Consider the following 112,691-nt stretch of genomic DNA (forward strand, 5'->3'; position numbering starts at 1 on the left):
GTTCATCCTGAGCCAGGATCAAACTCTCCATAAAAAACAAAAAGCCACCACAACCCCACCGGAAAAAGACGGGGCCACACGTGGTGATGAAATCCTGGCGAATAAAAACACTCGGAACAACACACGGTGGTGCATCATCCCAAGCAAAATGTTTCGTATTCACCAAACAAAAAATAATTTGGTATCAACAAACTTGGCACACTATTGAGTTCTCAAACAACAAACACTCTCGACACCGCATCCCGAACCCAAAGGGTTCGAACTGCTTCGCTCCGGAGCAACTTTTCAAGCTTACCACCTCGTTGACCAGTGTCAACTCGACGTTCCAAGCCTGTTCGCTTCGCATTGACTTCCCGCCCGTTTCCGTTCGGTCCGTGTCAGCGGCGCGAGATAAAACTTTACACGCCCTGCGCCCCCACGCAAAATCCGCCTAGTACTCCCGGAAACTAACCCATTTACCAGTCTGACTAGGTATTTCATGTTTCGGGTACAACAAAACCGCCAAAAAAGTGTGATGGTTCACAGATTCTTTGGCGGTTTTGCTTGGTTTTTACTTAGTCAGTTCGACGACAGCCATGTTCTTCTTGCCGCGGCGAACGATGGCGTAGCGGCCATGGAGGAAGTCGGCTTCAGACAGTTCGCTGTCGATGCCCTCGACCTTTTCGTTGTTCACGTAGGCGCCGCCCTCGCCGACGGTGCGTCGCGCAGCAGACAAGCTCTCGCTGAGGCCCGAAGCGTGCAGCACGTTCAGGATGCCGAGGTCGTCGGCCGCCACCTGGACGATTGGCAGTTCGGCAATCACTGCCTGCAGGGTCGACAGGTCGATCTCGCCCAGTTCACCATTGCCGAAGACCGCGGCGGAAGCAGCGATCACCTTGGTGGTGGCGTCTTCTCCGTGCACCAGGCTGGTCACCTGCCAGGCAAGCTCGCGCTGGGCCTGGCGCTTGAACGGGCGCTCGGCAACTTCCACAGCCAAGGCCTCGATCTGTTCGCGCGACATGAAGGTGAAGACCTTCAGACGGTCGATCACATCGGCGTCGGCGGTGTTCAGCCAGAACTGGTAGAAGGTGTACGGGGAGCACATCTCCGCATCCAGCCAAATCGCGTTGCCCTCGGACTTGCCGAACTTGGTGCCGTCCGAGTTGGTGATCAGCGGGGTGCCGTAGGCGTACGCGGACTTGCCCTCCACCTTGCGGATCAGGTCGGTGCCGCTGGTCAGGTTGCCCCACTGGTCCGAGCCACCAGTCTGCAGGGTGCAGCCGTACTGGCGGTACAGCTCCAGGTAGTCGTAGCCCTGCAGCACCTGGTAGGAGAACTCGGTGTAGCTGATGCCCTCGTCGGAGTTCAGGCGCGCGGCCACGATCTCCTTCTTGATCATCGTGCCCACGCGGAAGTACTTGCCCACGTCGCGCAGGAAGTCCAGGGCGGACAGCGGCGCGGTCCAGTCCAGGTTGTTGACCAGGCGCACCGCGTTCTCGCCCTCGTTGGACAGGAAGCGCGAGACCTGAGCCTGCAGCTTGGCAACCCACTCGGTGACGGTCTCCTTGGTGTTCAAGGTGCGCTCGGCTGTCTGGCGCGGATCACCGATCAGACCGGTGGAACCGCCCACCAGTGCCAGCGGCTTGTGGCCTGCCAGCTGCAGGCGGCGCATGTTCAGCAGCTGCACCAGGTTGCCCAGGTGCAGCGACGGCGCGGTGGGGTCAAAGCCGCAATAGTAGGTAATGGTCTCCTCGGACAGCGCCCGCTCCAGCTCGGCCTCGTCGGTGGACACGTGCACCAGGCCGCGCCACTTCAGCTCCTGCCAGACATTCGCGAAGGAGGAATCATTACTCTGTCCCGCAATAACGGGATTCTGATTGGTTTCAGACATGCTAACTTTGACCATTTTTCTGTCTATGTTCTGCCCCTTTGCTCCCGCTGCTTCCAGCGGAAGTTCACTACGGCGCAGCCAGTTGGGGTTTCCTGGCGTGCGCACTTCCTAGATTATCGGTTCGCGGCGGCTGTATGCCAGTTCGCGCGGCCGACGCTCCTAGGCTTCCATCCCCTCGGGCAGCTCGCCGGTGTAAACCACGCGCAAGCGCTGGGTGGTGCGGGTCATCGCCACGTACAGGTCCCCCACTCCCCCGTCGACCTCGGCCACCAGCTGCTCGGGTTCCAAGATGATCACGCCGTCGAATTCAAGGCCCTTGGATTCGCGGGCGGAAATCACCACGATGTCCTGGCTCAACCCGCCGGAGCCTTCCCCGACACGGTCCCCGTAGGCTGCGGAAATCACGTCGCGCGTATGGGCCAGCTGGTCCTGCGGGACGATGACCGCCTGCAGGCCTCCGGCGGAATACTCCAGTTCCTCGGCCAGGGCCGCGCGCAACGTGTCATCCAGCTGCGCGCCCGTGGTCTTGGTCAGCAGCGGAGGCCAGTCGCCCTCGCGCACGGCGCGCGGGGTGGTGATGTTCAGCCCGGCGGCCTGGGCCACACGCACCGCGGCGTCGGCGATCTGCGCCGGCGTGCGATAGTTGACCGTCAGCTCCTCCAAGGTGAAGCGTTCGCCGAAGAACGGCGACAGCGCCTGCGCCCAGCTGGTCGCGCCCGAGGCCGCGGAGGTCTGGGCGATGTCCCCCACGATGGTAAAGGACTTGATCGGGCAGCGGCGCAGCAGCAGGCGCCACTGCATGGGCGAGAGCTCCTGCGCCTCGTCCACCACGATGTGCCCGTAGGCCCAGGTGCGGTCGGCGACCGCACGCTCGGCTGCGGTCTGGCGGGCAGCGGTCTCCTGGTTGACGCCGGCGACCTGCTCCGCGGTGACCACCCCGTCGATGCCTGCGTTTTCCAGCATGGTATGCATGTTCACCAGCGCGGCCTGCGCGTTTTCCACGTCGCGGTCGTACTGGGCCTGGTTGCTGGCGGCGTGCGGGTCCTCGAACTCGCCCAGCAGCTCGGCGGCCTCGTCAAGCAGCGGCACGTCGGCCTCGGTGAACGGGGCATCGACCCGGCGGTAGAGCGCGTCGCGGTCGGCTTCGGAAAGCTTCGGCGCGGCGGCGGCCAGCAGGTGCGGGTTGGCGAACAGCTCGCGCACCAGCTTCTGTGGGGTCATCGGCATCCAGCACAGGTTCAGCGCCACGCGCACGTCCCAGGACTCGCGCACTTCCTGCGGCAGGTAGGAGCGGTCGGTGGTCGAGGACTGCCCGGCCGATTCCTCCAGCTTGCGGCGCAGTTGCTCGGCCAGGTCCCCCACGAGCACCTTCACGAAGGTTTCGCGGGCCTGGTTGTACGGCTTGTGGGTGTGGCGGGCGCGTTCGCGCGCGTTGAGCACCATCTTGCGGGTCAACGTCAGCCGCGTGCCTTCGACCACCACGGTGCGGTCCTCGGGAAGCACGCGCTGGCGGTTGCGCACGGCGGCGGAGATGACCCGGGCCATGGAGGGCCGGCCCTTGAGCCGGGCCACGGTGCGGTTGGTTTCCGGCACTGCCTGCACCCCGTGGTACAGCTCGCCCACGGAGGACATGACCACGCCGGTCTCGCCCAGCGAGGGCAGCACGCGCTCGATGTAGCGCATGAAGGAATTCGAGGGCCCGACGATCAGCACGCCGGCGTTCTTCAGCCGTTCGCGGTATTCGTAGAGCAGGAAGGCGGCGCGGTGCAGCGCCACGGCGGTCTTGCCGGTGCCCGGCCCGCCCTGGACCACCACTGCCCCGGGCAGCGGCGCGCGGATAATGGCGTCCTGCTCGGCCTGGATGGTGCCCACGATGTCGCCCATGCGGCCGGTGCGCTTTTCGCGCAGCGCCGCCATGAGCGCGCCTTCCCCGTGGTGGGTGTGGCCCTCGTCAAGCCAGGTCTCGTCCAGCACGTCGTCCTCGATGCCTGCCACGGTGCGCCCGGAGAGCATCAGGTGGCGGCGGCGGCGCACGCCGCGCGGGTTCAGCGCGGTCGCCTGGTAGAACGGCGCGGCCTCGGCGGCGCGCCAGTCGATCATCAGCCGGTTGAGGTCCTCGTCGCTCAGGCCGATACGCCCGATGTAGCGGATGCGGTTCTCCTCCGCCTGGGGATCCCCGTTGGAGCCGTTGGCCGCGGCCATGTCCAGGCGGCCGAAGACCAGCCGGTCCTGCACTGCATCCAGCTGCGCGATGCGGTCCTCGTACAGGGTCGCGAAGGAGTCGCGCTCGGACATGTTCTGGAAGCTGCCCACGGCGCCCTGCGCCCGGGTGCGTCCGAGCTGCTCCACCTTTTCGGCGCGCAATTCATCAAGCCTTGCGTACAGTTTCCCCACGTACTCGGTCTCGACGGACAGATCCTGTTCGATCGTTTCGGACAACCCAGTTTCCCCTTGCGCTAAATTCACAGGACAGACAATTCTACGCGTGCCGCGGCGGCGGCCGGTAATCCGCTTCGCGGGCGGCGTAACCAGCCGACGTGTTACTTCAGGAGTGCACCAGCTGCAGCGAGACGACCTCGTGCCCGTCCAGCTTGGCGCGGCCGTCTAAGCCGTCGAGTTCCAGCACCACGCCGATGCCCGCGACCACGGCGCCGGTCAGCTCGACCAGGCGCACCGCCGAGCCCACGGTGCCGCCGGTGGCCAGCACATCGTCCAGAATCAGCACCCGGGTGCCCGGGGCGATCTCGTCGCGGTGCATTTCCAGGCAGCCGGAGCCGTATTCCAGGGTGTATTCGTCGCGGTAGACCTCGCGCGGCAGCTTGCCTGCCTTGCGGATGGTCAGCATTCCCTTGCCGGAGGCGTAGGCGGCCGCCGCGGCGAGCACGAAACCGCGGGCCTCCAGCCCTGCCACGATGTCGAACTGGCCCTCGAACGGGGCGATCAGTTCGTCGACCATGCGGCGCAGGCCCGTTGGGTCCGCGAAGACCGGAGTCAGGTCCTTGAATGAAATTCCGGGCTGCGGGTAGTCGGGGACAATCGCGCACAAACGGTCCAGCAGGTCGGTAATGCTCTCAGTAGTATTCACGCCTCACAATTTTAGCCGTACTCGGGGCTCTTCGAACCACGCGGCTTAACTGCCTCGGCCGCAGTTCCCGGAAGGGAACTGCGGCCGACGGCCTCGGTTCCGCCGGCCCGGCACTAGCGGTTCATCAGCCGGTCGCTCGGCCAGGGCAGCAGCTCGGGGTAGTCGGCGGCGTCCGCGGCCGCGGTGGCCTGCACCGGACCGGCGGCCGGACGGCCGGCAAGCCATGCTGCCAGATCAAACTCGGTTCCGGAGAGCACCCAGGAGTTCTCCCCGGCGCCCAGCACCACCGGGGACTTGCCGTGGGGCTGCAGCACCAGGCGGTCCTCGGAAGGCACCCGGGCGGCCAGCGCGCGGAAGAGATGCTCAGAGAATTCGGCCGGCCAGCTGGAAGCAGGGCGCACGAACTCGTCAAGGTCGGTGGCATGGATCAGCATCTCTCGCCAGGTGGCGTACATCATGTCCGCAACCTTCGCGCCGGGGCGGTAGCCCACCGATTCCTCCCACTTGCCGGCGGCGGAAGGCAGCACCTCGCGCAGCTCGGCCAGCGCGGTGTTGGTCAGCTCCAGCAGCGCCTCGGGGCGCATCAGCGCTGTCATGTTGATGGCCTCGATGCGGCCGGCCGCTCCCCCGTCGTACATTTCCAGCGGCGGTTCCTGCCCGGCGCGCTCGAACTGGCGGCGGGCTGCCTTCGCGAAGGAGGCCAGGTGCGCAATGAGCTGGGCGGTGCTCCAGCCCGGCAGCGAACTGGCCTTGGGGTAGTTCTGGAAGTCGACGCCGCGCACCTGTTCGCGCAGCTCATCCAATGCGGTGGTGACCTGAGAAATGAGTGCGTCCGGCGCCAGTATCTGTGTCATGACCCACACTGTATCGCGAGTAGGGCTTAAATGCGTAGGCGGCCGGATCCGCGCCGCATGATTCCTGCGGTGCGGCTCCGGCCACCGGCCGGTCCAGGCTACTTGGCGATCCAGCCGCGGACCTCGTCAAGCTGGCGCTCGAACTCGGTGATCTGCTGCGCGACAGCGCTCGGGGCGGTGCCGCCCTGGCCGTTGCGGGCGTTGAGCGAGCCCTCGGTGGAGAGCACTTCGCGCACCGCCGGGGTCAGGTGCTCGGAGATGCCTGCATAGTCCTCGTCGCTTAGGTCCCACAGCTCCACGCCGCGCGATTCGGCCAGCTGCACGGCGGCGCCGGAGAGCTCGTGGGCGTCGCGGAACGGCACGCCCTGGCGTACCAGCCACTCGGCGATGTCGGTGGCCAGCGCGAAGCCCTGCGGGGCCAGGCCGGCCATGCGCTCGGTGTTGAAGGTCAGGGTTTCGATCATGCCGGCCACGGCGGGCAGCAGGATTTCAAGGGTGTCCGCTGCGTCGAACACCGGCTCCTTGTCTTCCTGCAGGTCGCGGTTGTAGGCCAGCGGCAGCGCCTTCAGGGTGGCCAGCAGGCCGGTCAGGTCGCCGATCAGGCGTCCTGCCTTGCCGCGGGCGAGCTCCGCGATGTCCGGGTTCTTCTTCTGCGGCATGATCGAGGAGCCGGTGGAGAAGGCATCGTGCAGCTTCACGAAGCTGAATTCCTTGGTGGCCCAGAGGATGACCTCTTCGCTCACGCGGGACAGGTCCACGCCGATCATCGCGGCGATCCAGGAGAACTCGGCGAACACGTCGCGGGCGGCGGTGCCGTCGATCGAGTTGAACACGGCTGAGTCGAAGCCCAGCTCGTCGGCCACGAAGTTCGGGTCCAGGCCCAGGGTCTGGCCGGCCAGCGCGCCGGAGCCGTACGGGGAGACTGCAGCGCGCTTGTCCCAGTCCACGAAGCGCTGCACATCCCGCAGCAGCGGCCAGGCGTAGGCCAGCAGCAGGTGCGAGAGCAGGATCGGCTGGGCGTGCTGCAGGTGGGTGCGGCCCGGCATCGGCGCGTACGGGTGGGCCTTGGCCTGGCCCAGCAGCGCGTCGAGGGTGTCAATGACGCCGCCGGCGATGATACGGGCGTGGTCGCGCAGGAACATGCGGCCCAGGGTGGCGATCTGGTCGTTGCGCGAGCGTCCGGCGCGCAGCTTGCCGCCCAGCTGGGTGCCGGCGCGCTCAAGCAGCCCGCGTTCCAGCGAACCGTGCACGTCCTCGTCGGAGTGCGCGGCGGTGTAGGTGCCGTCCAGCACGTCGGCCTCGAGCTTGTCCAGCGCGGCGATCATGTCGGCCAGTTCCTGCTCGGTGAGCAGGCCGGCACGCTGCAGCACCTTGGCGTGGGCGCGGGAGCCGGCGATGTCGTAGCTGGCCAGGCGCCAGTCGAAGTGGGTGGATTTACTCAGCGCGGCCATTGCGTCCGCGGGACCGTCGGAGAAACGGCCGCCCCAGAGCGATCCTTCATTTGTTGACGAGGCCATGGCTCGTTCCTTTCTGCTGCCCGGATTCCGCCGCGCGCCCAACCGGTTTCGCCGGCGGGCGCGGTGGAGTTTATTTCGCTGAATCCTACTCTAGCAAAGGTTTATGCAATGTTGCTCATAAATATGCATCAACCTCAGGTGAGTTCCCCCAGGCCTTGCGAAACCCCTTCCTGTGGAAAGTGGAAGAAGTCCCGTCGCGCTCGCCAACAGTTGGCGGCTTCCCTCTTCCACGAAGCATGGCCCCGGCGTAAGGTGAAGCCATAGTCGTATACGGATACGTCGTTGGAGGAAATCAAATGGATATCCAGTTGTTCCGCGGTGACATCACCACCCTGAGCGTGGACGCCATCGTCAACGCAGCCAACCCGTCCCTGCTCGGCGGCGGAGGCGTGGACGGTGCCATCCATGCAGCAGCGGGTCCGGCCTTGCTGGCCGCATGCCGCGAAGTCCGCGCCAATCGCTATCCTGACGGCATTCCCTCGGGTGTCGCCGTGGCAACCAAGGCGGGAAACCTCAAGGCCAAGTGGGTCATCCACACGGCAGCCCCGAACCTGGCCCTGATCAAGCCGAACCCCAAGATCCTGGCCGATTGCTTCAAGAACTCCTTGTATGTGGCAGCCCGCCACGAGGCGCATTCGATCGCCTTCCCCGCGCTGGGCGCCGGGGCATTCCGCTGGGATCCCAAGCAGGTTGCGCAGATCGCCTTCACGGCCATCAACGAGTGGGTCCAGACCAACAAGCACATCTCCCCGATCCACCGGATCGTCCTGGTCGCCTACAACGACGAAGTGCAGGCGGCCTTCGAGGAAGCCTTCACGCTGAACGCCGTCGAGGAGCTGGCAGCCTAGCAGCGCGCGGCTCCCAAAGCCGCTCATGATGCACAATAGCCGCCGCGGACCGCAAGGTGCGCGGCGGCTTCGCTGTCTTGGCAGCGCGATTGCCGGGCACCGCCCGGGCGCACCGGCCGCGCTTGGGGGATGCTGCGGCGCGGGCCCGGACGGCTAGGACGGCCGCGCCGGGCAAGGCGCCCGCGGTACCGCGGGCAGGGCCGCGGCCGCCCATGCACCGATGATGGCGCACCGAGCGCGGGCGCAACGATGCCGGGCGCAGAATGTGGATAACATTCCGCGCCCGGCATCGTCATTGGGCTGCGGAGGATCCGCCGTGTTCTAGCTCGGCTCGGCCAGCTGCAGGAAGCGGGCGGCCACCTCGGCGCCGCCGTCCACCTGGCGGGTGGTGACCATGATGGTGTCGTCCCCGGCGATGCAGCCGAGGATGGAAGGCATCTGCGAGTGGTCGATGGCCAGGGCCAAAAGGTTCGCGGCGCCCGGAGGGGTGCGCAGCACCACGATGTTCCCGGAGGCCTCGGCGGTGACCAGCTGCTCGGCGCAGATCTTGGCCAGCCGGGCGTCCAGCACCTCCTGGGTGATGGCGGTCTGCGGAGAGCGGTCCCCGCCTTCCTGCCGCACCGCGTAGATCAGCTGGCCCAGGTTGTCGCGGATGCGCACCGCGCCGATTTCCACCAGGTCGCGCGAGAGCGTGGCCTGGGTGACTTCCAGCCCGTCGTCCTTGAGCAAGCCAAGCAACTCGGCCTGGGACTTGACCGAGTTGTTGCCCAGGAATGCGCGGATGCGCGCCTGGCGGGCGGTTTTCGTACTGGGCTGCGAAGCCATGTTTACAGCTCCACCCTGGGGTCTTCGGCCAAGCCGGAGGCGACCATGAGCCAGGTCATGACCGCCTTCTGCGCGTGCACGCGGTTCTCGGCCTCGTCGAAGACGACCGACTGCGGGCCGTCGATGACCTCTGCCTCGATCTCGTAGCCGCGGTAGGCCGGCAGGCAGTGCAGCACAATGGCGTCGTCCTTGGCGTGCTTCATCGCCGCGGAGGTGACCGAGTAGTCGGTGAACAGCTTCAGGCGCGCTTCCTTCTCCTCTTCCTGGCCCATGGAGACCCAGGTGTCGGTGGCGACCACGTCGGCGTCCGCCAGCGCGGCGGCGGCGTCGGTGGTGATGGTGACCGAGCCGCCGGTCAGCGCGGCGCGCTCCTGCGCCGCGGCGACGATGGAGGCCGCCGGCAGGTAGCTTTCCGGTCCGGCGATGGCCACGTGCATGCCCGCGGTGACCCCGGCCAGCAGGTAGGAGTTGGCCATGTTGTTGGCAGCGTCGCCCAGGTAGGCCATCTTCAGGCCTGCCAGCGCGCCCTTGTGCTCGCGCACGGTGAGCAGGTCGGCGATCAGCTGGCAGGGGTGGTAGTCGTCGGAGAGCGCGTTGATCACCGGCACCGAGGAGTTCGCCGCCATTTCCTCCAGGCCCGACTGGGCGTAGGTGCGCCACACGATGGTGGAGACCATACGCTCGAGCACCTTGGCCGAGTCGGAGATGGACTCCTTGTGGCCCAGCTGGGACTCGGCGGAGTTGATGATCAGCGGGGAGCCGCCCAATTCGGCGATGCCGGCGTGGAAGGAGACCCGGGTGCGGGTGGAGGTCTTGTCGAAGAAGACCGCGACGGTCTGCGGGCCGGCGTACGGGGTGAAGCCGTACTTGTCGGCCTTCATGGCCAGTGCCAGGTCCAGCACCTTGGTCTGCTCGGCCTGGGTGAAGTCCAGGTCGGTCAGGAAGTGGCGGGTTGCGCTCATGGTGTGTTCCTTAAAGTCTGAGGTGGTTCTTAGGCTGCGGCAGCGGCCAGCAGGCCGGGCAGCGCCGCGATGAAGGTGGCCAGCTGCTCGCGGGTGATGACCAGCGGCGGGGCCAGGCGGATGGTGCGCTCGTCGGTGGCGTTGATGATGAAGCCGGCGTCCAGCGCGGCGGCGACCATCTTCGGCGCCGAGCCGTTCAGCAGCTCGAAGGCGTTGAGCAGGCCGGCGCCGCGCACCGCGCCCACGCCGTGAACGCCTGCCAGCTGCTCGCGCAGCCAGGCGCCGGTCTCGCGCACGTGGGCCAGCAGGTTGTCCTTTTCGATGGTGTGGATGACCGCCAGGCCGGCGGCGCAGGCCACCGGGTTGCCGCCGAAGGTGGTGCCGTGGTCGCCCGGGGTCAGCCAGGAGGTGTTGGCCTCACCGAAGACGATCATCGCGCCGATCGGGAAGCCGCCGCCCAGGCCCTTGGCCAGAGTCATCACGTCCGGAATCACCGGCGCGGAAGCGAAGAACTCGCCGGTGCGGCCCATGCCGGTCTGCACCTCGTCGAAGACCAGCAGCGCGCCGGCCTCGGTGGTGATCTCGCGGGCCGCCTGCAGGTACTCGGCGGACAGCTCCAGTACACCCGCCTCGCCCTGGATCGGCTCGATGAACACTGCCGAAACGGTGTGGTCCACCGCCTCGCGCAATGCCTGGATGTCCCCGGCGGGGATCCAGGTGACGTTCTCGGGCAGCGGCGCGAACGGGGCGCGGTACTTCTCCTTGTAGGTCAGCGACAGCGCACCCAGGGTACGGCCGTGAAAGGCATGCTCCAGTGCGATCACCTTGGTGCGCGGCGCCTGCTCGGTGCCCGCGTTGCGGCGGGTGAGCTTCAGCGCCGCCTCGTTGGCCTCAGTGCCGGAGTTCGCGAAGAACACCTTGGAGCCGGCCGGGGCGGCGGAGATCTGCAGCAGCTTCTCGGCCAGCGCGATCTGCGTGGGCGAGGTGAAGAAATTGGAGACATGCCCCAACGTGGCAAGCTGCGAGGTGATCACGGAAGTCAGCAGCGGGTTGCTGTGGCCCAGGGTGTTCACCGCGATGCCGCCGAGCAAATCCAGGTACTGGTTGCCGTCGGCGTCCCACACGTGGCAGCCGGCCCCGCGCACCAGCACGCGCTGCGGCGCGCCGAACACGCCCAGCAGGCTGTTGGAGTAGCGCTCGGCCAGCGCGGCCGATGACTGGTTGCCCAATCCGGCCAGGTCGGCGGCCTGGGAGTTCCCGCTCGGTGTTGCTTCGGTTGCGGCGGCGCTCTCGCTCACTTCTGGTCCTTCTGATTTGTTGGTGCGGCGGGGACCACCTGGGTACCCACGCCGGCGGTGGTGAAGATTTCTAGCAGCATTGAATGCGGTTCGCGGCCATCCACGATGTGGGCCTGGCCCACGCCGGAGTCCACGGCGTCCAGGCAGGCGCCCATCTTGGGGATCATGCCCGATTCCAGGGACGGCAGCATCTCGCGCAGCTCGTCGGTGCTCAGCGAGGTGATCAGCGAGGACTTGTCGGGCCAGGCGCTGTACAGGCCCTCCACGTCGGTGAGGATCACCAGCTTGGAGGCGCCCAGCGCGGTGGCCAGGGCGCCGGCGGCGGTGTCGGCGTTGACGTTGAGCACCGCTCCGGTCGGTTCGCCCTCGGCGTCGAATTCCGGAGCCACGGTGGAGATCACCGGGATCATCCCTGCGTCGATGAGCGAGTCCACCTGGTCGGTGCGCACGCGGGTCACCTCGCCGACCAGGCCCAGGTCCACGGGCAGACCGTCGATGATGGTGCCGGTGCGGATGGCCTGCAAGGTGGCGCCGTCCTCCCCTGACATGCCCACCGAGTAGGGGCCGTGCGAGTTGATCAGGCCGACCAGGTCGCGCTGGACCTGGCCGGTGAGCACCATGCGCACCACGTCCATGGCTTCGGGGGTGGTCACCCGCAGCCCGCCGCGGAATTCCGACTCGATGCCCAGGGTGTCGAGCATCTTGTTGATCTGCGGGCCGCCGCCGTGCACCACCACCGGGTTGATCCCGGCGTGGCGCAGGAACACGATGTCCTCCGCGAAGGCGCGGCGCAACTGCTCGTTGACCATGGCGTTGCCGCCGTACTTGATGACCATGGTGGTGCCGGCGAAGCGCTGGATCCAGGGCAGGGCCTCGATCAGCGCCTCGGCCTTGCGCTGGGCCAATCCGACGTCGGTGCGGGTGTTCTCAGGCATGTGCTCTTCCTTTGTCCTCGTCGAGGGACGGGCCTAGCTGGAGTAGGCGGAGTTCTCGTGGACGTAGTCGTGGGTCAGGTCGTTGGTCAGCACCGTGGCCTGCGCGGTGCCCGCGTTCAGGTCGATGTCGATGGTGACGTTGCGATCTTCCAGCGAAACCAGCGAGCGGTCCTCGCCCACGCCGCCGTTCTTGCAGACCCAGACGCCGTTGATGGCGACGTTCAGCTCGTCCGGTTCGAAGGCGGCCTGGGTGGTGCCGACCTCGGAGAGCACGCGTCCCCAGTTCGGGTCCTTGCCGAAGACCGCGGTCTTGACCAGGTTCGAGCGCGAGACGGCCTTGGAGACCTCCAGGGCGTCGGCCTCGGTGGCGGCGTTGAAGGTGCGGATCGCGATGGTGTGCTCCGCGCCCTCGGCGTCGTCGATCAGGCGGGCTGCCAGCTCCTGACAGGCGTCGGTCAGCGCGGCGGTGAATTCGGCGGCGTCCGGGGTGATGCCCGAGGCGCCGGAAGCCAGCAGCAGCACGGTGTCGTTGGTGGACATGCAGCCGTCGGAGTCGGCGCGGTCGAAGCTCATCGCGGTGGCGCTGCGCAGCGCGGCGTCCAGCTGCTCGCTGGTGAGCGCCGCGTCGGTGGTCAGCACGACCAGCATGGTGGCCAGCGCCGGGGCGAGCATGCCCGCGCCCTTGGCCATGCCACCGATGATGACCTGGCCGGTGGTGGAATCCCCCACCACGCGGCTGACCTGCTTAGAGACCGAGTCCGTGGTCATGATGCCGGCGGCGGCCTGGTCGGAGGCGTCCTGGGTACCGGCCAGCGCGGCGGCGGCCGCGGCGATGCCCGACAGCAGCTTGTCCATCGGCAGCTGCTGTCCGATCAGGCCGGTGGAGGCCACTGCGACGTCGCCGGCGGAAACCTTCAGCAGGTCCGCCACGTATTCGGCGCTGCGGTGGGTGTTGCCGAAGCCCTCGGCGCCGGTGCAGGCGTTGGCGCCGCCGGAGTTCAGCAGCACCGCGTCGATGCGGCCGTCGGCCAGCACCTGGCGGGACCACTTGACCGGGGCGGCTGCCACGCGGTTGGAGGTGAAGACGCCGGCTGCGGCGAAGTCGGGTCCGAGGTTGCGCACCAGGACCACGTCGTTCTTGCCGGTGGACTTCAGGCCCGCCGGCACGCCGGCGGCGGTGAAGCCCGCCGGGGCGGTGACGCCCAGGGCGTTGGCGGATGGGTGGGTATTGGTGTGGGCGAGGCTCACGGGGCGACTCCTTGCATGAGCAATCCGGTGTTTTCTTCCAGTCCCAGCGCGATGTTCATCGACTGGACTGCGGCACCTGCGGTGCCCTTGGTCAGGTTGTCCAGCGCCACCGAGACGATCACGCGGTTGGCGTGGGTGTCGAAGGCCAGCTGCAGCTGGACGTGGTTGCTTGCCTGCACCGCGCCGGTGGTCGGCCACTGGCCCTCGGGCAGCAGGTGGACGAACAGCTCGTTGTCGTAGGCCGCGGCCCAGGCCTCGCGCAGCTGCGCTTCGGTGACCCCGGGCTTCACCTTGGCGGTGGCGGTGGTCAGGATGCCGCGCGGCATCGGGGCGAGCGTCGGGGTAAAGGAGACGGTCACCGGTTCGCCGGCCAGCTTGGAGAAGCCCTGTTCCATCTCCGGGATGTGGCGGTGCACGCCGCCCACGCCGTAGGTGCTCATGGAGCCCATGACCTCGGCGCCCAGCAGGTGGGTCTTGGCGCTCTTGCCGGCACCGGAGGTACCCGAGGCGGACACGATCACCACGTCGTCCGGTTCCAGCAGATTGGCCGCGAAGCCGGGAGCCAGCGAGAGCTGGCCGCCGGTCGGGTAGCAGCCGGGCACCGCGATGCGCTTGGCGCCGACCAGCTTTTCGCGCTGTCCGGGCAGCTCGGGCAGGCCGTAGGGCCAGGAACCGGCGTGCTTGGTGCCGTAGAACTTCTCCCAGGCCTCGGCGGATTCCAGGCGGAAGTCGGCTCCGGCGTCGATGACCAGGGTGGATTCGGGCAGCTGCTCGGCCACGGCGGCGCTGGCGCCGTGCGGCAGGGCCAAGAAGACGACGTCGTGCCCGGCGAGGTTTTCCACGGTGGTGTCCACCAGGACGCGGTCGGCGAGCGCATGCAGGTGCGGGGCGATGCCGCCCAGGCGTTGCCCGGCCTGGGAATGCGCAGTGATGGCGCCAATTTCTACGTCGGGGTGGGCGGCCAGGATGCGCAGAACCTCGCCGCCGGCGTACCCGCTGGCACCGGAGACAGCAACTGAAATCGTCATGACCAGAGCTTACCGCAAAATATGCATAGAGGCTAATAAATATTCATAACTTAGTTTGTCATGAAGTCCGACATGGGCGCTTTCGACCAGCCACCATGCAGGCTCGAGTCATAGACTGGGCCTAGCAGTGGCCCGGGCGATGCGGGCCGACGTCAATCTTCCACAGGAGCGCTCCCCCATGCAGCAGCAAGCCATACTCGTTGCCGAACCCTCGGATGCCAAGGGGCTGGTTCTGGGACAGGCGCCCATTCCGTCCGCGGGGCCGGGGCAAGTGCAAGTGAAGGTCGCCGCCGCCGGAGTCAACTTCATCGAAACCTACCAGCGCAGCGGCGTCTACAAGGTCGACTACCCGTTCACCCCGGGCTCGGAGTTCTCAGGAGTCGTCACCGAAGTCGGGCAGGGCGTGCAGAACTTCGCCGTCGGCGACCGGGTCGCGACCGCCTCCGGCACCGCCGGCTACGCCCAGTACGCGGTAGTCGATGCCGCACGGGCGGGCCACGTTCCCGCCGGCGTAGACCTGCAGGTGGCCGCCGCGCTGCCGCTGCAGGGCATGACCGCCCACTACCTGGTGAATTCGAGCTACATCGTGCGCGAGGGAGATGTCATCCTGACCTACGCCGGCGCCGGCGGCGTGGGACTGCTGTTGACCCAGCTGCTCAAGCTCAAAGGCGCTACGGTGATCACCACCGCCAGCACCCAGGAGAAGAAGGACTTGGCCAAGGCGGCCGGTGCGGACTACGTGGTGGACTACGGCCAGGTGGCTCAGACCGTCGAAAAGGTCACCGACGGCCAGGGGGTGCATGCGGTCTACGACGGCATCGGCAAGGACACCTTCGAGACCTCGCTGACCGCGCTGCGCCGCCGCGGCACCCTGGTGCTGTTCGGCGGAGCCAGCGGCCAGGTGCCGGACTTCAACCTCCAGCGGTTGAACGCCGGCGGCTCGCTGACCGTCACCCGACCGAAGCTCGACGACTTCATTGCCACCGAATACGAAATGCACTGGCGTTTCGGCGACATCTTCCGCTGGGCTTCCGAAGGCAAGCTGGATGTGCGCATCGGCGCGAGCTTCCCGCTGTCCGAGGCCGCGGCGGCCCACACCGCATTGGAGTCCCGCAGCACCACGGGCAAGGTGCTGCTCGTTCCCTAGCCTCGGCGCCGCGGCTGCGGGGCCTGTGCCCCGCGGCAGGCGGCCTCCCGCCATAATCGACTACCTTGAATGAGCTGTTGGCTTCACTGGCGATCTCCTGGCTTCTGGGAGCGGGCCTGTTCCTGCTGTTGTTCTACGCAGTGTTCAGTGCCAAGTCCGAGAATTCGGATGGCGGCCACGGCCGCCACGTGCATCGGAACCGGCAAAGCTCGGCGCGGGCCAAGGCCATCCAGCGCACCAGCATGCGCCAGCGCTTCGCCAATGACTTTTCCTCCTTCGGCGTCGTCGACTGGGCACTTTTTGCCGGAGCGCTGTGCTTCCTGGCTTTCGCCGTCGCCCGGACCGCGGCGCTGCTGGACTGATCCGGCCTCCGGCCCGCGGCCGGCCCTCATTACCCCGTACCGACAACCCACGGAGTTCACCAGTGGAACATCTTCCCCGGGAGCAACGAAGCCCCGCCAATGATGCCGAGATCAAGGACTACCTGCACCGACTGGGCCTTCCGGGGCTGATCGACCTGCATGTGCATTTCATGCCGCAAAACGTGCTGGACAAGGTCTGGGCGTTCTTCGATGGCCGCGAAGCGGATGGCGACCTGCCGTGGCCGATCAGCTACCGCACCGACGAGGCGCAACGCGTCGCGACCCTGGAGCAGCTGGGCGTCGCCCGGTTCAGCACCCTGAACTATGCGCACCGCCCGGGCATGGCCGACTGGCTGAACGAGTACTCGAAGAACTTCGCGGCGCTCCATCCGCAGGCCATCGCCTCCGGGACCTTCTATCCCGAGGAGGGCACCGAACAGCAGGTCAGGGACTGCCTCGAATCGGGCGTTGAGGTCTTCAAGATCCACGTCCAGGTCGGAAACTTCGATCCCAACGATCCGCTGCTGGATCGGGCCTGGCAGCTGGTGGCCGAAGCCCGCACCCCGGTCATCATCCACTGCGGCAACGGCCCGCTTAAGGGACAGCACACCGGCATCGAGCCCATCCGCCGGCTGCTGGCGCGCCATGAGGACTTGGTGCTGGTGATCGCTCATGCGGGGTTGCCTGACTACCGCGAGTTCGCCGAGCTGGCGCTGGAGCACCCGAACGTCTATCTCGACACCACCATGCTGGCCACCGATTTCACGGAGCAGTTCGCGCCGATGCCCGAAGGCTACCGCGCACTGCTGGCGCAGCTGGCAGGCAAGGTCGTGCTCGGCACCGACTTCCCCAATATCCCCTACCCCTACAGCCACCAGCTCCAGGCCCTCGACGCCCTGGGCCTGGGCGAGCAGTGGATGCGCGAGGTCCTCTGGGAAACGCCGCAGCGCCTGCTGGCCCAGGTGCGCGCGGCGGTCTAGCCAGCTCGGGCGACCGGCGCAGATCGAGCCGGTGCGGCCACCTGCTCGACAACTTCGGGTGCAGCGCCCTAGAAACGGGAGGAACCGCCGGCGCCGGAGAAACTGCCGCCTCCGGAGTAACCGGTGGAGACTCCGGAGGACGAGCTGGCCGCCTGGCGGGAACTGTTCACTGCCTTGACCGCGGATTGATAGCCGATGTTGAAAGCACTGACCCGCCAGAAGAATTCTGCCGGGCTGGTGACGTCCAGGATCGACCCGCCGCTGCGGGTTCCGGTGGAGGCGTAGCGTTGCTTGCGCAGCTTCGCGCGCATTTGCTTTTCTTCGGCCTCGGACTTGGCGTAGGCGCCGATCCGCGCGGCGGCGTAGGCGTCGAGGCGTTCGGTTAATTGCTTGCGCAGTTCGCTGAGCCGGTCCAGGGCGGTATCGACATCGATCACCTGCGCGGCCAAGTCCGTGCCGACGGCCTGCACTTCCTGCTGCGCCGTGTCGGCGAATGAGCGCAGCGCGCTCCCGGCCGGGCCCAGCTTCTTGTCCGGGCCGCCGAGCAACTCGGGGAGTTCCGCCAGGTCTTCAAGGATCGGAGCCGTCTGCGCCCGCCAGGCCTCTTGCCACGTGGCAGACCTGGTGTAGAGCGCTGCGGCGGCGATGATCGCGTCATCGGTCGCGTCCAGCTGCTGGGCGGTATCGATGAAGTCCTTGGACAGGGCGACACCGGAGCCGGAGGAGCGGGTTTTCTTCGTCGCGGCTTCAAGCTCCTGTTGCCGGGCGAACAACGTGCGGTACTTGGCCATGAAATCGGCGAAACGACGTTCCAGATCCGCCGCATGGCGCGAGCCGGTCGGCAAGGTACGGGCGGACAGCTCGGTGGTATCCAAATCCATGGTCACATTGCTTAGATGCTCCCGTCCGGTGCTGAGGTTCGCTTCGAACTCCTTGCGCCGTGAAGCCCTGACACCGAGAACCACCAAACCCGTCGCTCCCGCGGCGCCGCCGGCGACACCGGTGGTGATCCACAGGGCGGGGTTCTTGTACCACGGTCGGTTCATGATCTTCGCGCCCTTGGCGCCAACGGCGATCACGCCGTCGGTCCAGCGCGAGAGGTTGAAGTCCTCATATCCTGCCTCGTGGATGGATTCCATCTGGCTCGTTGAAACCTTGCGGTCTTCGCCGAAGTAGGTTCCGATCTGGCCGTCGCCGTGTCCCTCAACCGAGAGTGTGATGATGAAGTATCCGTCGGCCCAATAGTCGCCGTAGTCCTCGGCATCTTGCGAGATCCATTCAGGATGCTCCTCCCTTGCGAACGCGAGTGTTTCGCTGTTGATGTCGTCGGAGTATTCGCCTTGGCGGGAGAAGACCGCAACCTTTGTAGGCTCGTTGAAATCGATGCTTGAGAGGGCGTCCTTGATCTTCTCATCATTGAGGACATCGGCCGTGTCGTAGACGCTGATGCCCTCCAGATTCGCTCCGGCGGCGACGCCGATCGTTGAACTGCTGGCAGCAGCTGCCGGAAGTCCCGGGGCTAGCCCCAACAGGACCACGGCCGCCGCGGCAGAGCATCGAGTCAAAGAGTGGCGAAATTGCATGTGCAGAACTCCGGTCCAATAGCAGGTCGATCATCGCAACAATGGCTTTAAGCCATCGTATCGGCTATTTCAAACGAAGTCTCGAACCTCAATTGCATTCCCAACTGACCACGCAGTTCGGATGGCCGCCGCGGGCCACGCTGAGGATGAAGCGGCCGGACCCAAGCGGCGCGAAGCCATTGTCCCGGATCGCTCGTCTCGCGAACGGCCATCGCACTACGAGACTCGGGGAGGCCGGAAGTAGTCCACCAGGAATCCAAGGAGCAAACCCGCGGCGATGACGGCGAGCGCTGGCAGGATCACCAGAGGGCCGACATAATCCCGGATATCGATCCCCGCGAGCGGCTTGACGAAGAAGGCGAAAAGCAGGTACACGATCGCTAGCACCATGCCGGCGCTGGCAATGGCCCGGCCCTGCGTGCGCCGCTTTCGTTTCGGGAACTGCTTGGCGTACTCCTCGGCAGGGCCGAATTCCGTCTCGACGGAGGTTCCCGCTGTGTTCTCATAGGACCGAACCTCTTTGAGCGTCTCAGCGATCTCCGCTTCAGTCATGCCCTGCATCCGCAGGTTGAAGGCCAGCTTCCGTTCGTAGTTCATGATTTCTCCTGGCTGGTCGTTCGGATGCTGGTCAAGGCCCGGGTCATGCCGGTCCACTCGGCTTCAGCACGCAGAAGTTCCGCCTCGCCCTGCGGCGTGAGCTTGAAGAGCTTGCGCGGAGGTCCCGCGTGCTCTTGCGTCCACAGGTGCTGCGTAAGCTTCTGTTCGTCCAACCGCTTCAGCAGCGGGTACAGCGTCCCACCCTTGATCCGCGCAAAACCGTGCTGGCGAAGCTTCTCGGCAATGGCGTACCCGTGGTTCTCCCCGTGGCTCAGCACCGCAAGCACCGCCTGCGGCAGCGCGGCCCGCGTCAGTTCCGGATAGTCTTCAAAATCTTCCATCCTTAGATATCCTCACTAGCCAGGTAGCCTTACAACCCAATTCGCTGAATATAGCTCTCAGGGATGATCAGCTCTCCACTGCCCTGCGCCACTTGGCGCAGGACTCCTCGTGCCCCGCCGGCAGCTCGGACTCGCACGCGGGAGCGCAGGTCGACGGTATATCAGAGATGCGGGTAACACTTCGTCCGGAACCGATGGCCTTGCAGACTTTCGAATTCAACGCTTCGTCGCATATCAGACCAGCAATAATGATGGGAGAAGAACCAAGAACTCCGAAAGGATGAAACCCTTTCATGTCAATGCGTGTTACAAGTGGTTGTAAAATCGGAGGATGACTAGCATTGACGATTCCGGCGCAGCCGTACTTCCTGAAGCCGAACGCGAAGTTCTCACCTGGGACACCTTCGGTGTGGCATCCCGCGAACTGGCACAGACCGTTGTCGACAGCGGTTTCGAGACCGACGTAGTCGTGGCCATCGCCCGCGGCGGACTGCTGTTGGCCGGTTCCATCGCCTACGCCTTGGGTGCCAAGGCCTGCGGTGCCCTGAACGTGGAGTTCTACACCGGCATTGGCACGGTTCTTGAGGAGCCAGTGGTGCTTCCTCCGATGCTGGACGAGGGCGCGCTGCACGGCAAGAACGTGCTGCTCGTTGACGACGTCTCGGATTCCGGCCGCACCCTTGCCAAGGTCGTCGACCTCATCTCCGAATGGGGCGCAAACGTCAAGACCGTTTGCCTCTACACCAAGCCGCGCACCATCATGGTTCCCGACTACGAATGGCGCCGCACCGACAAGTGGATCACCTTCCCATGGTCGGATTTGCCACCTGTCGAGAAGACCGTATCCGGCAGCTAGAACCGTCAAAGCACTCTGCTGACATGCCGGGGAATGCGAACCCTTCGTTCCATTCCTCGGCATTCACTTTTAAACTTGTCCCACGACAGAACCCGTGCGTTTGACGCCCTTTTCCACAGCGGATCATGATTTCCTGGCCAAGCTCGCCAGTGATCCGCGTGTCACGGCCTTTATCGGCGACGGCAGGCCGTGGACGGGCCCCTATCTTTCGCGACGAATGGAGCAGGCGCTGCAGGATCCGGGCGTCCAATGGTTTATCGCTTGGCAGGGAAAAAGACTCCGGTGGGATTCTTCACTGCCACGCGCAAGCCTGAAGCAATTGAAATCGGTTATTGGGTTGACCCGCAGTTCTGGGGACGGGGCATCGCCAGCCACATGATCCCCCAGGGCGTGTCATAGCTGGCCGACCAGGGCGCCACGGCGTTTATCGCCAGGGCATTAAGGAATAATACCGGTTCGCTCAAGTTGCTGGAGCGCAACGGATTCACCACGCAGGGCACCGATGCTGAGGACCTGGTCACCCTGGCCCTGCGGATCGCCCCGAATACCTACCGCTCGGCAGACTCCGAAGTTTCGGAAGACGGCTTGTAGCCGTCCCTGAATTCTTGTTCGCGCTGCTGGTCCTGCGCTGGTTCGTCCAGATGCGTTCCCGCACCGCGCTGGATCAGCAGCACCGCGCCCCACGCAGTGGCGATAGCCGCCACGACAGCCATCGCTCCCAAAACCACAACGAGCAGGCAAGCCCCCGTTTTCCGCGCAGCAGACATGCGTTCCCCTTTCGCACCGAATCAACCCAAGCCACAAGTCTAGCCCGTGGACAAGGCCGGCCGTTCACGCGTTCGCATCCTAGCCAGGACGGGCTTCCTGACATGATAATGCTCTGCATACCTCAATTGCGGCGGAGGGGATCACCATGGAAATCAACTACGGCTTGTACTACCGGCTGGACTTGCACCCCTGGGAACACTACGCCAAGCTCCACCTCGCCAACTTCGAGCATCAGCTGCAGGTCGAAATCGAGCAGCATGCAGGTGCATCCCCCGGTGTTCTCCCCCGGGCCATTGATCTCGGCTGCGGCAGCGGAATCCACTGCCGCCGCATGGCCGCGGCAGGTTTCGAGGTAGTCGGCGTGGATGCGCAGCAGCAGGCCTTGGTCCGTGCCCGTGACCAGTCCGGGCCGCACGAGACCTACGTACAGGCCGACGTGACAGACCTGTCCGAGCTGACGCCTGGGTTCAATTTCTTCCTAGATTCCGGGTGCCTGCAAGGTCTGGCCGGCGAAGCCCGCAGCCGCTACGGGCATGCGGTCGGCCGGCTGGCCGCGCCAGGCGCGACGTTCCTGGCTCTGCAATTCGGCAACTCCCGATTCAACTCGTTCATCGGAGGGATCTCCCGCGAAGAGCTGCAGGACGTCCTTCCCCAGTGGGCGCTGATCGACGACTACCCAGCCGAAACCCGCGGGCTGGGCTGGTTCCAGAAGCAATCCCGGCCGCACTGGTACCGATTCCTGTACCACTAGCGGACAAGGGAAACGCCCCGCCTCCCCGGGGGTCCGAGGAGGCGGGGCGTGCTGCGCTGTTGCGTCCTAGCGCTGGACGGCGCCGAACTTCTCGGCGGCCACGGCCACCGCGGCGGCACGCGCCTCGGAAGCCTCGTCAGCGGTCAGGGTGCGGTCGGTGGCGCGGAAACGCAGGCCGAAGGCCAGCGACTTCTTGCCGTCCTCGATGCCCTTGCCCTCGTAGACGTCGAACAGCGCGACGTCTTCCAGCAGCTCGCCGGCGCCTTCGCGCAGGGCAGCCAGCACGTCGCCGGCCACGACCTCGCGGTCGACCACCAAGGCAACGTCCTGGGTGGCCAGCGGCTGGGTGGACAGGTGCTCGGCGACCACTACTGCGGGGGCGGCGTCCATCACGGCGGTGGCGTTCAGCTCGAAGGCCACGGTGCGCGCCGGAAGATCGGCATCCTTCAGCAGGGCCGGGTGCAGCTCGCCGGCGTAGCCGACGATCTCGCCGTTCAGCTTCAGCGCCGCGGCACGGCCTGGGTGGAACGCCTGGTGGCTGCCCTGGGCGATCTCCAGCTCGGTGCCCAGGATGTCGGCGACGGTGCGCGCGGCATCCAGTGCGTCGGCCCAGTCCCAGGCGCGCGGGGCGAACCCGGCGGCGGCCGGAGCCTCATGGCCGGTGAACACGCCGGCGATCTGCCATGGCTGGTTCGGCACGCCGGCGAAGAGCTCGGCCAGCACCTCGTCGCTCGGCTTGGCGCCCAGCGGGGGAAGCACACTGGAACCCAGCTGCACGCCCGGAAGGAAGACCAAGCCGCCCTCGTACAGGGCCAGGTCGCGGAAGCCGCGGCCGTTGTTGCGGCGGGCGGTGTCCAGCAGGCCCGGCAGCAGCGAGGTGCGCAGGAAGCGGAATTCCTTGGAGATCGGGTTGGCCAGGGTGATGGCCTTGACCTGGTCCCCGGCCTGCGCCGCGCCGAAGGTGTTGTTCTGCGCCTCGGAGACGAACGGGTAGCAGAGCACCTCGGTCATGCCGAAGTCGGCCAGGCCCTGCAGCACGCGGCGGCGCTGGGACTGGGAACGGCTCAGGCCGCGGCCTGGAGGGGCTACCGGCAGGGTGGCAGGGATCTGGTCGTAGCCGATCACGCGGGCGACCTCTTCGACCAGGTCTTCCTTGATGGCCAGGTCCGGGCGCCAGCTCGGGGCGGTCACGGTGAAGCCGGCGGCGTCCTGCGACACCTCGGCGCCGATGCCCTCCAGCGCGGAGATGATCTGCGCATCGGTGTAGTCCACGCCGATCAGCGCCGAGGCAAAGCCTGCGGGCAGCACGATCTGCGCGGCCTGCGGCACGGCTCCGGCGTCGGTGATCTTGGCGGTCTCGGTGCCGCCGGCCAGCTCGACCAGCAGGTCCACGGCGCGCTGCGCGGCGATCTGCATGATGCGCGGGTCCACGCCGCGTTCGAAGCGCTTGGAAGCTTCGGAGGGCAGCTTGTGGCGGCGCCGCGAGCGGGCGATGGACACCGCGTCGAAGTGCGCGGCCTCGATCAGCACGCGGGAAGTCGCATCCGACACCTCGGTGCTGGCCCCGCCCATGACGCCGGCGATGCCGATGGCGCCGGACTCGTCGGTGATCAGCAGGTCCTCGACCGACAGCTCGCGTTCCTTCTCATCCAGGGTGGTGAGTTTCTCGCCGGCTGCCGCGCGGCGCACGGTGATGGCGCCGGAGAGCTTGTCCGCGTCGTAGAAGTGCAGCGGGGAACCCAGCTCCAGCATCACGTAGTTGGAGATGTCCACTGGCAGGGAGATCGAGCGCATCCCGGCCAGCTGCAGGCGCGAAGCCATCCAGCGCGGGGTCGGACGGGTCGGGTCGATGCCGGTCACCTCGCGGGTCACAAAGCGGGTGCAGCCCGCCACGCCGTAGATCGGCGCGTCATCGGCGAGCACCACCGGGTGCCCGGCTTCGGCGGCGTCCGTGACCTGGACCTTGGAGGCCGGATCGGTGAACGCGGTGCCGGTGGCCAGCCCGTATTCGCGGGCCACGCCGCGGATCGAGAAGCAGTAGCCGCGGTCAGGGGTCACGTTGATCTCCGCGGCCTGGTCGTCCAGGCCGAAGAGCTCGAGCACGTCGGTGCCCAGCTCCGGGTCCAGGCCCAGGCGGGAGAGCACGATGATGCCGTCGTGGTCGTCGCCGATGCCCAGCTCGCGGCTGGAGGCGATCATGCCGGCCGAGGTGTGGCCGTAAGTCTTGCGCGGGGAGATCTTGAAATCGCCGGGCAGCACGGCGCCCGGAAGGGTGACGACCACCTTGTCGCCCTCCACGAAGTTGTGCGCGCCGCACACGATGCCCTGCACGCCGGAAGGGTCGATGCCCTTGCCGGTCAGGGTCTGCTCGGCGCCCTCAGGCACCACGCGGACCTGGCACCAGTTGATGGTCTTGCCGTTGGAGGCTTGCTCCTTGACCAGCGAGAGCACCTGGCCGACCACGATCGGCCCGGAAAGCTCGTCGGAGGGGCGGTGGACGTCTTCTTCCTCCAAGCCGACCTTGACCAGGTCCGCCATGAGGTCTTCGGCCGAGGCATCGGCAGGAAGCTGCGTGTACTCGCGCAGCCATGACAGTGGAATACGCATAACTTAGATCTCCATCCCGAAGTGCTGGCTGAAACGTACGTCGCCCTCGATCATGTCGTGCATGTCCGGGACGTCGTTGCGGAACATGAGCGTGCGCTCGATGCCCATGCCGAAGGCGAAGCCGGAGTATTCCTCCGGATCGATGCCTGCGGCGCGCAGCACGTTCGGGTTGATCATTCCGCAGCCGCCCCACTCGATCCAGCGCGGGCCGCCCTTGGCGCCCGGGTGCCAGATGTCGAGTTCGGCGCTCGGTTCGGTGAACGGGAAGTAGGCAGGGCGCAGTCGGATCTGCGCTTCGGCGCCGAACATCTGCCGTGCGAAGTGCTCCAGGGTTCCGCGCAGGTCGGCCATGGTCAGGCCCTTGTCCACTGCCAGGCCTTCGAACTGGTGGAAGACCGGGGTGTGGGTTGCGTCCAGCTCGTCGGTGCGGAAGGTGCGGCCCGGGCATAGCACGTAGACCGGGACTTCGCGTTCAAGCATGGAGCGGACCTGCACCGGGGAGGTGTGGGTGCGCAGCACCAGATGGGCGTCTGCAGGCTCGATGAAGAAGGTGTCCTGCATTTCGCGGGCCGGGTGGTCCGGCTTGAAGTTCAGCGCGTCGAAGTTGAACCACTCGGATTCCACCTCGGGGCCTTCGGCGATCTCCCAGCCCATGCCCACGAAGATGTCCGAGACGCGGTCCTGCAAGACCGACAGCGGGTGGCGGGCTCCGGCGCGGCGGCGGCGCGGGGCGGCGGTGACGTCGACGGTTTCCTCGACGAGGATGCGTGCGGCTTCGGCTTCTTCCAGCACCACGGTGCGGGCGGCCAAGGCCTTGTTGACCCGTCCGCGGGCGCCGCCCACGAGCTTGCCGGCGACGGCCTTTTCCGACTTGTCCAGCTTGCCGATCTGGCGGTTGGCCAGCGACAGCGGCGACTTCTCGCCGGTGTGCGCCAGGCGCGCTTCCTTCAGCTCGTTCAAGTCCCCGGCGGCTTCGATGGCCGCCAGGGCGGCTTCTACTGCCTGGGAAATCGCGGCTTCATCGGTGGGGTGCGGAATGTTCGGCTCCGCGTCCGGAGCCGTTGATGGTGTCTGATCAGACATGGGATCGATCGATCCTTACTCTTATCTTGTAATTACTCGTTCAAGCACTTTGCTTCTATTCTATTGCCAAGGGCCCGTCTTCGTTTCAACGATGACGGGCCCTGAGCGTGGCACTGCTTACGCAGCTGCGGTGAAATCCGCGTTAGTGGGATTCCTTGGCGGCCTTGGGGCTGAAGGCGAGCACGAAGACCAGGGTCAGCACGAGCAGCGCGCCGCCGAAGATCGTCGAGTAGAACAGCGAGAAATCTGCCTTGCCGGTCGCCTGGTAGGTCTCGGCGCCCTGGATCAAGTCGAAGGTCACGGTGTGGTGGTCGACCTCGCCGGCGGTGGTGGAAACGATCGCGCCCGGGAAGGTCACCGCGAAGTTCGCCTCGGTGAAGCTGGAGTCCACGGCGGTCTGGCCGGTGCCCGGCATCGAGAAGCTGAACTCCTGGCCGTTGCCGGAGATGGCGACCGGGAAACCGAAGACGGTGAAGGCGTCGGCAAGCTCCGTGAAGGTCATGGTCTTGGCGGTGGTGAAGGCCAGTCCGACGTTTGTGCCGTCATCGATGTCGGTGGTGGTCCAGACGCCGGCCAGCTGGGAGTTCAGCTGGTCCATGTTGACCTGGGTGGCCAGCAGATCCTGGAAGTCCAGGCCCTGGAGCGCGTCCTTTTTCATGGTGACCTCGACGGTACCGGTGGCCTTGTCGTCGCCCTGGATGCTGACGCCGGCGTTCATGCTGACGCAGCCGGACAGGGCCAGCACGGCAGCGAATGCCAGCGCAATGACGCTAATGAGTCTCTTCACGGAGACGCTCCTTGAATTCTTGGGGACGTGGCTAGCTAGCCACTGTTGACGCTATATACCAGTCTACGGGTGTCCGGCCAGATGGCCGATTCGGCTCAGATTTAGACAGGCCCGGACGATCGGCGCATCGGCGGGAATCCACTGAACCGCTTCGCCCAGCGAATCGTCCAGGTCGAGCCACGCCAGTTGGTCGTGGCCGTCCAAAGGCTGTGGTTCCCCTTGCGTGATGACGGCGAACCAGACGCGCATCGCTGCCTTGTCGTTCAGTTGCCAGCCCTGCGCCAGCGGACCGGTAATTTCGGCCCCGAGGCTCAGCTCGACACCCAGTTCCTCGCGCAGTTCGCGGTGCACCGCTGAGGTGTCGGACTCCCCCGGTTCGACCTTGCCGCCGGGGAATTCCCACAGGCCGGCCAAGGCTTCGGGACGGTTGCGGCGCGCGGCGAGCATCCGGGTCGGCGAGGTGAGGTCGTCGACGATCGCCACCGCGACGATCTGCTTCAGTGGGGTATTCATTCAGGTTTGCTTCCCTCGGGGTCGATTGCGGTCGGTCAGCGCTGCGCGCGGGCCGAGCCGTAGAGGCAGACCGTGGCCGCGGTTCCGACATTGAGAGACTCGGCGACACCGTACAGCGGAACTGCGACGCGGAAGTCGGCCGAGGCTTTTTCGTGGTCGTCCAGTCCTTGGCCTTCGTTGCCGAACAGCCACATGGTGGCAGATTCAAGCACGGGTTCGGTTCCCTCGGAAGGGGTGGCGCTTCCAGCGTGGGCGCGCAGCACCGCCTGGTCCTGCAGGGTGTCGAGGTTGTGGGCTGCATAGCCGTCGGCTGCCAGCACCTGGACGCCGGTAGCCTTGGCAGCCGCCGCGAGGTGGTCGAATTCGATGTCGCTGAGCACCGGGAGGTGGAACAGCGAGCCCACCGTGGAGCGCACGGCTTTCGGATTGTAGATATCCACGCTGCCCTTGGTCAGCACCACCGCGTCCGCGCCGGCGGCGTCGGCTGCGCGCAGGATGGTTCCGGCGTTGCCCGGGTCCTGGACGCGGCAGAGCACAGCAATCAGTTTCGGCTTGGCTTCCAGCACCTCGCTGAGTTGCGGCTGGCTCATGGCCACCACCCCCAGGATCCCCTGCGGGCTCTGCGTATCCGCCATGGCGAGCAGCACTTCCCCGGTGACGAGGCGAGGTGTCAGCTTGCTGTCGGCCAGCAGCGCGTTGAACTCGGGGTGGCTTTCAAGGAATCCGGGAACCGCATAGATGTCCTGGATGAGGTTGTCGTTGTGCCGGTGCGCCAGCAGCGCTTCCCGCACGGCCTGCGGGCCTTCGGCGAGGAACTGACCGGTGGCTTCACGTCCCTTGCGGCTGGCAAGCCGCGCGACGGCCTTGACCCTGTCGGCGCGTGGATTGGACATGAGCTCGGGCGAATAGGTCATGATTCGAGAATACCGGTAGAAACACCAAAGGGCGGGATCCGCACCTAGTGCGGATCCCACCCTTTGGTGTGATCTCTCTAATAAAGAGGAAGTAGATTTACTTCATCTTCTGGCGGGCTTCGCCGCCGGCAGGCTCGAAGCCTGCGGCCTTGGCAGCCTCGATGGAGTTGAACCAAACTTCAGCGTCAGTCTGCTCGTACCAAGTCGAGCCCGGTACGTGGTACTTGTTGGAGCCTGCATTGCCCTTGATGATGAAGCCCTCTGGGACCTCAGCACCTTCAACTACCTTGAAGACGCCGTTTGCTTGCGTAGCCTCTGCGGCTGGGGCCTTTGCGGCCTCTGGAGCAGCGGCAGCAGCCTTAGCAGCAGCCTTTGGGGCTGCAGCGGCTACTACCTTAGGCGCTTTTGGGGCGTTGACGTCAGCCGGCAGGGCACCCTTTGCTACCTGAACCAGAGTGGCGAATGCGTTGGAGTCCGAGACAGCCAGCTCGGCAAGCATGCGGCGGTCAACCTCGATCTCAGCGGCCTTCAGGCCCTGGATCAGACGGTTGTAGGTCAGACCGTTGGCGCGGGATGCAGCGTTGATGCGCTGGATCCACAGGCGGCGGAAGTCACCCTTGCGCTTGCGACGGTCGTTGAAGCTGTAAACGAACGAGTGGAGCAGCTGCTCCTTGGCCTTGCGGTACAGGCGCGAACGCTGACCGCGGTAGCCCTTGGCGCGTTCCATTACGACGCGACGCTTCTTGTGGGCGTTTACTGCCCGCTTCACACGTGCCACGTGTGTTCTCCTTCAAGTTGGTTCCCCAGGCCGCGGTGGCGGAATGGGAGAAGTCTATGGGTGGTGGGGTGATGCTTCCCCGAATTGCGAAAGGGAGGCTTAGAGGCCCAGCATCCGCTTGATGGTCTTCACATCGGCCTTTGCGACCAGCTGGTCAGAAGCCAGGCGACGGGTCAGTCGCGAGGACTTGTGCTCCAGGTAGTGACGGCGGTTAGCCTGCTGGCGGACGAGCTTACCGCTGCCGGTAACCTTGAAGCGCTTCTTGGCGCCACTGTGAGTCTTGAACTTCGGCATAGCTGCCGTTCTCCTTACGTGCTCCACACGGCAATTGAATGACGTGTAGGGATCATCCGAAGCGGGCCCCTTGCGAAAGGTGACCGCTGCTGTTCTCTTGTAGTTGGATCTTCCAAGGAAGTTCCTTCACCGTCTAGCGGTGACGGGCTCGAAAGCCCAACAGGCTTGGCTAGGCGTCGCCTTCAGCTGCTTGGCGTGCCTGCTCCAGCTTGGCGCGAGATTCCTCGTCCATCGCTGCTGCGACATTCTGGCCTTCGGTCTCGGCTGGAGCGTCGGTGCGGATCTTGCGCTTGGCCGAATCACGGCCACCCGACTTCTGCTGCTGTTCGCGGCGAGCCTCGGCCTTGTTCTTCAGCGGACCTACAACCATGACCATGTTTCGGCCATCGATGCGCGGGCTGGATTCAATGACGCCAACCTCGGCGACATCCGCTGCAAACTTCTCCAGCAGGCGGATACCCATCTCGGGACGCTGCTGTTCACGACCACGGAACTGGATCATGGCCTTGACCTTGTCACCGGCGCCCAGGAAGCGCAGTGCGTGGCCGACCTTGGTCTGGTAGTCGTGGGTGTCAATCTTCAGGCGGAAGCGAACTTCCTTCAGGACCGTATTGGTCTGGTTCTTGCGAGCTTCGCGAGCCTTGACAGCGGCTTCGTACTTGTACTTGCCGAAGTCCATCAGTTTGCACACTGGAGGCTTGGCGTTGGGTGCCACCTCGACCAAGTCCAGATCGGACTCGTGAGCCAGTCGAAGCGCGTCCTCGATGCGGACGATGCCTACCTGCTCACCATTGGGGCCGACGAGACGTACCTCTGGCACGCGAATGCGCTCATTAATGCGTGGATCGCTGATGTGTCACTCCTGAAATCCTAAGTTCCATACCCGCAAACGAAGAAGGCCTCCGGCTGCGATTGCAGGCGAAGGCCACAGTGACGACACAATGGATCTGCGGAAATTTCCGAGTTCCATCTTGGATATGCTCAGGCATATCCTGCCGAATTACCCGGAAGCCTCAAAACGGCGACAGCGGGTGGGAGTTGGCCTCCACTTGCTTGGCTCAATACTAATACGATCCGTCCGCCCGGCGCGAACCGGTGGACCCTGACTGCATGTATCGAGTCGGTCTGTGACAAGCTTAGCAGTATGAGTACCGAAGACACCAACTCGCATCAGCACTCCGTCGACCAGCAGGTGCGTGACATCGCTGAGGTCGCTGCAGTAGAGATCATCACGACCGCTGCCGTTCACCTGATGAGCGCCGCCGCCGTCAAATGCGGCCTGGCCGAAGGCGATGACGCAAATGAACTGAAGGATTTGGACGAAGCCCGCAAGCTGATCACCGCCCTCGCCGGCCTAGTCACCGCTGGTGCACCTGAGATTGGTTCGCAGCATGCAGCGCCGCTGCGCGACGGCCTGCGTAGCCTGCAGCTGGCCTTCCGCGAAGCCTCGCTGATCCCCGACGCACCAGGCAAGGGCCCGGGCGAAAAGTTCACCGGACCGGTCAACTAGGCTTCGATCCGAAAAAATATTAGAGATTAAGATCATCCTCGGTCCGGCACATTGTGCCGAACCGAGGATGATGTTTTTGTTCTTGTAACCGAAGATCCGCGTAAACGGTATCTACGCCATCTACGCCGCGATGCGGGTACGGGTGCGCTGCCGGCGGACCCGGCGGCGAATCTGCTGGGCAAGCAATGCCAGGACAACAACGATGATGGCCAGCGAACCGATGCCGACGAATGCCAGCGGGGGGCCGAAATTGTCGACCATCACGCCGGTCATCGGGGACCCCAACGCCGTGCCGCCGGTCATGGCCGACCCGTACCAGCCCATGGCCTCGCCACGGCGCTTTTCAGCCACCAGGTCGGTCAGCCACTCCGAGGCGGCGGACAAGGTCGGTGCGCACATGAAGCCAGGCAGCGCGGAGAAGATCGCCAGAGACAGCGGATCCCAGGCGAAGAACATCGGGATCGTCAAGATCGCCATGAGCAGCAGCAGGACAAGGGGCGAAATATTGCGGCGCATGGCGCCGTACAGCAGACCGCCAATCAAGGATGCGCCGCACCAAAACAGGAACACGAGGCCAAGCTGTTCGCTGTTCCCGCCAGCTTCAAGTTCAGCCACGATGGATACCTCGGTGCCGGTCAGCAGCATTCCTGCTCCGGAGGCCGCGATGAAGACCGCGAGCACCGAGGCGCTGACCCAGTTGAAGCGGTTTTTGAAGTTCTTGCCGCGCTTCTTGATCCTGGCACGCGCAGATTTCATGCCGGCCAGAATCAATTCGCCTTCAACTTCCGGCACGCCTACCGGAGCCGCGGCGATGAAGCTCGCCTCGGCGCCGAGCCGTTCTTCGTGGGCGTTGGACTTGTTTGCCGACGCCTTGGGGTCGGCGCTGCTGGTCGGAGGGTTCAAGAGCATCATGGCCAATCCGGCCGCCGAGGCCGTCACGCCGATGACGCTCAGCCCGATGGTGCTTGAAATCTGCGTTGCCACGATACCTGCGGCTGCCGGGCCGACGATGAACACCAGTTCGGTGGCGGTGGCATCCAGGGCGAACGCGGTGCGCCGTTGCTCGCCGGTGGTCATCACGCCCAAGGCGGTTCGGACCACGGAGAAGACCGGCAGGGCGAAGAGCCCGCCGATGAAAGCCAGCGGATAGATCCATACCAGCGTGACGTGCGGGACTGTGCACCAGACCGCTGTTTCGACGATGACCGAGGGAATCAGCGCCCTGCGCAGACCCCACATGTCTACGCGGGCACCGCGCCAAGGTGCGCCGATCGCGATGCCAATGGTCATCAAGGCTGTCACCAAGCCGGCGGAAACCCAGCTCTGGTCCAGGTTCGTGACCAGATGGAGCAAAAGCAGCATGCCCAACGCCGAATGAGGAAGCCGAGCGACCATGCCGATAACCAGCAGCGAAGCGATCTGAGGCTGACGCAGGATCTGCCAGTAGTTCTTCATGACGCGGAGTATTCCTCTTCGTGTAGGCCCATCCCTAGCTGGATGAGCTGAGCAAGCTGATTTCTATCGAGTCCACCGCCTCGGCGAACTCGGGTTTTCGAGCCAATAGCCCGTGAATATTTGTCGCGATCTCTCGCGCATCGTTTTCGCTGGTTCCTGCCGCGAAAACGAACTGCAGGTTCAATTCCGGTCCGGAGCCGCCTCCGGGCACTGCGTTGCCCTGCGCATCTCGTGAACCAACACCTCGGCCTGGTGCTATCTGCACTTTGCGAAGCTGGGCGTAGCCACTCGTCGCGTCCTGGACGATTTCAGCAATGCCCTGGTTCAGATAGCTCGGTGTCCATTCGATCTGCTTGGCAAGGTTCCACATGCCCGGTCGTCGAAGGACAAACGTGTAGTCGCCGCCCGGATCCAGCACCAGTAATTGGCATTCTTCGCTGACCGCAGACAACGCGGCGCGCGGGGCGTAGACCGCGACTGGTCTCGCTTCGTTGTGCCAGGCCTGGAGCCGCTCCACGGTGGTGAACACCGGCAAGGCCATGCGTCCGTCCGGCCCCTTGATCTTGACCAGGGCCATGTCGGCTTCCTTGTCGGAGGCGAAGCCGTGCTCGGTCATCGCTTCTTCGCCAAGCTGGGCTACTACTGCAACGAAAACCCGGGCGCTGGCCAGCGACTGGTGGACGCCGGACTCGCTGCCGTTGCCGGCTCGCAGATCAGCCAGCGCCTGCATCACCGCCTCATCTGCCAGTCCGTCGTCCTTGTCGAACTTGTGCAGCGGGTTTTCATCACCGGCCAGGTCCCGGCCTTCCCAGCTTTGACCTGCGGAATCAGTCGGGGAACCTGCCCGCGCCAGTGCCGCGGCGATATGTCCGGGCAGGTGGCGCTTGGGTGCGGATTCAGGTTGCGCGGTGCTCATAGATCCATGCTATCTGTGAGAACCCCGGTGGAAGAACAAGTTTCAGGGACTCGGGCATGAGCTTGCCCACGAGACCTTGGGCACACTTCAGATATTCGGGCCTGGCCACAACGCGGCGGATGTGGCATCTTGAAATGATAATGCGCAAGGACACGGAATCCGAGAGCCTGTTTGCCACGGCAATGCCGGGCTATGTCCCGCAGGGCGCAGTTCGCGGCCTGGGCGGGGGGGCTCATCTGTCCCCCGCCGTTGGCCACAGACGCCGCAGGAGGTTCATATTCGGCTTCATAAAAAATCGTGGACCGGCTGGATTTTTCCAACCGATCCACGACTTCAAAGGTCTGGCTCAGACCTATTTAGCGACGGCCTGCCACATCAAGCGCCTCGGGCAGCGTGAACTGCCCCGAGTACAGGGCCTTGCCCATGATGGCGCCTTCGATGCCTTCCGGCACCAACGCACGCAGAACACGCAGGTCTTCGAGGGAAGAGATACCGCCCGATGCGACAACCGGCTTGTTGGTTTTCGAGGCGATCTCGCGCAGCAATTCAACGTTGGGTCCACGCAGGGTTCCGTCCTTCGTGACGTCAGTGACGACGTAGCGCGCACAGCCGGCATCCTCCAAGCGGGCAAGCACCTCCCAGAGGTCTCCCCCGTCCTTGGTCCAGCCATGGCCGGAGAGCGTAGTGCCACGCACATCCATGCCCACGGCGATCTTGTCGCCGTGGCGGGCAATGGCCTTGCGGGTCCACTCCGGGTTCTCCAGTGCGGCCGTCCCGAGGTTCACGCGGGTGGCGCCGAATTCCAGTGCGCGATCTAGTGACGCGTCATCACGGATTCCGCCGGAGAGCTCAACCTTGATGGACAGCTCCTGGGCGATTCGCTGGACGATCTCGATGTTGCTGCCGCGACCGAAGGCGGCGTCGAGGTCGACCAGGTGCAGCCATTCTGCACCGTCGTTCTGCCAGGCCAGCGCCGCTTCCAGAGGGTCGCCGTATCCAGTTTCGGATCCGGCTTCACCCTGCACCAGGCGAACCGCCTGTCCGCCGGCGATATCTACTGCGGGAAGCAGTTCGAGAATTGGTTGCTCACTCATGTTGTCCTTCTTCGAAAGTTTGAAACTAGAGGGTCAAGACCCATGCTGCGATGACACAACCAGCTGCCAGGCCCCACGCGGCAATGATCCACGACAGGTGCGCTTTCTGGTTCTTCAAGGAGATTGCTCCGCCGGCAAGAAATGCGCCGACCCCGAGGAGTACGATCGACCACATTCTAGAGAGTCTCCAGCCAGTTGCTCAGCAGCTTCTTGCCAGCTTCGCCAGACTTCTCCGGGTGGAATTGCACTGCCGACAAGGCACCGTTTTCAACGGCTGCGATGAATGGGGTTCCGTGGGTGGACCAGGTAACCTGCGGCGGAGTCATTGCCGGCTGGGTGACGTCGAATTCCCACTTCTGCACTCCATATGAATGCACGAAGTAGAAGCGCTCGTTTTCGATACCTGCAAAGAGCTTGGTGTTTTCCGGCGGACGAACGGTGTTCCAGCCCATATGCGGGATGACATCAGCCTGCAGCCGCTCTACGGTGCCTGGCCACTCGCCAATACCCGCCGTCTTGACGCCGTGTTCCACGCCTTCGTCGAAGAAGACCTGATGTCCAACGCAGATTCCGAGCACGGGCTTGCCGCCGGCGATACGGCGACCGATCCAGCGCAGTGCACCGAGCTTGGTCAGCTGGTCCATGACCGATGCGTAGGCGCCGACGCCGGGAACGACCAGACCGTCAGCCGCTTGGACCTTGTCCGCGTCTGCGGTCAGCTCTACCTCGGCTCCGGCGGCTTCAAGCGCACGCACTGCCGAGCGAACGTTGCCCGAACCGTAGTCCAGGACAACAACTTTCTTTTTTGCCACTTAAAGGGCACCCTTCGTGGATGGAATCTTGTCGCCCATGCGTTCGTCGTGCTCGACGGCTTCGCGCAAGGCACGGGCGAAGGACTTGAACTGCGCTTCGACGATGTGGTGCGGGTCGCGGCCCGAGAGCACCTCGATGTGGGCACAAATCTGCGCGTGGAACGTGATCGCCTCGAAAACGTGACGGGTCATCGAACCGGTGAAGTGTCCACCGATCAGATGGTATTCCTGGCCGGCCGGCTCGCCGCCGTGCACCAGGTAGGGGCGCCCGGAGACATCTACAACGGAGCGGGCTAGTGCTTCGTCCAGCGGTGCGTAGGAAGTGCCGAAGCGGCGGATACCCGCCTTGTTGCCCAGGGCAACACGCAGCACCTCGCCGATGGTGATCGCGGTGTCTTCCACTGTGTGGTGTACGTCGATATGGGTGTCGCCGGTTGCACGCACGGTGAGGTCGATCAGCGAGTGCTTGGACAGGGCAGTGAGCATATGGTCGAAGAACGGCACGGTGGTGCTGATCTCCGAGACGCCTGAGCCATCGAGATCCAGTTCAACGAATACCGAGGATTCGCTGGTGACTCGTTCCATACGGGCGCGACGTGCGCCAATCAATTCGGCAGACATGTCTTCCTTCGCTTGTCTTTTCTACTTCTGTGCGCTGAGCAGTTCGGTCAGCCGCTCCAAGAAGGCGGTGGTTTCGGCCTCAGTTCCCGCGGTGACTCGCAGGGTGCCGGCGATTCCGTTGTCACGGATGATGATTCCAGCGTCCAGAAGCCCCTGCCAAATGGCGTGGGGGTCGTTCAGGCCGCCGAAAAAGACGAAGTTCGAGTCTGAAACCGAAGGCTTCAAACCCAGCTCGGTCAAGGTGCTCACGATGCGGTCGCGCTGGGTCTTGATTTCTTCGACCTGTGCCAGCAGAAGGTCAACGTTCTTCAGCGCGGCAATGGCGGTCGCCTGGGTCACTGCAGAGAGGTGGTAGGGCAGGCGGACAAGCCGAATCGCATCGGTGACTTCCGGTGCCGCAGCCAAGTAGCCCACTCGGGCGCCAGCCAGGCCGAAGGCCTTGGACATCGTGCGGCTGACAATCAAGCGCTGGCGACCTCCGAGGAGGCTCAGTGCCGACTTGGTATTGGCCAGTGAAAATTCAGCGTAGGCCTCGTCGACGATGACCATGGCGTTGGTCTCGGAGGCTGCCTCGTAGACAGCCTCGATGACATCCAATCCCAATGCCGTGCCGGTTGGGTTGTTCGGAGAGCAGAGGAAAACGATATTCGGTGTGTGCTCGCGTACCTGCGCGGCAGCAGAGTCGGCCGAGAGAGTGAAATCATCGGCGCGTTGGCCGGCGATGTATTCGGTATCGGTTCCGCTGGCCAGCAGAGGGTACATGGAATAAGTGGGGCCGAAACTCATGACGCTTCGACCGGGGCCACCGAAGGCTTGCAGGATCTGCTGCAGGATCTCATTGGAACCGTTCGCGGCCCAAATGTTCTCGCGATCCAGATCGTGGCCCAGGTACTTGGCTAGGAGTTCACGCAATTCCACGAATTCACGATCCGGGTAGCGATTCAGCGTGGACGCTGCCTTGGAGACTTCTTGAGCGATTGCATCAATCACGGTCTGCGGAAGCGGATGGGTGTTCTCATTGACATTCAGCTGAATTGGTACGTCAATTTGTGGCGCACCGTAAGGGGACAGCCCGCGGAGATTCTCACGCAAGGGCAGCTGACTCAATAGTTCACTGCGGACATTCACGTCATTAAGTCTAATGGCGCAGTCGTCGGTTCAAGAATTGGCGACAAACCTTGGTAACAATACCTGTCGCCATTTTGAGGGTTTGACCGGCTAGTTGGCCAACACCGGGATCTCCAAGGTGTCGCCAACGCGGATCTCGCTGGAGTCCAGTGCGTTGATCTCCGTGATATGCTCCATGGCCGCATTCACGTCGTAGCCTACGGCGTATTCACGGGCGAGATTCCACAACGAGTCGCCCGGGATGACGGTCACGGCCACGGTTTCAACACCTTGCGGCGAGTTGGACGCCGCCTGGGCACTTGAAGTGAACATGGTGATCAGGAATGCGGCGGCGATGGTCAGAATGAACACCGGGACCCCAACCAGCACAGCCCAGCCGCGACGATTGATGCGGATCTTCATGTGTTCTTTGGTGCGTTTCGAGTCAAGTGCGGCGGTTGCCATGACTATTCTCCTCAACAGTGGCATGATGCGAACCTGTCTTCGAATACTGTTTTCGAAGATGTGTTCGATTCTCGTATATCTTTTCTAACAGAACTTCGCGGAAATTGTCCAGACACTTTCGAACAAATCTTTGAAAGACTCCCTCACATCGACTAAGATTTCGAAGTAGAAGAGGAACGAATACATAACATCACTGGCTTCCGACAGTTAGGCATCCGCCCAGCTCACGACCGGTGATTAGGGAAGGCTAAAGGTCATGTCAGCTTCAGAGCGCACTCCCCGATCGAATGCACGTTCGCTGACGATCCGCCAGAAGAAAATTCTCGAGACCATCCAGCGCTCGATCGGAAAGAACGGCTATCCGCCGTCGATGCGCGAGATCGGCGACACCGTGGGGCTCAAGAGCCTGTCGAGTGTCACGCACCAGTTGAGTCAGCTTGAAAAGCTCGGCTACCTTCGTCGTGATCCACGCCGACCTCGTGCCATGGAGATCCTGCTGCCGCTGCAGCTCAGCGAGGATGCCGCAGCGGCCGAGGCGCCCAAGCCAGCGGAAGAGGCCGGCAAGGAAGATGCGAAGATCATTGAGCTGAGCACCTCCGCGGACACCACTATGGTGCCGCTGGTTGGCCGTATCGCCGCTGGTGGACCGATCCTTGCAGATCAGACGGTAGAGGACGTGTTCGCGCTTCCGCGCCAGCTGGTGGGCCACGGAGAGCTGTTCATGCTTCGAGTCTCAGGAGACTCGATGGTTGATGCTGCGATCTGCGACGGCGACTGGGTTGTTGTGCGTCGCCAGCAAACTGCGAACAACGGCGACATCGTGGCTGCATTGCTCGATGAAGAAGCTACCGTGAAGACGTTCCGGCAGCGCGACGGTCATACCTGGTTGTTGCCGCAGAATTCTCGGTACGAGCCGATCCTCGGTGATGCAGCGACCGTCATGGGACGCGTTGTATCGGTCATGCGTTCGCTCTAATCCGACAAATCGAAGAGCGCTGGGGTGCAGTTCAATATAACTGCGTCCCAGCGCTCTTTGCTTCGACACGGGCTCAGCCGTGCCGGCTTCCGCGGAATGAACCAATACCGATCTAGCGGTTCGGGTCCATCCGCTTGAGGACACCGGTGATGGTCTTCTTGTCCACGGTGGGCCACATCGGCGGCAACGAGGCCTTGAGGAAACTGCCGTAGCGTGCGGTAGCCATGCGTGAGTCGAGGATTGCCACGACGCCCTTGTCCGACACGGAACGAATCAACCGGCCAGCGCCCTGGGCCAGACGGATCGCGGCGTGGGTGGCCGAAACCTGCATGAAACCGTTGCCGCCGTGCTTCTGCACGTCTTCGGTGCGGGCCTTGGAGATCGGATCGTCCGGACGCGGGAACGGGATCTTGTCGATAATAACCAAACGGCAGGAGTCGCCAGGCACGTCTACGCCCTGCCAGAGAGTCATGGTGCCGAAGAGACAAGTGTCCCGTTCCTCGGCAAACTGCGCTACCAGAGACTTCATGCTCGCATCACCCTGGCAGAGGATCTCGACGTCGAGGCGCTCGCGCAAGATCGCCGCCGCTTCTTCGGCAGAACGCTTCGAGGTGAACAGCGCCAACGCGCCGCCGCCCGAAGCCTTGATCAGATCCTCGATTTCGTCCAGGGTCTCGGCGGCAAGCTGCCTGCCGGGTTTGGGCAGGTGCTTGGCGACATACAAGATGCCCTGCTTCGGATAATCGAATGGGCTGCCGACGTCGATGCCTGTCCATGACGGTGCACCGGCACCCATGAGCCCCAGTGAACCGGCCACCGAGTCGAATTGCGCGCCGATGGCCAAGGTGGCGCTGGTCAAGATGACGGTACGACCGTCAAAGAGTCCTTCGCGCAGTTTTCCGGCCACGGACAGCGGTGCCACGTTAAGTGTCGCCGGCTGGTTGTCATCCGCCTCGACATAGCCGCGGCCTTCGACAAATTCTCGCGGACGGGTCGTGTAGAGCACCTCCCGGCGGTCTTCGGCTTCGAGCATGCGGATGGCGTCGTCCATGACGGCCTGCATTTGCGACCTGGCGGTCTGGCGACCACCATCGGCCGGCGCGTTGGCTTCAGGCTTCGTCAATGCGAGAATGAGCCGGGCCTGTTCCACGATGTCGTTCAGGGCGATTCCCATGTCCTCGCGCAGGCCGGTCTGCAACAACCCGGTCGGTACGCCGGTCAAGGCCTTTTCAAGTCTGTTGGTGGCTTTGACCAATTCGTCAACGTTGACGGCGCAATGGCGCTTGGCCCCGCCCGCTGCGGTGAGCACCATACGAGCCGACAGTGCCCCTGAGACCGAGCTGGTGACGCGGTCCTGGAGCTCGTGGGCCTCATCGATGATGGCGACGTCGAAGTCCGGGAGCACCGACAGCCCTTCGAAGGCGGAGACCGCCAGCAGGGCGTGGTTGGTAATCACCACGTCGGATTCGGCGGCCCGGGCGCGGGCCATCTCCGAGAAGCATTCATCGGCCATAGGGCATTTCTGGGAGCCAAGGCACTCCATGGCGGACACCGAAACCTGTTTCCATGCCTTGTCGCTGACTCCGGGGACCAGTTCGTCCCGGTCCCCTGTGTCGGTGCGCTCGGCCCATTCGCGAAGCTTCATGACTTCGCTGGCCAGCGGGGAAAATGTCTGTCCCCTGGGCGCGGCGGGCTCATCCATGGAGAACAACGTGCCTTCGTCGTCTTCCGGGTATCCGCCGCCGAGCTTGTACTGGCAGAGGTAGTTGGAGCGGCCCTTGAGCAGGGCCACGTCCATGGGTCGCGAAAGCTTGCCCTTGAGAGACTCCAGGAGCCGAGGTACGTCACGTCCGACGATCTGCGACTGCAACGCCAAGGTTGCAGTCGATACGATTACCGGTTTGGCGCTGGTCTGGGCGTGTGCCAGTGCCGGGATCAGGTAGCCCATGGACTTGCCCGTACCGGTTCCTGCTTGCACCAGCAGATGCTCTTCGTCTTCCAGCGCCGATACAACGTGCTTGACCATTTCCTGCTGGCCGGCGCGCATGGCGCCGCCCATGGAAGTTACTGCGGCTTCCAGCAGGTCAAGGGCCTGCTCTTGCTTATCCATGAAGGTTGAAAGTCTCCAACTCTGCTGCCAACGATTCTCGTACCTTGACGATCAATCTGGTTCCGTTCTCCAGATGCTCGCTTTCAAGGATTTCAGACTCACTCTGATGAAGTTTCGCGATCAGATCCCCGCGGCTATATGGGATCAGCACTTCCATCTGCACTCCCGGGCGCGGAATCGAGGAGCTGACCTTCGCCAGAAGCTCCTCGATTCCCTCACCGGTGTGTGCCGAGACAACCACGGTATTGGATTCGCGGTTTCGGACCCTTTCAATAACAAATGGGTCAGCCACATCAGCCTTGTTCAGCACGATGATCTCGGGAATGTTCAGCGCATCGACTTCGCCCAGCACCGTACGCACTGCCTGGATCTGGCCTTCCGGATCCGGATGCGAGGCATCAACAACGTGAAGAATCAGGTCGGAATCCGCAATTTCCTCCAGCGTCGAGCGGAAAGCCTCCACCAGCTGCGTCGGCAGGTTGGACACGAAACCCACCGTATCCGCCAGCGTGTAGGTCAGCCCGTCCTCGGTGGCCGCCTGCCGCACCGTGGGATCCAGGGTGGCGAACAGCGCGTTCTCCACCAAGACCCCGGCATTGGTCAGTCGGTTCAGCAGGGAGGACTTCCCGGCATTGGTATAGCCGGCAATGGCGACCGCGGGAACTTCGTTGCGGCGGCGGTTTGCGCGCTTGGCTTCTCGGGCCGGCTTCATCGCCTTGATCTCACGGCGCAATTTTGCCATGCGGTCGCGAATGCGGCGGCGATCCATTTCAATCTTGGTTTCACCCGGGCCACGCGAACCAATGCCGCCGCCCGCGGCGCCCACCCGGCCGCCGGCCTGGCGGGACATGGATTCGCCCCAGCCACGCAGACGCGGAAGCAGGTATTCCAGCTGGGCCAGTTCGACCTGGGCCTTGCCTTCACGGGACTTCGCATGCTGCGCGAAGATGTCCAGGATCAAACTGGTGCGGTCGATGACCTTGACCTTGACAACGTCTTCCAGCGCACGGCGCTGCGACGGGGCCAGTTCGGCATCGACAATCACGGTATCGGCGCCAGTGGAGGCTACGATCTCGCGCAACTCCATGGCCTTGCCCGAGCCCAGATACGTCGACGGGTCTGGCTTGCTGCGGCGCTGCACAACACCGTCGAGTACTTCCGAGCCTGCGGTTTCCGCTAGCGCTGCCAATTCGCGCAGCGAATTCTCCGCTTCGGTGACGCTTCCATCGGTCCAGACTCCGGCCAGCACCACACGCTCAAGGCGCAGCTGGCGGTATTCCACCTCGGTGACGTCTTCGAGCTCCGTAGAGAGGCCTGCAACGCGTCGCAGGGCGCGACGCTCGGCCAGGTCGTCCTGCTCACCGTCATAGGTGGAATAGCCGGAGGAAAAACGGTTCAGGGCGGTCGCCTGACCAGAGAAAACGGATTCATCATCGGATGCGAAATGCTGCACCTGAGGCCCCTGGGCCTCGTCTGCCGCAAGGATGCGGTCGATGGCGGCCTGAATCTGGGCGTCGTCCATCGACGATGAATCGTGTTCGTGTGACTCGGAGTTAGTCATGGTCTCCTTTGAAGTACTTCGCTTTCCAGAATAGTGCGGGGCACCCCCACTTCGCGACGTGGCGCGGTCGGTTTCAAGGTGTTCGTTGGTCATTGAGTATCCTTTGCAGAAATCGGTAGCAGCATTCGGTGCTGATGGTGATGCGGTTACGCAAACGCAAAGGCAAGGTGAAGACCCCAACACACCTGGGAGTCTGGAAAGTAGAAAAGACTTTGCCGCCTGCGGATTCCGCCGTCCGGGCGCGCAAGACCAGCGCCGGGGATTCGGGAATCACGGGTAACCGTGTGGGCTACGTATTAGACGAAGAACAAAGTCATAGACAAAACTCTATCAGTCTTGTGCGGCCTGGTACATATTGGCTTTGTCACGTTGCCTCCGCCCATATTTGGCCCGTGCGCACGCAACGATAAACTTTGCAGTATGAGCTCGGATCACTACTTCAGCGCCAGCCCCGCCTCGGCCGATGAACGCCGCACGATTTCAGTCGAGTTGAACGGCACCGTTCGCAAGATCCAGACCGCAGCCGGCATCTTCTCGCCTTCCGGTTTGGACAAGGGCACCGAGGTGCTGTTGAAGAACGTTCCGGCGCCGCGTGGCCGCATCTTGGACATCGGCTGCGGCTGGGGACCCATCACGATTACCGCGGCCGAGCAAAGCCCCGGTTCGGAAGTCTACGGCGTCGACGTCAACGAGCGTTCCATCGAGCTGGCCCGCCTGAATGCGCAGAGCTTGGGCCTGGACAACGTGGTGGTCGGCCGTCCGGAAACTGTGGACCCGGAGCTTGAATTCGACACGATCTGGTCGAATCCGCCGATCCGCATCGGCAAGGAAGCCCTGCATGAACTTCTGCTGCTTTGGCTGCCGCGGCTGGCGCCGGGTGGCGAGGCCTGGATGGTAGTGCAGAAGAACTTGGGCAGCGATTCCCTCCAGAAATGGTTGGTCGAGCAGTTGCCAAACGACTGGCGCGTCACCCGTGAAGCCACGGCAAAGGCCTTCCGCGTTTTGAAGGTTTCACGCCCGGCCCAGTAGGTTCGCCGTGCCAGTTGGCTGTGTGGCCCGCCTGCTAGTCCCGGCTGATGATCCCGCGCGCGACCAGTTCCGCCGGCCCGCTCAGGATGGTATCTTCCCGATCGCCGTTGGCAAGGAATGCAACCCCGACCGTGCCTCCGGGAACTTCAACCGACCAATCATTGATCAAGGCGGTGCCGCGCGCCCAGTAGCGCATCGCAGCGGCGGCCGCGCAAGCTCCGGTGCCGCAGGACAGCGTCTCCCCTACCCCGCGTTCGTGGACGCGCATCTTCACTCTGGCCCGGCCGTCTTCGATCAGCGGCTCGGCGGGAACCACGAATTCCACGTTGGTTCCGTGGGGCGGGGCCGGCGAGACTTCCGGGGCAATAAAGAGCTCCAGATCTTCCAGCATGCCTTGGTCCGGAAGCGCTACCACGGTGTGCGGATTGCCCATCGTGATGCTCAGCGCCGGCAACGCCTGTTCCCAGCCGCTGGGGCGGACCATCGAATCCACCGAGTCGGCGGCGGCCTGGTCCTCATGGATCAGGCCCCATGGCCCCAGATTGGCTGCGTACCCGTCCGCCAGCCGGGTGACTTCCTTGACGCCGGCACGGCTCCCGATCTGCAGGCTCTGGCCGACCGCTAGATTGACCAGGCCTTCGGCGATGAGGAAATGCACGAACGCGCGCACTCCATTGCCGCACATCTCGGCGATGGAGCCGTCGTTGTTGCGGTAGTCCATGAACCAGTAGGCCTTGGGATGCTCGATGAACTGCTGCTCATAACCGGACACCTGGGAGGTCGGCACCGCACGGATCAGCCCGTCGCCACCGATGCCGAAATGCCGGTGGCACAGGGCTGCCACCTGTTCGGCGGTGATTTGAAGTGCTCCCGTGGGATCCGCGAGCAAGACGAAGTCGTTTCCGGTTGCATGGCCCTTGGCAAATGCCTGGCCTGCAAGCTGCTGAAGTTCGCTGCGGTACATCCGTGCTCCTCGTGTTTCGTGCTTCGTTCGCTAGTTGCGTCAGTTCCGCTGGGTCCGGGCCACCAGCTCCAGCGCCTGGTCGAGCAGACCGGGCTTGGTCGGGTCGAGCCAGGAGACGCGTTCGTCCGCATTGAACCAGGTGATCTGGCGGCGGGCGAACTTCCGGGTGGCGACCACGGTCTGCTCTATGGCCTCGACACGTTCGATCTTCCCGTCCAGGAAATCGATGTACTGCTGATAGCCGATGGCCCGCGAAGCGGTCTTGCCTTCGCGCAGTCCCGAATCCAGCAGTCCTGCGACTTCCTGGGCTAGCCCCTTGGAATCCATTTTATGGACCCGGGCTTCCAATGCTTCATGCAACGCGGAGCGCTCGTAATTTAGTCCGATCTGGACTGCAGGCTGGAAGTACTGGCGCTGGGGCATATAGGAGCTGAACGCCCGGCCGGAGATTTCGTAGACCTCCAGGGCGCGGATGGCGCGCCGCTGGTCGAGGTTCCTCGCCGCGGAGACCGGATCCACCTCCGCCAGACGGCGCCGCACCTCTCCGTCTCCATGGGCTTTGACCTCGGCTTCGAGCCGTGCCCGCACCTGTGGATCGGTTGGCGGGAAGTCGATGACGTCCAGCGCGGCACGAACGTACAGTCCGGATCCGCCGACCATGACGGGTACCTTGCCCTTCGCCCGGATCGCGTCGAAGCATTCGCGGGCCTGGGCCTGGAACGTTGCGACGGATGCCTCTTCCCGCACGGACATGATGTCCATGAGGTGGTGCTCGATTCCGCCGCGCTCGTCGAGGGCGAGTTTGGCGGTACCGATGTCCATGCCCCGGTAGAACTGCAGCGCGTCGGAATTGACGATCTCGCCCTTTAAGTACTGGGCCAGGGCGATGGCCAGATCCGATTTACCGGTTCCTGTCGGGCCGACCACGGCAATGACCGGAAGGTGCGTGGCTTCCATCAAGCTAGCTGCGCACCTTCAGGGTCGGCATCCCCAAGTTGGTGCGTCCCGGCTCGCTGCTGGCGCCGGGAGCCGACACGCCGCAGCTGTCGGCCTGCGAGCGGTCCCAGGCATCCCCTGCCCGTGAACGGCGCAGCTGGTATTGCCCTGCGGTCGGGTCGGAAACCAGGTGGAAGGCGGCTACTTCGGTGATCGGCAAGGTGACCAGGTCGCCGGGGCGCGGCGTCTGGGCACCCTCGGGAACCGAGAAGTGCACCAGGCGCTGATCCTGCGAACGGCCGGAGAGCCGATGGGTCGTTTCAGCCTTGCGGCCGGCATGCTCGGTGACCATGACCTCGACGGTGCGGCCCAGCTGCTTGGCATTTTCCTCCTTGGCAATCCGGTCCTGCAGTGCAGTCAGTCGCTCGTAGCGTTCCTGGACAACGGCCTTGGGCAGTTGCTCGTCCATGGTCGCCGCCGGCGTGCCAGGGCGCTGGGAGTACTGGAAGGTGAATGCCGAGGAAAAACGTGAAGCTTCCACGACGTCCAAGGTGGCTTGGAAGTCTGCTTCGGTCTCTCCGGGGAACCCGACGATGATGTCGGTGGTGATCGCCGCATGCGGGATGCGCTCGCGCACCTTGTCCAGGATTCCGAGGAATTTCTTTGAACGGTAGGAACGGCGCATCTGCTTGAGCACGCGGTCCGATCCGGACTGCAGCGGCATGTGCAGCTGCGGCATGACATTCGGGGTTTCGGCCATGGCTTCGATGACGTCATCGGTGAATGCCGCCGGGTGCGGGCTGGTGAAACGCACGCGTTCAAGGCCTTCGATTTCACCGCAGGCGCGCAGCAGCTTGCCAAAGGCCAGACGGTCGCCGAACTCTACGCCGTAAGAGTTCACGTTCTGGCCCAGCAGCGTCACTTCGATGGCGCCGTCGTCGACAAGTGCCTGGATTTCGGCCAGGATCTCCCCCGGCCGACGGTCGCGTTCCTTGCCGCGCAGGGAAGGAACGATGCAGAACGTACAGGTGTTGTTGCAGCCAACCGAGATCGACACCCAGCCTGCGTAGACCGACTCCCGGCGGGTGGGCAGCGTCGACGGGAAGACGTCGAGGGATTCGAGGATCTCCAGTTCGGCCTTCTTGTTATGCTGGGACCGGTTCAGGAGTGCCGGCAGCGAGCCGATGTTATGGGTTCCGAAAACCACATCAACCCAAGGGGCCTTCTTGAGAATGGTGTCGCGGTCTTTCTGCGCCAGGCAGCCGCCGACAGCGATCTGCATTCCTGGCCGGGATTCCTTGACCCCCTTCAGGATGCCGAGGTTGCCATACAGCTTGTTGTCAGCGTTTTCACGCACGGCGCAGGTGTTGAACACCACGACGTCTGCGACCTCTTCAGTCAAATCTTCCGGCTTCCGCGCAAGCCCGGCATCTTCAAGCAGGCCGGAGAGCCGCTCGGAGTCGTGGACGTTCATCTGGCAGCCGAAGGTGCGCACTTCGTACGTGCGCGGAAGGTCTTCGGACTGGGGGCTGGAAATCGGTTGTTGCTCACTCACCTTATAAGGTTACCGAATCCGCCGGGACCCTGAAACGAAGGCAATCCTCGGCGCGCGACGATCCTCAGTATTGCCCCTCGTGCCGTCCGAAGCGTTCATCCCATTCTTCGCGGGCCACCTTGAAAGCCATGCCGCCGTTATAGCCCTTGCGCCCCAGCATGCCGACTAGGCGCCGCAGCGCCCTGTCCCGGTCCGCTCCCATTGATTCTGGCCGCAGTTTGACGCGGACCAGTTCCCGTGCGCGCTGCTCTTCGGCTTCGTCGTCGATCTGTTCCAGCGCTTCGGCTGCGGTTTCGTCGTCGACGCCCTTGGTGCGCAGCTCACGTTTGATCGCGCCGCGCGCCAGTCCACGGGAACGAGCCCTTGCGGCGACCCACGTCTTGGCAAAACGTTCGTCGTCAACGAGGTTGATTTCTGCGTAGCGCTCGATCACCTCATCGGCGATCTCTTCCGGACAGTCCTTGTCAAGGAGCTTGTCCTTGAGCTGTTTCGCGGTTTTGTCGCTGGCCGTCAGTTGCCGCAGCAGGATCCCGCGGGCTTTTTCACGCCATTGGTCGTCGCTGAGTTCGTCGGTTTCCCCTGACTCACGCGCCGCGCGCCTGGCCTCGCGGGCATCCTTGCGCTCTTTCTTGGTGGGCGCCGCCGGAGCCGGAGCCGAAAGAATTTCGTACATCGCCGCACGCAGTTCATCGACGCTTTCCGGCTTCTTCTTTTCCTGTGCCGGGAGGCTGGCGATGATCCGGCGGTTGGTTGGTGCCAACGTGTCGGAGGAAGCCTTCCTTGCGCCGGCTTCGCCGGTGCCCGGCTTCGCCGGTTGGGACGCCTCTGGCTCGGCCGGGTCTGGCCGGGCCCACTCGGGCATGTCTTCCAGGTCTCCCTGAAATTCATTGGAAACGGACATAGCGTCCGACCCGGAATTGAATCCGGATCGAACGCTACGTCGTTTGAAGCCTGAGCTCACTACTGATCGCCCTCGACGACTCGCAGTTCTGTCTCGTCTTCTTCCACTTCTTCTGCTGGCAAGACGCCGAGCTTCTGCAGGATCTGGCGCTCCAGTTCGGTAGCCAGATCCGGGTTGTCGCGCAGGAAGCGGCGGGCGTTTTCCTTGCCCTGGCCCAGCTGGTCGCCGTCGTAGGTGAACCAAGCGCCGGACTTCTTGACCAGGTTGTGCTCAACACCCATGTCGATGAGCGAGCCCTCGCGGGAAATGCCGTGACCGTACAGGATGTCGAATTCGGCCTGCTTGAATGGAGGCGCCATCTTGTTCTTCACGATCTTGGCACGGGTGCGGTTGCCGACCGGGTTGGTTCCCTCCTTGAGGGTTTCAATACGGCGGATATCGATGCGAACCGAAGCGTAGAATTTCAGGGCCTTGCCACCGGTGGTGGTTTCCGGGCTGCCGAAGAAGACACCGATCTTCTCGCGAAGCTGGTTGATGAAGATCGCGGTGGTCTTCGAAGCCGAGAGGCGGCCGGTGATCTTGCGCAGCGCCTGGGACATCAGTCGGGCCTGCAGACCCACGTGGCTGTCACCCATTTCGCCTTCAATTTCCGCACGCGGCACCAGAGCGGCCACGGAGTCGATGACGATGATGTCCAGCGCGCCGGAGCCGACAAGCATATCCATGATTTCCAGAGCCTGCTCACCGGTGTCCGGCTGGGAAACCAGCAGGGCGTCGGTGTCCACGCCAAGCTTCTTGGCGTATTCGGGATCCAAAGCGTGTTCAGCATCGATGAATGCTGCAATGCCGCCGTTGCGCTGGGCGCTTGCCACGGCGTGCAGTGCAACGGTGGTCTTACCGGAGGATTCAGGACCGTAGATCTCCACGACACGACCGCGCGGAAGTCCGCCAATGCCCAGAGCCACGTCCAGCGCAACCGAACCGGTAGGAATTACTTCAATGGGAGCGCGGGTTTCATCACCCAGGCGCATGACCGAGCCCTTGCCGAAGGCCTTGTCGATCTGGCCCAGGACAGACTCAAGTGCCTTTTCCCGATCATTATTTGCTGCCATGGTTCACCTTTGCTCATGCAAGCCATCAATCGACCTGCTCACGATTTCTTGTCCTGCATTAGACAGTATGAGCGCCTACCGACACTTTGGACCCGTGGATCCGGTAAGTGTGGACAAACTCAGAGTTTAAGTTTTCGCGGGCGTGTTCCGCCTCGTTCACAAACGATTCTATCCGAATAGATGTTCGAAAATCAATGTGGATGTTTCGAATACTCGAAACTGCCCGCCGTTGCCTAGGACTGCTTGGGCTCGATATCTACACCAAGCCAGCGGTCCACCGGCACATCCTGCGCACGGCACAACGCTTCCCACACCTGCTTCGGCGTGATGCCTTTCTTCAGGGCATCGCTCGCTGTCAGGCTGTCCAATTCGGACAGGGCCATGGTATCGGCCAGAACATGGGAATATCGCTGGCCGAATTCGTTCTCCATGTTCCGCCAGAAGTCGCTAAGTCTCACTGGAATATCCTCCCACGAATGAGGCGAGGGCCCACGCATTTGCGTGGGCCCTCACCCGTCGGACCACCCACCTACCGAGGCCTGGTAAGTAGCGGTGAAGCTTAAACCGAAGCCAGCGGCTTGTCGTTGCGGGTTGCAGCGAACTCGTTGGCCATATCGGTTGGAACGGTGTCCGGGATCGCGATGCCTTCGGCCAGTGCGACGCGCTCGGATACTTCGCGCAGCATGAGCGAGAGCGGAATCTCCAGTGCGGAGCAGATGGAGGAGAGCAGCTCGGAGGAAGCTTCCTTCTGTCCACGCTCGACTTCCGACAGGTAGCCCAATGAGACACGGGCGCTATGGGAAACCTCGCGGAGGGTTCGGCCCTGGCGCTGGCGGACGTCTCGCAGGACGTCACCGATTTCATGACGGAGTACTACCATTTTGTGCTCCTCCTTCACGGGCTGGACCATATGGGCTTCTCCCATATCGCGCCAACGGACAACACCATTGACTGTGACGGGTTGCTTGACCATAAATTTAGCCTTTGCTCCTAGGTCCATCTCGAAGATCTGTTCATAACGGGGGCCGTCCTTGCGGCCCTACAATTCGTACAACGGCATGTCATTCGAATTTGTTCCCGTGCTATCACCCTAATCATAAATTTGCGACGTACGCCACAAATCGATGATTCATTGCGGAAATTCCCGGGAAAAGTAGTATTCCGCTCTTTACTGTGAAGAAGCTTTACCCAATATGGCAGCCAGCTGGTTGATGGCTGCGTTGGTGCTCTGCTCGCGGATCTGCGCGCGGTCCCCCACAAAATGGTGCTCCCTGGCTCCGGACTCGATTCCGGACGCCCAGCCGATGTACACGGTGCCCACGGATTTGCCGTCATGCGGTTCGGGGCCGGCGACACCAGTGGCCGAAACGGCAAGATCCGCCCCGCAGGCTCGCTGGGCCCCCACTGCCATCTGGCGTGCTACCTCGGGATCAACGGATCCCTTTTCCGCCAGCAGCTTCTGGTCCACGCCCAGCACCGAGGCCTTGACGTCGCTGGAGTAGCTGACCACCCCGCCGCGCAGCACCGCAGAGGCGCCCGGCACCTCGGCCAAGGTGGCAGCGATCAGCCCGGCGGTCAGTGATTCGGCGGTGGCAAGCTGGAGCTTGTGCTCGCTGGCCATGGAAATCACCGCTGGTGCCTGGTGCCTCATGTGTCACTCCCCTGGATATGGATGGTGCGCACCGGAATGTCCCCGATGCGCGCCGATGCTCGTCGGTTGCCGGAATGCGCTAGTTCTGTGCGTTCTTCTTGTACGCGCTGCGCAGGGCGATGGCCTTGAAGATGTACTCGACACCAGTCACCACGGTTACCGCCACGGTCAGCAGCATCAGGGCCCAGGCCACCGCGTGCAGCCAGCCGACGGTATGGGTCAGCGGCAGCAGGTACAGCCCGATGACCACAGCCTGCAGCACGGTCTTGATCTTTCCACCCATGTTCGCGGCGATCACGCCGTAGCGGATGACCACCACGCGCAGCAGGGTGATGCCCCATTCGCGCACCAGGATGGTCACGGTGACCCACCATGGGAGCTCGGCCAGGATGGACAGGCAGACCAGCGCCGAGCCGGTGAGCAGCTTGTCCGCAATCGGGTCGGCGATCTTGCCGAAATTGGTGATCAGCCCGCGGCTGCGGGCCAGGTCGCCATCCAGCTTGTCGGTGTACATGGCCACCACGAAGATGGCCAGCGCCACCCAGCGCCAGGTGCCCTGGGTGCTGTCGTCCGCAAACAGCGCCCAGATGAAGAACGGAACCATGATGATGCGGATCGTGGTCAGCACGTTGGCGATGTTCAACGTCGGCACCGGATTCGGCGGCTCGTGCGAAGCTTGCTCACTCATTCGGGTCAGTTTCTCCCTGTCAGGTCCCAGGCGTCCTCGCCGGAGCCCTCGTCGTCGGAGCCGTCGAAGTAGTCGACGGCCTGCGGCCGGTCATCCAGGTCCTTGGCAACCAGGTCCTCGGCATATTCTGCCACCGGATCCGCGTGGTTCACATTCGCCTCGTCCACCAGCGCCTGCTCGGCGGCGGTGGCCTGCGTGCTGGACGGATCGTCGCCACGCATGGCGGCCAGCACCATCGGCAGGTCGTCCGGCTTGATGAGCACGTCGCGGGCCTTGGAGCCCTCCGACGGGCCCACTACGCCGCGCGACTCCATCAGGTCCATCAGGCGGCCGGCCTTGGCGAAGCCCACACGCAGCTTGCGCTGCAGCATCGAGGTGGAACCGAACTGGCTGGTGACCACCAATTCGGTGGCCTGCAGCAGCAGCTCCAGATCGTCTCCGATGTCCTCGTCGATCTTCTTCTTTTCCGCGACCGGCATGACGTCGTCGCGGTATTCGGGCTGCAGCTGGGCCTTGACGTGCTCCACCACGCGGTGGATCTCCGACTCGGTGACCCAGGCGCCCTGCACGCGCATCGGCTTGGAGGTGCCCATGGGCAGGAACAGGGCGTCGCCCTGGCCCAGCAGCTTCTCCGCGCCCGGCTGGTCGAGCACCACGCGGGAGTCGGTGACCGAGGAGGTCGCGAACGCCATGCGCGATGGCACGTTGGCCTTGATCAGGCCGGTGACCACGTCCACGGACGGGCGCTGGGTGGCCAGCACCAGGTGGATGCCGGCGGCGCGGGCCAGCTGGGTGATGCGGACGATCGAGTCCTCGACGTCGCGCGGGGCGACCATCATCAAGTCGGCGAGCTCGTCGACGATCACCAGCAGGTACGGGTAGGGCTTGAGCACGCGCTTGGAACCCTCGGGCGGGTGCACCTTGCCGGCCTTGACCGCCTTGTTGAAGTCGTCGATGTGCTTGAAGCCGAAGTTGGCCAGGTCGTCGTAGCGGGTGTCCATCTCGCGCACGACCCAGCCCAGCGCCTCGGCAGCCTTCTTCGGGTTGGTGATGATCGGGGTGATCAGGTGCGGCACGCCCTCGTAGGCGGTCAGCTCCACGCGCTTGGGGTCCACCATGACCATGCGGACCTGGTCAGGGGTGGCGCGCATCAGGATCGAGGTGATCATGGAGTTCACGAACGAGGACTTGCCCGCACCTGTGGCGCCTGCCACCAGAAGGTGCGGCATCTTGGCCAGGTTCGCCACGACGAACCCGCCTTCGACGTCCTTGCCCACGCCCATGACCATCGGGTGCTCGGTCTTGCGCGCATTCTGGCTGCGCAGCACGTCGCCCAGAGCCACAACTTCCTTGTCGGTATTCGGGATCTCGATGCCGATGGCGGACTTGCCCGGGATCGGGGACAGGATGCGCACGTCGGAGGAGGCCACCGCGTAGGAGATGTTCTTGGACAGCGCGGTGACCTTCTCCACCTTGGTGCCCGGGGACAACTCGATCTCGTAGCGGGTCACCGTCGGCCCTCGTGAGAACCCGGTGACCTGGGCGTCGACCTTGAACTGCTGCAGGGTGTTGGTCAGCGCGTCGACCACGACCTGGTTGGCTTCGGAGGCTTCCTTGGCCGGAGGGCCCGGCGGCAGGAAGTCTGCCGAGGGCAGGGTGTAGGTGATGTCCCCGGAAAGCTGCAGCTGCTCGGTGCGCGCAGGGATGGGCGGCTGCGGGGTGCCGGAGAGCCCGGCAGCGCGCGAGGAGACCTGGTCCATGGCGCTGGTGGCGGCTTCAGGCTCGGCCTTCAGCCCGATGCTCTCCATGATCTGGGCCATCTCGGCCTCGGCCTTTGTCGGGCGCTTCACGCCCGGAGGCGGGGTCTGCGGATCCGGCTGGGCGTCCTGGTCCGGTTCGATGTCCACCGCGCGGTGCGCGACGGTCGGGTGCTCAGAGGCCAGCTGCTCCCGCGAGAAGGCCTGGGTGGCCGCCTCGTCGGCGTCGAAGACCTCCGAGGAGCGGTTGCGGTGGACCGCTGGCAGCGAGGTGGTGGCGGCTTCGGCCGGCTCGGCCGAGTCCTCGTCGATGACCGCCTTGTCGTAGGCGACGTCGCCGCTGCGCTCGGAGTCCTCGTGGCCGTCCACGTCGTAGACCTCGGTGACCTTGCGGGCCGCGGCGCGGCGCTCGAAGAAGCCGGGCTTCTTTTTCTTCGGCGCCGGAGTTTCCTCTTCCTGCGGGTAGAGGTAGGACTGGTCGTGGTCCTCGGTCTCGGCGTTCAGCTCGCCGCCGCGGGCGCCGGCGTGCGAGGAAGCGCGGGCCGGGCGTTCGGCATCGGGGTCCTGGCCCAGCAGCCGGTTGTAGCCGGCGCGGATGCGCGTCGGGATCTGGGTGATCGGGGTGGCCGTGACGATCAGCAGCGACATGAACACCAGGAAGATGAAGACGGCCATGGCTCCGGGGACCGAAATCAGCAGACCCAGCGGGGTGCCCAGGATGGAACCGGCCATGCCGCCGGCATTCCAGAGCACGTCGAAGTCCTCGGACACCGCCGGCGAGCCATTGGCCAGCGAAGCGATGGAGGACCCGGACAGCGTCATGATCAGCAGGCCGATGCCGATACGGTTGTTCTCGGTCACCGCCTCCGGGTAGCGGAACAGGCGGAAGGCGCCCACGAAGAGGATGATCGGCAGCAGCACGGCCATGAAGCCGAGCGTTCCGCCGACCACCGCGTGCACTCCGGTTCCGAACCAGCCCGCGTCGCGTAGCCCCCACCATTCGATGATCGCCACGACGATGGCGATCAGGGCGAGGAAGAGTCCCGTGCCGTCGCGCCGCAGCTCGTACTCGGGCTTGACGGTGCCGCCGATGCGTCGGAAGGCGCCGCCGAAGATCCGGGCGATGCCCATCCACACGCTGCGGATCATGCGCAGCGGCAGGGGCAGTTCCTGTTCCGGATTTTCGGTGGGTTTCTTGGAGGACGAGGTGCCGGACGCCTTGGGTTTACGCGTCGTTGGCTTCTTCGCCCCCTGAGACTGGGTACGTGGGGCCATGATTCTAGGGTATCGCCCTCCGCTGGGAACGCACCGAATTTACACGTGAACCCGGTGCTCCCCCGGCGCTAGAGAATAATCACGCCCCGTCGGGCAGGCTCAGCCGTTGCTACCTAACCACGCGCTGGCAATGTCCTGCGCGGACTTCTGGTCCACGGTGCTCTGGACATTCAGGTTGATCAGTTCCTCGGCGGAGAGCTTGGCGCTGATCGGGTTGATCACTGCCGCGAGCTCTTCGGACTTGTCGGCTTCGACCACCGGGACCACGTTGGAGGCGAGGAACAGCGCCTTCGGGTCGTCCAGGACCACCAGCTTGTCCGTCTTGATCCGCGGGTCGGCGGTGAACACGTTGGCCACGTTCACCGTTCCGGCGTTCAGGTCTTCCACGGTGGTGTCTCCCGTGGCCGAGAATGCCACGTCGACTCCGTACGTCTTGCTCAGGCCCTTCGGGCCGTAAGGCCGCTCGGCCAGCTCCGGCGGACCTCCGAGAGTGAGCTTCTGCGACACCTTGGCCAGATCCTCGATCGACGAGACGCTGTTGTCCTTGGCGAACTTCTCGGTGACCGTGTACGAATCCTGGTCCGAGGCCTGGGCCTGGTCCAGCACCGCCAGAGAGTCGGGCAGCGCCTTGCCGAGCTCGTCATACACGTCTTCCGACGCGCGGGCTGAGGTTTTCGGCTCGAAATACTGCAACAGGTTGCCGGTGTATTCGGGCATGATGTCGATGCTGCCGTTCTCCAGCTGCGGCATGTACGCATCGCGCTGCCCGATGTTGAACTTCCGTTCCACGGTGAAGCCTGCCTTCTCCAGCGCCTGGGCGTAGATCTCCGCGATGATCTCATTCGAGTAGTACGCCTGCGAGCCCACGACCACGCTCTTGTCCGATTCCCCGGAGGCTCCGGCGCTTGGCTCGTTGGCCAGCGGATCGCTGGAACCGCATCCGGCCAGCGCCAGCATTCCGGCCAGCGCCAGGACCGAGGCCGCCCGGGCCTTGTGCATTGGGAACTTCATGTTCGCGTCCTTTCAACGGGGCGATCTATCTGTAACTCAAGGGTGTTTCCGTCACCCGCGCCGTGCCCGCCGGGTGCGTCGCGGTCCCCGGCACGGGTGCTGCGCAGCCCGCGGGGAACCGACATCTTCTGGGCCAGGGCCATCAGCAGCTCCAGGATGAGCGCGAGCGCCGCGACCAAGAGCGCGCCGCCGAGCACCATGTCGTAGCGCCTGAGGTTCAGGCCGGTAATGATCGGCAGGCCCAGTCCCCCGAGGTTGACGTAGGCGGCGATGGTGACGGTGGCTGCCACCTGCAAGATGGCCGAACGCAGGCCGCCCACCAGCAGCGGCAGGCCCAAGGGAATCTCGACCTTGGCCAGGATCTCGCGTTCGGTCATGCCCATGGCGCGGGCGGCGTCGATGGTTTTGCGGTCGATGGATTCAAGCCCGGTATAGGCGCCGGCCAGGATGGACGGGATGGCGAGCAGCACGAAGGTGATGACCGCGGCTTCCGGCTTGTGCAGCACCCCGGCCAGCAGCACCAGCAGGATCAGCAGTCCGAAGGAGGGAACGGCCCGGGCCAGCCCGGAGACCGCCACCGCGATTTCGCGGCCGCGTCCGGTATGGCCGATGGCCCAGCCGGCGGGGATGGCGATGACCGCGGCGATCGCGACGGCGAGCGCCGTGTACATCAGGTGCTGTCCGAGCAGGAGCAGCAGCGAGTTCGGCCCGCTCCACTGGGCGGGGTCGGTGAGCCAGGTGAAGGCTTCGCGCAGCAGGTTCATCGGGTGCCCACCGCCTGCGGGGCGCGGTTCCGTGCGCGGCGTGCGCGCCGTGCGCGCCGCGGCTGCGCGGCGGTCCATGGCATAAGCCAGCGCCCGGCCAGCACCAGCAGCAAGTCGATGAGCAGCGCGATCAGCGCCACCGCGAGGACGCCGGCGAGCACCTCGGGGATGATGCGCCGCTGCAGGCCGTTGGTGAACAAGTAACCCAGGTTGGTCACGCCGACCAGGATGCCCACGGTGGCCAGCGAGATGGTGCTGACCGAGGTGACGCGCAGCCCGGCGAGGATCACCGGGCCGGCCAGCGGAAGCTCCACCGCGGCGAAGCGCCGGCCGGGGCCGTAGCCCATGGCCGTGGCGGCCGAGCGGGTCTGCGGATCAACCGAGTCCAAGCCGTCCACCACGCAGCGGACCATGATGGCCAGCGCGTAGATGGTCAGCGCCACGATGAGGTTCGCTTCGCTGATGGCGCTCATTCCGGTGACGACCGGCAGGATCATGAGCAGCGCCAGCGAGGGGATGGTGTAGAGCAGGCCGGTGCCGGTCACTACCAGTCCGCGTAGCGCCTTGTAGCGCCAGGCGGCCCAGCCCAGGGGCAGCGAGACCAGGAAGCCGGCGGCGATCGCCCACAGGCTTTGGCGCAGGTGCTCCATGGCCAGCGTCCCGATCAGGTCGAGGTTCTCCAGGATCCAGTTCATGCCCGGTCCAGGTCGTTCTCGTCGATCAGGCGTCCCTGGGTCCTGCCCTGGGGGTCCACCAGCACCGTGCCGGTAGGCGTCTGCTTCAGGCGCAGGGCGCGCTGCCCGCGTTCGGCCCCGATGAACGAGGCGACAAAATCGTTGGCCGGCGATTCGATGATCTGGCTGGGGGTTCCCACCTGCAGCTTCCGGGCCTGCTCGGAGAGGATGACCACCTGGTCCCCCAGCAGGAACGCCTCGTCGATGTCGTGGGTGACGAAGATGATCGTTTTGCCCAGCTCCCGCTGCAGCCGCAGCAGCTCCTGCTGCAGTTCGGTGCGCACGATCGGGTCCACCGCGCCGAAGGGCTCGTCCATGAGCAGGATGTTCGGTTCCGGGGCCAACGCCCGGGCGACGCCGACGCGCTGCTGCTGGCCGCCGGAGAGCTGGTGCGGATACCTGTCGGCCAAGCCGGAATCCAGTCCCACCGTCGCCATCAGTTCAAGTGCCCGGTTGCGGGCCTTGCCGCGGGAAGTTCCCTTGAGCCTGGGTACCGTGGCGATGTTCTCCGCGACGGTGAAGTGCGGGAGCAACCCGGCGTTCTGCATGACATAGCCGATGCTGCGGCGCAGCTGGACCGGGGACCCGGAGCCGATGTCCTGCCCATCGATCCTGATGCTCCCGGCGGAGGGTTCGACCATGCGGTTGACCATGCGCAGCAGCGTCGTCTTGCCGCACCCGGAGGATCCGACGAACACCGTGGTGCGGTGCGCTGGCACTTCGAGGGAGAAATCGCTGACCGCCGTGGTGCCGCCCGGGTAGCTCTTGCTGACTGCGTCGAATTCGATCATGGGCGGACACCGTCCACATCCTGGATCTGCAGCGCACGGTGCGACGCTGGCCTCAGGGGATTCGTCAGGGCGTTCATTTGCCCCATTCTGCCTAATCCGAGGCTTCCTGCACAGTCCCGCTCGCAAATCTTCAGCATTAGTTCAGTTTGTCATCCCAGATCAGGAACGTATAAGTAATCGCAAAAGAATGACCCCGCGAAATTCTCTGCGAGATTTCACGGGGTCATCGACAGCTCTTTAGAAGGACTGCCACTGATCGAGGTAGTCCGGGGCGTTCACGCTGCCGAAACCAATTCCGAGGACCAGCAGAATGATCGAAATGATCCATGCGGTCTTCTTGTGCTCTTCGTACCCGGCCAGACGGTAGCCGTACTTGTCGCGCATGCCGCCGGCAAGGATCAAGATGATGTCCACGATGAGCCAGATGCCGAAACCGCCGAGGGTGATCAGCTTGAGGATTCCGGTGCCGATCTTCCCGAGGTAGAAGCGATCGATGCCCAGACCTCCGAGGAACCACGAGAGCAGCCACGTTGCAATGAAGCTCTTGTGGCCTTCACCGTTGTTGTGCTGCTCGTAAGGGTTGGACGGATACGAGCTGGTGGAGTTGGCGTAGTAATTCGGCGGGTTTGGCGGAACTGACATGAGGAATCCTCGCGATGCGGTTGATGGTGGTGAGGCGCTGGCCTCAATGAGGATGGGAGACCAATGTTTAAGCACAACTGATCTAGAGATTCCTCGGGATCCACACTAGTGAATAGCGGCATCTCCTACCAACTACACATGGATTCACAACGGGTTGGCCTCTCAGGCCGCTGATTCGGCATTGCGTCCGGACAACCTTGGCGTGATCATCCAAACGCTTGACACGGACAGTGCGAGGTACCCTGCCGCACTCCAGATCCAGAAGCCTGCAGGTGCGCCCGGCAAGAGAAGCAGCAATCCGGCGCCGGAAACAAGCAGGGTCGCCACGGCGGCCCCGGTGGCCGCTGCACCCCGCGGGGTTGCCGCACTGCCCGGATTCCGGCGACGAGCCTGGAGCGCCATTCCAGCGAGGGCGCCCAACCCGGGAATCAGCCCGGCGCCGGCGCCGAGCATGGCTCCGTTGGCCAGTGCGCCGAAAGCTATGGCGAACGAATCCGTCAGTCGTCCCGAGGTTGTCAACGTTTCGACCAGTAGACCCCAGTGGTTCAGTATTCCCAGCAAAGCGCCGAGCACTGCGCCGACAAGCACCGTTCCAGCCACTAAGCGAAGTGAAATCCGTTGAACTTCCGGTGCGGGAGCGTGTGACACGTGGGCAGAACCTTTCGTTGGGCAAATAATTTGCTGGTACGGGCTGTCATGTCGCGGGCCCTTGGCTGGCATCCGCGCGGTTCAACACCAGCAGGGTTCCGAAAGCCAAGATGAAGCACCACGCCAGCAGGCCGAAGGTGGTGGCGTAGACGAATCCTAGATTTGGTTCCTCGCTGAGAACGGTTGAGAAGATCAGCACTGCGGGAATCAGCCCGCCGGTCATTGAGCCCATGCCACCGGCGGCTGCTTGCTGAAGTGCCGTCGCTTTCGGGCGTCGGGCTTCGAGGATTCCCAAGGCCGCATAGGTCGCAGACCACGAGAGTATTCCCAGCGCCAAGCCGCTGAGCATCGCGGCCGGAAGCACCACCAATGCCAGATCCAGGAGGTAGCCGCCATCAAGCATCTCCTCCGCTGCTGTCCCGATGAATTGGGGTCCCCACCAAGCGGCGACGGAAATCGTTCCGGACAGCACCCCGAGGCCCGCGGCTGTCCAGAACAGCCGTTTGCCCATGGTGCCGAGGTCGCGTGCTCGTTGACGGATCATAGGCCAATCCTAGCCCGGGGGCTTCGCGGTCGACGCCGAGGAATCCGGAGATGACGCCTTGTTCCGCAAACCTGCTCAGATTCGACTCGACGAGGCCTGCGGACGGCGCAAAGCCTGCATCTTCCCCTGGCTGGCGGGACGATGCAGGCTTCTGAGCAACCGGTCCGCTACGGCATCGCGGATAAGACTACTTGGTCACGGTCTTGGTTGTGGTGGACGCGGCCCATGTTGCTGTCGGGATCGTCAGCCTGTAGCTCTTCTTCTTCGGCTGCTTCACGGTAATCTTCGCCGTGCCCTTCTTGAGGTCAACGGTCTTCAAGGTCTTCCAGGTGTTGCCCGACTTCACCTGGAACTTGGCCTTCTTGCCGTTGTACTGGGCGTAGCGGTACTTCTCCGGCGAATAAACCTGTGCCGTGGCCGTCAAGGTGACCTTGCTACCCGAGCGGGTCGCTTTCAGCGTGCTCTTGGTCTTGCCCCGCACATAGAACGTCTTGCTGCTGTAGTCGGTGTAATCGCTGTAGTCGGAGAAGTATTCGCCGAAGTACGAATCCCAGTAGTCGTACTCGGCGAAGATGTCAGCCGGTCCAACCTTGTAGGCACCCAAGCCGTAAAGGCTCGGGCAGACAGAGGCCCTGTCCGATACGCGACGTCCCTCCATCCACAAGGCATCAACCACACCGCCGTTTCGCGTGACGTCGATAATCCCATAGGAATCGACGTAGTCGCCTTTGATCTTGGTGCTGGCAGACACCGGAATATTGCGGCAGCTCGAGTCCCCGACGGTGATCGACGACACCGAATAGCCGGTGATGTCGATCGAGCGTTCGCTGGCCTGCGCCGGAGCCGCGGCCACGGTGAGGGCCCCGACCAGGCCCATCGTTGCCAGCGCGCCCATGGCGCGTGATAGTGCAGTTTTCCTCATGAGGTCCCCCAGAATGCGTGTGAGTGCGATGCCGTTGCGACATCGAGCTCAACAAAGCATCTGGGAGGCATCGGACATTTTTACTGGTTTTCGCCGGAATATTTCGCCCTGGCTCGACATCACGAATAAATCGTTGGGGTGCGGCCCTTGCCGCGCGACGGACCGGGCGACCCGCGGATCGCACAACGCAGGGTTAAACAGCGGAACCCCGCCCGGGGGCAGGGTTCCGCGGTTCGGTGTTCCAGAAGCCTAGGCTTCGAGCACCACAGGTACGATCATCGGGCGGCGGCGCAGCTTGCGCGAAACCCACGAGCCGATCACGCGGCGCGTGATCTGCTGCAGCTGGTGCGTGGTGTGGTTCGGGTTGTTCGCAACCGCCTCCACGATCGCGGCGGCGATCTTCGGCTTGATCTCGTTGAAGACCGAGTCCTCTTCGGCCACGCCGCGGGCGTGGATGTCCGGGCCGGAGATGATGGTGCCGTTCTGGCGGTTGATCACGGTGATGACCGAGATGAAGCCCTCCTCGCCCAGGGTGACGCGGTCCTTCAGGTCGTCGTCGGTGATGGTGCCGACCTTGGAGCCGTCAACGTAGACGTATCCGCATTCGACCTGGCCGACGAGCTTGGCCACGCCGTCCTTGAGGTCGATGACCGAGCCGTCCTCGGCCAGCAGCACGTTCTCCTCCGGCACACCCGACTGCGCGGCCAGGCGGCCGTTGGCGATCAGGTGGCGGGTTTCGCCGTGCACCGGCAGCACGTTCTTCGGGCGCAGGATGTTGTAGCAGTACAGCAGCTCGCCGGCCGAGGCGTGCCCGGAGACGTGGACCTTGGCCATGCCCTTGTGGATGACCTCGGCGCCCAAGCGCATCAGGCCGTTGATCACGCGGAAGACCGAGTTCTCGTTGCCCGGGATCAGGCTGGAAGCCAGGATCACGGTGTCGCCCGGGTTGATCTGCACCTTGTGCTCGCCGTTGGCCATGCGCGAGAGCGCGGCCATCGGCTCACCCTGCGAGCCGGTGGACATCAGCACGACCTTGTGGTCCGGCAGCTGGTCGATCTGCTTCAGGTCGACCAGTACGCCCGGCGGGATGTCCAGGTAGCCCAGGCGTTCGGCGATGCCCATGTTGCGCACCATCGAGCGGCCGATGAAGGCCACCTTGCGTCCGTGCATGGCCGCGGCGTCCAGCACCTGCTGCACGCGGTGCACGTGCGAGGAGAAGGAAGCGACAATGATGCGGCGGCGGGCGCGGGCGAACTTGGCTTCGAGCACCGGGCCGATTTCGCGTTCGGCGACGGTGAAGCCCGGCACCTCCGCGTTGGTGGAGTCCGGCAGGAACAGGTCCACGCCTTCCTCCCCGAGGCGGGCGAAGTGGCGCAGATCGGTGATGCGGCCGTCCAGCGGCAGCTGATCCATCTTGAAGTCGCCGGTGTGCAGCACGGTGCCGGCCTCGGTGCGCAGGAAGACCGCCAGGGCGTCCGGGATGGAGTGGTTGACCGCGACGAATTCGCATTCGAAGTTGCCGACCTGGGCGATCTCGCCCTCCACCACGATGTTGCTGTTGGCCTTGATGCGGTGCTCGGCCAGCTTGGCTTCGACGAAGGCCAGGGTCAGCTTGGACCCGTACAGCGGGATGTCTTCGCGAAGGCGCAGCAGGTACGGCACCGCACCGATGTGGTCCTCATGGCCGTGGGTGAGCACGAGGCCCACCACGTCGTCCAGGCGGTCCTTGATGTATGAGAAGTCCGGCAGGATCAGATCCACGCCAGGCTGGTGCTCCTCGGGGAAGAGCACGCCGCAGTCCACGATCAACAGCTTGCCGTCGAGCTCGAACACTGTCATGTTTCGGCCGACTTCGCCCAAGCCTCCGAGGGGGACGATGCGCATGGTCCCCTTCTTCACCTTGGCCGGGGTCTGCATGCGCGCAGAATCGGCCTTTCCTACTGAACTCTCAGTCATATGCGGTTATACCCTTTCGTTACAGATCCCATCCGCCTTCACGTAGGTCCGCGCGGATGGCATCGAGTTCTGCGTCCGACGGTGCCAGCAGCGGCAGTCGGACGACGGTGTTCGGCAGGACACCCTGCCAGTGAAGTCCATATTTTGCGGCGACCGCGCCCTGGATGTGGCTCATGATGCCGCGCTGGATCGGGTCCAGCTCGAAGTGTGTAGCGCGTGCAGTGGCCAGATCCCCGGCATGCATTGCATTAACCAGCGTACGGTATTTGGCGGCCGCGACGTGAGCGGAGACCGAAACCACGCCGACGGCGCCCGCGGCCATGAGCGGCAGGGTCAGCCCGTCGTCGCCCGAGTACACATGCAGGTTGGTCTTGGCCAGCACGGTGGTGGTGGACTGGTAATCGGCCTTGGCGTCCTTCAACGCGATCACCTGCGGGATCTTCGCCAGTTCGATGATCGTCTGCGGGGCCAGCGAGATGCCGGCCCGGCCGGGGATGTCGTAGAGCATGATGGGCAGTTCCACGGCTTCGGCGATCGCCTTCACGTGGGCGATGACACCTGCCTGGCTCGGCTTGTTGTAGTACGGGGTGGTGACCAGGATGCCGTCAACGCCGGTTTCCTTGGCGGCCAGCGACAGTGCGATGGAGTGGCGGGTGTCGTTCGTGGTGGATCCGGCGAGCACCGCGGCGCGGTCTCCGACGGCCGCGACTACTGCGCGGAACAGGCCCACGTTTTCCTCGTCGGTCAGGGTCGAGGTCTCGCCGGTGGTGCCGGTGACGACCAGGCCGTCGCAGCCATCGTCCACGAGCTTGGCGGCCAGCTTGGCGGCCATTTCATAATCGACCTCACCAGCGTCGGTGAAGGGCGTGACCATCGCGGTCAGCACCGTGCCAAAGGGGAACGCCAGATTATCAATTGCACTTGTAGCCATGGGATTAAATCTACACTCGCGCATGTTGCGATGGCATCTTCCGACAATTCCGTGATGCGATAACTCCATGGACCAATCGAGCAAACCGTCACGGCTGCTGGGGGTGGATGCGGCACGTCTTGCCGCCATCCTCGGCATGTTCGCGGCCCACATTTTCAGCCTGTATGAAAGGGGGCCCGAAGGGGCCTACTCCCCTACGTTTACCGGGGCTGTAGCCGCGGGGCGGGCTTCGGTTTTGTTCATGGTTTTGGCCGGAGTTTCGCTGACGCTGCTGACGCGTTCGCTAGCGCGCAGGGGCTTTTCCAACCCCAAGGTTTACTCAGTCCTTGCCCTGAGAGCATCAATTATTGCCGTGCTCGGAATGCTGATTGGACCGTCAAATGAAGGCATTGCGGTCATTTTGGTTCACTATGGCCTACTTTTCCTGTTGCTTCCTCTGGCCCTGAGGCTCTCAAGAACAACAATTTGGGTAGTCTCAGCCCTATGGCTGCTGATCATGCCTATACTGTGGCGGCCCTTGGCGCACGCCTGGGAGGGCCAGACGCTCGGGCACAACCCGACCTTTCTCGACCTGCTCACCCCAGGGCTGCTGCTCAAGGACATCTTGGTCACCGGCTACTACCCGCTGATGGTCTGGGTCGGATTCGGGCTGCTGGGCATCGCGCTGGGGCGCACGTGCCTGGCTTCGCCGGCGACCGCCGCAAAGCTCGCCGCAGGCGGGGCGGCGGCGGCCCTTACGACGCTCGCGCTCGGCTGGGCGGCTACAAGCCGGTTTACCGAGCAGATCGCAGTCGCCGTACGGATCCCCCTGGACGACGTGGGCGCACTGGTGGCCGCCGGCCGTCTACCGCGAGTCAGACTGGATCCGTTGTTGGCGGACCCCTCCTACATCTGGCTGCCCACCGCGCACAGCACCTCACTGGTCTTCACCCTCCATGCGGCCGCCTGCGCCGTCACGGCGATCGGCCTGATGCAGCTGGTCGTTCCGTTGCTGGGCCTGGTGGGCTGGTTCCTTGCCGGGGCGGGACGGGCCCCGTTGACGCTGTACGCGGGGCATATTCTGGTCCTGCCCCTGATGCAGGACTACCTGCCGCCGATGGCGATCTGGTGGATCCTGTGCGCGGCTACCGCGGCGCTGGGGCTCTGGCTCGGATTCACCAAGTCCACCGGCCCTCTGGAATACGTGGTGCGGGTCCTGAGCGGCGCCGACTCCGAGCCACCCGGCAGGGGCGCTTCGGCCCCGCCGTCCCGCTGAGCCGGTGGCGCCGGCTCCCGACGAACACCCAAAAGATCCCCGCCTTCCTTGGTCGAGGAAGACGGGGACCTGTGCTGTCGTAGGCAATGCGCCGCAGGATTAGACCGCTCCGGTCTTCTGCTCCTGGCGCCAGAAGCCGATGGACGTGCGCATCGAGTTGCGCGCCCGGCGCTTGTCGCCGCAGGCCTCGTAGGCCAGGGCCAGACGGTACCAGGACTTCCAGGACTCCGGGTTTTCCTCCACATCGCGTTGGTGGTTGGGGAAGTCGGCATCCGCGGCTTCACGCACGAACCGTCCCGACGGCATGCGCGGCAGGTCCTCGGGCAGTTCGCCCAGCGTGGCCAGGGTCTTGCCCATGGCTTCGGTGCGCAGTCCGAACAGGACTTCGCGGATCAGGATCCAGACGCCGAACGCGGGAACCACCAGAATGGCGACACCCATGATCTTTGCCGTCAGCGAATCGGTACCCATGAAGCGGAACGCCTGGGTGAATGCCATGCCGATATACAGGGCGAAGAGAATGAGGATTCCGCCGACCCAAAGTTTTGTTTTCACTGGCCCAGCTCCAGGTAACCGTCCAGCCCGTAGGTCAGTCCCGGGCGCGAGGCCACGGTGCGCAAGCCCAGCAGCACGCCTGGCATGAACGAGGCGCGGTCGTAGGAATCATGGCGCAAGGTGAGCTGCTCGCCCGGACCGCCGAGCAGGACTTCCTGGTGGGCGACCAGGCCGCGCAGGCGCACCGAATGCACGTGGATGCCATCCACCTCGGCTCCGCGAGCGCCGTCCAGCTGGGTTTCGGTGGCATCCGGGCTCGGAGCGACGCCTGCGGCCTCGCGGGACTTGGCAATCAGCTCGGCGGTGCGCACGGCGGTGCCGCTGGGTGCGTCGACCTTGTTCGGGTGGTGCAATTCAATGATTTCCACCGATTCGAAGTACTTGGCGGCGGTGGCCGCGAACGCGCTGGCCAGCACGGATCCCAAGGCGAAGTTCGGGGCGATCAGCACGCCGTTCTCGGGGTGCTCGGCCAGGAGCGCTTCGAGCGCAGCGCGGCGCTCGTCGCTCCACCCGGTGGTGCCGACCACCGCATGCAGCCCGTGTTCGATGGCGAAACGCACGTTCTGCTCGGTGGAGGCGGGGACAGACAGATCAACGATGTGGGTGGCTCCGGCATCGATGATCTGCTGGAGGTCGTCCCCTCGCCCCAGGCTCGCTACCAGTTCCATATCTGCTGCGTCGGTGACGGCCTTGACCGCTTCCGAGCCCATACGTCCGGCCGCGCCGAGCACGGCCACCTTGATCTGTGCACTCATGCCTTTAACCCTATCGCCAACAAAGGCGTGCGATGGATTTGCGTGACGCGCAGCTCAACTGGATGCACCGCAGGACGCTGCCGCTGTGTTTCTGCGGACACTGCGGGCCCGTGCGGTGGGGTTGCTTGGTTTTCCCGCGCAGGCTAGGCCAAGATGAGTGCAGGCACATCACGATCGACAGGCATGGACTCAGTGGGGCAAACAATCAAGCGAATCGGATTCAGCGCGCTTTCGGTGCTGGTATTGGCATGTGGAACTACCGCCTGCGGGGCTGCCAGCGAACCTGACGCCCTGGCCGATGACCAGCAGCAGGCCATCGTCGACCTGGTCCAGGATCACGGCACTGACTTCACCGCGCCGTCGTGCCAGGTCGAGGTCTTCCGCATCGGGGATCCCGCCACCTTCGGCTGGGCAACCTGCACAGAGACGCAGGGCCCGGGCCCCGCGCCCGCCACCCAAGCAGCCTCTTTCCCGTTCAAGATCACCGGGGACACGGTTCAGAAACCCGAAGACGGCGACCGGTACCTCAAAGACGTGCACGAGATGTTTCCCGAGGACCTGTGGTCCGCGCTCGAACAGCGCCACCGCGGAGCCTGAGTGCCGCACAACCCAGCCCCGTCATTTCTGACACCACGAAAGGCCACCGTGAGGCACGAATACTTCGGAGTACTGCCCGAGTCCCTGAAAACCCGGCTGTCGGTGCGCATGGCGGGACAGGGACCCGATGTGGTACTGATCCACGGGCTCGGCGCGTCCAGCCGGTATTTCACCCCGCTGGCCAACCTGCTCGCCGCCGACCACCGCGTGATCGTTCCTGAACTGCCGGGGCATGGAAAGAACATGGACGACGGCAGACCGGTCACGGTGGCCAGGTTTGCCCACGAGGTAGCCCTGGCGCTGCGCCAGCTCAAGGCCGAGAACGTGGTGCTGGTAGGGCATTCAATGGGAGCCCAGGTGGCCATCGAAATCGCGCGCTCCTGGCCCGGTCTGGTCAAGCACCTGGTTGTCGCCGCACCGGCAGTTAACGACCGGGAGGACACCCTGTTCCGGCAGACCCGGCGCCTGCTGGAGGACTTCCCGAACGAGTTGAATTCGGTCAAGGCAATCCTTGCGGTGGACTACCTGCGCTGCGGCATCCCGTGGTGGGCCAAGAGCTGCCGGGAGATGCTGGATTATCCGACCATCGACCTGCTGGGCACGGTCCGCTGCCCGGTGGATGTCGTGTGCGGCACCAGAGACCCGCTCTCCCCGCCGGAATTCGGGCTGCGGCTCACCGCCAAGGCCCCGGGGTCCCAGCTGACGATCCTGCGCCAGGCCGCGCATGGGTTCAATTTCTCCCATGCGCCGGAGCTGGCAGGAATCATCCGGCGGGCCGGAGCAGCCGGCCATGCAGCTGGGGTCCCCGCGGTTCCGGCCGAAGCTGCCTGACCGCAGGGCCACATCCTCCTACAGGCCCAGCGCCGCCTCGTTTTCGAACGGCCCCACAACGGTGATGACCCGTTCCCGGGCGGCCAGTTCCTGTGCCAGCGCCTGGACCTGCTCGGCAGTCACGGCATGCACGCGGGACAGGGCTTCATCAATGTCCTGGAATTCTCCGGTGATCATTTCCGCGCGCCCCAGTCGGGACATGCGGCTTCCCGGATCTTCCAGCGCCAGCACGGTGCCACCGGCCAGCTGGCCCTTGGCCTGGGACAGTTCCTCGGCAGAGATGCCCTGCTGGGCCAGCCGGTCAAGTTCAGCGCCGAGCAGCCCGATGACCTCGGCGGCCTTGCCGGGAGCGCAGCCGGCGTACATGCCGAAGTAACCGGCGTCGGTGTACGCCGCGGAGAAGGAATAGGTGGAGTAGGCCAGGCCGCGCTTTTCGCGGATCTCTTGGAACAGCCGCGAACTCATGCCGCCTCCGAGCACGGCGTTGAGCACCGCCAGCACCTGGCGGCGGTCGTCGTGCCCGGTGATGCTGGTGCACCCGATGATGATGTTTGCCTGTTCCACCGGGCGGTTGATGACTTCGAGTCCGGGGATGCTGGTGATTTTTGCCGGCTCCGGGTTGCGGCGCGGCTCGGGCACGGCCAGCGGGTCCAGTTCCCATCCGGCGTCGCTCAGCGCGGTCATCAGCATGGAGCACAGTTCCTCGTGGTCCAGCGAGCCTGCCGCGGTGACGATCAGTTCGCTCGGACGGTAGTGGGCGCGGTAGTGCTCCATCACCGCCTCGCGGGAAATCGCCATGATCTCTTCAGGGCTGCCGCCGATGGGGCGGCCCAGCGGGTGGTTGCCCATGACGCGGGCGACAAAGTGCTCGTGCGCGACATCCGTGGCGTCATCGGCGTCCATGGCCAGTTCCTCGATAATGACACCGCGTTCCTGCTCCAGCTCATGCGGGTCGATGACGGCCGAGGTGACCATGTCCGCAATGACTTCCATGGCCATCGGCAGGTCGGTGTCCAGGACCCGCGCGTAGTAGCAGGTCGATTCCTTGGCGGTGGCCGCATTGGATTCGCCGCCGACGGCGTCGAAGGACTGGGCGATTTCCAGCGCGCTGCGTTTGGTGGTGCCCTTGAACAGCAGGTGTTCCAGGAAGTGGGTCGAGCCGTAGTGCCCGGCTTCCTCGTCACGCGAACCAACCGGAACCCAGAACCCCACGGTGGTCGAGCGCTGCCCCGGCATGGCTTCGGTCAAGACGCGGACGCCGCCGGGCAGGATGCTGCGGCGAACTTCCGAACCGCCCTCGCCGCGGTGAACCAGCGTGAGGTCCGCGGGGTCGAGAGGCGAAAACTGCTGATCCTCCACCGAATGCAACGGCAACGGAATCATGACCACTGGGTACGTCCTTAGATCGCTCGAAGTCAGCCAGCACCATGCTGGCAATCGTTCATTAATTCTCGCACAGCGGGCGAAAAGTGTTGGCAACTGTCACCGGCCGGCTGGCGGCAGGAAAGTGTGTTCGGTCAAAAACACCGATGGTGCCAGTCGGTTCCGACTGGCACCATCGGTGCATCAATTCAACTTGATTAGTAAGCCCGGCGCTTTCTCGCCAGGACCGCAATGGTTCCCAGCAGGATCAGCACGCCTGCAAGTCCCATCAGTGCCGCTGCAGCGATACCGGTCTGAGCCAAATCTTCGTCCTGTGGCTTGTCCCCGCTGGCGGATGGTGGCATAGGTGAGCGCACCAGCCGGCAGGCCATCACCCAGGTGGCACAGAACCTCTTCGCCGCCGGCGCCGCGCAACGCGTGGTAGTTGCCGGGATGCCGAAGCTGCGCGCCGCCATGCATCTGGATACCGTGTTCACCTTCGCCGACCGCGATGTGGTGCCCTACTTCCCGGACATCGTTGACGGCATCCACACCTTCTCGCTGCGCCCTGCCGACAACGGATCGGTGGCGGTCTTCGAGGAGAAAAATCCGTTTGTGGACGTGGTGGCCGATTCGCTGGGCCTGAAGAAGCTGCGCGCCATCAAGCCGGGCGGCGGATGGTATGCCGGCGAGCGCCAGCAGTGGGACTCGGGCAACAACCTGGTAGCGGTGGAGCCCGGCGTGGTGTTCGCCTACGACCGCAACACGCATGTGAATGCGCTGCTGCGCAAGGAAGGCGTGGAAGTCATCACGATTGTCGGAGCAGAACTTGGACGCGGCCGCGGCGGCGGGCACTGCATGACCAATCCGCTCTCGCGCGAGGCCGTGGACTTCTAGCCGGTCCGGAAAACACGCGGATGCCCGGAGCCGCGGCCACGATGCTGGCTGCGGCTCCGGGCATCAACTTTGCGTCCCTGTCTCCTGGTGTTTACGCGGTGTTGCGGCCCCCGCTGAGGTCCAGCACCTGCCCGGTCATGTAGCTGGCTTCGGGCGAGAGCAGCCACAGGGCCAGCGCCGAGAATTCCTGCGGCTCCCCCACGCGTTTCATCGGAACCCGCGCGAGCAGCGCCGCATTGCGTTCGGGGCTGAGGTCTTCGAGCAGCCGGGTATTGAACATCGAAGGAGCGATGCAGTTGATGGTGATCCCGAAGCGAGCGGTTTCCTTGGCCACTGCCTTGGCCAGGGTGATCATCCCTGCCTTGGACACCGCGTAGGCGCTCATGTTCTCGTTGCCTTCGCGCCCGGCAATGGAGGAGAGCATCACGATGCGCCCGTAGTTTGCCTGCTTCATCAGCGGGAGAACCACCTGCAAACCGTAGAAGCAGCCGTCCAGGTTGATTTCAAGGGTCTTCTTCCACCCGGCCGCCGGCACATCCTGCACCGCATATTCCGGGCCCTGGATGCCGTGGCAGAACAGTGCCCCGTCCAGCCGGCCGTAGGCCTCGCGAATGCTGTGTGCGGCGGCTTGCCAAGCCTGCGGATCCGCGACGTCCAAATCCAGGGACAGCGCCGCCTGCGGGGTCCGTGGCTTGACGAGGTCGGTGGCCACCACGGTGGCTCCCTCCTTTGCCAGCCGTCGCACCGCGTCGGCGCCCAGTCCTCCGGCCGCCCCGGTGACCAGCACCACCCGCCCGGAAAAGCGCCCCTCCCAGGGAACGAACTGCCCGGGGACGCCAGCGGATGCCTGATCCGTCATTTGCCAGCCTCCACCAATGCCGCTGCGGCCTGCTCCCGGGCCGCATGGGCGCCGGCAATGTGGGCGCCGGCCGCGTAGCCGCGGGTGACGGCCGAGCCCAGGGTCGCGCCCCCGCCCGGGTAGTTGTTGCGGAACACCCCTGCCGAGGCATTGCCCGCCGCATACAGCCCGGTGATCGGTTCGCCGTGGCGATCCAGCACCTGGGAATGCTCGTTGGTAGACAGCCCGCCCGAGGTTCCCAGCACGCCGGGATGGATCGGCACCGCGTAGAACGGCCCCCGCTGCAACGGGGCGAGGCACGGGTTGGGCGCATTCGCGGCATCCCCCAGATGCCGGTCCTGCTCGGTGGCGCCACGGCCGAACTCGGGGTCCGCACCCGCCCGGGCGCCGATGTTGAAGCGTTCGACGCTCTCCTGCAGTGCCGCCGCGTCGATGCCCACTTCCCCGGCCAGCTCCCGCAGCGTCGGCGCGCTGTGCATCCAGTCGGGCCGTACCCCGGGCGTGGAACCGGCCACCGGGTACTTTGCGAAATAGTCAGCGTCGAAGACAAGCCAGGCTGGGCTGTTCTGCAGGGCCGAGCTGACCGGGTCGATGTTGCCGAAGACCCGGCACAGATCGTGGTAGTTCAGTGCCTCGTTCACGAACCGCCGGCCGGAGGCGTTGACGGTGATGGATCCCGGAAGGGTCATCTCGACATTCGCCATGCGTCCGGAGGGTTTGCCGTCGTACTCGGCGTCCGGAGCGGCGATCACCGGCACACCCCAGATCGCGGTCATGTCCTTGACCGCGGCGCCGGCGGCCAACGCCAGCTCCAGGCCGCTGCCCTCGTTGGACGGCGCGCTGATCGGGGTCACATCGAATGACAGGTAGGTCTCGCGCAGCCTCGGGTTCCATTCGAATCCGCCCGAGGCGATGACCACGCTGACGGCGCTGACCTGCCGCTTGCCGGCTACTTCGAGGATCCAGCCGTCCTGTTCCCGCCGCAGGCCGGTGACTTCTGCATCCAGCGCCAGCTGCACGCCGCGGTCCAGCGCGCTCGCCGCGAGCGAGCCGACCAGCGCGCCGCCCATGGTGCGCACCCCCGACGCCTTGCGCCGGGCCAGCAGTTCCGGATCCGGGGCGCGGCCGTTGAGCTCGTCGCGTTCGATCATGCTCAGCAGCGGGAAATAGGTGGGTTGGCGCAGCGCATCGGCCAGACCCGGATAGTCCTCGGTGGTGAACGGCACGTTGTCCAGGCTGCGCCCGCCGGACGCCGCGCCCTGCCATTCCATGTGGTAGTCCGGGCGCCCCAGCGGCACCAGCCGTACCCGGGTATGAGTGTCCAGGAATTCCACCGCCTGCGCGCTGGTGTCCACGAACCAGTCGATCTCCTCCGAGCTCATCACCTGGCCGGCCGCGGCCTTCAGGTAGGCGGCGCCGGCCGCGGCGCTGTCCCGGTAGCCGGCCTGCTTGGCCAGGTGGTTGTTCGGCGCCCAGATGACGCCGCCACCGGCCGAGCTGGTGCCGCCGAGCTTGCCGGCCTTCTCCAGCACCAGCACGCTGGCTCCTGACGCGGCGGCCCGGACCGCCGCGGTCAGTCCCGCGGCTCCGGAACCGAGAACCACCAGGTCGTAGCCTGAATCCAGCTCCTGAATGGCGGTCAGCGGGTTGCGAGTCGATTCGGGGGTCGTACTCATCTGGCGGTGCTCCTTTCCAGGCGGGCAGTGCCGGCCTGCGGTGGGATGCCTGCTCCAGTGACAGGCAGGTCGATGACGATCTTGCCGACGGCTTGGCTGGAGTCGAGCATGGTTTCAAAGGCCTGGCCCAGCGAGTCGAAGGCGAAGCGGTGGGTAACCAGCCGCGTTGCCTGCTGCTGATGGCGGGCGAGCACGTCGAGCGCGTCGGGGATCAGGTTCAGGCTGTTGCGGCTGCCGCGGATGTCCAGCTCCTTGAAGGGAATATCGCGCAGGGACAGCGAGGCGTGGCGGGTGGAGATGCCCACCTGCACCAGGCGTGCGGTCGGCGCGGCCAGGCGGACAGCGGTTTCGAAGGACGCGGGGACGCCGGTGGCCTCGATGACCAGGGTCGGTCCCGCGGCGGCTCCCCAGGCCTCCCGCGGGATCCCGCCACCGGGTGCGAAGGCTGCCACAGCGCCGAAGTCGCGGGCCAAATCCATGCGTGCCCGGGACAGGTCCGAGGCGATGACCCGGACCCCGCGTTCGGCCAGGAACAGCGTGGCCAGCAGGCCGATGGGGCCGCAACCGAGCACCAGCGCGGTTTCTCCGGGTACCGGGGTGCCCCGGTTGACCGCTTGCATGGCGATGGATCCGGGCTCCCCCAGCGCGCCCAGATGCAGCGGCAGCCCCTGGGGCAGCGGATGCAGCTTGTCCACCGGGACGCTGACGACTTCTGCCAGCGCCCCGTCCTCGTAGCAGCCCAGGCAGGAGATCGATTCGCAGACGTTGTACCGCCCGTCCAGGCACGGCGGGCAGTGGGAGCAGTAGACCATGGGGCTCACCGCCACTTCCAGCCCGGGGACCAGCGGCAACCCGCTGCGCGGGTCAACGGCGCCGGGATCGATCTGCTCGATGATTCCGGCGAATTCGTGGCCCTGGATGACCGGCAACTCGGCCGGGTAGTCGTCGTCCCAGATGTGCGCGTCGGTGCCGCACAGGGCCACGTGCCGGACCCGGACCAGAGCGCGGCCGGGTGCCGGGGCCGGAGCGGGGACTTCGCGGTATTCAATGCATCGCTTGGCCGTCGTGGTGGCGGTGAGCATGGTGCTGTCCTTCCGTGGCGGCGGCTCGGGGCCGCCGCCGGGGTTCCTAGAGTTTGTCCTTGCCGAAGAAGACGTCCCAGCGGCGGATCTCGCGCTGCTCGATCAGGCCTTCGCGGGCGAACGGGTCCTGGTCCATCAGCGCCAGCGCCGCCTGCTCGGATTCGGCGCCGATGACCAGCAGCGCGCCGGCGCCGGAGTCCACCGGTCCGCTCACGCGCAGCTCGCCGTTCTCGAAGCGCTGCTGCAGGAATTCGACGTGGGTCGGGCGGACACGGTCCCGTGCGTCGCTGGTGGCCGGCGAGTAGGTGTAGGTGATGGCGTAGAAGTTCATGCTCGATGCTCCTTGTTCGATGGTCGGGTTAGCTGCGGGCGGCGGAACGCGAAGTCGGCTCGCTGGAAGGGTTTTCGGCAGAGGGGTCCGTGGCCAGGTCGCGGCCCACCAGGTAGCCGAAGGTCAGTGCCGGGCCGAGGTTGATGCCGCCGGCCGGGTAGTGGCCGCCCATGACGCTGGCCTGGTCGTTGCCGACGGCGAACAGCCCCGGCAGGGCCTCGCCCTGCTCGTCAAGCACCCGGGCCTTGGCGTCCACATCCAGCCCGGCGAAAGTGCCGAAGCTGCCCGGAACCACCTTGACCGCGTAGAACGGGCCCTTCTGGATCGGGCCGAGGGTCGGGTTGGGGGTGTTCTTGGCATCGCCGCCGTAGCGGTTGAACGGGGTTTCGCCGCGGCCGAACTGAGGGTCGATGCCCTTGGCGGCGTTGGCGTTGAAGTCCTCGACGGTCTTTTCAAGCTGCACCGGGTCGATGCCGCATTTGGCGGCGAGCTCCGCCAGGGTGTCGCCCTTGACCAGGTAGCCGCTGCGCAGGTACGGGGTCAGCGGCACCGGCAGCGGCTTGGCCATGCCCAGCGGGAAGCGGCGCACGTAGCGCGAATCGGCGATCTGCCAGGAGACCACCGGCTGGCCCTCCGGGGTGGCTTCCAGCATGCCGGTGACGTAGTCGTAGTAGCCGTTGGCCTCGTTGACGAAGCGCTTGCCGTTGGGCAGCACGCCGATGCTGCCGGGCTTGGCGCGGTCCATGATGTGCGGGAAGGTCCCGGTGCTGCCGTTGGGGTAGCGGATCAGCGAGACCGGGCACCAGGCCGCCGGGGAGGCGACGTCGGTGTTGAAGCGGGCGCCCACCGCCTGGGCCAGGCGCAGGCCGGCACCGTCGGCTTCCGGCGGGGTCAGCGTCCAGTGTTCCTTGCCCGTCGGGGTCTTGGGGAACAGTTCCCGGCGCAGCTGGGCGTTCTGCGGAAAGCCTCCGGTGGCCAGCACCACGCCGCGCGCAGCGGTGATGGTGTAGCCCGTGGCGCCGCTGCTGACCCTGACCCCGGTGATGCGACCGGTGGAATCGGTGAGCAGTTCGTCCGCGGACGTTGACACGCGGATGTCGACTCCTAGATCGTCGGCGGACTTCATCAGGCGCCCGGTCAGCGCGGTGCCGTTGACCAGCTGCATATTGCGGCGGTAGACGGCCATGGACAGCATATGGGTGCTCACGCGCTTGGCGGCGTGGATGAGACCCGGGATGCTGCCGGTTGAGGCTGAGAGGAACTTGGAAAGGTCCGGGCCTGCCATGATGCCCATACCCAGGAAGCTGGTGGCGTAGAGCTGGTGGCGCATCTTGGCGCGCAGTTCGCGCGGGATCTTGCGGGCGTCGTAGGGCGCCGGGCCTACCGAGCGGTGGCCGGTGCCGGCGCCCGGGGTGTTGCCGTAGATGTCCTTGATCTGCGCGCCGGGGGTGAACTGCAAGCTGGTGTGGTTGTGGAAGAAGTCCACCATCTGCGGGGCTCCTTCGAGGAAGGCGTCCACGCGGTCGGCGTTGTAGTACTCCCCCAGCCGGTGCTGCAGGTAGGTGCGGAATTCCTCCCGGTCCTCGTCCACGCCATCGGCTTTGGCCAGCGGGTTGCCCGGGGCCCAGGCCCAGCCGCCGGAGTAGGAGGTCGCCCCTCCGCAGACCTTGGCCTTTTCCACCACGATGACCTTCAGTCCGTGGTAGGCGGCGGCCACTGCCGCCGATAGCCCGCCGGCGCCGGAGCCGACGACCACGACATCGGCGGCGGTGTCGGCGGTTGCGCTTCGTAGGGTTGCGGTGCTCATGGAAATCATCCGTTTCTTGGGTGTTCGTGCTTGGTGGTTCGTGTTTGGCGGTTCGGTGGGTGCCGCGGCTTAGACCGCGGCGGTGCGCAGGGTGCGGGCCCGCGCCAGGACCTGTTCCGCCCCGGCCTTGAGTTCTTCGGCCCAGCGGCGGGCGCCGATCCGGGCGACGGTCGAGTCGGAGGGGGTTTCAACACTCAGCGGCGTTCCGGCCGGCAGGGCGGCCACGAACTCTGCCAGCTGCACGGCCCCCTGTCCGGGGACGATGCGTTCGCTGCGCGATTCGAGCACCAGCCCTTCGCGGGTGTCCGGGCGCTGGGCCGGCGCGTCGCACAGCTGCAGCATGGCCACGTGCCGGGCCTGGGCCGCGAGCTGGGCGGGGCTGGCCTGGATGCGGCTCAGGTGCAGGGTGTCGGCGACGATCCGGCATCCGCTGGCCTGAGCCAGCTCGCCGGCCAGTTCAAGGGTGTTCACGCTCTGGTAGGAGATGACTTCAAGGGTCGGCACGATGCCGAAGCCCTGGGCGTCCTCGGTCATCAGTCCCAGGTTCTCGGTGAGCCGCTGCAGGTTGCCGTCCGAGGCGGCGACGGTCAGCGTCCTGGCCTCCAGCGCCTGCCCGGCGTCGAGCATCTGCAGCCATGCCTCGCGCTGGTTGGCGCCGTCCAACAGGATGAATTCGATGTCGTGCACCCGTACGCCGGTGTCCTTGACCGCTTTGAGGGTCTTGGCCAGCAGCGGCGAGCCGGGCTGCAGGTTGTAGGGTTTTTCCTCCTCGGTCACCTGGCGTACGCGGGCCCCGACGAAGTCGAAGCCGGTGTCGGCGGCCAGGTAGACAAGTTCTGCCGGGGAGCTGCCCAGCAGCGAAAGCTGGGCCAGTCCGAGTTCCTGGGTGGTGGTGTTCATGCTGGGTCCTTGGTGGTCGAAAGATTCTAGGCGCGGGCGGTGGTGTAGAGCCGGTCGGCGACGGACGGCGGGACGATGGTGCGCTGGTTGGAAGCCGGAGCGAAGTCGACCGGGCGTCCGGTCCGGGCGGATTCGTAGACTGCAAGCAAGATGCGCAGGGACTTCAGCGCTTCGCGGCCGGTGACCGCAGGTTCCAGGTCCTCGCGGACCGCGGCCACGAACTGGGTGATCTGCGCCCGGTGGTGGTCCTTCAGCGCCCCGTTGATCCGGGACAGCTCGACGTTCGCGTCAACGCCAGCCGGGTGCACCGGCCGCGCGGCGATCTTGTGCTCGGATGCCTGCAGGGTCAGCCGGCCGTCGCTGCCTTCGGGGAATTCGCTCAGTTCAGCGCTGGCCCCGTTGGAGCCGGTGATGCGGATCTGCACGCCCAGCGCGGGGTCGGCGCTGGTGCTGGCGAGCACCGTGGCCATGGCTCCGCTGGTGAAGGTGATCAGCGCGGTGGCCGAGTCCTCCACCTCGATGTGCTCGCCGTGCTTGTAGGTATTGACTTCGCCCTGCACGCGGGCCACATCGCCGAGGTACCACTGCAGCAAGTCCAGGTAGTGGATCGCCTGCGTCATCAGCACCCCGCCGCCGTCCGCAGCCCAGGTGCCGCGCCAGCCGGCGGCCGAATAGTATTCGTGCTCGCGGTGCAGCAGCACCGAGACCTGGCCGAGCACCGGGGTGCCCAGTGCGCCCGAATCGATCTGCGCCCGCAGTTCGGCGGCCGCCGGCCAGAAGCGGCGCTGGAACAGCACCCCGAGCTTCACTCCGGCCTCGGCGCAGGCCTGCACCATTTGCTCGGCCGCCGGCACGTCCACCGCGATGGGTTTCTCGCACAACACATGCACCCCGGCCGCCGCGGCGGCCAGCACCACCTGCTGGTGGGTGGGGTGCGGGGTGCACACCGAGACGATGTCCAGACCCAGTTCCAGCAATCGCTCTACCGAATCGACGGCGTGCTCCACCGAGTATTCGGCGGCCATCGCTGCGGCCCGGGCCCCGTCCACGTCGCAGAGCGCGGCCACGGTGACCGAGTCCAGGGCTTGGAACGCTTCGAGGTGGTTGGCGCTGATGTTGCCGCAGCCCACGATGCCCACCCGCAGGGAGCGGGGTGCGTCGGTGGTGGCGGTGCGTGGCGGTGTTGGCATGTTGTGGGTCCTTGGATTCGATGTGCTTCGATAGCTGTGCGCCCGGGCCAGGCCGGGCCGCGGCGGTTAAACGGCGGCGAGCAGGTGCTGCAGCGAGCTGCGCATGCGCCGGCGGTCCGGGGCGGTGCAGACCAGCAGGGCGAAGGTGTCCGCCGCCTGCTCGACGAGCATCTCGGTGCCTTTCACGGTGGTGCAGCCGTGCGCCGCGGCGTCACGCAGCAGCTCGGTGTCCACCGGGCGGTAGACCACGTCAGCCACCCAGTGGTCTGCGGCCAGCCAGGAGGTGTCGAAGGGCGTGCCGCCGATGCCTTCCATGCCCAGCGGGGTCGCGTTGACCACGCCCTGCGAGGCGGCGATCCAGCCGCGGGCCTGTTCCGGGGTGCCGGTGGACACCTGCTGCCCAGCGCCCAGGGAGGCGGTGAGCAGGTCCTTGAGCTGGGCCAGGCGCCCGGCGTCGGTGTCGATGATCCGCAGGTCCGCCACGCCGAAGTCCAGCAGCGCCGCGCCCACCGCGGAGCCGGCGCCGCCTGCCCCGAAGAGGGTGACGGTGGCGCGCTTCGCGTCGCGGGCCAAGCCCCGGCGCAGCCCGGCCAGGAAGCCGGTGCGGTCGGTGTTGTGCCCGATCAGCCGTCCGTCCTGGAGCACCACGGTGTTCACCGCGCCGATGGCGGCGGCGTCCGGGGCGATCTCGTCCAAATGCGGCATGATGGCCTGCTTGTGCGGGTGGGTGACGTTGAACCCGGTGAAGCCCTGCGCCAGCGACTCGCGCAGCACCTGTCCCAGGTCGACGTCCGTCCGCCCCTCCAGGTCGATGCGCTCGTAGCTGTAGTCGGGCAGGCCCAGCGCGTGGGCCTCGGCCTGGTGCAGGGCCGGGGAGAGCGAGCCGCTCAGGTCGTTGCCGATCAGGCCGATGCGGTGTGCGGTGCGGCGCATGCTACTTCTTCTCCTGCATCTCGCGCAGCGCCTGGACCTGCAGCTTGGTCAGCCCCAGCTCGGCGGTCGGGGTGCGGTAGGTCTCCGGACCGGTGGCGAAGGCGATGGCGGACAGGGTGGCAAAGCCCATGCACATCCAGGCGACCGGCATCCAGTTGGCGGTGTCGCCGGAGGTCATCAGGGTGCCGATGGCCGGGGTGAAGCCGGAGACCAGCAGGCCCAGCATCAGGCCGATGGCCATGCCCGAGTAGCGCACGCTGGCCGGGAACTGCTCCGGGAAGCCTGCCATGTAGGTCGAGTTCGGGGCCGCATAGAAGACACCGATCAGGATGATCGCTGAGACGAAGATGACCGCGACATTGCCGGTGCTGATGGCATTGAAGAACATGAAGACCATGGCTCCGGCGCCCAGGGCGCCGCCGATGAATACCGGCTTGCGGCCGATCTTGTCGGCCAGCATCCCATAGAGCGGCTGGGTGAAGACCGCGGCCAGGTTTGCCGCGGCGATGGCCGCGAGCATGGTGGTGCGTTCGATGCCGTTGTGCTCCACCGCATAAGCCAGGGCGAAGACGTTCACGATGGTGTTGATCATGGCAAAGGTGGAGGAGAGCATCACGCGCACCACCGAGGTCCAGTGGCGGGCGAAGAGCTCCAGGATCGGGACCTTGACGACCTCGTTGTTTTCCTTGGCTTCGGTGAAGGCCTCAGGCTCGTCCAGGTGGCGGCGGATGAAGAAGGCCAGGACGGTCAGCACCACGCTGGCCAGGAACGGGATGCGCCAGCCCCAGCTGAGCATCTGCTCGTCGGGCATGCTGGCGATCGGGATGAAGACCACGGTGGCCAGCACGATGCCGAACATCACGCCGCTCATGGTGAAGGAGGCGAAGAAGGAGCGGCGGCGTTCCGGGGCGTGCTCCATGGACAGCGAAGCGGCGCCCGGCGATTCGCCGCCGGCGGACAGACCCTGGAACAGGCGCAGGACCACCAGCAGGATCGGTGCGAAGATGCCGATCTGCTCATAGGTCGGCAGCAGGCCGATCGCCAAGGTCGAAATGCCCATCAGCAGCAGGCAGGCCATGAGGGTGTTGCGGCGTCCGAAACGGTCTCCTAGGTGCCCCCAGAGCACCGCGCCCAGCGGGCGGGCCACGTAGGCCACGCCCAGGGTGGAGATCGACAGGAGCACCGAGTTGGCACCGCCGTCAGGGAAGAAGACGTGGGAGAAAACCAGGGCGGCGGCGGAGCCGTAGATGAAGAAGTCGTAGTATTCCAGGGCGCTGCCGAGGAAGCCGGACACGGCCGCGCGGCGGGCCTGTGGACGGGCGGGAGCCTGGAGGGCATCCGGGGAAGAAGTTGCAGATCGCATGATGAGTCCTTTCTCCTCTTCGAGAGGAACATCATCTAGTGTGACCCGCCTAACTTATTATGTCCACGACCTAATTGCACATTAGCTATGTGTATTAACTACATAATTCTCGTGGGCGACGGAAGCACTTCTTCGCTCAATTCGAGGAATGCGTCGCGGGCCAGCGAGCCGGGGCGCACCGACCAGGCCAGGCCATGGTTCATGTAGTACTGCTTGCCGTGCAGCGGGACGAAGACGGCGCCCGGAGGCACCACATGGGCGATGCCCTCGGGCATGAACGCGACACCGACCCCTGCCGCCACGAGCATCATGGTCATGTAGGGGTCGGTGATTTCCTGCGACACCGTCGGATAGAACCCAGCGTCGGTGCAGGCGTAAATGGTCGACTGGTAGAGCGCGGACCCCGCGGAGATCGGCGGGGTGATGAATGAGTCGTCGGCGAAGGCGGCGAGCTCGACACCCTCCCGGTCGGCCAGCGGGTGCTCCTGCGGCAGCACCATGCCGAAGGCTTCCTGGGCCAGCAGGCGCGAGTTGATGCGTGCGGAATCCACCGGCAGGCCGACGAACGCCAGGTCCAGGGAGCCCGCCTCCAGCTGGTGCACCGCGTCATGGGTCATCACGCGGCCCACCAGCGTCAGCTCGATGTCGGGGTGGGTGCTGCGCAGCGCGCGGGTCATGGGCGGCAGGGCCAGCTGGTTGAGCACGCCGGTGAAGCCCAGCGAGAGTTTTCCGTAGACCTTCCCCTGCGGCACCTTCACCGCCTGGGCGGCGATGGTCAGCTCCTCCATAACCTGCCGCGCGTGCGGCAGCAGCGCATGGCCGGCGGCGGTCAGCTCCACCGAGCGGGTGCTGCGCACGAACAGCTCGGTGCCCAGCGAGCGCTCCAGCTTGCGGATGGTCTGGCTCAGCGGCGACTGCGCCATGCGCAACCGCAAGGCCGCATTGCCGAAGTGCAGCTCCTCCGCCACCGCGATGAATGCCTCAAGCCACCTGATTTCCATGCCTACCCGCTTTTCCCTAGTCGGTCGTCAACTCCTCCAGCGTACCGGGGCGCGGCAGGCTCCCGGTGGCGTGACGGGCTGCGGCCCAACCGAAGGCCAGGCCGGAGCCGACCTGCACGCCGGCTCCCGGGTATTCCGAGCCCATCACGGAGGCGGCGTCGTTTCCCACCGCGTACAGGCCAGCGATGGCCTCGCCACGCTCGTCCAGCGCCTGGGCCTGCGGGTTGGTGAGCACCCCGAAGGCGGTGGCCAACGGGGTAGGCACCAAAGCCATGGCGTAGAACGGCGCACGGGCCACCGGCCCGACGTTCGGGTTGGGCCCATGCTCGGGGTCTCCGGCCACTTGGCCGAAGAGCAGGTCGCCCTTCCCGAAGTCCTCGTCCTTGCCGGTTTCGGCGAAGCCGTTGTAGCGCCGCACGGTGGCTTCGAGGCCCGCGGGGTCCACCCCGATCTGCGCGGCCAGGCCGGCCAGCGTCTCGGATTCGTAGAGGTAGCCATCCTTCACGTAGCGTTGCAGCGCGGCCCGCGGCAGGTGCGGCATGGTGATCATGCCCAGCCCGTACTTGGCCAGCGTGCGCGAGTCGACGATCAGCCAAGCCGGGATGGCACGGCCGTCGGTGGCGTACATCGCGCGCACGAAGCGGTGGTAGGAGCAGGACTCGTCGACGAAGCGCTTGCCGTCGCTGCCCACCGCGATCACACCGGGCTTGGCGCGGTCCCAGATATGCGGGAACACGACCTGGGAACCGTCGGCGCGGCGCCCGATGGAGCTGGGGAACCACAGCGCGTTTTCGCCGTTGTCCTGCCCCAGCGCCGCACCGACCCCGGCGGCCAGCGCCAAGGTATCGCCGGTAGCTCCTTCGCCGGCGCGGGAGAACTGAGGGGTGGGCTTGGGCATGTATTGCTCGCGCAGCGCCGGGCTTTGCGAGAAGCCGCCGCCAGCCAGCACCACACCCTGTCGGGCGCGGATCTTCAGGGTTTTGCCCTCGTGGACCACCACGAGCCCCTCGATGCGTTCGCTGCCGCGGATCAGCTCCGTGGTGTGGGCACTGAAGCGGAAGTCCACTCCGCGCTGGAGCGACTGGTGGTAGATGGAGGCAACCAAGCCATTGCCCATCACCAGCCGAGTACCGCGCGGGCGGGTGACCCGGTCGCGCGCCCACTGCAGCCCCAGCTTGCCGGCCAGGCCCACGGCCTTGGCACGCTCGGCGGCGCTGCCCGTGAACAGCTTCAGCAGCGCGGCAACGTCCGGACGGCGCAGCATCAGGGTTCCGCCCATCAGCGCGAATTCGGGGACAGGGCGGCGGATGCGGCGGAATTCGGTGGCCGAGAGCTTGCGTCCATCGAAGGGCTCGGGTTCCAGAGCGCGGCCGGTCTTCCCGGTTTCGGGAAGCTCGGAGTGGTAGTCGACAACGGCCGGCGAATGCAGGAAGCGCACACCCAGTCCTTCGAGTTCATCAAGCATCTTGGGCGCGGCGTCGAGGTATCCTAGCCGGGCCTCGCGCGGCGCCTTGTCCCCCACCACCAGGTCCAGGTAGCGCACGGCTTTCTCGTAGTCGTCCAGGATTCCCTGCTCGCGCTGGAACTTGTTGTCCGGCACCCAGCAGGTGCCGGCGGAGTAGGCGGTCGTGCCGCCGAGGTACTCGGTCTTTTCCAGCGTCAGCACCTTGGCGCCGTGCGCCGCGGCGGTCAGCGTGGCGGCAAGGCCGCCGGCCCCAGTCCCCAGAACCACCACATCGTATTCGAGGTCCCATTCACTTTTCTGGCGCGCCATCGCTTGCTCCTCAGTACTCGTCGCATGACATCAGTTGGTCTGGTGTTCATTATGTGACGCAGAACAATGTACTGTCCACGATGTTTTTGATCATTTATTATGTATCAAAACTACTCAATTTGGAGTGGCGGGTTCGTGGCCGCGGGTTAGGAACCCGCGGCCGGCGGCCTAAAGCCTCGGGTCCAGCGGCTCGGATTCCAGCGCGAGCACACCGAACACCATCTGGTGAACCTTCCACAGCGGCTCCCCCACCGCGGTCAGCCGCAGCGCTTCCAGTCCCAGCAGGTACTCCTGCATGGCCCGCGAACGCTTCCGGTCGGTGGCCCGCTGCTTCAAGCGCCGCAGGTTCTCTTCCTGAAGGTAGTCGGCGCCGTAGATAATGCGCAGGTATTCCCGCCCGCGCACCTTGATGCCCGGCTGCACCCAGCCCTTGGGACCGCGGGTGAGGTTCTGCCACGGCTTGACCACCATGCCTTCGCCGCCCGTCATGGTCAGCTCCTCCCACCAGCGCACCGCTTGGTCCGTCGATTCCCCGGAGTCCAGTGACACCCGCATCCAGGCGGTGTCCTTGAACAGGTCCGGCGCCTGCACCGCCAGCTTCTGCGCAATTCCCAGGTGCCATCCATGGTCGCGGCTTTCATGGGTCTTGCCCTCGGAGGCCAGCACCTGGAATGCGGCGAAGCGGATCTCGTCCTTGTTTCCCACGTACCGCCGGTAGGACTCGCGGAACGCCAGCGCATTCCCGCTGCGTTCACGGGTGCGTTCAAGCAGCGCGGTCAATTCCAGCCCGGTCCCAGCAGCCTTCTCCAGCAGGTCGACGGCTGCCGAGGTGGCTGCCACCGCGGCGGCGCCGACCGAAGCGTAGTTGTCCTTGATCAGTGATTCCGCCTTCAGCGACCAGGGCAGCAGCTCGCCGTCCAGGATGACCCAGTCCGAGCCCAGCTCCTCCCACAAGCCCGCCGCTTCCACGGCCTCATGCGCCCGTTGCAGCAGGGCGCGTTCCACCTCCGGAGCCAGGAAATCGCGCCCGGTGCGCGTATGCAGGGCGCCGAGCCAGCCCTCGGGCGCGTCGAAGCGCCCGGGATTGCGGGCCAGCAGCAGCACCGCGCGCGAGCCCATGTGCTTCTCTTCGCAGACGACCTCGGTGATCCCGTGCTTGCGGAAGTAGGCGAAGGCCTCGTCCGGGTGCTCCAGATACCCCGGACGCGCCGAGGACTCCGCCGGGGACATGGTCGGCGGCAGATAGCGCAGCCAGCGCGGGTCGGTAGCGAAGCGGCTCATGGTTTCCAGGGCGCCGGCGGCCTGCGCGGCGCTGAGCTTCACGGTGCCGCGCTCGCCGGCCTTTAGGTGCAGCGGGCCGGTGACGTCCGCCATGGACAGCACGCCCGGTTCGCGCTGCGGCCCGTGCGGGGATTCCAGCGGCCGCAGCGGTTCGGCGTACTGCGCCAGCGCGTCCACGGCCACGACGTCCCGTTCCGGGTAGCGCAGCGCGCTGAGCTGCCCGCCGAAGGCGCATCCGGTGTCCAAGCAGGCGGTGTTGTTGATCCAGGCGACCTCGGTGACCGGGGTATGCCCGTAGAGGACGGCGGCCGCACCGCGGTAGTCCCGGGCCCAGGGATAGCGCACCGGCAGGCCGTACTCGTCCTTCTCGCCGCTGACCTGTCCGTAGAGGGCGAAGGCCCGCACCCGCTTGGAGGCCCGCCCATGGTACTTCTCGATCAGCCCCGCGTGCGCCACCACCAGCTTGCCCTCATCCAACACCAGGTGGGAGACCAGGGAACGGGCGAAGTCCTGCACCTCGCGCGTGAATTCCGGGCCTTCGGCCTCCAGCTGTTCCAGGGTCTTGTCCAGGCCGTGGCCCAGAGTGACCTTGGCCCCGCGCAGGGCGCGCACCAGCTTGTCCTCGTGGTTGCCTGGCACCGCCAGCGCGTGCCCGGCGGCGGCCATGCCCATCACCAAGCGCAGCACGCCGGGCGAATCAGGGCCGCGGTCCACCAGGTCGCCCACGAAGACTGCCTGCCGCTGCGGGTGGACGGCGTCGACGGCGCGCCCCTGCCGGTCGCGGACCAGTTCGTAGCCCAGCTTCTCCAGCAGCAGCACCAGCTCGTCCAGGCAGCCGTGCACGTCCCCGATGACGTCGAACGGGCCGTGCTGGTCCCTGAAGTCGTTGAGCAGCTTGTGCCGGGTGATGACCGCGTCCTCGATCTCCGCCAAGGACGAGAGCACGTGGACCCGGGCGAAGCCCTCGCGGCGCAGCATCTTGAGCGACCGGCGCAGCTGCTGGTGCTGGCGGTCGATCGCCGACTTGGGCACCCGGTGCTCGCCGCGGGTCTCGTTGCGTTCAAGGCACACCTCGACTGGGACGTCCAGCACGATGGCCGTGGCCAGCACGTCGTGGCTGCGCGCCAGCTCGATCAAGCTCTGCCGGGCGGCGGGCTGGACGCTGGTGGCATCCACCACGGTCAGCAGACCGGTTTCCAGCCGCTTGCCTGCCACGTAGTGCAGCGCGTCGAAGGCCGCGGCGGTGACGGACTGGTCGGTCTCGTCATTGCCGACCAGGCCGCGGAAGTAGTCGCTGGACAGCGTCTCGAAGCGGCCGAAGTGCTTGGCGGCGAAAGTCGACTTGCCGGATCCGGAGACGCCGATGAGCACCACCAGCCCTGACTCGGGAATGGAGAATTCGTTCATGCCGCGTCCTTTCGGAAGATCGCCATCTGGGTGGGCGTGCCCGCGGAGCCGTCCACCGGCCCGATGCCGCGGAACTCCACGGCATAGCCGTAGTCCGTGGCGGCGGCCCCGGCCCAGGCCTGGAATTCCGCGCGCGTCCATTCGAAACGGTGGTCGTCGTGGCGCAGGGAGCCATGTTCCAGGTCCGGGTACTTGCTGTTGTATTCGACGTTCGGAGTGGTCATCACGACCATGCGAGGGGCGGCGCCGGCGAACACCGCGTCCTGCAGTGCCGGCAGCCGCGAGGCGTCCACATGCTCGATGACCTCCATGAGCACCAGCGCGTCGTAGCCGGCCAGCCGGTCGTCGCGGTAGACCGCGGAGCTGTGCAGCAGGCTGATGCGTTCTTGCTGCTCGTCCGTGCGCTCCTCCAAGCGCAGCGCGGCGGCAGCCTGTTCGAGGGATCGCGCGGAGACATCGGCGCCGACGATGCGGGTGAAAAACGGGTCCGCCTGCAGCCGGCGCAGCAGCGCACCGGGCCCGCAGCCCAGGTCCACCACCCGGTGGGCTCCGTGTTCCTTGAGCGCGGCGATGACATCCATGGCACGCTGCACCCGCAGCGGGACGGCTGCTTCGCCGCCCGCCTGCTCCGAAATGCCCGGGTCTGCCGTGGCTTCCGGGACGGCTGGCGGATCCATCCGCGCCTCGGCCAGCGCCACCAGGTCCTTCTGGTGGGCCAGATAGCGGCGGGCGATCAGCTCCCGGTCGGGGTGGTCCTCCAGCCAGCCTTCGCCCTGCCGGGCAAGCTTTTCCGCTTCGTCGTCGTTGACCCAGTAGTGCTTCGAGTCATCCAGCACCGGCAGCAGGACGTAGAGCTGGCGCAGCGCAAGGTCCAAGCGGACCTCTCCGCTGAGCGCCAGCGCGCTGTACTGCGAATCGCCCCAGTGCGGATGCTGCTCGTCCAGGGCGATGGGCGTCTGCTCGACGTTCCAGCCCAGCGGCGCGAACAGCCGCTTGGCCAGGTCCCGGCCCGCGTGCCCGCGGGTGGAGAGCACGGGCAGCTCGAAGCGCAGCGGCAGCGGCGCGGCGGCCAGCTCCGGGTAGCTTTCGCTGGTCCCGGTCATGGCGCTGCGCAGCACCTTGCCCAGGGCCACTGACATCAGGCTCGACGCGGCGTACGGGCGGTCGTTGACGTAGTAGTCCAGGGCCCCGGCGTCGCCGCGGAAGCGCTTGCTGCGCACCAGCCCCACGGGGTCGACTTCCAAGAGCAGGGCCGCGGTGGCGCGTTGCTTGGAATATTCGGGATAGAACACGTGGGCTTGGCCCACCGCCAGGTCGAAGGACTGTACCTTGCCTGGATGCTTGCGCAGCAGATGCGACAGGGCGGTGGCGTCGATCCCCGACCCGGGGGCGGATTCTAGGGTGATTGTCAGTAGCACGGGGCGGACTTCCCAGGAGTTTTTGCTCGGTGGCTTGGCGTTTCATGCAAGACTACCGAAAAACTGGGTCTCAGGGCGCCGCGTGGCGAAGCATGCCAGTCCCGCGTGCCGCCTGGGGTGCGGAATTCCGCTCCGCCCGGCGGCTTAGTTCAGGTAGCCGCGGCCTGCGGCGTCCGCGCAGACCGGGGTCAGGTTCTCCGCGTCCCCGCTTTCGCAGGCCATGTAGACCAGGTTGGCGGCTTCTTCGGTGCTCAGCACGTCGTAGCCCATGGACCCGGGGTTGTAGGACACCGCGGTGCTCCACTCGTCGATGTTCTTGCACTCCTGCAGTCCGCGCAGCTCGGCTTCCTGCAGCTGCTCGTTCGAGGACTCGGGATTGGACCATGCCTCGTTCTGCGTTTGGATGGCCGCGCTGCAGGCGTCGCTGACCGGGGAGGTCGCCGCGGCGTCGAAGTTCGTACAGCCGGCCGCCGCCAGCGTGATGATCGACAGTACAGCGGCCGAGGACAGAACTTTTCGCATACCTGCCATGCTACCCATGCAACATAGGTATTGGCTGGGTTGCTTCAAGCACGCGCCGGCCGTGCCCGGAGCGCGAAAAATCCCGGCCACACACACGGGCGGGGCCGGGATCCTCTGCCGCAGGGTGCTGCGGCTAGGCGATGCGGGAACGGTCGAAAGCGTCCAGGCTGATGCCCTGCTCCAGGATCACCTTGGCCCATTCCTTGGCCGAGTGCAGGCTGTGGTCGCGGTAATTGCCGCAGCTGACCGCCTCGGTGCCCGGCACGTCATCCCAGGTCACCTTCTGGACCAGGTCCTCCAGCGAGGTCTTGATGGCCGCGGCCACCTGCTCGGGGGTCGGCTCGCCCCAGGCGATCAGGTGGAATCCGGTGCGGCAGCCGAACGGGGAAAAGTCGATCAGGCCCTCGAAGCGGGTGCGGATCAGCCCGGCCAGGGTGTGCTCGATGGTGTGCAGCCCGGCGGTCGGGATCTCGCCGTGGTTCGGCTGGACGAAGCGGATATCGTAGTTGGAAATGGCGTCGCCCTTGGGGCCGCGCTCGACGCCGATCTTGCGCACGTAGGGCGCCTTGACCTTGGTGTGGTCCAGCGCGAAGCTCTCAACTTCTGCAAGTTCAATATCACTCATGCCAAAAGTCTATCCGCTCACTTGGCCTCGACGCGATGATGGTTAATGAGGCGTAACCGATAGAATTTTGTGAGACTTCGGGGCGTAGCAGCGGACCCTGAACTTACTTCCTAGAAGGGAACTTCATGTCGGACAAGAAGACCTTGCTCGTATTCGCGCATAGCGACGAGGCCGTGGCATTCGCCGATGTCGAGCACCTGATTTCCGGTGTGGGCAAGGTCAATGCGGCCGTGGCGCTGGCCGGCGAACTGGCCGGAGGCAATATCGAACGCGTCGTCGTGCTGGGCACCGCCGGCGTGGTCGGCCATGCAGGCGAGGACCGCCCGAGCCTCGACACCATCTACCAGGTGACCAAGCTGATCCAGCACGACTTCCCGCTGCCTTCGGCAGACGTCGAGCCAACCGGCGAAATCTTGCTCCCCGACTTCCAGGCCACCATGGCCACCGGCGACGTCTTCGTCTCCGACGACCAGCAGCGCGTGCACATCTCCGGCTTGGGCGCCTCCTTGGTGGACATGGAAGGCTACGCGTACGCCAGCATCTGCCAGCGCTTCAACGTGCCGCTGCAGATCTTCAAGATCCCTTCGGACTACGCGGACGACTCGGCGTCGATCGATGAATGGGACGACATCGCCAAGGCCAAGAGCGTGCAGCTGCGCGAGTTCTACGAAAAGAACCTGGCCTAGCGTCAACCGCACCGAGGGCAGGGACAGCGCCGCGGGTCGATACCCGGACGCTGCCCTTGCCCTTTGTTCCTGGCCCTTGCCAACCCGCCGGGATCAGGCCGGACGGGATCGACACGGTCGGCGTCCAAACTGCCGCTTGGTCTAATCGACCTGGGATTCGATACAGTGAGCGCATGACGCCACGGACCGAGCAACCATCAGGTGGCAGCGAAAATTCGACGCCGCGCCACCATCAGCTGATCATTTCCCTCTTCGGCCTCTACGCCAGGGCGCACGGGGGCGAGCTGCAGGTGTCCACGATCATTTCGCTGATGAACGACCTCGGCGTCGAGTCGGCCGGCGTGCGTTCTTCGATCTCGCGGCTCAAGAAGCGCGGCGTCATCGACAGCGTCAAGGTCAACAACCGGAAAGGTTACGCGCTGTCGCCCTCGGCCTTGTCCGCGTTCGCGGAAGGCGATGAACGCATCTTCACTCCCCGCCGGGCGACCGCCGACAGCCGCTGGCTGCTGGCCACGTTCACGGTGCCCGAATCGCAGCGCAGCATCCGGCACAAGATCCGCTCGACCCTGGTCCGCATGGGATTCGGCGCCGTCGCACCCGGGCTGTGGATTGCCCCGGAGCACCTCAAGGACGAGGCCCTGTCCTACTTCGACCGACACGGGATGGCGGATTACTTCGAGTTCTTCCTGGCGGAGCATGTGGGCAGCCATGACCTGGCCAAGAACATGGGCATTTGGTGGGACCTCGAATCGCTGGATTCCCTCTATTCCGAGTTCCTGGAAACCAATCGGCCGCTGCTGGACAAATGGACGGGAATTCCAACCGCGCAAGAGTCGGAGGACCTCGACGCCGAGGCGTTTGCCGACTACCTCGTGTTGATTACCCAGTGGCGGCGGCTGCCGTATTCCGACCCGGGCCTCCCTGCCGAGCTCCTGCCGGAAGGGTGGAACGCCATCGCGGCCTCCGACCTGTTCCAGCAACTCCACGAAATCATCGGGTTCAGGGCGTCCCGGCACGCGGAACGCGCCATCAGCGCCCAGGAAAGCGACGCCCGCATCTAGCTCCGAGGCTTCTGCCTGCCTGGCCGGCCAACAATAAGCCGCAGGCCAGTTCATGCGAACTGGCCTGCGGCTTATTGTTGTTTTGCTGCCCGGTAAATCCCTAGCGGCTCTGGATAACGGCGACGCCCTGGATCTCGATAAGCGCTTCCTTCTGCCACAGGCGGGTGACGCCGATGCCGGCCATGGCCGGGTACTTGCTGCCCGCCATCTCGCGCCACAGCTTGCCGATCTCACGGCCGTTGGCCATGTAGTCGTCGACGTCGGTGAGGTAGATGGTCACGGTCACCAGGTCCTCCGGCTTGCCGCCGGCTTCCTCAAGGGTGGTCAAGACGTTGCCGAAAGCCTGCTTGAACTGTTCCACGATGCCGCCGGGAACGATCTGCATGTTCTTGTTCAGGGCGGTCTGGCCGCCGAGGTAAACGGTGTCTCCAGCACGCATTCCATGCGCATAGCCGGATGGCTTGGGCAGGGATTCCGGGTTGACAGTGAGGTTTTCGAAGACTGCGGTTTCGGCCATGGTGATCCCTTTCAGAGATTCGATGCGATATCCAAAAATTAGGTCTAGCGCACAAATTGCAATGCGTTCTACATTGAGCATACGTGACGGCGGTAAAAAAGTCGACACATATTTCTCCGGGTGAAAGCACACAATGAAACTCGCTTCGATTCAGTACAAAACACAGCGCATGGCAGCCGTGGCGGTAGACGGCGGCTTTGCTCCGCTGAATGCCCAGAATCTCAGTGAGCTCCTCGACAACGAGCAGTGGCAGGACTTGGCCCGGAAAGCTCTTGCCTCCGGATCCGCCGAATTCATCGCCACCGCCGATGCAAGCATCCTGAACCCCGTCCCCGCCCCGAACAAGGTCATCTGCTGCGGGCTGAACTACTCCGACCACATCCTGGAAATGGGTCGCGAACTGCCCGAATACCCGACGCTTTTCGCCAAGTTCGCCGATACCCTGACCGATCCGAATGCCGAGATCACCAGCGAAAATTCCGAGTCCGTCGACTGGGAAGCCGAACTGTGTTCGCTCATGAGGACGAGGCCACGGCCTTCGCCGATGTCGAGCACCTGGTCACCGGCATCGGCAAGATCGATGGCGCGGTCGCGCTCGCCGGAGCCCTGGCCGGAGGCCACTACGAGCGAGTCGTGGTCCTTGGCACCGCCGGCGTGATCGTGGTCCTTGGCACCGCCGGCGTGATCGTGGACGGCGAGCAGCGCCCGGACATGGACACCATCTACCAGGTCACCACGGTCATCCAGCATGACTTCCCGCTCGAATCGGCACCCCTGCGTCCAGCCGGCGGTGTATTGCTTCCGGAGCGCCAGCTGACCATGGCCACCGGTGATGTCTTCGTCAGCGACGACGACCAGCGCATCCGCATCGCCGGACTCGGCGCCCAGCTGGTGGACATGGAAGGCTACGCCTACGCCAGCGTGTGCGAGCGCTTCAATGTCCCGCTGCAGATCTTCAAGGTGCCCTCGGACTTCGCCGACAGCAGCACCACGATCGATGACTGGTTCGCCGTTGTGGCGCGCAAGAGCCGGCAGCTTCGGAAGTTCTGGGAGCAGCACCTGAACTAGCGGCGTCCCCGCCCGATCCCCGGCACCGACGCCCTGCCCTTCCAAGGTGGACGTCTGCGCCCGACCCTACCAAGGTGGACGTCTGCGTCCTGCCCGGCCGCGAATTCGGGCCGGTTGCAGCAGCAACCAACCACCTGGGAATTTTTGTTAAACTCCCGCCAGGCCCAACCCCCGCCCCGCTGTCGCGCCGTCGCGCCGTGCGACCCTCGATTTTCATGGGGAATTCATTGACACTCCACCTGTCTGGTCACACTTCTTTGTTCAAGAATGTTAGGTTGTGGTATATTTTGTGATTCCAGTGGCATGATGGTGTGCCCGGATTAGCAAGGAAGTGACGATGGCTGTTCGATTGGGCGTAATCGCCGACGACTTTACCGGCGGTACGGATATCGCCAGTTTCCTGGTGGCAAACGGCATGAAAACCGTGCAGTTGTCCGGCGTGCAGCCGCTGCATGCCATTCCGCAGGGCACCGAAGCCATCGTGGTGAGCCTCAAGAGCCGTTCCAATCCCGTGGCCGAGGCCATCGAGCAATCCCTGCAAGCTTTGGACTTGCTTCGGCAAGCCGGCGCACGGCAGATCTACTTCAAGTACTGCTCCACCTTTGACAGCACCGCGCAGGGCAATATCGGCCCGGTCACCGACGCGCTGCTGAAGGCACTCGACACCGACTTCACCGTCATCTGCCCCGCCCTGCCCGTCAATGGCCGCACCACCTACCAGGGCCACCTGTTCGTCAACGGCGTGCCGCTGGACGAATCCAGCATGCGCGACCACCCGGTGACCCCGATGCGCGATTCCAGCCTGGTGCGACTGATGGACACCCAGGCCCAGGGCAACACCGGACTGGTCCCCTACGAGACCGTTGAGGCCGGTGCCGCACAGGTTGCGCGCGCGCTGCGCGACTGCCGCGCCGGCGGCCGGCGCTACGCGGTGCTCGATGCCCTGAACCAGACCCACCTGGACACGCTGGGCGAGGCGGTGAAGGACCTGCCCTTGGTCACCGGCGGCTCCGGTTTGGGCGGCGCCATCGCCAAGGCACATCGCAGCGACGACGCGGGCGCCGCAGCCAGCTTCACCCCGCATGCCGGTCCCGGCGTCATCCTCTCCGGCTCCTGCTCCGCCGCCACCAACGAGCAGGTTGCCGCCTACCGCACCCAGGCCCCGGCCCTGCCCGTAGATGTCGACCGGCTCATGAGCTCCCCCTCGGGCTACGACCAGGAAGTGCTGGACTGGTTCGCGGCCCAGGACGCCCAGGGGCCAGCGCCGCTGATCTATGCCACGGCCGGGCCCGATGAAGTCTCCCGCCTGCAGCGCTACTACGGGGCAGCGGCCTCCAGCGACGCCATCGAGCAGTTCTTTGCCCGCATCGCCTCCGACCTGGTTTCCCGCGGTGTACAGCGCGTGGTAGTAGCCGGAGGTGAGACCTCCGGTGCCGTCACCCAGGCCCTGGACGTGGACGGTTTCCAGGTCGGTCCCGGCATCGCCCCCGGCGTGCCGTGGGTCCGGTCGCTGGATGGCCGGATCGACCTGGCCTTGAAATCCGGGAACTTCGGCGGCGTCAACTTCTTCGCGGATTCCCAGCAGGTCAGGGGAGCATGATCATGAGCAACTTCGCAGCCAACCTGTCCATGATGTTCACCGAGCTGCCCTTCGCCGAACGCTTCCAGGCGGCCGCCAACGCCGGGTTCACGGCGGTGGAATACCTCTTCCCCTATGAGCTTCCCGCCGAGCGGATCCGTGGGCTGTTACGTGAGAACGGACTGGTCCAGGCGTTGTTCAATGCACCGGCCGGCACCTGGGAGGCCGGCGAACGCGGGCTGGCCGCCCTCGAAGGGCGTGAAAAGGAGTTTCACTCCTCCATCGAGCTGGCCATTGACTACGCCCGGATCCTCCAGTGCCCGCGGGTCCATGTCATGGCCGGCAATGCACCGGTCACCCCGCAGGCCACCGAAACCTATGTGGGCAACCTGCGCCACGCGGCGGATGCCGCCGCAGCCGCCGGCCTGCAGCTGAGCATCGAGCCGATCAATGCCCGGGACATGCCCGGCTACTTCCTCTCCGGCGTCCCGCAAGCCCTGGAACTGCTGGAGCGCATCGACAGGCCGAACGTCGGGCTGCAGTTCGACTACTATCATGCCCAGATCACGCACGGCGATGTCACCATGCTGATGCGCGGCTGCATCGAGCGGATCACCCACGTGCAGATCGCCTCGGTACCCGAACGCCACGAGCCCGATGGCGGCGAGCTGAACCTGAACTACGTGCTGGGCGAACTGCACGCCGCCGGCTACCGCGGCTGGATCGGCTGCGAGTACCGTCCGCGCACCACCACCGAGGCCGGCCTGGGCTGGCTGCACCGCGTCACGGCAAGCCAGCCATGATCCCGCTGGAACGCCAGCGCAGCATCCTGCGCCAGCTGGAACAGCAGCCCAGCGTCAGCATCGCCGCACTGGTCCAGGAGCTGGACGTCTCGCACATGACCGTGCGCCGCGACATCCGCCGCCTGGAGGAGCTGGGCAAGGTGATCTCTGTCCCCGGCGGGGTCAGCCGCCCCGAACGCCTGGCCCTGGACCTGTCCCACGAGGTCAAGGAGGGCCTGCAGCCGGCCGCCAAACAGGCCATCGCCCGGCAGGCCGCCGGGCAGGTGCAGCCCGGGAACGTGGTGTTCCTGGACGCCGGAACCACCACGCTGGCCATCGCACGCGAGCTGGCGGAGGTTCCCCAGCTGGTGGTGGTGACCAATGACTTGGCGATTGCCCTGGCGGTCTGCGAGTCCGGCAGCAACCAGCTCTACTTCGTCGGCGGCTCCGTCGACATGTCCAACCAGTCCTCGCAGGGCTCGACAGCCGCGTCGCAGATCGGGCAGTTCAACGTGGACGTCGCCTTCGTGTCCACGTCCTCGTTTGACCTGCGCGGCATCTCGGTGCCGTCGGACGCCAAGCTGGCCGTGAAGAAGGCCATCCATGCCGGTGCCGTGCGCACCATCCTGGCCAGCGACAGCAGCAAGTACGGCAGGGTCGCCAGCCTGCAGGCCCTGAAGCTCACCGAATTCGACGCCATCATCTGCGATGACGAGTTGCCGGAGTCGGCCGCCGAGGGAATCCGGGATCTGGGTGTGAGCCTGATCCTGACCAACGAACATCTTCAACACTAATTTCCGGAGGATATCCCAGCCATGAAAATCATCGTTACCGGCGGAGGCGGATTCCTCGGCAGCCGAGTCATCCAACTGCTGCTGGATCGCAAGGATGCCGGTGCCAGCCCGGTGGACTTCGACGCGATCGTCAGCCTGGATTTGGCGCCCTGCCCCGTCGCCGACGACCGGGTTTCCTCGGTGACCGGCAGCATCGACGATGCCGCGCTGCTCAACGAGCTGGTCACCGACGACACCGTGGGCATCTTCCATCTGGCCGCGGTGCTTTCCGGCGGTTCGGAAGAGGACTTCGACCTGGCCATGAACGTGAACGTGGACGGCACCCGGGCGCTGCTGGAAGCCGCCCGCCGGGTCAAGGGCCCGGTGCGCTTCGTGTTCACCAGCTCCCTCGCGGTCTTTGGCGGCACCATGCCGGCGGTCGTGCCGGAAAGCCACGGCACCCAGCCCGAGTCCACCTACGGCACCGTGAAGTCCATTGGCGAGCTGCTGGTCAACGAGTACTCCCGCAAGGGCTTCATCGACGGACGCGTCTGCCGCCTGCCGACCATCTCGGTCCGTCCCGGCAAGCCGAATTCCGCGGCCTCCTCCTTTGCCAGCGGGATCATCCGCGAACCGATGAACGGGGTTGCCTCCACCTGCCCGGTGCCGCTGGACACCGTAATGTGGCTATCCTCGCCGCAGGCCGCGGTCGCCAACCTGGTGCACGCCTTCGAGCTGGACGGCGCCTCGCTCGGCGACTGGCGGGTGCTGAACATCCCCGGCTTGTCGGTCACCGTGGCACAGATGCTCGACGCGCTCACGCAGGTCGGCGGCAGCGCCGCCCGCGAGCTGGTGAGCCTGTCCCACGATCCGAAGATCGACGCGATCGTGGGCTCCTGGCCGGGCAACTTCGATGTCACCCGCACCAAGGCCCTGGGCTTTGCGGCGGACAACGACTTCGTCCAGATCGTGCAGCAGTACCACGACGATTTCATCGCCGGCTGATCCCCGGCCCACCCCCTAGGAAACCATCATGAATTTTGCGGTAGACGCAATCGCGACGACCAGCCCGTCGGCAATCATCGGGCTGGTTGTTGCCATCGCCGTGCTGATCTTCCTGGTCCTGAAGACCAAGGTCCACGCACTCCTCGCTCTGGTGATCGCGGCATCCATTGCCGGTTTGGCAGCCGGGATGACCCCCGAGGAGGCCGTCGCCTCCATCTCGAAGGGCTTTGGCTCCACGCTGGCCACCATCGGCCTGGTCGTCGGTTTCGGCGTGATGATGGGCAGGATCCTTGAAGTCTCCGGTGCCGCCGAGAAGCTGGCGATCTCGATGATCCGCTTCCTGGGCACCAAGCGCGAGGAATGGGCAATGTCAGCCGCCGGCTACATCATTTCCATCCCGATCTTCGTCGACAGCGCGTTCGTGATCCTGACCCCGCTGGTCAAGGCCCTTGCCACCAGTGCCGGGCGCTCCAAGCTGACCCTGGGCATCGCCCTGGCCGGCGGCATGGTGCTCACCCACCACGCGGTACCGCCCACTCCCGGACCGCTGGGTGCCGCCGGCATCTACGGCGTCTCCGTGGGCGACATGATCCTCTACGGACTGCTGCTGACGCTTCCGGCGCTGGCCACGGTGACCCTTTACGCCCGTTTCGCCGGCCCGAAGATCGAGGCCATGGCCCCGGTTTCCGCCAGCGTGGGCGCAGCCTCCGGCCAGGGTGGCGAGCCGGCCACCGCGAAGGAGGCGTATGCCGAGTTCAGCGCGCTTGCCGGCGAACGCGAGAAGCAGCTGCCCTCGCTGTTCATGTCCCTGCTGCCGGTGATCGGGCCCATCGTGCTGATCTTCCTGAACACCGCCGTTGCCGCGTTGGCCTCCGCCACCGAGGGCGTTGTCCCGGATGCGCTGGTGCAGGTCACCACCTTCATCGGCAACCCGGTGATTGCCGTGGGCATCGGCGTGATCCTGGCCATCTACGGCCTGGCGCGGCAGAAGGATCGCAATTCGGTCCTGGAGGACATGGAAAAGGGCGTGGAGTCGGCCGGCATCATCCTGCTGGTGACCGGCGCCGGCGGTGCCCTGGGTGGAGTGCTGCGTGACAGCGGCGTCGGCGACGCGATCGGCCAGTGGGCGTCCACCCTGCCCCTGCCCACTATCCTGATCCCGTTCCTGATCGCCACCTTGGTGCGCCTGGTCCAGGGCTCGGGCACCGTGGCCATCATCACCTCGGCTTCCATCTCCGCGCCAATCCTGGCGCAGATCCCGGACGTGAACATGGTTCTGGCCGCGCAGGCCGCGGCGCTGGGCGCCATGGTCTTCAGCTACTTCAACGACTCGCTGTTCTGGGTGGTCAACCGGATGCTGGGAGTCACCGACGTGAAGCGCCAGATCCTGACCTGGTCCGTTCCGACCACCATCGGCTGGGCGACCTGCCTGGTCACGCTGCTGGTCGCCGACCTGTTCGTGTAGCAATACCGCGTGCACAACCTCTACCACCCCTAGAAGGAATGATCGTGAAGTACACAGAGATTCGTGAGGAACTCGTCCGTCTGGCGGCGAGCCTGTTCGAACGGGGATTCTCCGTGGGCAGTGCCGGGAACATCAGCGTCAAGGTCGAGGGCGGATACCTGATGACGCCGACCAACGCGAGTCTTGGCCGGCTTGATCCGCAACGGCTGTCGCTGCTGGACGATCAGTTCAACCACATCGACGGCGACAGGCCGTCGAAGGAAGTGGTGATGCACCAGGCGATGTACCGGGCCCGCCCGCAGACCGGCGCCATCGTGCACCTGCATTCGACCTTCGCCACCGCCGTCAGCTGCCTGGCCCCGGCCGGAGAATCCACGATCGTGCCGCATACCCCCTACCTGGTGATGCGCATGGGTTCGCACATTCCCCTGGTGCCCTACTACAAGCCGGGCGATCCCCGGATGGAGCAGGACATCGTCGAGGCGTCGGAAAAGGCTCCGGCCCTGCTGCTGGCCAACCACGGAAGCCTGGTCGCCGGGGCCACCCTGGTCCAGGCCGTCGACTCGGCCGAGGAGCTGGAGGTCTCGGCGCAGCTGGAACTGCTGCTGCATGGACGTGAGACCCGTCCGCTGACCGAAGGCGAAATCCAGGCGTTGCTCACGCGCTGATCAAGCCACATGCGCGGCCGGGATCGGGCAATGACAAATTGCCCGATCCCGGCCTCTTGTCGTTTGGCGTAGAGCACGCGCCGGCCACCGTGAAACTTCCGGTGGCGCGCGAGGGCTAAACTTGAAGGGATGTCCCGGCCGGCCAAGGGCCGGGCACCAGGAATGTAGGGGACGGGAATGCCGGATCAGAAGACCTTGTACGTGTTCGCCCACGAAGGCGAGGCCACCGCCTTTTCGGATGTTGAACACCTGGTCACCGGCATCGGAAAGATCGGCGCGGCGGTGGCGCTCGCCGGGGCCCTGGCCGGCGGCGGCTACGAGCGCGTCGTGGTGCTGGGCACCGCCGGCGTGATCGTGGACGGCGAGCAGCGCCCGGACATAGACACCGTTTACCAGGTCACCACGGTCATCCAGCACGACTTCCCGCTCGAATCGGCGCCGCTGCGTCCGGCCGGTGACGTGCTGCTCACCGAACGGCAACTGACCATGGCCACCGGTGATGTCTTCGTCAGCGACGACGAGCAACGAATCCGGCTTGCCGGGCTGGGTGCCCAGCTGGTGGACATGGAGGGCTACGCCTACGCCAGCGTCTGCGAGCGATTCAACGTCCCCTTGCAGATCTTCAAGATTCCCTCGGAGTTCGCCGACAGCAACACCACGATCGAGGACTGGTTCGAGGTTGTCGAGCGCAAGAGCCGGCAACTGCGCGCCTTCTGGGACCAGCACCTGGATCGGGAAATCGTACCGGTTTCCTAAACGCCCTCAGCCGCTTCGGCCCGCCAACTTTTTCCCTACCCCTGCGATCTGCCGCCAGCGCGGTTTCCCAGCCGGCGCCACACCCTGCCCCACCATGCCTTATCACGATCTCGGGATTTTCCTGAGAATCACTGCCTCGTGGCAAATCCAGCCGGTACATTTGTGCCACTTCGAGAAAGGGCGAACATGGCACAGGCAGCGCACGGCATGTATTCCGCGGTGGGCAAGCTGAACAAGGTCCTCGTTTGCCGCCCCGGGCTTGGACAGGAACGATTGACGCCATCGAACCACAATGACCTGTTGTTCGATGACCTGCTCTGGGTGCACAACGCCCAGCGCGATCACCGGGACTTCGTGCGGAAGCTGGAGAGCCGTGGGGTGGAAGTGGTGGAGCTGCATGACCTGCTGGTGGAAACACTGGCCATCCCCGAAGCCAAGGAATGGCTGCTGGATCGCAAGATCGTCGCCAACGAGGTGGGGTTCGGGCTGGTTGAGGAAACGCGGGCCTACCTTGATTCGCTCGATCACATCCTGCTCGCCGAGTACCTGATCGGTGGATTGTCCACGCGCGAACTGCCGGAGGAATTCCGCAACGGCTACCTCGCACTGGTCCGGGAATCCACCGGGATCAACGAGTACCAGATGCCGCCGCTGCCCAACACGCTCTACACCCGCGACACCACCAGCTGGATCTACGGTGGGGCGACCCGGAACAACGCTGGGGCCAGGCGACCCTGGAGGGCGGGGACATCATGCCGGTGGGCAACGGCACCGTGCTGGTGGGCATGTCCGAGCGCACCAGCCGCCAGGCCATCACCCAGCTGGCCGAGAGCCTGTTCAACGCGGGCAGCGCCGAACGCGTGGTGGTCGCCGGGATGCCGAAGCTTCGCTCGGCAATGCACCTGGACTCCGTCTTCACCGTCGCCGATCGCGACCTGGTCACCTACTACCCGGGCATCGTCGACGGGATCCACACCTTCTCGCTGCGCCCGGGCGACAACGGCGCGTTCGAGGTCACCGAGGAAAAGGACCCGTTCGTCAAGGTGGTCGCCGACGCGATGGGATTGAAGCGGCTGCGCACCATCAAGCCGGGCGGCGACTGGTACGCCGGGGAACGCCAGCAGTGGGACTCGGGCAACAACGTGGTGGCCGTGGAGCCCGGGGTGGTCTTCGCCTATGACCGCAACACCCACGTCAATTCGCTGCTGCGCGAACACGGCGTGGAAGTCATCACAATTGTCGGGGCCGAGCTCGGGCGCGGCCGCGGCGGCGGGCACTGCCTGACCTCACCGCTGTCGCGCGACCCGGCCGAGTTATAGTCACTCCCCCTCGCCGCGGCACCTGCCCACTGCCCGGTTAACGGGATGATCCCGCCCCGCCACGAGGGCGGAACGGGATCATCAGGCGGGAATGCCTGGCCTACTCGGCGCCGACGGTCTCCTCTTCCTCGACCACTGGGGCCAGCGACAGCTTTCCGCGGTCGTCGATCTTGGTGATCTCGACCTGGATCTTCTGGCCAACGCCGACGACGTCTTCGACGTCCTCCACGCGCTTGCCGTCGTTGATCTTGCGCAGCTCGGAGATGTGCAGCAGGCCGTCCTTGCCCGGGGTCAGCGAAACGAACGCACCGAAGGTGGTCAGCTTCACGACGGTGCCCAGGTAACGCTCGCCGACCTCAGGAACCTGGGGGTTGGCGATGGCGTTGATGGCCGAACGGGCAGCCTCGGCGGATTCGCCGTTGGTTGCGCCGATCAGCACGGTGCCGTCGTCCTCGATCGAGATGTCAGCGCCGGTGTCTTCCTGGATCTGGTTGATCATCTTGCCCTTCGGGCCGATGACCTCGCCGATCTTGTCAACCGGGATCTTCACCGAGATGATGCGCGGAGCGTTGACGTTCAGCTCGTCCGGTGCGTCGATGGCCTGGTTCAGCACGTTCAGGATGTGCAGGCGTGCTTCGCGGGCCTGGGTCAGCGCAGCGGCCAGCACCGAGGCAGGGATGCCGTCCAGCTTGGTGTCCAGCTGGATCGCGGTCACGAACTCGGAGGTACCTGCGACCTTGAAGTCCATGTCGCCCATGGCGTCTTCGGCGCCCAGGATGTCGGTCAGGGCCGCGTAGCGGGTTTCGCCGTCCACGGTGTCCGAGACCAGGCCCATGGCGATGCCTGCCACGGCTGCCTTCAGCGGCACGCCGGCGTTCAGCAGCGACAGGGTCGAGGCGCAGACCGAGCCCATGGAGGTCGAGCCGTTGGAGCCCAGCGCCTCGGAGACCTGGCGGATGGCGTACGGGAATTCCTCGCGGCTTGGCAGCACTGGAACCAGTGCGCGCTCTGCCAGTGCGCCGTGGCCGATTTCGCGGCGCTTCGGCGAACCCACGCGGCCGGTCTCACCGGTCGAGTATGGCGGGAAGTTGTAGTTGTGCATGTAGCGCTTGGACTTCACTGGGGACAGCGAGTCGATCTGCTGCTCCATCTTCAGCATGTTCAAGGTGGTGACGCCCATGATCTGGGTTTCGCCGCGCTCGAAGATGGCCGAACCGTGCACGCGAGGCAGGACCTCGACCTCGGCGGACAGCTGGCGGATGTCAGCCAGGCCGCGGCCGTCGATGCGGACCTGCTCGGTCAGGATGCGCTGGCGCACAATGTGCTTGGTGACTGCGCCGAAGGCCTTGGAGATTTCTCCCTCGCGGCCTTCGAAGGCCTTGCCTTCGCCTGCCAGTTCGGCAAGGATCTCGTCCTTGTACTCGCTGGCGGTGTTGTCGCGGTCCTGCTTGTCGGCGATGGTGTAGATCTCCGCCAGGCGGGTCGAAGCGGCGGCCTCGACTGCTGCGTAGGCATCCTCTTCGTAGTCGCGGAAGACAGGGAACTCGACGGTTTCCTTGGCGGCGCGGGAAGCCAGGTCGGCCTGGGCCTCGCACAATACCTTGATGAACGGCTTGGCAGCCTCAAGGCCCTCGGCGACGACCTCTTCGGTCGGAGCCACGGCGCCGCGTTCCTTGATCAGTTCCCAAGCGTTGTCGGTAGCCTCGGCTTCCACCATCATGATGGCGACGTCGTCACCGGCGATGCGGCCGGCGACAACCATGTTGAAGACCGAGTTCTTCAGCTCGGAGTGACGCGGGAAGGCAACCCACTGAGCGCCGTTGCCGTCGTCGACCAGCGCAACGCGAACGCCGCCGATCGGACCGGAGAATGGCAGGCCCGACAGCTGGGTCGACATCGAGGAGGCGTTGATGGCCACCACGTCGTACAGCTCGTCCGGATCGATGGCCAGAACGGTGACAACCACCTGGACCTCGTTGCGCAGGCCCTTGACGAAGGCCGGGCGCAGCGGGCGGTCCATCAGGCGGCAAGCCAGGATGGCCTCGGTCGATGGACGGCCTTCACGGCGGAAGAAGCTGCCCGGGATGCGGCCAGCAGCGTACATGCGCTCCTCGACGTCCACGGTCAGCGGGAAGAAGTCGAAGCCCTCACGCGGGTGCTTGCCGGCGGTGGTTGCCGACAGCAGCGCGGTCTCTTCGTCGATGTAGACCATTGCGGAGCCGGCGGCCTGCTTGGCAAGGCGGCCGGTCTCGAAGCGGATGGTGCGGGAGCCGAAGCGGCCGTTGTCGATAACGGCCTCGGCGAATTGGATTTCTGGACCCTCCATTAAGGGGGTGCTCCTTTCAATCGCTCCCATGCGACGGACGAGCGAACCGTATGGCCCTACCCAGATCTGGTCTTCGATCGAGACCCGCGCGTGAACCCCAGGGGGTTTCCGCGAAGATCACTACCGAGGACCGCGAAACTGGCGGTCGGGACCAACGGTCGGTCAGTCCTGGGAGTTGTTTTCTTTCGGGGCGCAGCGCACGATGCACCGACCCATGTCTAAGCCTACCGGGAAACCGCCAGAGCTGCAGTGGGCCAGGTATCACGTGGCGCGCCCCGAGGGGACGGCCTGCCCGAAAACCGGCTGCGGTGGAACGAAGCAAGTCCGGGGTCTTGATTTTCATGGCGCTGTCCAGCCCCACGAGGGCCAGGCAACTCGTCCTGGAGAACGAGCATGCTTCGCCCACGTCGTCCCCGAACCACTGGTGCGTACCAATGCCGCAGCCGATGAGCACCGACCGACGATTTTCACGGCATTTTGATCCTCCCGGGCAGGCCGGCGCGGAACCCGGGGTGCGGCGGAGTGCTCAGTCGCGTTGCGCCCAGCTCATGCAGTACTCCAGATTGGCCAGAACGCTGGCGGCGGCCGTCTTCTCGTCGCGTGCCTCGATGGCCCCGAGCAGCTCCTCATGCCCGGCCGCCAGGCATCCGTCGAAGCCGTCGAGCAGCCGCTGGTGCATTTTGGTTCCGTGGAAGATGTCGTTGAAACTCGTGTAGACCTCGTGCAGCAGCCGGTTTCCGGAAGCTTCGGCTACCACCAGGTGGAACTTCCAGTCCGCGTCGATCCATGCCTGGATGTCCCCTGCATGCCAGGCGCGGCGTCGGTCGTCGAGCAGTTCGCGCAGTTTGGCCATCTCACCGGCATCCGCACGGAGCGCCGCGAGCCGTGCGGCTTGGGTGTCCAATGCGAAGCGCAGCTGAAGCACGTCGGTGTCCTTGTGCTCCCGGTACACCTGTTGGGCGGCGCCGTCGAATTCATTCGCCGCCCGGACGTAGGTGCCGTCGCCGCGCAGGACTTCCAGCATGCCCGCATGGCTCAGGGCCTTGATGGCCTCGCGCAGGGTGCCACGGGACACCTGCAGCTGCTCCATGAGCTCGAATTCAGAGGGGATGCGTTCGTCGCGCTTCCATTGGCCGGACACGATGCGTTCGCGCAGCCAGTCGGTGACTTCATGCGACAGCGGGCCGCGGCGCGAAAAGTGCTGCGTCGATGACATCCCGCCTACTTTCCTGCGCCCGCGTCGACTTGCTGAAGCCGGCCGGCACGGCGCGTGCGCGTCCCCGCACTGAGCCACAGGGCCAGGAGCACCTGCAGCACCGCCGCTGCCACGAGGAGCCACAGCGGCACGCTCCAGCTGCCCAGCTGCGAGGAGAGCAGCCCCAGCGAGAACGGCCCGATGGCTGCCACAATGTAACCCACCGATTGGGCAAGGCTCGACATGGCCGAGGACTCCTCGACGCTCTCACCGCTGCGGCTGATGGAGAGCATCACCAGCGGGAACATGGTGAAGCCAATTCCGAGGAACACGGTCGGGAGCAGGGCCAGCTGAACCGGCAGCAGCTCAAGGGACACGAAACCCGCCAACGCGGCGCAGCTGGCAATCATGAAGGCAGCCCGGAGCAGTCCCCGGGCGGCCAGGGCCATGACCAGCACCGTGGCGGGAATGGTGACCAGCTGAAGCCCGCCGAGCAGCATGCCGGCGGCCGTGGGATCCATGCCCCGGTCAACCAGGATCGAGGGCAGCCAGCCCACGATGCTGTACACCAGCAGGGCCTGCAGCGTGAAGAGCCCGGTGATCAGCAGGCCGCGGCGGGTCGCCAACAGCGGCCAGGGCGACACCTGGCCCGCAGCGCCAACCGCCGGCTTTTCACGGCGCGCGCCGATCGCCAGCGGAGCCACCACGACCAGGGTCGCCAGCGTGGGAATGGCCCAGACGCCCAACGCCGCCAACGGCGAATCCAGCTGCAGGGCGATGGGAACGCTGATTCCGGATGCCAGGGCAGCTCCCGCGGACATGGTGATGGAATACAGGCTGGTGATGCCCGCCGTGCGCTGCGGGAAATACTTGCGGACAAACGACGGCATGGCCACATTGCACACAGCCAGCCCCGACATCGCCACGATAGTTCCCAGCAACAGCATGGACGTGGTGGGCGCCAAGCGGATCGACAGCCCCGCGGTAAGCATCACCAGCGCCAGCATCATGGACCGTTCCAGCCCTGACCACCGCATCAGCCGGGTTGTCGCCAACCCGGCAAAGGCGAAACACAGAACCGGAATCGTCGGCAGGAGCGCCGCCACCACGGGACCGTAGCCCAGCAGTTCCTGCAAGGCAGGAAACAGCGCCGCAGCGCTGGCCACGGCGACGCGGAGATTCAAACCCAGGAGAACGACAGCTGCCAGGGCCAGCGCCATGGTGGCCCTGCGGTATCCGCTGTGAGCGGCCGGCGGGGCCGGATCCGCTGCTGCGGGAGATGGAGCTGGGATGGAATCTACCTGTTCGGTCATTGTTCAAACGTTAGACGTCTGACGTTTTGCCGGTCAAGCTGCCGCCAGCTGCGGCGCCGCGCAGAGCCCCTCGCTGCTCGACTGGCAACCTCACCCGCTGGCGGGCATCCGGGCACCGCCGACGTGCCATGGATACCAGCACCGCCACTTCAATCCGAGAGGGACCCAGCCGCGGAGGGCCGGACGGAGTATCTGCTCAGCCGCTGCGTGGCTATGGGTCAATGGCCTGCAGCCAGTTCCAGCGCCGCATCGCCAACGTCCACAGCTTTGAGCCCCGGCCAGCCGTGCAGCATGCCCAGCCACTCCCCCGGAATCGCGCGGGCGCCGCAGGCGGCCCCGACCAGCGATCCGGCGATGGCCGCCACGGTGTCGGTATCCACCCCGCCGCGCACCGCGGCTTCCAGCGCTTCAACCAGCACCCGCCGGTCCAGCGGAGCCTGCCCGGTGCCGTGGCCGGTGGCGGCGCTGATGGCGCTCCACGCACCCTGGAAGGCTTCAACCACCCACCCGTTGTTGCTGAAGTCCTTCGGCGCCCTGGCTTCCGCGGCACTGATGCGCTGTTCCCAGAGTCCTGCGCGGGCCGGTTCCAGCAGGTGCAGCCCGCAGCGCAGATCCAGCTGCCCGGTGAGCACCGCATGGCGGATGGCCGCAGTCCACAGCCCGCAGGCCTCTGCGGCCTCCGGGTCGAAGTGCGTCAGGGCGCTGAGCTTTGCGGCGGCCGCGAAGGCTTCCTCAACCGGACGGTGCAGGTACGCCAGAGCGACCGGTGCGGTGCGCATCAGGCTCCCGTTGCCGCCCGAGCGGCCCGTCCGCTGGTGCGCGTCCTCCGCAGCCTGGATGGCATCCGCGGCCACCGGCAGCTCCCGCCCGCCGCGCCGCGCGAGGGATTCCGCCGCCCGCAACACCGCGCTGGTCTGCACACCGACATCCGGTGCGCTCTTGGCCCAGTCGGCCCATCCCCGCACCATCTGCGTGCAGGCTTCCTCCGACGCCGTCCCGCCGGAGGCCGCCAGCGCCTGCGCCATGACAATCGCCATGGAGGTGTCATCGGTCCATTCGCCGGGTGCGAAGTCCCCCAGGCCGCCGCCGATCATGCCGACCGGTTCGCCGGCTTCCATGGCCGGTTTGAATTCGTAGCCGGCGCCCAGCGCGTCGCCCGCGGCCAGCCCCAGCAGCACCCCGCGTACACGGTTGTCGCGGTCGGTTTCATTCTTCATGCATTCCCCTTGTCGTCAGGCATTCCCCGGCCCTTGGGCCTGTTGCCAATCTATCGAACGGCTGCGACAGTTCGGTCCCTCTGGTCGGCCACTCGGTCCTGCCTTGCGGGGAACATCCGGCCGGCTATTCCTGGAGCAGGTAGCGCGACAGCTCGGCCAGCCGTTGCGGGACGTGCGCTTCCATCCCCGCCGCGCGCATCCGGAATTCCAGCAGGCGTTCGATGAGGTACCAGAACTGCAGGGCGGGCAGGCGGGACTGGTCGTTGACCGGTCCACGCTGGTTCGGATCCCAGTAGCCGAACATCTCCAGCAGCTCGGACTTGTCCATGAACAGCTCGGGGTGCCGCGAGTACTTCTGCATCCGGTCCGGGATGAAGCCGCCGGCGCGGATCATCCACCCGGCGAACGTCGAATCGCTCTCGATGTCCCGGCCCTTCGGACCTTCTCCCTTGGGCCGGGCCAGCCGTTGGGCCACATGGCAGGCCAGCGCCGCCGGATCGTCCTTGAGCTTGCGGCCGCGCTGGGTCGCGGCGAGCACCCCCTTGGTCTTGCGCAGCAGTCCCATCTGCTGGGCCGCTTCGCGCAGCCGGATCACCGCAGGCATGTTGTTCTCGCGCTGGGTGGCCCCGCGTTCGTAGTCGATGCCCGCCAGCTACGCGCGGTCCAGCAGCTCGCCGACGACCTTCGGCGGCAGCCAGCCGGCGGCGGTGAGCTTCACCGGCTCGCTGCACAGCTCGATCAGCACCGCGAAGGGGCGGAGCAGCTCCACGAACCACGGCGGTGCGGCGCCGCCTGCCGGGTCCAGGCTCAAGCCGATCTGCGCGGCAGGCACGGACAGCGCCCTGCGCAGCTCCGGTTCCATCGTTTCGAACCAGCGGCCCAAGCCGTTGCCGCCGGTGAATTGCGCGGCAAGCATGTCCAGGCGCAGGTTGGCCACCTCCCTGCGGAATTCGGCGGGATCCAGCGGATTCCAGCGTCCCCCGCGCCAGTGCATCCAGTCCACGATGTGCTGGGCATCGAGGAAATCCGGGGCCGGGGCGCCGCGGAAGATCGAGAGCTTCTCTTGCCAGCCGTGGATCCCGCCGCTGTCCTCCAGCGGGGCGCGCAGCTGCCCGTCCATGACGCGGTAGGGAGCCTCGTCCCGGGCCTTGGCCCGCTGTGACTCGACGGTGATCTTGTGCATCCAGCAATCGCCGAAGTCGTATTCGAAGTACAGTTCGCCGTCCGCTGCGTTCAGCGCCTGGCCCAGCGTCGTGATCTCCTGCGGTTCGCCGATCCCGATCTCCCACCGGCTGCGCTCTTCGTACCAGGTGATGGGGTCCGCGGCACCCCGGCGCTCATACGGTGGGTCGCTGTGGAAGGCCTGCAGGTGCGCGTGCTCCCATCCCATCGCGCATTGCAGCGCCAGCCCTGCCTCGTCGAGCATGATGCCGTCATCGATTTCCAGGGTGCGCCAGATGGCCGGTTCGGAGCCTTCCAGCACGATGCGCAGTGTGAGCATTCGACGCAGTGGTATCACGGGTTGCATGGCCACGAGTTTATCGGGGCCCGCCGCCAGCCGCTCGGATCCCACTCCGGGGCGGGTCCCGAAACCGGTTCCAGGCCGAGCATGGAATCCCCGAGGCCTCCGGGAGGCCCGGATCACCACCCATACTCATGGCGGATTATCAGGACCTGCACAGCTACGCAGGGGTTTTTTCGGGCTATTGGCTGAAATTGCGCAGGAAATAGGGTGAACCGCTCCCGAGGGAATACCGTTAGAGGAGGAAACCCGCTCGTTGGCTCCCCGACGGGCCCACCGAGCACCCGGCGCCGTGGCCCCGTTTGGCACGCCTGTCCCCCTGTAAAGGCTTAATTTTGAACGGCAATGCAACCTTCAGACACAACAATGTAGCCCTCCTCTCGGTGAACAGCGTGCTGGCCGATCAGGTGCTCAGCTCGGCCGAATTCGACGAGCGGCTGGCCCCGAGTCTGAAGCGGCTGCGCCTGTCCAAGAAACTGCTCGAACGTGTTTCCGGCGTCGCCGAACGCCGCTGGTGGTCCGAGGGAACCACCTTCGACGATGCGGCGGTGAAGGCCGGCGAGCAGGCGCTGGAGGCCTCCGGCATCGAGCCGGGGCAGATCGGGTTGCTGATCAACACCTCGGTGACCCGCCGCAATCTGGAGCCCTCGGTGGCGTCCAAGATCCACCACGGCCTGGGCCTGCCCTCCTCCGCGATGAACTTCGACATCGCCAACGCCTGCCTGGGCTTCGTCAACGGCATGACCCTGGCCGCGAACATGATCGATTCCGGGCAGATCAGCTACGCGTTGATCGTCGCCGGCGAGGACGCCCAGCCCACCCAGGAGGTCACCTTCCAGCGGCTGAACGACCCGAACTCCACCCGCGAGGACTACCTGCGCCAGTTCGCCACCCTCACCCTGGGCTCCGGCGCGGCGGCCGCGGTCATCGGCCCTGCCGATGCGCACCCGGGCAAGCCGAAGATCCTGGGTGGGGTCTCCCGTGCCGGCACCGCGCACCACGAGCTGTGCGTGGGCGGGCCGGCTGGCATGTACACCGACAGCAAGGGACTGCTGGACAACGGCCTGGAACTGGTGGTCGACGCCTGGGACGAGGCGCACGCCGCCGGCTGGAACTGGAAGTCCATGGACCGCTACGTCACGCACCAGGTCTCCAAGTCGTACACCAACGCCATCATCAAGGCCGTGGGCCTGGTCAAGGACAAGGTCCCGGTGACCTTCCCCAAGTGGGGCAACGTGGGCCCTGCCTCGCTGCCGATGACCCTGTGGCAGGAGGCGAAGTCGCTCAAGCCCGGGGACCGGGTGCTGTGCATGGGGGTGGGCTCGGGACTGAACACCGCGATGATGGAGCTGGCCTGGTGACCGGCCCATTCCCCGGCGTCGCCCAGCAGCACTCCCGCCACCTGACAGTTCCGTCCACCTCCCTGGTCGACGTCCCGGGCACCAGCCACCGCTGGCACCTGCTGGACAACCAGACTGAACTCGAATCCCGCGGCATCACCCCGGTCGGCACCCTGCTGTGCGTGCACGGCAACCCCACCTGGTCCTACCTGTGGCGATCCTTGTTCGCCCACGTCTCACGGCGCGCCCTGCCCTGGCGCATCGTCGCGGTGGACCAGCTGGACATGGGCTTCTCCGAGCGCACCGGAGTCTTCCGCCGCCTGGCCGACCGGGTCAACGACCTGGGCGACCTGACCGCTGCGCTGCAGCTGTCCGGCCCGGTCACCACCGTGGGCCATGACTGGGGCGGGATCATCTCCCTGGGCTGGGCCGTGGCCCACCGCGGGCAGCTGGCGAATGTGGTGCTGACCAATACCGCGGTGCACCCGGCCGGCTTCGAGCTGCCCGCCGCGCTGCAGCTGGCCTCCCACCCGGCGGTGCACGGCTGGGGCACCACCAGCACCGATGCGTTCCTGCGGGTCACCCACTCGCTGGCCACCCCCGCGCTGGCCCCCGAGGTCAGGAAGGCCTACATGTCCCCCTACACCAGCGCCGCGCAGCGCACCGGGGTGGGCAACTTCGTCGCAGACATCCCCTTCGCACCCGGCCATCCCAGCCGCCCGGCCCTGGATTCCATCTCCGAGGCCATCCGCGAACTCACCGTGCCGGCCCTGATGCTGTGGGGACCGAAGGACCCGGTCTTCTCCGACCGCTACCTGCGCGACTTGATGGACCGCCTGCCGCAGGCCAAGGTGCACCGCTTCGAGGGCGCCGGGCACCTGGTGGCCGAGGACCGCGACATCGCCACCCCGATCTTCGACTGGCTCCAGTCCGCCGGCGCCGGCGAGACCGTGCGCGCGGGCAGCCTGCAGGACTACCGTCCGATGCTCGCGCAGCTCGACGAGCGCACCGCGGATCACAGCCCCGCGGTGGTGGACATCAGCCCGCCTCGCACGCTGTCCTGGGCGCAGCTCGGCCAGCGCGTGAACGCCCTGGCCAAGGGCCTGGAGCGGATCGGCGTGCGCCCCGGCTCCCGGGTCAACCTGCTGGTCCCGCCGGGCATCGAGCTGACCACGCTGATCTACGCCTGCCTGCGCCTGGGCGCGGTGATCGTGGTGGCCGACGCGGGCCTGGGCACCAGGGGACTGGGCCGGGCCATCAAGGGCGCCGGGCCGCAGTTCCTGATCGGCATCCAGCGCGCGCTCATCGGCGCCAAGGCGCTGAATTGGCCGGGCACGCGCATTTCCGCCACGCAGCTGCCGCCGGCCCTGGCCAAGGTCCTGGGCGTCGGGCACTCGGTACCGCAGCTGCTGGAGGCCGGCGCCGCGGGCGCCCCGCAGGCCGGGGACTTCGCCCCGGCGGACCCTGACGCGGATGCAGCGGTGCTATTCACCTCCGGCTCCACCGGCCCGGCCAAGGGCGTGGTGTACACCCATCGCCAGCTGGCCGCCATGCGCGACACCCTGTCCGCCACCTACCAGCTGAAGCCCGGCTCCGCGCTGGTGGCAGGCTTTGCGCCGTTCGCACTGCTGGGACCCGCCCTGGGCGCCACCTCGGTGACCCCGGACATGGACGTGACCGCACCGAAGACGCTCACCGCCGCCGCGCTGGCCGACGCGGCCGCCGCGATCGACGCCACCGTGGTCTTCGCTTCCCCGGCAGCCTTGGCCAACGTGCTGGCTACCCGGGATGAGCTGACCACCGCGCAGCGCCGGGCGCTGGAGCAGGTGTCCCTGCTGCTGTCGGCCGGGGCGCCGATCCCGGAGCCGCTGCTGGCCGAGGTCCAGCAGCTGGCCCCGCAGGCCTCGGTGCACACCCCCTACGGCATGACTGAGGCCCTGCCGGTCACGGACATCGACCTGGCCGGCATCCGCGCGGCAGGTTCCGGCAACGGCGTCTGCGTGGGCACCCCGGTCGCCGGGGCCAGCGTGGCCATCGCGGTGCTGGACGCCGCGGGCGAGCCCGCCGCCGAGCCGTCCACCGAGCCCGGGCTGACCGGCGAGATCCTGGTCCGCGCCCCACATGTGAAGGACCGCTACGACCGGTTGTGGATCACCGAGCAGCTGAGCACCTCCATCCCCGGATGGCACCGCACCGGCGACGTGGGGCACCTCGACGCCCAGGGACGACTGTGGGTCGAAGGCCGCCTGGGCCATGTGCTGCGCACCGCCAGCGGCCCGCTCACCCCGGTGGAAGCCGAGAACCTGGCGCAATCGGTGCCCGGTGCCGGACGCACCGCGCTGGTTCCGGTCGGCCCGTCCGGGACGCAGAGCGCGGTGATCGTGATGGAAACCGTGCCGCCGGCCCGCAAGCCGGCCCCTGCCTCCCCCGGGCTGTCGCAGCAGGTCCGCCAGGCCGTCGCGGCCGCCGGCGTCGAGGTCTCGGCCGTGCTGGTGGTCCCCGAGCTGCCCACGGACATCCGCCACAACTCGAAGATCGACCGGGCGCACCTGGCCGGCTGGGCCTCCGCCACGCTGGCAGGAGGAAGGATCCGCAAGCCATGACTCCACGCAACCAGCCGATAACCGCGCGCAGGGTGCTGGTCACCGGTGCCAGCGGCATGCTCGGCGGTGCTGTCGCGCAGCGGCTGCGCGAGAAGGGCCACCAGGTACGCACCTTCCAGCGCCGCGCATCCCAAGGCGCCACCGACGAGGTACTCGGTTCGCTGACCGAAACGGCGCAGATCGCCCGCGCGGTCGACTCCATGGACGCCGTCATCCATCTGGCCGCCAAGGTGTCCTTCACCGGGCGTTGGGAGGAGTTCGTCGCCACGAACATCGACGGGACCAGGCACCTGCTGGACGCCGCCGAGGCGGCCGGGGTCAAGGACTTCGTATTCGTCTCCTCGCCTTCGGTCGCGCACTTCGGCGAGCCGCTGGCCGGAGCCGAGGCGGGTCCTGCCGACCCGTCCAGGGCCCGTGGCAACTATGCCCGGTCCAAGGCCGCGGCGGAGCTCGAAGCCCTGTCCCGCAACAGCGACCGGTTCCGAGTCGCCGCGATCCGCCCACACGTGGTGTGGGGCCCGGGCGACACCCAACTGGTGGAGCGCGTCATCGAACGCTCCGCCAGCGGACGATTGCCGCTGTTGGACCACGGCGCGGCGCTGATCGACACCACCTACATCGACAACGCGGTGGCCGCCATCGTCCGGGGGCTGGAGCGCATGCAGCAGGCTCAGGGACTCCCGCTGGTCGTCACCAACGGCGAACCGCGCCCGGTCGGCGAGTTGATCGCCGGGATCTGCCAGGCCGGCGGGGCGCCCGCCCCCAGATTCAGCGTGCCGGGCTGGCTGGCCCGCGGCGCCGGGGCGGTCATCGAACGCGCCTGGCTTGCCGCCGGCACCCGCAACCTGGTCCATGACGAACCGCCCATGACTCGATTCCTGGCCGAGCAGCTGTCCACCGCGCACTGGTTCGACCAGCGCGAAACCCACCGGGTACTGGACTGGCGGCCTGAGGTCACGATCGACCAAGGACTGGCAAAGCTTGCAGCCCACTATGGAGGAAAAGCGCCGCTGGCGATCCACTGATTCTCCGGCTCTGTCCCCTTTTCGGGGACAGGGCCATTTTTTGAAACTACCTGGTTTCGACAAAGGGAATATTACCCAACGGTAAAGCGTTTAGGCGCTTTCACTAGGCTTTTTACGTTTAAGTCACGGCGTTGGTGGTGTCGCTCTCACTTCCGCTGAATACCGGGCTTTCCCTTCGGGCGACACGTATGGTGGTGTGGAGAATCCCGCCAACCAGGAGAAAAGAAAACATGAGTGCCGTCATCGCCCGGGCCGAAGCACGACCCAAGTACAGGGTCAGCATGGTCGAACTGCTGATTCTTGCTGTGGGCGCGACAACCGTGAATTCCGCGCTGTACTTCACCGGAATGTCCGCCGGGGCATCTTTCGACGTGACCGGGGCGCCGTTCGACGAAATCACCTACACCCTGGTGAGCGTGGCTAGCTTCGTGCCGATCCTGCTGATGGGCACCGTAGCCCTCTACCTGGGCTGGCTCAAGCCGTCCATCCTTCCGGCAGCCCGCTGGATCGGCGTCATTCTCGCGCTGGGCTCCATCGCCAGCTCCTACGTGGTGACCGACAGCTTTGCCGCGGGCACCTGGCTCGGCCTGATGCATGTCGTCAGCGCCGTCGCCTGGTACGTTGCCGTGGGGCGCAAGTCCGCCCAGTAGCACCGCAGTGACAAGGCCGCGCCACCCCGAAGGGTGGCGCGGTTTTTCTTTGTACCTTCCAGGTCGCTGGCATTGGGCTGGAGGAGGCATCTGCCATCCAACAGGCGGCGCACAGCATGTTTCACAGCATTCAACGAAGGCTACATTCGGCCGCCACAAGGGCTGACCGGCGCGAGAGTTGGCGGCGCGAGAGTTGGCGGCGCGTCTAGAGCTGGGTCATGAACTTACTGCTTGTAAGGGTTCGGAGGCGTCTCGGGGCCGTTGCCCGAATTGGGGCCAGCAGGTGGCTGGTTGCCGGTGGCGCCCGGGCCAGGAGTCCCCGAGGCTCGCGGTGCCGAAGGACCTGTTGGAGGAATCGGATTAATCTGGAATGAACCTTGATCGCTCGGTGGAGTCCCGCCGGCCAACCGCACGAGCTCTGCGGTGTTTTCCGCCGTGCGGATCTGCGCAAGCAGTGATTCCAGACCGGCGCGCGCAAGTACCAGATAAATCAGGCAGAACAGCGGGCCAATCAGAATCAAGACGACGAAGCCGAATGCGCCATTGGCGCGGAAGCTGGCTATCACGAAGGCAAGATAGCTCACGATCAGCAAGAGCATGATCAGGATGTAAACGATCTTGATGATCGACGGAGTGACGAATTTGCGGAAGTCTAAATCGAATAGCGCTTTCACGAATGGACCTGCTTTCTCAATGCAGTAAGGATGCTACCGCCGAGACTACCCAACAAATATTCTGTTGATAAGAGGATTCAGAAGAATTTTCCATCTGTTGAATCAAATATCAGAGTGAAATTCCAAAAGGGACCCTGCTCGTGAAATATCCAATGCCCCAAGTACAGGCTGTTGACGGGAAATTTCTATGTACCTAGGGGCAGCCGCCATTGCAGGCTATTCAACGAAATCGCTCCAGCGTTTTTTGTTCTCGACTTCCAATAGGGAGTCGCATGCCTAGGATGAGACCATGAGCGATATTCCCAAGCCCCCGATGATTCCCCGGCGTCTGGCCTCGGGTTGCACGGTGCGAGCCATCGCTCCGTCCTGCTCCCGAGCCTATGTGATGCACCACGACAATACGCAGTGGATCAACGAGCGCTTCACCGCCATGGGGCTCCGGCTGCAGTATGGTGAG

The 112,691-nt window shown here is 65.4% G+C and carries 111 protein-coding genes and 1 pseudogene (1 of these 112 running past the window's edge); 32 read left to right on the forward strand and 80 right to left on the reverse strand.

Annotation, left to right across the window (positions count from 1 at the left end; translation table 11 throughout):
* Positions 1–208 (forward strand): hypothetical protein (locus RF641_RS02475; RefSeq protein ID WP_424572424.1); only part of this gene is annotated, 208 nt, incomplete at its 5' end.
* Between the two features lie 342 nt (positions 209–550).
* On the opposite strand, the gene tyrS is transcribed toward RF641_RS02475, so the two are convergent.
* The 5 genes from tyrS to argH all read right to left on the reverse strand — a co-directional run bounded on the left by tyrS (position 551) and on the right by argH (position 7,326).
* A complete protein-coding gene (gene tyrS / locus RF641_RS02480; RefSeq protein ID WP_047121191.1) occupies positions 551–1,870 on the reverse strand; it encodes a tyrosine--tRNA ligase in 1,320 nt (439 codons plus the stop codon).
* 159 nt (positions 1,871–2,029) lie between these two features.
* Entirely contained in the window at positions 2,030–4,309 is a 2,280-nt protein-coding gene (locus tag RF641_RS02485) for a HelD family protein (protein ID WP_120989572.1), read from the reverse strand.
* Between the two features lie 106 nt (positions 4,310–4,415).
* Positions 4,416–4,955 (reverse strand): adenine phosphoribosyltransferase, encoded by a 540-nt coding sequence (locus RF641_RS02490; protein WP_047121190.1) that lies wholly within the window; start codon positions 4,953–4,955, stop codon positions 4,416–4,418.
* A gap of 113 nt (positions 4,956–5,068) precedes the next feature.
* Positions 5,069–5,809: a maleylpyruvate isomerase family mycothiol-dependent enzyme gene (locus RF641_RS02495; RefSeq protein ID WP_047121189.1), complete on the reverse strand. Its 741-nt coding sequence runs from the start codon at positions 5,807–5,809 to the stop codon at positions 5,069–5,071.
* A 98-nt stretch (positions 5,810–5,907) separates the two neighbouring features.
* Complete coding sequence (gene argH / locus RF641_RS02500) at positions 5,908–7,326, reverse strand: argininosuccinate lyase (protein ID WP_047121188.1); 1,419 nt, start codon at positions 7,324–7,326, stop codon at positions 5,908–5,910.
* A 296-nt stretch (positions 7,327–7,622) separates the two neighbouring features.
* On the opposite strand from argH, the gene RF641_RS02505 reads away from it, so the two are divergent.
* Positions 7,623–8,174: a macro domain-containing protein gene (locus tag RF641_RS02505; RefSeq protein WP_113606574.1), complete on the forward strand. Its 552-nt coding sequence runs from the start codon at positions 7,623–7,625 to the stop codon at positions 8,172–8,174.
* A 321-nt stretch (positions 8,175–8,495) separates the two neighbouring features.
* On the opposite strand, the gene RF641_RS02510 is transcribed toward RF641_RS02505, so the two are convergent.
* From RF641_RS02510 to argC, 6 genes are read right to left on the reverse strand one after another with little or no spacing between them, the layout of a single operon-like run.
* A complete protein-coding gene (locus RF641_RS02510) occupies positions 8,496–8,999 on the reverse strand; it encodes an arginine repressor (RefSeq protein WP_047121186.1) in 504 nt (167 codons plus the stop codon).
* Positions 9,000–9,001: 2 nt separating this feature from the next.
* A complete protein-coding gene (gene argF / locus RF641_RS02515; protein ID WP_047121185.1) occupies positions 9,002–9,961 on the reverse strand; it encodes an ornithine carbamoyltransferase in 960 nt (319 codons plus the stop codon).
* Between the two features lie 29 nt (positions 9,962–9,990).
* Positions 9,991–11,259: an acetylornithine transaminase gene (locus RF641_RS02520; RefSeq protein WP_181728029.1), complete on the reverse strand. Its 1,269-nt coding sequence runs from the start codon at positions 11,257–11,259 to the stop codon at positions 9,991–9,993.
* The gene (gene argB / locus RF641_RS02525; protein ID WP_053797733.1) at positions 11,256–12,194 is read right to left on the reverse strand and encodes an acetylglutamate kinase; all 939 of its coding nucleotides are present in this window, start codon (positions 12,192–12,194) and stop codon (positions 11,256–11,258) included. The genes RF641_RS02520 and argB overlap by 4 nt, the downstream gene beginning before the upstream one ends.
* 33 nt (positions 12,195–12,227) lie before the next feature.
* Positions 12,228–13,400 carry a bifunctional glutamate N-acetyltransferase/amino-acid acetyltransferase ArgJ gene (argJ, locus tag RF641_RS02530; RefSeq protein ID WP_424572650.1) on the reverse strand — a complete coding sequence of 391 codons (1,173 nt, stop codon included), beginning with the start codon at positions 13,398–13,400 and terminating at the stop codon, positions 12,228–12,230.
* Positions 13,401–13,438: 38 nt separating this feature from the next.
* Positions 13,439–14,470: an N-acetyl-gamma-glutamyl-phosphate reductase gene (gene argC, locus RF641_RS02535; RefSeq protein WP_424572425.1), complete on the reverse strand. Its 1,032-nt coding sequence runs from the start codon at positions 14,468–14,470 to the stop codon at positions 13,439–13,441.
* Between the two features lie 178 nt (positions 14,471–14,648).
* Here argC and RF641_RS02540 point away from each other — a divergent pair, with 178 nt between their 5' ends.
* From RF641_RS02540 to RF641_RS02550, 3 genes are all read left to right on the forward strand, one after another.
* A complete protein-coding gene (locus RF641_RS02540; protein ID WP_052772615.1) occupies positions 14,649–15,617 on the forward strand; it encodes a quinone oxidoreductase family protein in 969 nt (322 codons plus the stop codon).
* Positions 15,618–15,694: 77 nt separating this feature from the next.
* Positions 15,695–15,979 (forward strand): hypothetical protein, encoded by a 285-nt coding sequence (locus RF641_RS02545; RefSeq protein WP_161449621.1) that lies wholly within the window; start codon positions 15,695–15,697, stop codon positions 15,977–15,979.
* Positions 15,980–16,041: 62 nt separating this feature from the next.
* Positions 16,042–16,959: an amidohydrolase family protein gene (locus tag RF641_RS02550; RefSeq protein ID WP_120989578.1), complete on the forward strand. Its 918-nt coding sequence runs from the start codon at positions 16,042–16,044 to the stop codon at positions 16,957–16,959.
* Positions 16,960–17,027: 68 nt separating this feature from the next.
* Here the strand turns inward: RF641_RS02550 and RF641_RS02555 are convergent, their stop codons facing one another.
* From RF641_RS02555 to RF641_RS02565, 3 genes are all read right to left on the reverse strand, one after another.
* Entirely contained in the window at positions 17,028–18,542 is a 1,515-nt protein-coding gene (locus tag RF641_RS02555; protein WP_161449622.1) for a DUF5129 domain-containing protein, read from the reverse strand.
* Between the two features lie 216 nt (positions 18,543–18,758).
* A complete protein-coding gene (locus tag RF641_RS02560) occupies positions 18,759–19,139 on the reverse strand; it encodes a hypothetical protein (RefSeq protein WP_424572426.1) in 381 nt (126 codons plus the stop codon).
* On the reverse strand, positions 19,136–19,480 hold the full coding sequence (locus RF641_RS02565; protein WP_424572427.1) for a PadR family transcriptional regulator: 345 nt from the start codon (positions 19,478–19,480) through the stop codon (positions 19,136–19,138). The genes RF641_RS02560 and RF641_RS02565 overlap by 4 nt, the downstream gene beginning before the upstream one ends.
* A 331-nt stretch (positions 19,481–19,811) precedes the next feature.
* Here RF641_RS02565 and RF641_RS02570 point away from each other — a divergent pair, with 331 nt between their 5' ends.
* Both RF641_RS02570 and RF641_RS02575 read left to right on the forward strand, forming a co-directional pair.
* On the forward strand, positions 19,812–20,336 hold the full coding sequence (locus RF641_RS02570) for a phosphoribosyltransferase (protein WP_047121177.1): 525 nt from the start codon (positions 19,812–19,814) through the stop codon (positions 20,334–20,336).
* Between the two features lie 249 nt (positions 20,337–20,585).
* Positions 20,586–20,735: a GNAT family N-acetyltransferase gene (locus tag RF641_RS02575; protein ID WP_161449624.1), complete on the forward strand. Its 150-nt coding sequence runs from the start codon at positions 20,586–20,588 to the stop codon at positions 20,733–20,735.
* A 149-nt stretch (positions 20,736–20,884) separates the two neighbouring features.
* On the opposite strand, the gene RF641_RS02580 is transcribed toward RF641_RS02575, so the two are convergent.
* Positions 20,885–21,049, reverse strand: coding sequence for a hypothetical protein (locus tag RF641_RS02580; RefSeq protein ID WP_161449625.1), 165 nt, complete (start codon positions 21,047–21,049; stop codon positions 20,885–20,887).
* Positions 21,050–21,249: 200 nt separating this feature from the next.
* Here RF641_RS02580 and RF641_RS02585 point away from each other — a divergent pair, with 200 nt between their 5' ends.
* Positions 21,250–21,855: a class I SAM-dependent methyltransferase gene (locus RF641_RS02585; protein WP_424572428.1), complete on the forward strand. Its 606-nt coding sequence runs from the start codon at positions 21,250–21,252 to the stop codon at positions 21,853–21,855.
* A 66-nt stretch (positions 21,856–21,921) separates the two neighbouring features.
* Here RF641_RS02585 and pheT read toward each other — a convergent pair whose 3' ends face one another.
* The 8 genes from pheT to infC all read right to left on the reverse strand — a co-directional run bounded on the left by pheT (position 21,922) and on the right by infC (position 29,651).
* The gene (gene pheT / locus RF641_RS02590) at positions 21,922–24,462 is read right to left on the reverse strand and encodes a phenylalanine--tRNA ligase subunit beta (RefSeq protein WP_424572429.1); all 2,541 of its coding nucleotides are present in this window, start codon (positions 24,460–24,462) and stop codon (positions 21,922–21,924) included.
* A gap of 3 nt (positions 24,463–24,465) precedes the next feature.
* Entirely contained in the window at positions 24,466–25,545 is a 1,080-nt protein-coding gene (gene pheS, locus RF641_RS02595) for a phenylalanine--tRNA ligase subunit alpha (RefSeq protein WP_047121174.1), read from the reverse strand.
* A 142-nt stretch (positions 25,546–25,687) separates the two neighbouring features.
* Complete coding sequence (locus tag RF641_RS02600) at positions 25,688–26,332, reverse strand: LppM family (lipo)protein (protein WP_113606581.1); 645 nt, start codon at positions 26,330–26,332, stop codon at positions 25,688–25,690.
* 63 nt (positions 26,333–26,395) lie between these two features.
* Entirely contained in the window at positions 26,396–26,845 is a 450-nt protein-coding gene (locus tag RF641_RS02605) for a (deoxy)nucleoside triphosphate pyrophosphohydrolase (RefSeq protein ID WP_424572430.1), read from the reverse strand.
* 35 nt (positions 26,846–26,880) lie between these two features.
* On the reverse strand, positions 26,881–27,759 hold the full coding sequence (locus RF641_RS02610; protein ID WP_424572431.1) for a TrmH family RNA methyltransferase: 879 nt from the start codon (positions 27,757–27,759) through the stop codon (positions 26,881–26,883).
* Positions 27,760–27,856: 97 nt separating this feature from the next.
* Entirely contained in the window at positions 27,857–28,537 is a 681-nt protein-coding gene (gene rplT / locus RF641_RS02615; RefSeq protein ID WP_047121170.1) for a 50S ribosomal protein L20, sunset domain variant, read from the reverse strand.
* A 99-nt stretch (positions 28,538–28,636) separates the two neighbouring features.
* Positions 28,637–28,831, reverse strand: coding sequence for a 50S ribosomal protein L35 (rpmI, locus tag RF641_RS02620; protein WP_047121169.1), 195 nt, complete (start codon positions 28,829–28,831; stop codon positions 28,637–28,639).
* 169 nt (positions 28,832–29,000) lie between these two features.
* The gene (gene infC / locus RF641_RS02625; RefSeq protein WP_053797719.1) at positions 29,001–29,651 is read right to left on the reverse strand and encodes a translation initiation factor IF-3; all 651 of its coding nucleotides are present in this window, start codon (positions 29,649–29,651) and stop codon (positions 29,001–29,003) included.
* 324 nt (positions 29,652–29,975) lie between these two features.
* Between infC and RF641_RS02630 the strand changes: the two genes are divergently transcribed.
* Positions 29,976–30,341, forward strand: a complete 366-nt coding sequence (locus RF641_RS02630) for a DUF1844 domain-containing protein (protein WP_053797718.1) — start codon at positions 29,976–29,978, stop codon at positions 30,339–30,341.
* Between the two features lie 120 nt (positions 30,342–30,461).
* Here RF641_RS02630 and RF641_RS02635 read toward each other — a convergent pair whose 3' ends face one another.
* From RF641_RS02635 to RF641_RS02670, 8 genes are all read right to left on the reverse strand, one after another.
* On the reverse strand, positions 30,462–31,796 hold the full coding sequence (locus tag RF641_RS02635) for an MFS transporter (RefSeq protein ID WP_424572432.1): 1,335 nt from the start codon (positions 31,794–31,796) through the stop codon (positions 30,462–30,464).
* Between the two features lie 34 nt (positions 31,797–31,830).
* Entirely contained in the window at positions 31,831–32,712 is an 882-nt protein-coding gene (locus tag RF641_RS02640) for an SseB family protein (RefSeq protein ID WP_424572433.1), read from the reverse strand.
* A gap of 356 nt (positions 32,713–33,068) precedes the next feature.
* Positions 33,069–33,806, reverse strand: a complete 738-nt coding sequence (gene priA, locus RF641_RS02645; protein ID WP_053797716.1) for a bifunctional 1-(5-phosphoribosyl)-5-((5-phosphoribosylamino)methylideneamino)imidazole-4-carboxamide isomerase/phosphoribosylanthranilate isomerase PriA — start codon at positions 33,804–33,806, stop codon at positions 33,069–33,071.
* Positions 33,807–33,831: 25 nt separating this feature from the next.
* Positions 33,832–33,981 (reverse strand): hypothetical protein, encoded by a 150-nt coding sequence (locus RF641_RS02650; protein ID WP_183043112.1) that lies wholly within the window; start codon positions 33,979–33,981, stop codon positions 33,832–33,834.
* Between the two features lies 1 nt (position 33,982).
* Positions 33,983–34,618, reverse strand: coding sequence for an imidazole glycerol phosphate synthase subunit HisH (gene hisH / locus RF641_RS02655; RefSeq protein WP_047121163.1), 636 nt, complete (start codon positions 34,616–34,618; stop codon positions 33,983–33,985).
* Positions 34,619–35,239, reverse strand: coding sequence for an imidazoleglycerol-phosphate dehydratase HisB (hisB, locus tag RF641_RS02660; RefSeq protein WP_047121162.1), 621 nt, complete (start codon positions 35,237–35,239; stop codon positions 34,619–34,621).
* Positions 35,240–35,260: 21 nt separating this feature from the next.
* Positions 35,261–36,367, reverse strand: a complete 1,107-nt coding sequence (locus RF641_RS02665; RefSeq protein WP_424572434.1) for a histidinol-phosphate transaminase — start codon at positions 36,365–36,367, stop codon at positions 35,261–35,263.
* Between the two features lie 90 nt (positions 36,368–36,457).
* Positions 36,458–36,811 (reverse strand): LysM peptidoglycan-binding domain-containing protein, encoded by a 354-nt coding sequence (locus RF641_RS02670; protein ID WP_424572435.1) that lies wholly within the window; start codon positions 36,809–36,811, stop codon positions 36,458–36,460.
* 256 nt (positions 36,812–37,067) lie between these two features.
* Between RF641_RS02670 and lexA the strand changes: the two genes are divergently transcribed.
* Entirely contained in the window at positions 37,068–37,787 is a 720-nt protein-coding gene (gene lexA, locus RF641_RS02675; protein ID WP_047121159.1) for a transcriptional repressor LexA, read from the forward strand.
* A 112-nt stretch (positions 37,788–37,899) separates the two neighbouring features.
* On the opposite strand, the gene RF641_RS02680 is transcribed toward lexA, so the two are convergent.
* Positions 37,900–39,897, reverse strand: a complete 1,998-nt coding sequence (locus tag RF641_RS02680; RefSeq protein ID WP_047121158.1) for an ATP-dependent DNA helicase — start codon at positions 39,895–39,897, stop codon at positions 37,900–37,902.
* Complete coding sequence (gene hflX, locus RF641_RS02685; RefSeq protein ID WP_424572651.1) at positions 39,890–41,551, reverse strand: GTPase HflX; 1,662 nt, start codon at positions 41,549–41,551, stop codon at positions 39,890–39,892. Before hflX ends, RF641_RS02680 begins: the two co-directional genes overlap by 8 nt.
* Before the next feature lie 327 nt (positions 41,552–41,878).
* Between hflX and RF641_RS02690 the strand changes: the two genes are divergently transcribed.
* On the forward strand, positions 41,879–42,487 hold the full coding sequence (locus RF641_RS02690) for a class I SAM-dependent methyltransferase (RefSeq protein WP_113606589.1): 609 nt from the start codon (positions 41,879–41,881) through the stop codon (positions 42,485–42,487).
* A gap of 34 nt (positions 42,488–42,521) precedes the next feature.
* On the opposite strand, the gene dapF is transcribed toward RF641_RS02690, so the two are convergent.
* The 20 genes from dapF to dapA form a co-directional block, all read right to left on the reverse strand.
* Positions 42,522–43,451 carry a diaminopimelate epimerase gene (gene dapF / locus RF641_RS02695; protein ID WP_424572436.1) on the reverse strand — a complete coding sequence of 310 codons (930 nt, stop codon included), beginning with the start codon at positions 43,449–43,451 and terminating at the stop codon, positions 42,522–42,524.
* Positions 43,452–43,490: 39 nt separating this feature from the next.
* A complete protein-coding gene (miaA, locus tag RF641_RS02700) occupies positions 43,491–44,408 on the reverse strand; it encodes a tRNA (adenosine(37)-N6)-dimethylallyltransferase MiaA (protein WP_424572437.1) in 918 nt (305 codons plus the stop codon).
* A 4-nt stretch (positions 44,409–44,412) separates the two neighbouring features.
* The gene (miaB, locus tag RF641_RS02705; protein WP_424572438.1) at positions 44,413–45,942 is read right to left on the reverse strand and encodes a tRNA (N6-isopentenyl adenosine(37)-C2)-methylthiotransferase MiaB; all 1,530 of its coding nucleotides are present in this window, start codon (positions 45,940–45,942) and stop codon (positions 44,413–44,415) included.
* Between the two features lie 64 nt (positions 45,943–46,006).
* Positions 46,007–46,843, reverse strand: a complete 837-nt coding sequence (locus RF641_RS02710) for a regulatory protein RecX (RefSeq protein ID WP_424572439.1) — start codon at positions 46,841–46,843, stop codon at positions 46,007–46,009.
* A 59-nt stretch (positions 46,844–46,902) separates the two neighbouring features.
* Positions 46,903–47,955 (reverse strand): recombinase RecA, encoded by a 1,053-nt coding sequence (gene recA / locus RF641_RS02715; RefSeq protein ID WP_047121153.1) that lies wholly within the window; start codon positions 47,953–47,955, stop codon positions 46,903–46,905.
* A 233-nt stretch (positions 47,956–48,188) separates the two neighbouring features.
* The gene (locus RF641_RS02720) at positions 48,189–48,452 is read right to left on the reverse strand and encodes a DUF3046 domain-containing protein (protein ID WP_353580028.1); all 264 of its coding nucleotides are present in this window, start codon (positions 48,450–48,452) and stop codon (positions 48,189–48,191) included.
* 62 nt (positions 48,453–48,514) lie between these two features.
* Positions 48,515–48,928, reverse strand: a complete 414-nt coding sequence (locus RF641_RS02725; RefSeq protein WP_047121151.1) for a helix-turn-helix domain-containing protein — start codon at positions 48,926–48,928, stop codon at positions 48,515–48,517.
* Positions 48,929–49,123: 195 nt separating this feature from the next.
* A complete protein-coding gene (locus RF641_RS02730) occupies positions 49,124–49,606 on the reverse strand; it encodes a CinA family protein (protein ID WP_047121150.1) in 483 nt (160 codons plus the stop codon).
* A gap of 79 nt (positions 49,607–49,685) precedes the next feature.
* Positions 49,686–50,294 carry a CDP-diacylglycerol--glycerol-3-phosphate 3-phosphatidyltransferase gene (pgsA, locus tag RF641_RS02735; RefSeq protein ID WP_053797708.1) on the reverse strand — a complete coding sequence of 203 codons (609 nt, stop codon included), beginning with the start codon at positions 50,292–50,294 and terminating at the stop codon, positions 49,686–49,688.
* A gap of 5 nt (positions 50,295–50,299) precedes the next feature.
* Positions 50,300–53,326, reverse strand: coding sequence for a DNA translocase FtsK 4TM domain-containing protein (locus RF641_RS02740; RefSeq protein ID WP_424572440.1), 3,027 nt, complete (start codon positions 53,324–53,326; stop codon positions 50,300–50,302).
* Positions 53,327–53,425: 99 nt separating this feature from the next.
* The gene (locus RF641_RS02745) at positions 53,426–54,337 is read right to left on the reverse strand and encodes an ABC transporter substrate-binding protein (RefSeq protein WP_424572441.1); all 912 of its coding nucleotides are present in this window, start codon (positions 54,335–54,337) and stop codon (positions 53,426–53,428) included.
* Positions 54,334–55,101 carry an ABC transporter permease gene (locus tag RF641_RS02750; protein WP_424572652.1) on the reverse strand — a complete coding sequence of 256 codons (768 nt, stop codon included), beginning with the start codon at positions 55,099–55,101 and terminating at the stop codon, positions 54,334–54,336. Before RF641_RS02750 ends, RF641_RS02745 begins: the two co-directional genes overlap by 4 nt.
* Entirely contained in the window at positions 55,098–55,796 is a 699-nt protein-coding gene (locus tag RF641_RS02755) for an ABC transporter permease (protein WP_424572442.1), read from the reverse strand. Before RF641_RS02755 ends, RF641_RS02750 begins: the two co-directional genes overlap by 4 nt.
* Positions 55,793–56,626, reverse strand: a complete 834-nt coding sequence (locus RF641_RS02760) for an ABC transporter ATP-binding protein (RefSeq protein WP_424572443.1) — start codon at positions 56,624–56,626, stop codon at positions 55,793–55,795. Before RF641_RS02760 ends, RF641_RS02755 begins: the two co-directional genes overlap by 4 nt.
* A gap of 237 nt (positions 56,627–56,863) precedes the next feature.
* Positions 56,864–57,268: a TM2 domain-containing protein gene (locus RF641_RS02765; RefSeq protein ID WP_082124108.1), complete on the reverse strand. Its 405-nt coding sequence runs from the start codon at positions 57,266–57,268 to the stop codon at positions 56,864–56,866.
* A 162-nt stretch (positions 57,269–57,430) separates the two neighbouring features.
* Positions 57,431–57,868 carry a hypothetical protein gene (locus RF641_RS02770; RefSeq protein ID WP_424572444.1) on the reverse strand — a complete coding sequence of 146 codons (438 nt, stop codon included), beginning with the start codon at positions 57,866–57,868 and terminating at the stop codon, positions 57,431–57,433.
* 94 nt (positions 57,869–57,962) lie between these two features.
* Entirely contained in the window at positions 57,963–58,460 is a 498-nt protein-coding gene (locus tag RF641_RS02775) for a hypothetical protein (RefSeq protein ID WP_424572445.1), read from the reverse strand.
* 187 nt (positions 58,461–58,647) lie between these two features.
* Positions 58,648–59,382, reverse strand: coding sequence for a hypothetical protein (locus RF641_RS02780; RefSeq protein WP_424572446.1), 735 nt, complete (start codon positions 59,380–59,382; stop codon positions 58,648–58,650).
* A 249-nt stretch (positions 59,383–59,631) separates the two neighbouring features.
* Positions 59,632–61,299: a ribonuclease J gene (locus tag RF641_RS02785; RefSeq protein ID WP_424572653.1), complete on the reverse strand. Its 1,668-nt coding sequence runs from the start codon at positions 61,297–61,299 to the stop codon at positions 59,632–59,634.
* A 58-nt stretch (positions 61,300–61,357) separates the two neighbouring features.
* Positions 61,358–62,269 carry a 4-hydroxy-tetrahydrodipicolinate synthase gene (gene dapA / locus RF641_RS02790; protein ID WP_424572447.1) on the reverse strand — a complete coding sequence of 304 codons (912 nt, stop codon included), beginning with the start codon at positions 62,267–62,269 and terminating at the stop codon, positions 61,358–61,360.
* A gap of 67 nt (positions 62,270–62,336) precedes the next feature.
* On the opposite strand from dapA, the gene RF641_RS02795 reads away from it, so the two are divergent.
* Complete coding sequence (locus RF641_RS02795) at positions 62,337–63,524, forward strand: heparan-alpha-glucosaminide N-acetyltransferase domain-containing protein (protein WP_424572448.1); 1,188 nt, start codon at positions 62,337–62,339, stop codon at positions 63,522–63,524.
* Between the two features lie 99 nt (positions 63,525–63,623).
* On the opposite strand, the gene RF641_RS02800 is transcribed toward RF641_RS02795, so the two are convergent.
* Both RF641_RS02800 and dapB read right to left on the reverse strand, forming a co-directional pair.
* Positions 63,624–64,079 carry a tetratricopeptide repeat protein gene (locus RF641_RS02800; RefSeq protein ID WP_047121139.1) on the reverse strand — a complete coding sequence of 152 codons (456 nt, stop codon included), beginning with the start codon at positions 64,077–64,079 and terminating at the stop codon, positions 63,624–63,626.
* Positions 64,076–64,834 (reverse strand): 4-hydroxy-tetrahydrodipicolinate reductase, encoded by a 759-nt coding sequence (dapB, locus tag RF641_RS02805; RefSeq protein WP_047121138.1) that lies wholly within the window; start codon positions 64,832–64,834, stop codon positions 64,076–64,078. The genes RF641_RS02800 and dapB overlap by 4 nt, the downstream gene beginning before the upstream one ends.
* A gap of 243 nt (positions 64,835–65,077) precedes the next feature.
* Between dapB and RF641_RS02810 the strand changes: the two genes are divergently transcribed.
* Together RF641_RS02810 and RF641_RS02815 are read left to right on the forward strand one after the other, a co-directional pair.
* The gene (locus tag RF641_RS02810; RefSeq protein WP_152666954.1) at positions 65,078–65,431 is read left to right on the forward strand and encodes a hypothetical protein; all 354 of its coding nucleotides are present in this window, start codon (positions 65,078–65,080) and stop codon (positions 65,429–65,431) included.
* Between the two features lie 48 nt (positions 65,432–65,479).
* Positions 65,480–66,262: an alpha/beta fold hydrolase gene (locus RF641_RS02815; protein WP_052772612.1), complete on the forward strand. Its 783-nt coding sequence runs from the start codon at positions 65,480–65,482 to the stop codon at positions 66,260–66,262.
* A gap of 18 nt (positions 66,263–66,280) precedes the next feature.
* Here the strand turns inward: RF641_RS02815 and RF641_RS02820 are convergent, their stop codons facing one another.
* Together RF641_RS02820 and RF641_RS02825 are read right to left on the reverse strand one after the other, a co-directional pair.
* Entirely contained in the window at positions 66,281–67,651 is a 1,371-nt protein-coding gene (locus tag RF641_RS02820) for a M16 family metallopeptidase (protein ID WP_047121136.1), read from the reverse strand.
* Positions 67,652–67,842: 191 nt separating this feature from the next.
* Entirely contained in the window at positions 67,843–67,989 is a 147-nt protein-coding gene (locus RF641_RS02825) for an LPXTG cell wall anchor domain-containing protein (protein ID WP_424572449.1), read from the reverse strand.
* Positions 67,990–68,023: 34 nt separating this feature from the next.
* On the opposite strand from RF641_RS02825, the gene RF641_RS02830 reads away from it, so the two are divergent.
* Positions 68,024–68,521, forward strand: coding sequence for an arginine deiminase family protein (locus RF641_RS02830; protein WP_424572450.1), 498 nt, complete (start codon positions 68,024–68,026; stop codon positions 68,519–68,521).
* A 91-nt stretch (positions 68,522–68,612) separates the two neighbouring features.
* Here the strand turns inward: RF641_RS02830 and RF641_RS02835 are convergent, their stop codons facing one another.
* The 15 genes from RF641_RS02835 to RF641_RS02905 form a co-directional block, all read right to left on the reverse strand.
* Complete coding sequence (locus RF641_RS02835) at positions 68,613–69,380, reverse strand: SDR family NAD(P)-dependent oxidoreductase (RefSeq protein ID WP_113606601.1); 768 nt, start codon at positions 69,378–69,380, stop codon at positions 68,613–68,615.
* Positions 69,377–71,056: an FAD-dependent oxidoreductase gene (locus tag RF641_RS02840; protein WP_424572451.1), complete on the reverse strand. Its 1,680-nt coding sequence runs from the start codon at positions 71,054–71,056 to the stop codon at positions 69,377–69,379. The genes RF641_RS02835 and RF641_RS02840 overlap by 4 nt, the downstream gene beginning before the upstream one ends.
* Positions 71,053–72,138 (reverse strand): alcohol dehydrogenase catalytic domain-containing protein, encoded by a 1,086-nt coding sequence (locus RF641_RS02845; RefSeq protein WP_424572452.1) that lies wholly within the window; start codon positions 72,136–72,138, stop codon positions 71,053–71,055. Before RF641_RS02845 ends, RF641_RS02840 begins: the two co-directional genes overlap by 4 nt.
* A gap of 46 nt (positions 72,139–72,184) precedes the next feature.
* A complete protein-coding gene (locus RF641_RS02850; RefSeq protein ID WP_161449656.1) occupies positions 72,185–72,469 on the reverse strand; it encodes a YciI family protein in 285 nt (94 codons plus the stop codon).
* Positions 72,470–72,497: 28 nt separating this feature from the next.
* A complete protein-coding gene (locus tag RF641_RS02855) occupies positions 72,498–74,276 on the reverse strand; it encodes an FAD-dependent oxidoreductase (RefSeq protein ID WP_424572453.1) in 1,779 nt (592 codons plus the stop codon).
* Positions 74,277–74,345: 69 nt separating this feature from the next.
* Positions 74,346–75,176, reverse strand: coding sequence for a sugar phosphate isomerase/epimerase family protein (locus RF641_RS02860; RefSeq protein ID WP_424572454.1), 831 nt, complete (start codon positions 75,174–75,176; stop codon positions 74,346–74,348).
* 26 nt (positions 75,177–75,202) lie between these two features.
* Positions 75,203–76,366, reverse strand: a complete 1,164-nt coding sequence (locus tag RF641_RS02865; RefSeq protein ID WP_120989636.1) for a Gfo/Idh/MocA family protein — start codon at positions 76,364–76,366, stop codon at positions 75,203–75,205.
* A 66-nt stretch (positions 76,367–76,432) separates the two neighbouring features.
* Complete coding sequence (locus RF641_RS02870) at positions 76,433–77,299, reverse strand: shikimate dehydrogenase (protein ID WP_424572455.1); 867 nt, start codon at positions 77,297–77,299, stop codon at positions 76,433–76,435.
* A 1-nt stretch (position 77,300) separates the two neighbouring features.
* The gene (locus RF641_RS02875; protein ID WP_161449660.1) at positions 77,301–78,662 is read right to left on the reverse strand and encodes an MFS transporter; all 1,362 of its coding nucleotides are present in this window, start codon (positions 78,660–78,662) and stop codon (positions 77,301–77,303) included.
* 98 nt (positions 78,663–78,760) lie between these two features.
* Complete coding sequence (locus RF641_RS02880) at positions 78,761–79,663, reverse strand: LysR family transcriptional regulator (RefSeq protein ID WP_113606608.1); 903 nt, start codon at positions 79,661–79,663, stop codon at positions 78,761–78,763.
* Between the two features lie 16 nt (positions 79,664–79,679).
* Entirely contained in the window at positions 79,680–81,437 is a 1,758-nt protein-coding gene (locus RF641_RS02885; protein ID WP_424572456.1) for an FAD-binding protein, read from the reverse strand.
* Positions 81,438–81,605: 168 nt separating this feature from the next.
* The gene (locus tag RF641_RS02890; protein WP_424572457.1) at positions 81,606–84,125 is read right to left on the reverse strand and encodes a polynucleotide kinase-phosphatase; all 2,520 of its coding nucleotides are present in this window, start codon (positions 84,123–84,125) and stop codon (positions 81,606–81,608) included.
* Positions 84,122–85,537, reverse strand: coding sequence for a 3' terminal RNA ribose 2'-O-methyltransferase Hen1 (locus RF641_RS02895; RefSeq protein ID WP_424572654.1), 1,416 nt, complete (start codon positions 85,535–85,537; stop codon positions 84,122–84,124). Before RF641_RS02895 ends, RF641_RS02890 begins: the two co-directional genes overlap by 4 nt.
* Positions 85,538–85,687: 150 nt before the next feature.
* Entirely contained in the window at positions 85,688–86,065 is a 378-nt protein-coding gene (locus RF641_RS02900) for a hypothetical protein (RefSeq protein WP_053797687.1), read from the reverse strand.
* Between the two features lie 133 nt (positions 86,066–86,198).
* On the reverse strand, positions 86,199–86,690 hold the full coding sequence (locus RF641_RS02905; protein ID WP_113606612.1) for an S-ribosylhomocysteine lyase: 492 nt from the start codon (positions 86,688–86,690) through the stop codon (positions 86,199–86,201).
* A 125-nt stretch (positions 86,691–86,815) separates the two neighbouring features.
* On the opposite strand from RF641_RS02905, the gene RF641_RS02910 reads away from it, so the two are divergent.
* Both RF641_RS02910 and RF641_RS02915 read left to right on the forward strand, forming a co-directional pair.
* Positions 86,816–87,376 (forward strand): phosphorylase family protein, encoded by a 561-nt coding sequence (locus RF641_RS02910; protein WP_424572458.1) that lies wholly within the window; start codon positions 86,816–86,818, stop codon positions 87,374–87,376.
* Between the two features lie 173 nt (positions 87,377–87,549).
* Positions 87,550–88,437 carry a PaaX family transcriptional regulator C-terminal domain-containing protein gene (locus tag RF641_RS02915; RefSeq protein ID WP_424572459.1) on the forward strand — a complete coding sequence of 296 codons (888 nt, stop codon included), beginning with the start codon at positions 87,550–87,552 and terminating at the stop codon, positions 88,435–88,437.
* Positions 88,438–88,537: 100 nt separating this feature from the next.
* Here RF641_RS02915 and RF641_RS02920 read toward each other — a convergent pair whose 3' ends face one another.
* The gene (locus RF641_RS02920) at positions 88,538–88,954 is read right to left on the reverse strand and encodes a RidA family protein (RefSeq protein WP_424572460.1); all 417 of its coding nucleotides are present in this window, start codon (positions 88,952–88,954) and stop codon (positions 88,538–88,540) included.
* Between the two features lie 169 nt (positions 88,955–89,123).
* On the opposite strand from RF641_RS02920, the gene RF641_RS02925 reads away from it, so the two are divergent.
* From RF641_RS02925 to RF641_RS02970, 10 genes and pseudogenes are all read left to right on the forward strand, one after another.
* The gene (locus RF641_RS02925; protein ID WP_424572461.1) at positions 89,124–89,612 is read left to right on the forward strand and encodes a fumarylacetoacetate hydrolase family protein; all 489 of its coding nucleotides are present in this window, start codon (positions 89,124–89,126) and stop codon (positions 89,610–89,612) included.
* Complete coding sequence (locus RF641_RS02930) at positions 89,522–90,022, forward strand: phosphorylase family protein (RefSeq protein ID WP_424572655.1); 501 nt, start codon at positions 89,522–89,524, stop codon at positions 90,020–90,022. Before RF641_RS02925 ends, RF641_RS02930 begins: the two co-directional genes overlap by 91 nt.
* A gap of 337 nt (positions 90,023–90,359) precedes the next feature.
* Positions 90,360–91,622, forward strand: a complete 1,263-nt coding sequence (otnK, locus tag RF641_RS02935) for a 3-oxo-tetronate kinase (RefSeq protein WP_424572462.1) — start codon at positions 90,360–90,362, stop codon at positions 91,620–91,622.
* 2 nt (positions 91,623–91,624) lie between these two features.
* Positions 91,625–92,404, forward strand: coding sequence for a 2-oxo-tetronate isomerase (otnI, locus tag RF641_RS02940; RefSeq protein ID WP_424572463.1), 780 nt, complete (start codon positions 91,625–91,627; stop codon positions 92,402–92,404).
* Positions 92,401–93,177 carry a DeoR/GlpR family DNA-binding transcription regulator gene (locus RF641_RS02945; RefSeq protein ID WP_424572464.1) on the forward strand — a complete coding sequence of 259 codons (777 nt, stop codon included), beginning with the start codon at positions 92,401–92,403 and terminating at the stop codon, positions 93,175–93,177. The genes otnI and RF641_RS02945 overlap by 4 nt, the downstream gene beginning before the upstream one ends.
* Before the next feature lie 21 nt (positions 93,178–93,198).
* Positions 93,199–94,161 (forward strand): D-erythronate dehydrogenase, encoded by a 963-nt coding sequence (denD, locus tag RF641_RS02950; RefSeq protein ID WP_424572465.1) that lies wholly within the window; start codon positions 93,199–93,201, stop codon positions 94,159–94,161.
* Between the two features lie 28 nt (positions 94,162–94,189).
* On the forward strand, positions 94,190–95,626 hold the full coding sequence (locus RF641_RS02955; RefSeq protein WP_424572466.1) for a GntP family permease: 1,437 nt from the start codon (positions 94,190–94,192) through the stop codon (positions 95,624–95,626).
* A 44-nt stretch (positions 95,627–95,670) separates the two neighbouring features.
* Positions 95,671–96,294 (forward strand): 3-oxo-tetronate 4-phosphate decarboxylase, encoded by a 624-nt coding sequence (gene otnC, locus RF641_RS02960; protein ID WP_424572467.1) that lies wholly within the window; start codon positions 95,671–95,673, stop codon positions 96,292–96,294.
* Between the two features lie 177 nt (positions 96,295–96,471).
* Positions 96,472–97,050 carry a phosphorylase family protein gene (locus RF641_RS02965; RefSeq protein ID WP_424572468.1) on the forward strand — a complete coding sequence of 193 codons (579 nt, stop codon included), beginning with the start codon at positions 96,472–96,474 and terminating at the stop codon, positions 97,048–97,050.
* Between the two features lie 207 nt (positions 97,051–97,257).
* Positions 97,258–98,369: pseudogene (locus RF641_RS02970) on the forward strand (arginine deiminase family protein).
* Positions 98,370–98,469: 100 nt separating this feature from the next.
* Here the strand turns inward: RF641_RS02970 and RF641_RS02975 are convergent.
* The 6 genes from RF641_RS02975 to RF641_RS03000 all read right to left on the reverse strand — a co-directional run bounded on the left by RF641_RS02975 (position 98,470) and on the right by RF641_RS03000 (position 105,921).
* On the reverse strand, positions 98,470–100,695 hold the full coding sequence (locus RF641_RS02975) for a polyribonucleotide nucleotidyltransferase (protein WP_424572469.1): 2,226 nt from the start codon (positions 100,693–100,695) through the stop codon (positions 98,470–98,472).
* A gap of 526 nt (positions 100,696–101,221) precedes the next feature.
* Complete coding sequence (locus RF641_RS02980; protein ID WP_161449671.1) at positions 101,222–101,911, reverse strand: FadR/GntR family transcriptional regulator; 690 nt, start codon at positions 101,909–101,911, stop codon at positions 101,222–101,224.
* 5 nt (positions 101,912–101,916) lie between these two features.
* Positions 101,917–103,203 (reverse strand): MFS transporter, encoded by a 1,287-nt coding sequence (locus RF641_RS02985; protein WP_424572470.1) that lies wholly within the window; start codon positions 103,201–103,203, stop codon positions 101,917–101,919.
* Positions 103,204–103,421: 218 nt separating this feature from the next.
* Positions 103,422–104,420: an ADP-ribosylglycohydrolase family protein gene (locus RF641_RS02990; protein WP_424572471.1), complete on the reverse strand. Its 999-nt coding sequence runs from the start codon at positions 104,418–104,420 to the stop codon at positions 103,422–103,424.
* Positions 104,421–104,544: 124 nt separating this feature from the next.
* Entirely contained in the window at positions 104,545–105,024 is a 480-nt protein-coding gene (locus RF641_RS02995; RefSeq protein WP_424572472.1) for a hypothetical protein, read from the reverse strand.
* A gap of 48 nt (positions 105,025–105,072) precedes the next feature.
* Positions 105,073–105,921, reverse strand: coding sequence for a plasmid pRiA4b ORF-3 family protein (locus RF641_RS03000; RefSeq protein WP_424572473.1), 849 nt, complete (start codon positions 105,919–105,921; stop codon positions 105,073–105,075).
* Between the two features lie 356 nt (positions 105,922–106,277).
* On the opposite strand from RF641_RS03000, the gene RF641_RS03005 reads away from it, so the two are divergent.
* The 4 genes from RF641_RS03005 to RF641_RS03020 all read left to right on the forward strand — a co-directional run bounded on the left by RF641_RS03005 (position 106,278) and on the right by RF641_RS03020 (position 111,560).
* Positions 106,278–107,303 carry a 3-oxoacyl-ACP synthase III gene (locus RF641_RS03005; protein ID WP_424572474.1) on the forward strand — a complete coding sequence of 342 codons (1,026 nt, stop codon included), beginning with the start codon at positions 106,278–106,280 and terminating at the stop codon, positions 107,301–107,303.
* Positions 107,300–109,885, forward strand: coding sequence for an alpha/beta fold hydrolase (locus RF641_RS03010; RefSeq protein ID WP_424572475.1), 2,586 nt, complete (start codon positions 107,300–107,302; stop codon positions 109,883–109,885). Before RF641_RS03005 ends, RF641_RS03010 begins: the two co-directional genes overlap by 4 nt.
* Positions 109,882–110,910: an NAD-dependent epimerase/dehydratase family protein gene (locus tag RF641_RS03015; RefSeq protein WP_161449675.1), complete on the forward strand. Its 1,029-nt coding sequence runs from the start codon at positions 109,882–109,884 to the stop codon at positions 110,908–110,910. Before RF641_RS03010 ends, RF641_RS03015 begins: the two co-directional genes overlap by 4 nt.
* 230 nt (positions 110,911–111,140) lie before the next feature.
* A complete protein-coding gene (locus RF641_RS03020; RefSeq protein ID WP_047121095.1) occupies positions 111,141–111,560 on the forward strand; it encodes a DUF6069 family protein in 420 nt (139 codons plus the stop codon).
* A 224-nt stretch (positions 111,561–111,784) separates the two neighbouring features.
* Here the strand turns inward: RF641_RS03020 and RF641_RS03025 are convergent, their stop codons facing one another.
* The gene (locus RF641_RS03025) at positions 111,785–112,234 is read right to left on the reverse strand and encodes a DUF4282 domain-containing protein (RefSeq protein WP_052772610.1); all 450 of its coding nucleotides are present in this window, start codon (positions 112,232–112,234) and stop codon (positions 111,785–111,787) included.
* A gap of 289 nt (positions 112,235–112,523) precedes the next feature.
* On the opposite strand from RF641_RS03025, the gene RF641_RS03030 reads away from it, so the two are divergent.
* Positions 112,524–112,691: the start of a S66 family peptidase gene (locus RF641_RS03030; RefSeq protein WP_047121093.1), read on the forward strand. It continues 852 nt past the right edge of the window; the window shows 168 of its 1,020 coding nt (coding positions 1–168); its start codon is at positions 112,524–112,526; the stop codon falls past the right edge of the window.

Origin of the sequence: Arthrobacter sp. 'calajunan' (assembly GCF_046940185.1) — a bacterium.
Lineage (GTDB): Bacteria > Actinomycetota > Actinomycetes > Actinomycetales > Micrococcaceae > Glutamicibacter > Glutamicibacter soli.

What these genes read in the sequence shown, in the direction of transcription:
- tyrS (WP_047121191.1), bottom strand. Translation starts at nt 1,870, where the DNA reads ATGTCTGAAACCAATCAGAATCCCGTTATTGCGGGACAGAGTAATGAT.
- RF641_RS02495 (WP_047121189.1), bottom strand. Translation starts at nt 5,809, where the DNA reads ATGACACAGATACTGGCGCCGGACGCACTCATTTCTCAGGTCACCACC.
- argH (WP_047121188.1), bottom strand. Translation starts at nt 7,326, where the DNA reads ATGGCCTCGTCAACAAATGAAGGATCGCTCTGGGGCGGCCGTTTCTCC.
- RF641_RS02505 (WP_113606574.1), top strand. Translation starts at nt 7,623, where the DNA reads ATGGATATCCAGTTGTTCCGCGGTGACATCACCACCCTGAGCGTGGAC.
- RF641_RS02510 (WP_047121186.1), bottom strand. Translation starts at nt 8,999, where the DNA reads ATGGCTTCGCAGCCCAGTACGAAAACCGCCCGCCAGGCGCGCATCCGC.
- argF (WP_047121185.1), bottom strand. Translation starts at nt 9,961, where the DNA reads ATGAGCGCAACCCGCCACTTCCTGACCGACCTGGACTTCACCCAGGCC.
- argB (WP_053797733.1), bottom strand. Translation starts at nt 12,194, where the DNA reads ATGCCTGAGAACACCCGCACCGACGTCGGATTGGCCCAGCGCAAGGCC.
- argC (WP_424572425.1), bottom strand. Translation starts at nt 14,470, where the DNA reads ATGACGATTTCAGTTGCTGTCTCCGGTGCCAGCGGGTACGCCGGCGGC.
- RF641_RS02540 (WP_052772615.1), top strand. Translation starts at nt 14,649, where the DNA reads ATGCAGCAGCAAGCCATACTCGTTGCCGAACCCTCGGATGCCAAGGGG.
- RF641_RS02555 (WP_161449622.1), bottom strand. Translation starts at nt 18,542, where the DNA reads ATGCAATTTCGCCACTCTTTGACTCGATGCTCTGCCGCGGCGGCCGTG.
- RF641_RS02560 (WP_424572426.1), bottom strand. Translation starts at nt 19,139, where the DNA reads ATGAACTACGAACGGAAGCTGGCCTTCAACCTGCGGATGCAGGGCATG.
- RF641_RS02565 (WP_424572427.1), bottom strand. Translation starts at nt 19,480, where the DNA reads ATGGAAGATTTTGAAGACTATCCGGAACTGACGCGGGCCGCGCTGCCG.
- RF641_RS02570 (WP_047121177.1), top strand. Translation starts at nt 19,812, where the DNA reads ATGACTAGCATTGACGATTCCGGCGCAGCCGTACTTCCTGAAGCCGAA.
- RF641_RS02575 (WP_161449624.1), top strand. Translation starts at nt 20,586, where the DNA reads ATGGTTTATCGCTTGGCAGGGAAAAAGACTCCGGTGGGATTCTTCACT.
- RF641_RS02580 (WP_161449625.1), bottom strand. Translation starts at nt 21,049, where the DNA reads ATGGCTGTCGTGGCGGCTATCGCCACTGCGTGGGGCGCGGTGCTGCTG.
- RF641_RS02585 (WP_424572428.1), top strand. Translation starts at nt 21,250, where the DNA reads ATGGAAATCAACTACGGCTTGTACTACCGGCTGGACTTGCACCCCTGG.
- pheT (WP_424572429.1), bottom strand. Translation starts at nt 24,462, where the DNA reads ATGCGTATTCCACTGTCATGGCTGCGCGAGTACACGCAGCTTCCTGCC.
- pheS (WP_047121174.1), bottom strand. Translation starts at nt 25,545, where the DNA reads ATGTCTGATCAGACACCATCAACGGCTCCGGACGCGGAGCCGAACATT.
- RF641_RS02605 (WP_424572430.1), bottom strand. Translation starts at nt 26,845, where the DNA reads ATGAATACCCCACTGAAGCAGATCGTCGCGGTGGCGATCGTCGACGAC.
- RF641_RS02610 (WP_424572431.1), bottom strand. Translation starts at nt 27,759, where the DNA reads ATGACCTATTCGCCCGAGCTCATGTCCAATCCACGCGCCGACAGGGTC.
- rpmI (WP_047121169.1), bottom strand. Translation starts at nt 28,831, where the DNA reads ATGCCGAAGTTCAAGACTCACAGTGGCGCCAAGAAGCGCTTCAAGGTT.
- RF641_RS02630 (WP_053797718.1), top strand. Translation starts at nt 29,976, where the DNA reads ATGAGTACCGAAGACACCAACTCGCATCAGCACTCCGTCGACCAGCAG.
- RF641_RS02635 (WP_424572432.1), bottom strand. Translation starts at nt 31,796, where the DNA reads ATGAAGAACTACTGGCAGATCCTGCGTCAGCCTCAGATCGCTTCGCTG.
- RF641_RS02640 (WP_424572433.1), bottom strand. Translation starts at nt 32,712, where the DNA reads ATGAGCACCGCGCAACCTGAATCCGCACCCAAGCGCCACCTGCCCGGA.
- priA (WP_053797716.1), bottom strand. Translation starts at nt 33,806, where the DNA reads ATGAGTGAGCAACCAATTCTCGAACTGCTTCCCGCAGTAGATATCGCC.
- RF641_RS02650 (WP_183043112.1), bottom strand. Translation starts at nt 33,981, where the DNA reads ATGTGGTCGATCGTACTCCTCGGGGTCGGCGCATTTCTTGCCGGCGGA.
- hisB (WP_047121162.1), bottom strand. Translation starts at nt 35,239, where the DNA reads ATGTCTGCCGAATTGATTGGCGCACGTCGCGCCCGTATGGAACGAGTC.
- RF641_RS02670 (WP_424572435.1), bottom strand. Translation starts at nt 36,811, where the DNA reads ATGGCAACCGCCGCACTTGACTCGAAACGCACCAAAGAACACATGAAG.
- lexA (WP_047121159.1), top strand. Translation starts at nt 37,068, where the DNA reads ATGTCAGCTTCAGAGCGCACTCCCCGATCGAATGCACGTTCGCTGACG.
- RF641_RS02680 (WP_047121158.1), bottom strand. Translation starts at nt 39,897, where the DNA reads ATGGATAAGCAAGAGCAGGCCCTTGACCTGCTGGAAGCCGCAGTAACT.
- hflX (WP_424572651.1), bottom strand. Translation starts at nt 41,551, where the DNA reads ATGACCAACGAACACCTTGAAACCGACCGCGCCACGTCGCGAAGTGGG.
- RF641_RS02690 (WP_113606589.1), top strand. Translation starts at nt 41,879, where the DNA reads ATGAGCTCGGATCACTACTTCAGCGCCAGCCCCGCCTCGGCCGATGAA.
- dapF (WP_424572436.1), bottom strand. Translation starts at nt 43,451, where the DNA reads ATGTACCGCAGCGAACTTCAGCAGCTTGCAGGCCAGGCATTTGCCAAG.
- miaA (WP_424572437.1), bottom strand. Translation starts at nt 44,408, where the DNA reads ATGGAAGCCACGCACCTTCCGGTCATTGCCGTGGTCGGCCCGACAGGA.
- RF641_RS02710 (WP_424572439.1), bottom strand. Translation starts at nt 46,843, where the DNA reads ATGTCCGTTTCCAATGAATTTCAGGGAGACCTGGAAGACATGCCCGAG.
- recA (WP_047121153.1), bottom strand. Translation starts at nt 47,955, where the DNA reads ATGGCAGCAAATAATGATCGGGAAAAGGCACTTGAGTCTGTCCTGGGC.
- RF641_RS02720 (WP_353580028.1), bottom strand. Translation starts at nt 48,452, where the DNA reads ATGCGTGGGCCCTCGCCTCATTCGTGGGAGGATATTCCAGTGAGACTT.
- RF641_RS02725 (WP_047121151.1), bottom strand. Translation starts at nt 48,928, where the DNA reads ATGGTCAAGCAACCCGTCACAGTCAATGGTGTTGTCCGTTGGCGCGAT.
- RF641_RS02730 (WP_047121150.1), bottom strand. Translation starts at nt 49,606, where the DNA reads ATGAGGCACCAGGCACCAGCGGTGATTTCCATGGCCAGCGAGCACAAG.
- pgsA (WP_053797708.1), bottom strand. Translation starts at nt 50,294, where the DNA reads ATGAGTGAGCAAGCTTCGCACGAGCCGCCGAATCCGGTGCCGACGTTG.
- RF641_RS02740 (WP_424572440.1), bottom strand. Translation starts at nt 53,326, where the DNA reads ATGGCCCCACGTACCCAGTCTCAGGGGGCGAAGAAGCCAACGACGCGT.
- RF641_RS02745 (WP_424572441.1), bottom strand. Translation starts at nt 54,337, where the DNA reads ATGAAGTTCCCAATGCACAAGGCCCGGGCGGCCTCGGTCCTGGCGCTG.
- RF641_RS02750 (WP_424572652.1), bottom strand. Translation starts at nt 55,101, where the DNA reads ATGAACCTGCTGCGCGAAGCCTTCACCTGGCTCACCGACCCCGCCCAG.
- RF641_RS02755 (WP_424572442.1), bottom strand. Translation starts at nt 55,796, where the DNA reads ATGAACTGGATCCTGGAGAACCTCGACCTGATCGGGACGCTGGCCATG.
- RF641_RS02760 (WP_424572443.1), bottom strand. Translation starts at nt 56,626, where the DNA reads ATGATCGAATTCGACGCAGTCAGCAAGAGCTACCCGGGCGGCACCACG.
- RF641_RS02765 (WP_082124108.1), bottom strand. Translation starts at nt 57,268, where the DNA reads ATGTCAGTTCCGCCAAACCCGCCGAATTACTACGCCAACTCCACCAGC.
- RF641_RS02775 (WP_424572445.1), bottom strand. Translation starts at nt 58,460, where the DNA reads ATGATCCGTCAACGAGCACGCGACCTCGGCACCATGGGCAAACGGCTG.
- RF641_RS02780 (WP_424572446.1), bottom strand. Translation starts at nt 59,382, where the DNA reads ATGAGGAAAACTGCACTATCACGCGCCATGGGCGCGCTGGCAACGATG.
- RF641_RS02785 (WP_424572653.1), bottom strand. Translation starts at nt 61,299, where the DNA reads ATGCAGACCCCGGCCAAGGTGAAGAAGGGGACCATGCGCATCGTCCCC.
- dapA (WP_424572447.1), bottom strand. Translation starts at nt 62,269, where the DNA reads ATGGCTACAAGTGCAATTGATAATCTGGCGTTCCCCTTTGGCACGGTG.
- RF641_RS02795 (WP_424572448.1), top strand. Translation starts at nt 62,337, where the DNA reads ATGGACCAATCGAGCAAACCGTCACGGCTGCTGGGGGTGGATGCGGCA.
- dapB (WP_047121138.1), bottom strand. Translation starts at nt 64,834, where the DNA reads ATGAGTGCACAGATCAAGGTGGCCGTGCTCGGCGCGGCCGGACGTATG.
- RF641_RS02825 (WP_424572449.1), bottom strand. Translation starts at nt 67,989, where the DNA reads ATGCCACCATCCGCCAGCGGGGACAAGCCACAGGACGAAGATTTGGCT.
- RF641_RS02835 (WP_113606601.1), bottom strand. Translation starts at nt 69,380, where the DNA reads ATGACGGATCAGGCATCCGCTGGCGTCCCCGGGCAGTTCGTTCCCTGG.
- RF641_RS02840 (WP_424572451.1), bottom strand. Translation starts at nt 71,056, where the DNA reads ATGAGTACGACCCCCGAATCGACTCGCAACCCGCTGACCGCCATTCAG.
- RF641_RS02845 (WP_424572452.1), bottom strand. Translation starts at nt 72,138, where the DNA reads ATGCTCACCGCCACCACGACGGCCAAGCGATGCATTGAATACCGCGAA.
- RF641_RS02850 (WP_161449656.1), bottom strand. Translation starts at nt 72,469, where the DNA reads ATGAACTTCTACGCCATCACCTACACCTACTCGCCGGCCACCAGCGAC.
- RF641_RS02855 (WP_424572453.1), bottom strand. Translation starts at nt 74,276, where the DNA reads ATGAGCACCGCAACCCTACGAAGCGCAACCGCCGACACCGCCGCCGAT.
- RF641_RS02860 (WP_424572454.1), bottom strand. Translation starts at nt 75,176, where the DNA reads ATGAACACCACCACCCAGGAACTCGGACTGGCCCAGCTTTCGCTGCTG.
- RF641_RS02865 (WP_120989636.1), bottom strand. Translation starts at nt 76,366, where the DNA reads ATGCCAACACCGCCACGCACCGCCACCACCGACGCACCCCGCTCCCTG.
- RF641_RS02870 (WP_424572455.1), bottom strand. Translation starts at nt 77,299, where the DNA reads ATGCGCCGCACCGCACACCGCATCGGCCTGATCGGCAACGACCTGAGC.
- RF641_RS02875 (WP_161449660.1), bottom strand. Translation starts at nt 78,662, where the DNA reads ATGCGATCTGCAACTTCTTCCCCGGATGCCCTCCAGGCTCCCGCCCGT.
- RF641_RS02880 (WP_113606608.1), bottom strand. Translation starts at nt 79,663, where the DNA reads ATGGAAATCAGGTGGCTTGAGGCATTCATCGCGGTGGCGGAGGAGCTG.
- RF641_RS02885 (WP_424572456.1), bottom strand. Translation starts at nt 81,437, where the DNA reads ATGGCGCGCCAGAAAAGTGAATGGGACCTCGAATACGATGTGGTGGTT.
- RF641_RS02890 (WP_424572457.1), bottom strand. Translation starts at nt 84,125, where the DNA reads ATGAACGAATTCTCCATTCCCGAGTCAGGGCTGGTGGTGCTCATCGGC.
- RF641_RS02900 (WP_053797687.1), bottom strand. Translation starts at nt 86,065, where the DNA reads ATGCGAAAAGTTCTGTCCTCGGCCGCTGTACTGTCGATCATCACGCTG.
- RF641_RS02905 (WP_113606612.1), bottom strand. Translation starts at nt 86,690, where the DNA reads ATGAGTGATATTGAACTTGCAGAAGTTGAGAGCTTCGCGCTGGACCAC.
- RF641_RS02910 (WP_424572458.1), top strand. Translation starts at nt 86,816, where the DNA reads ATGTCGGACAAGAAGACCTTGCTCGTATTCGCGCATAGCGACGAGGCC.
- RF641_RS02915 (WP_424572459.1), top strand. Translation starts at nt 87,550, where the DNA reads ATGACGCCACGGACCGAGCAACCATCAGGTGGCAGCGAAAATTCGACG.
- RF641_RS02920 (WP_424572460.1), bottom strand. Translation starts at nt 88,954, where the DNA reads ATGGCCGAAACCGCAGTCTTCGAAAACCTCACTGTCAACCCGGAATCC.
- RF641_RS02925 (WP_424572461.1), top strand. Translation starts at nt 89,124, where the DNA reads ATGGCAGCCGTGGCGGTAGACGGCGGCTTTGCTCCGCTGAATGCCCAG.
- otnK (WP_424572462.1), top strand. Translation starts at nt 90,360, where the DNA reads ATGGCTGTTCGATTGGGCGTAATCGCCGACGACTTTACCGGCGGTACG.
- otnI (WP_424572463.1), top strand. Translation starts at nt 91,625, where the DNA reads ATGAGCAACTTCGCAGCCAACCTGTCCATGATGTTCACCGAGCTGCCC.
- RF641_RS02945 (WP_424572464.1), top strand. Translation starts at nt 92,401, where the DNA reads ATGATCCCGCTGGAACGCCAGCGCAGCATCCTGCGCCAGCTGGAACAG.
- denD (WP_424572465.1), top strand. Translation starts at nt 93,199, where the DNA reads ATGAAAATCATCGTTACCGGCGGAGGCGGATTCCTCGGCAGCCGAGTC.
- RF641_RS02955 (WP_424572466.1), top strand. Translation starts at nt 94,190, where the DNA reads ATGAATTTTGCGGTAGACGCAATCGCGACGACCAGCCCGTCGGCAATC.
- RF641_RS02965 (WP_424572468.1), top strand. Translation starts at nt 96,472, where the DNA reads ATGCCGGATCAGAAGACCTTGTACGTGTTCGCCCACGAAGGCGAGGCC.
- RF641_RS02975 (WP_424572469.1), bottom strand. Translation starts at nt 100,695, where the DNA reads ATGGAGGGTCCAGAAATCCAATTCGCCGAGGCCGTTATCGACAACGGC.
- RF641_RS02980 (WP_161449671.1), bottom strand. Translation starts at nt 101,911, where the DNA reads ATGTCATCGACGCAGCACTTTTCGCGCCGCGGCCCGCTGTCGCATGAA.
- RF641_RS02985 (WP_424572470.1), bottom strand. Translation starts at nt 103,203, where the DNA reads ATGACCGAACAGGTAGATTCCATCCCAGCTCCATCTCCCGCAGCAGCG.
- RF641_RS02990 (WP_424572471.1), bottom strand. Translation starts at nt 104,420, where the DNA reads ATGAAGAATGAAACCGACCGCGACAACCGTGTACGCGGGGTGCTGCTG.
- RF641_RS02995 (WP_424572472.1), bottom strand. Translation starts at nt 105,024, where the DNA reads ATGCCTGCGGTGATCCGGCTGCGCGAAGCGGCCCAGCAGATGGGACTG.
- RF641_RS03000 (WP_424572473.1), bottom strand. Translation starts at nt 105,921, where the DNA reads ATGCTCACACTGCGCATCGTGCTGGAAGGCTCCGAACCGGCCATCTGG.
- RF641_RS03015 (WP_161449675.1), top strand. Translation starts at nt 109,882, where the DNA reads ATGACTCCACGCAACCAGCCGATAACCGCGCGCAGGGTGCTGGTCACC.
- RF641_RS03020 (WP_047121095.1), top strand. Translation starts at nt 111,141, where the DNA reads ATGAGTGCCGTCATCGCCCGGGCCGAAGCACGACCCAAGTACAGGGTC.